Source organism: Ruegeria sp. HKCCD9138 (genome assembly GCF_057220975.1).
Window position 1 is genome coordinate 1 of the sequence record NZ_JBWVAZ010000010.1, and the last position, 110605, is coordinate 110605.

Annotated in this window: 117 protein-coding genes; 71 read left to right on the forward strand and 46 right to left on the reverse strand. The window is 58.8% G+C overall.

What is annotated here, in order from left to right; genetic code table 11:
* Positions 1-218: 218 nt before the first annotated feature.
* The 3 genes from AC2TEL_RS16015 to AC2TEL_RS16025 all read left to right on the forward strand — a co-directional run bounded on the left by AC2TEL_RS16015 (position 219) and on the right by AC2TEL_RS16025 (position 3888).
* Entirely contained in the window at positions 219-1373 is a 1155-nt protein-coding gene (locus tag AC2TEL_RS16015; protein WP_480905271.1) for a phosphoserine transaminase, read from the forward strand.
* Positions 1374-1432: 59 nt separating this feature from the next.
* Positions 1433-3028: a phosphoglycerate dehydrogenase gene (serA, locus tag AC2TEL_RS16020; RefSeq protein ID WP_480905274.1), complete on the forward strand. Its 1596-nt coding sequence runs from the start codon at positions 1433-1435 to the stop codon at positions 3026-3028.
* A gap of 122 nt (positions 3029-3150) precedes the next feature.
* Complete coding sequence (locus AC2TEL_RS16025) at positions 3151-3888, forward strand: metallophosphoesterase family protein (protein ID WP_480905553.1); 738 nt, start codon at positions 3151-3153, stop codon at positions 3886-3888.
* Here the strand turns inward: AC2TEL_RS16025 and AC2TEL_RS16030 are convergent.
* The 3 genes from AC2TEL_RS16030 to AC2TEL_RS16040 form a co-directional block, all read right to left on the reverse strand.
* A complete protein-coding gene (locus tag AC2TEL_RS16030) occupies positions 3875-5392 on the reverse strand; it encodes a malonate--CoA ligase (RefSeq protein ID WP_480905276.1) in 1518 nt (505 codons plus the stop codon). The genes AC2TEL_RS16025 and AC2TEL_RS16030 overlap by 14 nt on opposite strands.
* 98 nt (positions 5393-5490) lie before the next feature.
* Positions 5491-6195 carry a histidine utilization transcriptional repressor HutC gene (locus tag AC2TEL_RS16035; protein ID WP_480905279.1) on the reverse strand — a complete coding sequence of 235 codons (705 nt, stop codon included), beginning with the start codon at positions 6193-6195 and terminating at the stop codon, positions 5491-5493.
* A 15-nt stretch (positions 6196-6210) separates the two neighbouring features.
* Positions 6211-7566, reverse strand: coding sequence for a formimidoylglutamate deiminase (locus tag AC2TEL_RS16040; protein WP_480905282.1), 1356 nt, complete (start codon positions 7564-7566; stop codon positions 6211-6213).
* 81 nt (positions 7567-7647) lie between these two features.
* On the opposite strand from AC2TEL_RS16040, the gene hutI reads away from it, so the two are divergent.
* From hutI to AC2TEL_RS16080, 8 genes are all read left to right on the forward strand, one after another.
* Positions 7648-8853, forward strand: a complete 1206-nt coding sequence (gene hutI, locus AC2TEL_RS16045) for an imidazolonepropionase (RefSeq protein WP_480905285.1) — start codon at positions 7648-7650, stop codon at positions 8851-8853.
* On the forward strand, positions 8850-10385 hold the full coding sequence (hutH, locus tag AC2TEL_RS16050) for a histidine ammonia-lyase (RefSeq protein WP_480905288.1): 1536 nt from the start codon (positions 8850-8852) through the stop codon (positions 10383-10385). The genes hutI and hutH overlap by 4 nt, the downstream gene beginning before the upstream one ends.
* Positions 10385-11197, forward strand: coding sequence for an N-formylglutamate deformylase (gene hutG / locus AC2TEL_RS16055; protein ID WP_480905290.1), 813 nt, complete (start codon positions 10385-10387; stop codon positions 11195-11197). The genes hutH and hutG overlap by 1 nt, the downstream gene beginning before the upstream one ends.
* 1 nt (position 11198) lies before the next feature.
* Positions 11199-12881, forward strand: coding sequence for a urocanate hydratase (gene hutU, locus AC2TEL_RS16060; protein WP_480841398.1), 1683 nt, complete (start codon positions 11199-11201; stop codon positions 12879-12881).
* A gap of 68 nt (positions 12882-12949) precedes the next feature.
* Positions 12950-13828, forward strand: a complete 879-nt coding sequence (gene serB, locus AC2TEL_RS16065) for a phosphoserine phosphatase SerB (protein WP_480905293.1) — start codon at positions 12950-12952, stop codon at positions 13826-13828.
* A gap of 40 nt (positions 13829-13868) precedes the next feature.
* Positions 13869-14198 carry an ArsR/SmtB family transcription factor gene (locus AC2TEL_RS16070; protein ID WP_480905295.1) on the forward strand — a complete coding sequence of 110 codons (330 nt, stop codon included), beginning with the start codon at positions 13869-13871 and terminating at the stop codon, positions 14196-14198.
* Entirely contained in the window at positions 14186-14614 is a 429-nt protein-coding gene (locus AC2TEL_RS16075) for an SRPBCC family protein (RefSeq protein WP_480905298.1), read from the forward strand. Before AC2TEL_RS16070 ends, AC2TEL_RS16075 begins: the two co-directional genes overlap by 13 nt.
* A 21-nt stretch (positions 14615-14635) precedes the next feature.
* A complete protein-coding gene (locus tag AC2TEL_RS16080) occupies positions 14636-14956 on the forward strand; it encodes a YciI family protein (protein ID WP_480862520.1) in 321 nt (106 codons plus the stop codon).
* Between the two features lie 5 nt (positions 14957-14961).
* Here AC2TEL_RS16080 and AC2TEL_RS16085 read toward each other — a convergent pair whose 3' ends face one another.
* Positions 14962-15960 (reverse strand): asparaginase, encoded by a 999-nt coding sequence (locus tag AC2TEL_RS16085; RefSeq protein ID WP_480905300.1) that lies wholly within the window; start codon positions 15958-15960, stop codon positions 14962-14964.
* A gap of 179 nt (positions 15961-16139) precedes the next feature.
* Here AC2TEL_RS16085 and AC2TEL_RS16090 point away from each other — a divergent pair, with 179 nt between their 5' ends.
* The 5 genes from AC2TEL_RS16090 (at position 16140) to AC2TEL_RS16110 (ending at position 19602) form a co-directional block, all read left to right on the forward strand.
* Positions 16140-16673, forward strand: coding sequence for an invasion associated locus B family protein (locus AC2TEL_RS16090; RefSeq protein WP_480841387.1), 534 nt, complete (start codon positions 16140-16142; stop codon positions 16671-16673).
* A 169-nt stretch (positions 16674-16842) separates the two neighbouring features.
* Positions 16843-17010, forward strand: coding sequence for a hypothetical protein (locus AC2TEL_RS16095; protein ID WP_480905303.1), 168 nt, complete (start codon positions 16843-16845; stop codon positions 17008-17010).
* Between the two features lie 113 nt (positions 17011-17123).
* Positions 17124-17501 carry a lysozyme inhibitor LprI family protein gene (locus AC2TEL_RS16100; RefSeq protein WP_480862518.1) on the forward strand — a complete coding sequence of 126 codons (378 nt, stop codon included), beginning with the start codon at positions 17124-17126 and terminating at the stop codon, positions 17499-17501.
* A 78-nt stretch (positions 17502-17579) separates the two neighbouring features.
* Positions 17580-18764: a dual-specificity RNA methyltransferase RlmN gene (gene rlmN / locus AC2TEL_RS16105; protein WP_480905304.1), complete on the forward strand. Its 1185-nt coding sequence runs from the start codon at positions 17580-17582 to the stop codon at positions 18762-18764.
* Between the two features lie 223 nt (positions 18765-18987).
* Entirely contained in the window at positions 18988-19602 is a 615-nt protein-coding gene (locus tag AC2TEL_RS16110) for a cytochrome P460 family protein (protein WP_480905307.1), read from the forward strand.
* Between the two features lie 6 nt (positions 19603-19608).
* Here AC2TEL_RS16110 and AC2TEL_RS16115 read toward each other — a convergent pair whose 3' ends face one another.
* The 3 genes from AC2TEL_RS16115 to AC2TEL_RS16125 form a co-directional block, all read right to left on the reverse strand.
* Positions 19609-21267: a U32 family peptidase gene (locus AC2TEL_RS16115; RefSeq protein ID WP_480905309.1), complete on the reverse strand. Its 1659-nt coding sequence runs from the start codon at positions 21265-21267 to the stop codon at positions 19609-19611.
* An 84-nt stretch (positions 21268-21351) separates the two neighbouring features.
* On the reverse strand, positions 21352-21690 hold the full coding sequence (locus AC2TEL_RS16120; RefSeq protein ID WP_480905312.1) for a hypothetical protein: 339 nt from the start codon (positions 21688-21690) through the stop codon (positions 21352-21354).
* Positions 21687-22613, reverse strand: a complete 927-nt coding sequence (locus AC2TEL_RS16125) for a DnaJ C-terminal domain-containing protein (RefSeq protein ID WP_480905556.1) — start codon at positions 22611-22613, stop codon at positions 21687-21689. Before AC2TEL_RS16125 ends, AC2TEL_RS16120 begins: the two co-directional genes overlap by 4 nt.
* A 160-nt stretch (positions 22614-22773) precedes the next feature.
* On the opposite strand from AC2TEL_RS16125, the gene AC2TEL_RS16130 reads away from it, so the two are divergent.
* Complete coding sequence (locus tag AC2TEL_RS16130) at positions 22774-23157, forward strand: hypothetical protein (protein ID WP_480841373.1); 384 nt, start codon at positions 22774-22776, stop codon at positions 23155-23157.
* On the opposite strand, the gene AC2TEL_RS16135 is transcribed toward AC2TEL_RS16130, so the two are convergent.
* Both AC2TEL_RS16135 and AC2TEL_RS16140 read right to left on the reverse strand, forming a co-directional pair.
* The gene (locus AC2TEL_RS16135) at positions 23158-24255 is read right to left on the reverse strand and encodes a cystathionine gamma-lyase (RefSeq protein ID WP_480905315.1); all 1098 of its coding nucleotides are present in this window, start codon (positions 24253-24255) and stop codon (positions 23158-23160) included. It abuts the gene before it with no gap.
* A 3-nt stretch (positions 24256-24258) separates the two neighbouring features.
* Positions 24259-25101: an LOG family protein gene (locus tag AC2TEL_RS16140; protein ID WP_480905317.1), complete on the reverse strand. Its 843-nt coding sequence runs from the start codon at positions 25099-25101 to the stop codon at positions 24259-24261.
* A 79-nt stretch (positions 25102-25180) separates the two neighbouring features.
* Here AC2TEL_RS16140 and AC2TEL_RS16145 point away from each other — a divergent pair, with 79 nt between their 5' ends.
* From AC2TEL_RS16145 to dapD, 3 genes are all read left to right on the forward strand, one after another.
* Positions 25181-26098 (forward strand): serine/threonine dehydratase, encoded by a 918-nt coding sequence (locus tag AC2TEL_RS16145; RefSeq protein WP_480905320.1) that lies wholly within the window; start codon positions 25181-25183, stop codon positions 26096-26098.
* Between the two features lie 44 nt (positions 26099-26142).
* Positions 26143-26742 carry a GntR family transcriptional regulator gene (locus AC2TEL_RS16150; RefSeq protein ID WP_480905322.1) on the forward strand — a complete coding sequence of 200 codons (600 nt, stop codon included), beginning with the start codon at positions 26143-26145 and terminating at the stop codon, positions 26740-26742.
* 154 nt (positions 26743-26896) lie between these two features.
* Positions 26897-27724, forward strand: a complete 828-nt coding sequence (gene dapD / locus AC2TEL_RS16155; RefSeq protein ID WP_480905325.1) for a 2,3,4,5-tetrahydropyridine-2,6-dicarboxylate N-succinyltransferase — start codon at positions 26897-26899, stop codon at positions 27722-27724.
* 137 nt (positions 27725-27861) lie between these two features.
* On the opposite strand, the gene AC2TEL_RS16160 is transcribed toward dapD, so the two are convergent.
* Complete coding sequence (locus AC2TEL_RS16160) at positions 27862-28260, reverse strand: hypothetical protein (RefSeq protein ID WP_480905328.1); 399 nt, start codon at positions 28258-28260, stop codon at positions 27862-27864.
* Positions 28261-28636: 376 nt separating this feature from the next.
* Between AC2TEL_RS16160 and AC2TEL_RS16165 the strand changes: the two genes are divergently transcribed.
* On the forward strand, positions 28637-28984 hold the full coding sequence (locus tag AC2TEL_RS16165; RefSeq protein ID WP_480841359.1) for a hypothetical protein: 348 nt from the start codon (positions 28637-28639) through the stop codon (positions 28982-28984).
* Here the strand turns inward: AC2TEL_RS16165 and AC2TEL_RS16170 are convergent.
* On the reverse strand, positions 28981-30039 hold the full coding sequence (locus AC2TEL_RS16170; RefSeq protein ID WP_480905330.1) for a transporter substrate-binding domain-containing protein: 1059 nt from the start codon (positions 30037-30039) through the stop codon (positions 28981-28983). The two genes, AC2TEL_RS16165 and AC2TEL_RS16170, sit on opposite strands and share 4 nt — an antisense overlap.
* A gap of 196 nt (positions 30040-30235) precedes the next feature.
* Between AC2TEL_RS16170 and dapE the strand changes: the two genes are divergently transcribed.
* From dapE to rnr, 3 genes are read left to right on the forward strand one after another with little or no spacing between them, the layout of a single operon-like run.
* On the forward strand, positions 30236-31387 hold the full coding sequence (gene dapE / locus AC2TEL_RS16175; protein ID WP_480905333.1) for a succinyl-diaminopimelate desuccinylase: 1152 nt from the start codon (positions 30236-30238) through the stop codon (positions 31385-31387).
* Between the two features lie 3 nt (positions 31388-31390).
* On the forward strand, positions 31391-31966 hold the full coding sequence (locus AC2TEL_RS16180) for a TIGR04282 family arsenosugar biosynthesis glycosyltransferase (RefSeq protein WP_480905336.1): 576 nt from the start codon (positions 31391-31393) through the stop codon (positions 31964-31966).
* A gap of 57 nt (positions 31967-32023) precedes the next feature.
* Positions 32024-34282: a ribonuclease R gene (rnr, locus tag AC2TEL_RS16185; protein WP_480905339.1), complete on the forward strand. Its 2259-nt coding sequence runs from the start codon at positions 32024-32026 to the stop codon at positions 34280-34282.
* Here the strand turns inward: rnr and AC2TEL_RS16190 are convergent.
* Positions 34273-34659, reverse strand: coding sequence for a DUF1801 domain-containing protein (locus AC2TEL_RS16190; RefSeq protein ID WP_480905342.1), 387 nt, complete (start codon positions 34657-34659; stop codon positions 34273-34275). The two genes, rnr and AC2TEL_RS16190, sit on opposite strands and share 10 nt — an antisense overlap.
* Entirely contained in the window at positions 34656-35438 is a 783-nt protein-coding gene (locus tag AC2TEL_RS16195) for a glutathione S-transferase family protein (RefSeq protein WP_480905344.1), read from the reverse strand. The genes AC2TEL_RS16190 and AC2TEL_RS16195 overlap by 4 nt, the downstream gene beginning before the upstream one ends.
* Here AC2TEL_RS16195 and AC2TEL_RS16200 point away from each other — a divergent pair.
* On the forward strand, positions 35437-36150 hold the full coding sequence (locus AC2TEL_RS16200) for a helix-turn-helix transcriptional regulator (RefSeq protein WP_480841345.1): 714 nt from the start codon (positions 35437-35439) through the stop codon (positions 36148-36150). The two genes, AC2TEL_RS16195 and AC2TEL_RS16200, sit on opposite strands and share 2 nt — an antisense overlap.
* A gap of 62 nt (positions 36151-36212) precedes the next feature.
* Complete coding sequence (locus AC2TEL_RS16205; protein ID WP_480905347.1) at positions 36213-37529, forward strand: lytic murein transglycosylase; 1317 nt, start codon at positions 36213-36215, stop codon at positions 37527-37529.
* Positions 37530-37634: 105 nt separating this feature from the next.
* Here the strand turns inward: AC2TEL_RS16205 and AC2TEL_RS16210 are convergent, their stop codons facing one another.
* Positions 37635-38906, reverse strand: coding sequence for an adenylate/guanylate cyclase domain-containing protein (locus AC2TEL_RS16210; RefSeq protein ID WP_480905350.1), 1272 nt, complete (start codon positions 38904-38906; stop codon positions 37635-37637).
* A 357-nt stretch (positions 38907-39263) separates the two neighbouring features.
* The gene (locus tag AC2TEL_RS16215; protein ID WP_480905352.1) at positions 39264-39917 is read right to left on the reverse strand and encodes a GntR family transcriptional regulator; all 654 of its coding nucleotides are present in this window, start codon (positions 39915-39917) and stop codon (positions 39264-39266) included.
* Positions 39918-40073: 156 nt separating this feature from the next.
* Here AC2TEL_RS16215 and AC2TEL_RS16220 point away from each other — a divergent pair, with 156 nt between their 5' ends.
* On the forward strand, positions 40074-41159 hold the full coding sequence (locus tag AC2TEL_RS16220) for a polyamine ABC transporter substrate-binding protein (RefSeq protein WP_480905355.1): 1086 nt from the start codon (positions 40074-40076) through the stop codon (positions 41157-41159).
* Positions 41160-41587: 428 nt separating this feature from the next.
* Here AC2TEL_RS16220 and AC2TEL_RS16225 read toward each other — a convergent pair whose 3' ends face one another.
* Genes AC2TEL_RS16225 through AC2TEL_RS16235 form a run of 3 tightly spaced genes read right to left on the reverse strand, consistent with a single transcriptional unit; the run spans position 41588 to position 44411 of the window.
* Positions 41588-42538 (reverse strand): phosphotransferase family protein, encoded by a 951-nt coding sequence (locus AC2TEL_RS16225; protein WP_480905358.1) that lies wholly within the window; start codon positions 42536-42538, stop codon positions 41588-41590.
* Positions 42510-43175: a flagellar hook capping FlgD N-terminal domain-containing protein gene (locus AC2TEL_RS16230; protein ID WP_480905361.1), complete on the reverse strand. Its 666-nt coding sequence runs from the start codon at positions 43173-43175 to the stop codon at positions 42510-42512. The genes AC2TEL_RS16225 and AC2TEL_RS16230 overlap by 29 nt, the downstream gene beginning before the upstream one ends.
* 3 nt (positions 43176-43178) lie before the next feature.
* Entirely contained in the window at positions 43179-44411 is a 1233-nt protein-coding gene (locus AC2TEL_RS16235; RefSeq protein ID WP_480905364.1) for a flagellar hook-length control protein FliK, read from the reverse strand.
* A 110-nt stretch (positions 44412-44521) separates the two neighbouring features.
* Here AC2TEL_RS16235 and AC2TEL_RS16240 point away from each other — a divergent pair, with 110 nt between their 5' ends.
* From AC2TEL_RS16240 to AC2TEL_RS16265, 6 genes are all read left to right on the forward strand, one after another.
* Complete coding sequence (locus tag AC2TEL_RS16240) at positions 44522-44797, forward strand: rod-binding protein (RefSeq protein ID WP_480905367.1); 276 nt, start codon at positions 44522-44524, stop codon at positions 44795-44797.
* Positions 44787-45134: a flagellar biosynthesis protein FlgN gene (locus AC2TEL_RS16245; RefSeq protein WP_480862513.1), complete on the forward strand. Its 348-nt coding sequence runs from the start codon at positions 44787-44789 to the stop codon at positions 45132-45134. Before AC2TEL_RS16240 ends, AC2TEL_RS16245 begins: the two co-directional genes overlap by 11 nt.
* A gap of 210 nt (positions 45135-45344) precedes the next feature.
* Complete coding sequence (locus AC2TEL_RS16250; protein WP_480862511.1) at positions 45345-46556, forward strand: flagellin N-terminal helical domain-containing protein; 1212 nt, start codon at positions 45345-45347, stop codon at positions 46554-46556.
* A 77-nt stretch (positions 46557-46633) separates the two neighbouring features.
* Positions 46634-47008: a flagellar biosynthesis regulator FlaF gene (gene flaF, locus AC2TEL_RS16255; protein WP_480905370.1), complete on the forward strand. Its 375-nt coding sequence runs from the start codon at positions 46634-46636 to the stop codon at positions 47006-47008.
* Complete coding sequence (gene flbT / locus AC2TEL_RS16260; protein WP_480841322.1) at positions 47008-47409, forward strand: flagellar biosynthesis repressor FlbT; 402 nt, start codon at positions 47008-47010, stop codon at positions 47407-47409. Before flaF ends, flbT begins: the two co-directional genes overlap by 1 nt.
* Positions 47406-48203, forward strand: coding sequence for a DUF1217 domain-containing protein (locus tag AC2TEL_RS16265; protein WP_480841320.1), 798 nt, complete (start codon positions 47406-47408; stop codon positions 48201-48203). The genes flbT and AC2TEL_RS16265 overlap by 4 nt, the downstream gene beginning before the upstream one ends.
* A 48-nt stretch (positions 48204-48251) precedes the next feature.
* Here the strand turns inward: AC2TEL_RS16265 and AC2TEL_RS16270 are convergent, their stop codons facing one another.
* From AC2TEL_RS16270 to AC2TEL_RS16280, 3 genes are all read right to left on the reverse strand, one after another.
* Positions 48252-49823: a DUF427 domain-containing protein gene (locus AC2TEL_RS16270; RefSeq protein ID WP_480841318.1), complete on the reverse strand. Its 1572-nt coding sequence runs from the start codon at positions 49821-49823 to the stop codon at positions 48252-48254.
* Positions 49824-49913: 90 nt separating this feature from the next.
* On the reverse strand, positions 49914-50615 hold the full coding sequence (locus AC2TEL_RS16275) for a winged helix-turn-helix domain-containing protein (protein ID WP_480841316.1): 702 nt from the start codon (positions 50613-50615) through the stop codon (positions 49914-49916).
* Positions 50587-50874: a hypothetical protein gene (locus tag AC2TEL_RS16280; RefSeq protein WP_480905372.1), complete on the reverse strand. Its 288-nt coding sequence runs from the start codon at positions 50872-50874 to the stop codon at positions 50587-50589. Before AC2TEL_RS16280 ends, AC2TEL_RS16275 begins: the two co-directional genes overlap by 29 nt.
* A gap of 176 nt (positions 50875-51050) precedes the next feature.
* Between AC2TEL_RS16280 and AC2TEL_RS16285 the strand changes: the two genes are divergently transcribed.
* The 4 genes from AC2TEL_RS16285 (at position 51051) to AC2TEL_RS16300 (ending at position 54971) form a co-directional block, all read left to right on the forward strand.
* Positions 51051-51515 carry a hypothetical protein gene (locus tag AC2TEL_RS16285; protein WP_480841312.1) on the forward strand — a complete coding sequence of 155 codons (465 nt, stop codon included), beginning with the start codon at positions 51051-51053 and terminating at the stop codon, positions 51513-51515.
* A 110-nt stretch (positions 51516-51625) separates the two neighbouring features.
* Positions 51626-52243 (forward strand): ribonuclease HII, encoded by a 618-nt coding sequence (locus AC2TEL_RS16290; RefSeq protein WP_480905375.1) that lies wholly within the window; start codon positions 51626-51628, stop codon positions 52241-52243.
* Between the two features lie 106 nt (positions 52244-52349).
* Positions 52350-53453, forward strand: coding sequence for a DNA methyltransferase (locus AC2TEL_RS16295; protein ID WP_480841308.1), 1104 nt, complete (start codon positions 52350-52352; stop codon positions 53451-53453).
* 138 nt (positions 53454-53591) lie between these two features.
* On the forward strand, positions 53592-54971 hold the full coding sequence (locus AC2TEL_RS16300) for an adenylate/guanylate cyclase domain-containing protein (RefSeq protein WP_480841306.1): 1380 nt from the start codon (positions 53592-53594) through the stop codon (positions 54969-54971).
* Positions 54972-55055: 84 nt separating this feature from the next.
* On the opposite strand, the gene AC2TEL_RS16305 is transcribed toward AC2TEL_RS16300, so the two are convergent.
* Positions 55056-56192, reverse strand: coding sequence for an alkane 1-monooxygenase (locus AC2TEL_RS16305; RefSeq protein ID WP_480905378.1), 1137 nt, complete (start codon positions 56190-56192; stop codon positions 55056-55058).
* Between the two features lie 59 nt (positions 56193-56251).
* Positions 56252-57307 carry an A/G-specific adenine glycosylase gene (gene mutY / locus AC2TEL_RS16310; protein ID WP_480905381.1) on the reverse strand — a complete coding sequence of 352 codons (1056 nt, stop codon included), beginning with the start codon at positions 57305-57307 and terminating at the stop codon, positions 56252-56254.
* Between the two features lie 81 nt (positions 57308-57388).
* Between mutY and AC2TEL_RS16315 the strand changes: the two genes are divergently transcribed.
* A complete protein-coding gene (locus tag AC2TEL_RS16315; RefSeq protein WP_480862504.1) occupies positions 57389-57895 on the forward strand; it encodes a DUF721 domain-containing protein in 507 nt (168 codons plus the stop codon).
* 14 nt (positions 57896-57909) lie between these two features.
* On the forward strand, positions 57910-58572 hold the full coding sequence (locus AC2TEL_RS16320) for a DsbA family protein (RefSeq protein ID WP_480841298.1): 663 nt from the start codon (positions 57910-57912) through the stop codon (positions 58570-58572).
* 41 nt (positions 58573-58613) lie between these two features.
* Here AC2TEL_RS16320 and lpxK read toward each other — a convergent pair whose 3' ends face one another.
* The 5 genes from lpxK to AC2TEL_RS16345 form a co-directional block, all read right to left on the reverse strand.
* Positions 58614-59612, reverse strand: coding sequence for a tetraacyldisaccharide 4'-kinase (lpxK, locus tag AC2TEL_RS16325; protein ID WP_480905383.1), 999 nt, complete (start codon positions 59610-59612; stop codon positions 58614-58616).
* Positions 59599-60834 (reverse strand): 3-deoxy-D-manno-octulosonic acid transferase, encoded by a 1236-nt coding sequence (locus AC2TEL_RS16330; protein WP_480905386.1) that lies wholly within the window; start codon positions 60832-60834, stop codon positions 59599-59601. The genes lpxK and AC2TEL_RS16330 overlap by 14 nt, the downstream gene beginning before the upstream one ends.
* Positions 60831-61631 carry an inositol monophosphatase family protein gene (locus AC2TEL_RS16335; protein WP_480905389.1) on the reverse strand — a complete coding sequence of 267 codons (801 nt, stop codon included), beginning with the start codon at positions 61629-61631 and terminating at the stop codon, positions 60831-60833. The genes AC2TEL_RS16330 and AC2TEL_RS16335 overlap by 4 nt, the downstream gene beginning before the upstream one ends.
* Positions 61618-62964, reverse strand: coding sequence for a TldD/PmbA family protein (locus AC2TEL_RS16340; protein ID WP_480905392.1), 1347 nt, complete (start codon positions 62962-62964; stop codon positions 61618-61620). Before AC2TEL_RS16340 ends, AC2TEL_RS16335 begins: the two co-directional genes overlap by 14 nt.
* Before the next feature lie 145 nt (positions 62965-63109).
* A complete protein-coding gene (locus AC2TEL_RS16345; protein WP_480905394.1) occupies positions 63110-64666 on the reverse strand; it encodes a DUF2125 domain-containing protein in 1557 nt (518 codons plus the stop codon).
* A gap of 100 nt (positions 64667-64766) precedes the next feature.
* On the opposite strand from AC2TEL_RS16345, the gene AC2TEL_RS16350 reads away from it, so the two are divergent.
* The 3 genes from AC2TEL_RS16350 to AC2TEL_RS16360 are packed head-to-tail and all read left to right on the forward strand — an operon-like array spanning position 64767 to position 66831.
* Complete coding sequence (locus AC2TEL_RS16350) at positions 64767-65516, forward strand: SDR family oxidoreductase (RefSeq protein WP_480841451.1); 750 nt, start codon at positions 64767-64769, stop codon at positions 65514-65516.
* Positions 65513-66121 carry an enoyl-CoA hydratase/isomerase family protein gene (locus AC2TEL_RS16355; protein WP_480905397.1) on the forward strand — a complete coding sequence of 203 codons (609 nt, stop codon included), beginning with the start codon at positions 65513-65515 and terminating at the stop codon, positions 66119-66121. Before AC2TEL_RS16350 ends, AC2TEL_RS16355 begins: the two co-directional genes overlap by 4 nt.
* On the forward strand, positions 66118-66831 hold the full coding sequence (locus tag AC2TEL_RS16360) for a VOC family protein (protein WP_480905400.1): 714 nt from the start codon (positions 66118-66120) through the stop codon (positions 66829-66831). Before AC2TEL_RS16355 ends, AC2TEL_RS16360 begins: the two co-directional genes overlap by 4 nt.
* Here AC2TEL_RS16360 and AC2TEL_RS16365 read toward each other — a convergent pair whose 3' ends face one another.
* Positions 66832-67128 carry an HNH endonuclease gene (locus AC2TEL_RS16365; protein WP_480841282.1) on the reverse strand — a complete coding sequence of 99 codons (297 nt, stop codon included), beginning with the start codon at positions 67126-67128 and terminating at the stop codon, positions 66832-66834.
* Positions 67129-67173: 45 nt separating this feature from the next.
* Between AC2TEL_RS16365 and AC2TEL_RS16370 the strand changes: the two genes are divergently transcribed.
* The gene (locus tag AC2TEL_RS16370; RefSeq protein WP_480862502.1) at positions 67174-68361 is read left to right on the forward strand and encodes a TIGR03862 family flavoprotein; all 1188 of its coding nucleotides are present in this window, start codon (positions 67174-67176) and stop codon (positions 68359-68361) included.
* On the opposite strand, the gene holA is transcribed toward AC2TEL_RS16370, so the two are convergent.
* From holA to AC2TEL_RS16390, 4 genes are all read right to left on the reverse strand, one after another.
* Complete coding sequence (gene holA / locus AC2TEL_RS16375; RefSeq protein ID WP_480862500.1) at positions 68358-69386, reverse strand: DNA polymerase III subunit delta; 1029 nt, start codon at positions 69384-69386, stop codon at positions 68358-68360. The two genes, AC2TEL_RS16370 and holA, sit on opposite strands and share 4 nt — an antisense overlap.
* Positions 69383-69874 (reverse strand): LPS assembly lipoprotein LptE, encoded by a 492-nt coding sequence (gene lptE, locus AC2TEL_RS16380; protein WP_480841276.1) that lies wholly within the window; start codon positions 69872-69874, stop codon positions 69383-69385. Before lptE ends, holA begins: the two co-directional genes overlap by 4 nt.
* Positions 69861-72401, reverse strand: a complete 2541-nt coding sequence (gene leuS, locus AC2TEL_RS16385; RefSeq protein ID WP_480862497.1) for a leucine--tRNA ligase — start codon at positions 72399-72401, stop codon at positions 69861-69863. Before leuS ends, lptE begins: the two co-directional genes overlap by 14 nt.
* A 71-nt stretch (positions 72402-72472) precedes the next feature.
* Positions 72473-72958, reverse strand: coding sequence for a DUF3576 domain-containing protein (locus AC2TEL_RS16390; protein WP_480841272.1), 486 nt, complete (start codon positions 72956-72958; stop codon positions 72473-72475).
* 281 nt (positions 72959-73239) lie between these two features.
* On the opposite strand from AC2TEL_RS16390, the gene AC2TEL_RS16395 reads away from it, so the two are divergent.
* Complete coding sequence (locus tag AC2TEL_RS16395; RefSeq protein WP_480841270.1) at positions 73240-74253, forward strand: porin; 1014 nt, start codon at positions 73240-73242, stop codon at positions 74251-74253.
* Between the two features lie 102 nt (positions 74254-74355).
* A complete protein-coding gene (locus tag AC2TEL_RS16400; protein WP_480841268.1) occupies positions 74356-75015 on the forward strand; it encodes a YggS family pyridoxal phosphate-dependent enzyme in 660 nt (219 codons plus the stop codon).
* Here AC2TEL_RS16400 and AC2TEL_RS16405 read toward each other — a convergent pair.
* Positions 74999-75499, reverse strand: coding sequence for a L,D-transpeptidase family protein (locus tag AC2TEL_RS16405; RefSeq protein ID WP_480905403.1), 501 nt, complete (start codon positions 75497-75499; stop codon positions 74999-75001). The genes AC2TEL_RS16400 and AC2TEL_RS16405 overlap by 17 nt on opposite strands.
* Positions 75496-76590, reverse strand: coding sequence for a GTP cyclohydrolase II (gene ribA / locus AC2TEL_RS16410; RefSeq protein ID WP_480862491.1), 1095 nt, complete (start codon positions 76588-76590; stop codon positions 75496-75498). The genes AC2TEL_RS16405 and ribA overlap by 4 nt, the downstream gene beginning before the upstream one ends.
* Before the next feature lie 160 nt (positions 76591-76750).
* Between ribA and AC2TEL_RS16415 the strand changes: the two genes are divergently transcribed.
* On the forward strand, positions 76751-77437 hold the full coding sequence (locus tag AC2TEL_RS16415) for a response regulator transcription factor (protein WP_298389996.1): 687 nt from the start codon (positions 76751-76753) through the stop codon (positions 77435-77437).
* A 183-nt stretch (positions 77438-77620) separates the two neighbouring features.
* On the opposite strand, the gene AC2TEL_RS16420 is transcribed toward AC2TEL_RS16415, so the two are convergent.
* The gene (locus AC2TEL_RS16420; protein WP_480905405.1) at positions 77621-78316 is read right to left on the reverse strand and encodes a carboxymuconolactone decarboxylase family protein; all 696 of its coding nucleotides are present in this window, start codon (positions 78314-78316) and stop codon (positions 77621-77623) included.
* An 84-nt stretch (positions 78317-78400) separates the two neighbouring features.
* Here AC2TEL_RS16420 and AC2TEL_RS16425 point away from each other — a divergent pair, with 84 nt between their 5' ends.
* From AC2TEL_RS16425 to AC2TEL_RS16440, 4 genes are all read left to right on the forward strand, one after another.
* The gene (locus tag AC2TEL_RS16425; RefSeq protein ID WP_480905408.1) at positions 78401-79189 is read left to right on the forward strand and encodes an exodeoxyribonuclease III; all 789 of its coding nucleotides are present in this window, start codon (positions 78401-78403) and stop codon (positions 79187-79189) included.
* Between the two features lie 87 nt (positions 79190-79276).
* A complete protein-coding gene (trxA, locus tag AC2TEL_RS16430; RefSeq protein WP_480841258.1) occupies positions 79277-80194 on the forward strand; it encodes a thioredoxin in 918 nt (305 codons plus the stop codon).
* Positions 80195-80221: 27 nt separating this feature from the next.
* Complete coding sequence (locus AC2TEL_RS16435) at positions 80222-80863, forward strand: LON peptidase substrate-binding domain-containing protein (protein WP_480841256.1); 642 nt, start codon at positions 80222-80224, stop codon at positions 80861-80863.
* Positions 80860-81045: a Trm112 family protein gene (locus tag AC2TEL_RS16440; RefSeq protein ID WP_480841254.1), complete on the forward strand. Its 186-nt coding sequence runs from the start codon at positions 80860-80862 to the stop codon at positions 81043-81045. The genes AC2TEL_RS16435 and AC2TEL_RS16440 overlap by 4 nt, the downstream gene beginning before the upstream one ends.
* Here the strand turns inward: AC2TEL_RS16440 and AC2TEL_RS16445 are convergent.
* A complete protein-coding gene (locus tag AC2TEL_RS16445; protein ID WP_480905410.1) occupies positions 81042-82268 on the reverse strand; it encodes an FAD-dependent monooxygenase in 1227 nt (408 codons plus the stop codon). The two genes, AC2TEL_RS16440 and AC2TEL_RS16445, sit on opposite strands and share 4 nt — an antisense overlap.
* An 88-nt stretch (positions 82269-82356) precedes the next feature.
* Between AC2TEL_RS16445 and AC2TEL_RS16450 the strand changes: the two genes are divergently transcribed.
* The 4 genes from AC2TEL_RS16450 to AC2TEL_RS16465 all read left to right on the forward strand — a co-directional run bounded on the left by AC2TEL_RS16450 (position 82357) and on the right by AC2TEL_RS16465 (position 88515).
* Positions 82357-83685, forward strand: a complete 1329-nt coding sequence (locus AC2TEL_RS16450) for an amidase (RefSeq protein ID WP_480905413.1) — start codon at positions 82357-82359, stop codon at positions 83683-83685.
* A gap of 109 nt (positions 83686-83794) precedes the next feature.
* Positions 83795-84976, forward strand: coding sequence for an aminotransferase class I/II-fold pyridoxal phosphate-dependent enzyme (locus AC2TEL_RS16455; RefSeq protein WP_480905416.1), 1182 nt, complete (start codon positions 83795-83797; stop codon positions 84974-84976).
* Between the two features lie 14 nt (positions 84977-84990).
* Positions 84991-87873 (forward strand): DNA translocase FtsK, encoded by a 2883-nt coding sequence (locus AC2TEL_RS16460; RefSeq protein ID WP_480905419.1) that lies wholly within the window; start codon positions 84991-84993, stop codon positions 87871-87873.
* 39 nt (positions 87874-87912) lie between these two features.
* Complete coding sequence (locus AC2TEL_RS16465) at positions 87913-88515, forward strand: LolA family protein (protein WP_480905422.1); 603 nt, start codon at positions 87913-87915, stop codon at positions 88513-88515.
* 12 nt (positions 88516-88527) lie between these two features.
* On the opposite strand, the gene AC2TEL_RS16470 is transcribed toward AC2TEL_RS16465, so the two are convergent.
* Together AC2TEL_RS16470 and AC2TEL_RS16475 are read right to left on the reverse strand one after the other, a co-directional pair.
* Entirely contained in the window at positions 88528-89109 is a 582-nt protein-coding gene (locus AC2TEL_RS16470) for a transglycosylase SLT domain-containing protein (RefSeq protein ID WP_480841242.1), read from the reverse strand.
* A gap of 60 nt (positions 89110-89169) precedes the next feature.
* Positions 89170-90051 carry an AEC family transporter gene (locus AC2TEL_RS16475; RefSeq protein ID WP_480841240.1) on the reverse strand — a complete coding sequence of 294 codons (882 nt, stop codon included), beginning with the start codon at positions 90049-90051 and terminating at the stop codon, positions 89170-89172.
* 80 nt (positions 90052-90131) lie between these two features.
* Between AC2TEL_RS16475 and hspQ the strand changes: the two genes are divergently transcribed.
* Positions 90132-90458, forward strand: coding sequence for a heat shock protein HspQ (hspQ, locus tag AC2TEL_RS16480; RefSeq protein WP_480841238.1), 327 nt, complete (start codon positions 90132-90134; stop codon positions 90456-90458).
* 34 nt (positions 90459-90492) lie between these two features.
* Here the strand turns inward: hspQ and AC2TEL_RS16485 are convergent, their stop codons facing one another.
* The 3 genes from AC2TEL_RS16485 to AC2TEL_RS16495 all read right to left on the reverse strand — a co-directional run bounded on the left by AC2TEL_RS16485 (position 90493) and on the right by AC2TEL_RS16495 (position 93092).
* Positions 90493-92070: a gamma-glutamyltransferase family protein gene (locus AC2TEL_RS16485; protein WP_480905424.1), complete on the reverse strand. Its 1578-nt coding sequence runs from the start codon at positions 92068-92070 to the stop codon at positions 90493-90495.
* Between the two features lie 211 nt (positions 92071-92281).
* Entirely contained in the window at positions 92282-92731 is a 450-nt protein-coding gene (locus AC2TEL_RS16490) for an ATP-binding protein (RefSeq protein WP_480841234.1), read from the reverse strand.
* Positions 92732-92753: 22 nt separating this feature from the next.
* Complete coding sequence (locus AC2TEL_RS16495; RefSeq protein WP_480905427.1) at positions 92754-93092, reverse strand: STAS domain-containing protein; 339 nt, start codon at positions 93090-93092, stop codon at positions 92754-92756.
* 100 nt (positions 93093-93192) lie between these two features.
* Here AC2TEL_RS16495 and AC2TEL_RS16500 point away from each other — a divergent pair, with 100 nt between their 5' ends.
* The 3 genes from AC2TEL_RS16500 (at position 93193) to AC2TEL_RS16510 (ending at position 95408) form a co-directional block, all read left to right on the forward strand.
* Complete coding sequence (locus tag AC2TEL_RS16500; RefSeq protein ID WP_480905430.1) at positions 93193-94365, forward strand: thiolase family protein; 1173 nt, start codon at positions 93193-93195, stop codon at positions 94363-94365.
* A 94-nt stretch (positions 94366-94459) separates the two neighbouring features.
* Positions 94460-94912, forward strand: a complete 453-nt coding sequence (locus AC2TEL_RS16505) for a GAF domain-containing protein (protein ID WP_480905433.1) — start codon at positions 94460-94462, stop codon at positions 94910-94912.
* A 31-nt stretch (positions 94913-94943) separates the two neighbouring features.
* Positions 94944-95408, forward strand: a complete 465-nt coding sequence (locus tag AC2TEL_RS16510; protein ID WP_480905436.1) for an NUDIX hydrolase — start codon at positions 94944-94946, stop codon at positions 95406-95408.
* A gap of 27 nt (positions 95409-95435) precedes the next feature.
* On the opposite strand, the gene AC2TEL_RS16515 is transcribed toward AC2TEL_RS16510, so the two are convergent.
* Positions 95436-95816, reverse strand: coding sequence for a DUF1294 domain-containing protein (locus tag AC2TEL_RS16515; protein WP_480905438.1), 381 nt, complete (start codon positions 95814-95816; stop codon positions 95436-95438).
* An 18-nt stretch (positions 95817-95834) separates the two neighbouring features.
* On the opposite strand from AC2TEL_RS16515, the gene AC2TEL_RS16520 reads away from it, so the two are divergent.
* From AC2TEL_RS16520 to rarD, 10 genes are all read left to right on the forward strand, one after another.
* Positions 95835-96404 (forward strand): helix-turn-helix domain-containing protein, encoded by a 570-nt coding sequence (locus AC2TEL_RS16520; RefSeq protein ID WP_480905439.1) that lies wholly within the window; start codon positions 95835-95837, stop codon positions 96402-96404.
* A complete protein-coding gene (locus AC2TEL_RS16525) occupies positions 96404-97027 on the forward strand; it encodes a LysE family translocator (RefSeq protein ID WP_480905441.1) in 624 nt (207 codons plus the stop codon). The genes AC2TEL_RS16520 and AC2TEL_RS16525 overlap by 1 nt, the downstream gene beginning before the upstream one ends.
* Before the next feature lie 4 nt (positions 97028-97031).
* On the forward strand, positions 97032-97412 hold the full coding sequence (locus AC2TEL_RS16530; RefSeq protein WP_480905444.1) for a GFA family protein: 381 nt from the start codon (positions 97032-97034) through the stop codon (positions 97410-97412).
* 14 nt (positions 97413-97426) lie between these two features.
* Entirely contained in the window at positions 97427-99874 is a 2448-nt protein-coding gene (locus AC2TEL_RS16535) for a GcvT family protein (RefSeq protein ID WP_480905446.1), read from the forward strand.
* 18 nt (positions 99875-99892) lie between these two features.
* Entirely contained in the window at positions 99893-100363 is a 471-nt protein-coding gene (locus AC2TEL_RS16540) for a cupin domain-containing protein (protein WP_480841214.1), read from the forward strand.
* A 9-nt stretch (positions 100364-100372) separates the two neighbouring features.
* Positions 100373-101425 carry a zinc-binding dehydrogenase gene (locus AC2TEL_RS16545; RefSeq protein ID WP_480905449.1) on the forward strand — a complete coding sequence of 351 codons (1053 nt, stop codon included), beginning with the start codon at positions 100373-100375 and terminating at the stop codon, positions 101423-101425.
* Between the two features lie 12 nt (positions 101426-101437).
* The gene (locus AC2TEL_RS16550; RefSeq protein ID WP_480905451.1) at positions 101438-102331 is read left to right on the forward strand and encodes a homocysteine S-methyltransferase family protein; all 894 of its coding nucleotides are present in this window, start codon (positions 101438-101440) and stop codon (positions 102329-102331) included.
* A gap of 10 nt (positions 102332-102341) precedes the next feature.
* Entirely contained in the window at positions 102342-103325 is a 984-nt protein-coding gene (locus tag AC2TEL_RS16555; RefSeq protein WP_480841208.1) for a GlxA family transcriptional regulator, read from the forward strand.
* A gap of 89 nt (positions 103326-103414) precedes the next feature.
* Positions 103415-105868: a GcvT family protein gene (locus tag AC2TEL_RS16560; RefSeq protein WP_480841206.1), complete on the forward strand. Its 2454-nt coding sequence runs from the start codon at positions 103415-103417 to the stop codon at positions 105866-105868.
* A 165-nt stretch (positions 105869-106033) separates the two neighbouring features.
* Positions 106034-106939 (forward strand): EamA family transporter RarD, encoded by a 906-nt coding sequence (rarD, locus tag AC2TEL_RS16565; protein WP_480841204.1) that lies wholly within the window; start codon positions 106034-106036, stop codon positions 106937-106939.
* Here the strand turns inward: rarD and AC2TEL_RS16570 are convergent.
* Positions 106930-107637 carry an SGNH/GDSL hydrolase family protein gene (locus tag AC2TEL_RS16570; RefSeq protein WP_480905454.1) on the reverse strand — a complete coding sequence of 236 codons (708 nt, stop codon included), beginning with the start codon at positions 107635-107637 and terminating at the stop codon, positions 106930-106932. The two genes, rarD and AC2TEL_RS16570, sit on opposite strands and share 10 nt — an antisense overlap.
* Before the next feature lie 2 nt (positions 107638-107639).
* Entirely contained in the window at positions 107640-108050 is a 411-nt protein-coding gene (locus tag AC2TEL_RS16575; RefSeq protein ID WP_480841200.1) for a nuclear transport factor 2 family protein, read from the reverse strand.
* Positions 108051-108146: 96 nt separating this feature from the next.
* Here AC2TEL_RS16575 and AC2TEL_RS16580 point away from each other — a divergent pair, with 96 nt between their 5' ends.
* Positions 108147-108794, forward strand: a complete 648-nt coding sequence (locus tag AC2TEL_RS16580; protein ID WP_480841198.1) for an RluA family pseudouridine synthase — start codon at positions 108147-108149, stop codon at positions 108792-108794.
* A 2-nt stretch (positions 108795-108796) separates the two neighbouring features.
* Here AC2TEL_RS16580 and AC2TEL_RS16585 read toward each other — a convergent pair whose 3' ends face one another.
* Entirely contained in the window at positions 108797-108988 is a 192-nt protein-coding gene (locus AC2TEL_RS16585; protein WP_480841196.1) for a hypothetical protein, read from the reverse strand.
* Between the two features lie 104 nt (positions 108989-109092).
* Here AC2TEL_RS16585 and AC2TEL_RS16590 point away from each other — a divergent pair, with 104 nt between their 5' ends.
* Complete coding sequence (locus AC2TEL_RS16590) at positions 109093-109785, forward strand: helix-turn-helix transcriptional regulator (RefSeq protein ID WP_480841194.1); 693 nt, start codon at positions 109093-109095, stop codon at positions 109783-109785.
* A gap of 119 nt (positions 109786-109904) precedes the next feature.
* Complete coding sequence (locus tag AC2TEL_RS16595) at positions 109905-110576, forward strand: YiaD family glycine zipper/OmpA-like lipoprotein (RefSeq protein WP_480841192.1); 672 nt, start codon at positions 109905-109907, stop codon at positions 110574-110576.
* Positions 110577-110605: the final 29 nt, after the last annotated feature.

Genomic DNA, 110605 nt, shown 5'->3' on the forward strand with positions numbered 1-110605 from the left:
ACGCCGCAGAATAAAACAACACAATCAATATACCCCGCCGGTAAAACGGCGGGGTTTTTCGCCAATCGGAAACTCGTGTTCTGATTTGAAACCCTTTCTGATGTCGTTTTTACCCAACAAAGCGTCTTTTCCGCTTGCTGCAGGTGCGAAGGACCCATACCTCTGTCCGTGGGACACCCCTCCCCAACGAGGGGCGTGTATCTGGAAGGGTAATACAGATGACTATCGAACAACCGGCAACGCGGCCGGACAATCCGCGTTTTTCTTCGGGCCCGTGCGCCAAACCCCCTACATTTGATCTGACCAAACTCGCCGATGCTGCATTGGGCCGTTCGCACCGTGCCGCTGTTGGCAAGGGCAAGCTGAAGGCCGCCATCGAAGGCACGCGTGAGGTGCTCGGCATTCCGGCGGATTACAAAATCGGCATCGTTCCGGCCTCGGACACCGGTGCGGTCGAGATGGCGCTGTGGTCGCTGCTGGGTGAACGCAAGGTTGAAATGCTGGCCTGGGAGAGCTTTGGGGCTGGTTGGGTGACCGACGTGGTCAAACAGCTGAAGATCGACGCCGAAGTAAAAACGGCCGATTACGGTCAGATCGTCGATCTGGCCTCGGTCGATTTCGCGAATGACGTGGTGTTTACGTGGAACGGCACGACCTCGGGCGTACGGGTGCCGAACGGCGACTGGATCGCGGATGATCGACAGGGCCTTACAATCTGTGACGCAACCTCGGCGGCCTTTGCGATGGACCTGCCCTGGGACAAGCTGGATGTGACCACGTTCAGCTGGCAGAAGGTGCTGGGCGGTGAGGCTGCGCACGGGATGCTGATCCTGTCGCCCCGCGCAGTAGAGCGGCTGGAGAGCTACACCCCCGCATGGCCGCTGCCCAAGATTTTCCGCCTGACCAAGGGCGGCAAGTTGATCGAGGGCATTTTCACGGGTGCGACGATCAACACGCCGTCGATGCTGGCGGTCGAAGATTACCTGTTTGCGCTGGACTGGGCGCGTTCCGTGGGCGGCCTGAAAGGTCTGATCGCCCGAGCCGATACGAATGCCAGTGCGGTGCACACGTTCTGTGATCAGAACGACTGGATCGCCAATCTGGCCGAGGATGCGACAACGCAATCCAACACTTCGGTCTGTCTGAAATTCACCGACGCGCGCATTCAGGACGGAGCGACGTTTGCCAAGGCTGTCGCCAAACGGCTGGAGGCCGAAAACATCGCGCTGGATATCGGCGCCTATCGTGACGCACCCGCGGGCCTGCGTATCTGGTGCGGCGGTACGGTCGAGACCTCGGACATCGAGGCGATGCTGCCCTGGCTGGCATGGGCCTTCGAGGCCGAGATTGCAGCGCAAACCGAAGCTGCCTGACCTTTTCCACTGGGCCGCCTGAGGCCCGGACCTTCCATAAAATTCAAGGACCAGAGAATATGGCCCCCAAAGTACTCGTATCTGACAAGCTCAGCGAAACCGCCGTGCAGATCTTCCGCGACCGTGGCATCGACGTGGATTTCATGCCCGATCTGGGCAAGGACAAGGAAAAGCTGGCCGAGGTGATCGGCCAATATGACGGCCTTGCCATCCGTTCTGCCACAAAGGTGACTCCGACCATTCTGGAGAAAGCCGAAAAACTCAAGGTCATCGGTCGCGCCGGAATCGGTACCGACAACATCGACAAGGAGGCGGCCTCGAAAAAAGGTGTGATCGTGATGAACACGCCGTTCGGCAATATGATCACCACTGCCGAACATGCGATTGCGATGATGTTTGCCGTAGCGCGGCAGATCCCCGAAGCGTCAACATCGACCCATTCCGGCAAATGGGAAAAGTCCAAGTTCATGGGGATCGAGCTGACCAACAAAACGTTGGGCGTGATCGGTGCAGGCAATATCGGCGGCATCGTCTGCGAACGGGCGCACGGCCTGAAGATGAAGGTCATCGCTTATGATCCTTATCTGAGCGAGGAGAAAGCCGACAAGATGGGTGTCGAAAAGGTCGAACTGGACGAACTGCTGTCCCGCGCCGATTTCATCACGCTGCACGTGCCTTTGACGGATCAGACCCGCAACATCCTCAGCCGGAAAAACCTTGCCAAAACCAAGAAGGGTGTCCGCATCATCAACTGCGCGCGCGGCGGTCTGGTGGACGAGGTCGCTCTGGCAGAAATGCTGCAATCGGGTCATGTTGCGGGCGCGGCCTTTGACGTGTTCAGCGAAGAACCGGCCAAAGAGAACCCATTGTTCAATCTGCCCAACGTTGTTTGCACACCGCATTTGGGCGCGGCCACCACCGAAGCCCAGGAAAACGTGGCATTGCAGGTGGCAGAACAGATTTCAAACTACCTGCTGACCGGTGCAGTGGAAAACGCGTTGAACATGCCCAGCGTCACTGCGGAAGAGGCCAAGATCATGGGGCCATGGATCAAACTGGCCGGGCATCTGGGCAGCTTCATCGGCCAGATGACCGATGAACCGATCAAGGCGATCAACATCCTATATGACGGTGTGGCGGCTGAAATGAACCTGGCGGCACTGAACTGCGCCGTGATGGCGGGGATCATGAAAAAGTTCAACCCCGAGGTAAACATGGTTTCGGCGCCATTTGTTGCCAAAGAGCGCGGCATTCAGATCTCGACGACCAATCAGGACAAGTCGGGTGCCTTTGAGGGCTATATCAAGGTTACTGTCGTGACCGAAAAGCGCGAACGTTCTATCGGTGGCACCGTGTTCAGCGACGGCAAGCCACGGTTCATCCAGATCAAAGGAATAAATATCGATGCCGAGGTGGGGGCGCATATGCTCTATACCACCAACGAGGACGTGCCGGGTATCATCGGCACGCTGGGCCAGACCATGGGCGAAAGCAACGTGAACATCGCGAACTTTACTCTTGGCCGATCCGAAGCCGGCGGGGAAGCAATCGCGCTGCTTTATGTGGATGAACCGGTTCCGGCCGAAGCCCGCGCCAAATTGGCGGAAACGGGTCTGTTCACGCAGATCAAACCGCTGGAATTCGACGTGGCCTGATCACCCGCGTGTGGGGTTTCTGAGACATTTCGATGCCCGCGTCCCAAATGGCGCGGGTGTCGCCTTTCACGCGGCCGCGTTTTGCGCCAAAAGGTGGTCAAATCAACTGCCTGGGATATACCATGACGCACCCGATTTATGCCGTTGGCGACCTGCACGGGCAGATCGCGGAACTCGAACGGGTTCTGTCGCTGATCGAGCGCGACGGGGGACCGGACGCACGCGTCGTATTCCTCGGCGATTATATTGACAGAGGCCCGGACAGTCGCGGTGTTCTGGACCTGCTCATCGCGGGGCGAGATGCTGGGCGGGATTGGATTTTCCTTTTGGGCAATCACGACCGGATGTTTGCGTGGTTTCTGGAGGACATTCCCCGGCACGATCCGCATCTGCTGGTGGGGTATCACTGGCTGCATGAGGCGCTGGGTGGCGTGGAAACCTTGCGCAGCTACGGTGTCGATTTCGAGGGGCAAATCCGACTGGAAGATCTGCATACGCAGGCAATGGCCGCAGTTCCGAGGGCGCACGTGAGCTTCCTGCGCGATCTCGTGCTGATGCATCAGACGGCTGACCTCGCCTTTGTGCATGCTGGAATCCGACCTGGAATACCCCTGAGCGAGCAGGCCGAAAGCGATCTTGTCTGGATACGCAAAAGCTTTCACAGCCATGCTGGTGTGCACCCGAAACTGATTGTTCATGGCCATACACCGGTCGATCGCGCCACCCACTATGGGAATCGTGTCAACCTTGACACCGGTGCGGGTTATGGCCGTGCCGCCAGCGTCGCGGTTTTTGAAGGCCATTCGTGCTGGTTGCTGACGGACACCGGACGCGTGACGCTAAATCCTAGCCCTGCGTGAACATGTCCTTGTAGGATTCACGCAAGGCGTTCTTCTGCACTTTGCCCATCGTGTTTCGGGGCAATTCGTCCAGAACGATCAGTTTGCGGGGGTGTTTGAACCGGGCCAGTTCCGTCTGAACCGACGCCAGTATAGCCTGCAGGTCCGGCGATTGACCCGGTTCTGGCACAAGAATGCCAAGTACGGTTTCGCCGAAATCCGGATGAGGAACGCCGATCACGGCGCTTTCCAGCACGCCGGGCTGTTCGTCCAGCACCAGTTCAATTTCTTTGGGATAGATGTTGTACCCGCCCGAAATGATCAGATCCTTGCCGCGCCCGACGATGTGGACATAGCCGTCTTCATCCATGCGCCCCAGATCGCCGGTGATGAAGAACCCGTCCTCGCGCAGTTCGGCGGCCGTTTTCTCGGGCATCTGCCAGTAGCCTTTGAACACGTTCGGCCCGCGTACCTCGATCATGCCGATCTCGCCCTTTGGCAAGTCGTCACCCGTTTCCGGGTCGGTGATCTTCAGTTCAACGTCGGGCAGTGGAAACCCGACCGTGCCCGCCCGGCGCTCGCCGTCATAAGGGTTCGACGTGTTCATGTTGGTTTCCGTCATTCCGTACCGTTCCAGAATGCGATGCCCTGTGCGGGCCTCAAAGCGTTCGTGGGTTTCTGCCAGCAAGGGGGCCGAGCCTGAAATGAAAAGGCGCATATGCCCAGCCAGATCCCCGGTGAACCGATCATCACCGAGCAGCCTTGTGTAGAAAGTGGGCACGCCCATCATCGATGTTGCCTTCGGCATCAGACGCAGCACGTCATTCAGATCGAATTTCGGCAGAAAAACCATCGACCCGCCAGAGGCAAGGATGACATTTGTCGCCACAAACAGACCATGGGTGTGAAAGATCGGCAGCGCGTGCAGCAGCACATCTTGGCTTGAGAACCGCCATTCTTTCACAAGCGTTTCCGCGTTCGACAGCAGGTTCGCCTGTTTCAGCATGGCACCCTTGGACCGGCCTGTCGTGCCGGATGTGTAGAGAAAGGCGGCCAGGTCATCCTCGGATCGTTTTACCGGCTCGAAAGCGGGTAGCATGCCAAGGGCACGGCGCATCAGGCTGCCGGACCCATCAGCGTTCAATGTCTCGAGCCGAGCGTTCTGAGCCTGCGCAACGGGGGTCAGACCGTCTTTGTTCGTGGTATCGCATACAACCAGTCGGGCACCGCTGTTTTCGATGAAGTAGCTCAGTTCATGTGTTGTGTAGGCGGTGTTGAGCGGGAGAAAGATCAACCCCGTCTGCGCACAAGCCGCGTAAAGCGCCAGCGCCTCGGGCGATTTTTCGACCTGCACCGCGACACGGTCGCCTGGCTCCAACTCGTACCCAGCAAGGGTATTCGCGATCCGGGCGGCCATGTCCAGAAAGTCTGCGTGGGTCAATGTCCGGCCATCCGGAAGATGAAGAAAGGGCGTCGATTTACCTGCGTGAATGCCGAACAGCCGATCAAAAAGCGGGTTGCCCATCCGGTTATCCTTTCCTTCATCCTTGGGTCGATCGGCGTGAATCTGTCTTGGAATGGCAGGAGGGTAAAGCCCCGTGAAAGCTCTCTGCGCGACAGAGCTTATATTTGTGTCGTCATACGGTATCCTGCGCCAAAATACAGTTTGGCGAAAGTGACGGGCTGGCCCTGCAACCAGGTAATGCGTTCGGCGGTAAAGACAGGTTCACCTTCGGGAACGTCCAGAAAACCGGCCACCGTCGCGTCTGCGCGGCTGGCCAGAAAAGTCAGTTCGACATTGGTAAAAGGCACTGTCTGCACCAGCCAGTCATTCGGACCGATCAATGAAAAGTCCGCCTGTGCGACCTCCGGCACGCTGTCGATCACGATCCAGCGGTCCTCGTACTGGAACGGCGTGTTGCCGGAATAGTGCATGCAACGGACGTGAAGCACCGACTGCCCTGCGCTCAGCGCCAGTCTGGCGCCGAGCCAGTCCGGCGCAGGCTGCGTCACGGTCGAGACCAGCGCGTAGCGATAAGTTCCGCCCAGCGCCTCGATTTCATCGCGCACCAGAGGGATGGTAAAGCGCGCCTGTCTTTGGGGCGCGCTCAATACCCGCGTTCCGGCCTTGCGGCGGCGTTCAAGATAGCCTTCATCGGCCAGTTCGCGCAGAGCCCGGTTGACCGTGGTTCGGGTGCAGGAAAACGTGACGGCCAGATCCTGTTCGTTGGGCAGCAGCATGTCAGGCGGCCATTCGCCCGAGCGGATGCGATGCAGCACCGTCTGCTTGATGTCCTTGTAACTTGTTGTGTCGCCGGGGTGTGTCATGCCGTTTCCCTTGGATCAGTCGCTGGCCAGCAGCTCGGCGACTGCAGCGCGATAGGCAGGCAGTATGCTGTCTCGTGCAACGTGGCGACCGTCTTGAACCATATGCCGACCGGCAGACCACAAGTTCGTCACCAGCCCGTCGGGGGCCGCAAAACACAGACCGTCCAGCAACTGATCATCGCGAAGGGTGCAGAGGGCCGAATGCGAGCGGTCGAAACTCACAAGATCGGCCAGTTTTCCAGGCGCAATTTCCCCGGCCTTTCGCCCAAGGGCCTGCGCACCACCCTTTGCTGCGCCGGTATACAGCGATTGCCCCACCGAGCCCTCACCCTTGACCAGAATCGTGCGCGCCATATCGCGCAGACGTTGGGAATATTCCAGCATGCGCAGCTCCTCGGGCAGGGAAATCCGCACATTCGAATCCGATCCGACACCAAAAGCACCACCGTTTTCGATGTAAGCGGCGCCGTTGAAGATTCCGTCGCCCAGATTGGCCTCAGTGATCGGACACAGCCCGGCAACAGCGCCGGATTGGGCCAGATCGCGGGTTTCGTCATCGGTCATATGGGTCGCGTGGATCAGGCACCAACGGTCGTCCACCTCCACATTGTTCAGCAACCAGGCGACGGGACGCTGGCCCAGCGCTGCTTTGACATCCGCAACTTCCTTGAGCTGTTCCGAAATGTGAATGTGCACCGGTCCGCGCGGAACAAGCCCAAGTACCTGCTGCAAATCCGCCGGTGTTGTTGCGCGCAGGGAATGCGGCGCAAGGCCCAGAACCGAGTCGTCATGCGGCAGTGTCGTTCGGCATTCTGCAATCAGATCCAGAAATCGTCCGACATCATTGCCAAACCGCATCTGTCCACCCGCAAGGGGCTGCCGGGAAACGCCGCCGTAAGTATATAGAACCGGCAAATGTGTCAGGCCGATACCGGTCTGCCCGGCAGCGTCGAAAATGCGCTGACTGAGTTCCGACAACCGCGTGTATGGCACGCCGCCCGGTTGGTGGTGAACATAGTGAAACTCGCCGACCGCGGCGTATCCGGCCTCCTGCATTTCCATGTAGACCAGCGCTGCAATGGCCTGGACCTGGTCGGGAGTCATTCGGTCCAGAAACCGGTACATCAGGTTGCGCCATGTCCAGAAACTCTCACGCCCGGCGGCACGGACTTCGGTCATGCCAGCCATGGCCCGCTGAAACGCATGGCTGTGCAGGTTTCCCAGCGCGGGCAGCAGGATGTCGACCTGCACGTCGCCCGGTTTCGCGGCGGCGTCGTGTTCGAGCCTGCTGATATGCCCCTGTCCGATCTCCACCCGGATATTCGTCGCCCAATCAGAACCGATCAGGGCGGATTTTGCGTGAATACTCATGGTGGACCTGTTTTGTGTAGACTTTAATTGATTACACGTATACGAAAAATTCATTGGCAGGGGGAGTCCAAAAGAATCGCCATGACAAAAAAAACTGTTTTTTGCTGCAACCGGCTGGCCACGATGGACGGAGCAGAGCCTTATGGTCTGGTCGAAGATGCTGCGATTGCTGTCGACGGTGAAACGATTGTCTGGGTTGGTGCGCGATCGCGGCTACCTGCCGCATACGCAGATTGGCCTGTCGAGGATTTTGGCGACCGCCTCGTGACGCCGGCGCTGATCGATGCGCACACACATGTTGTCTTTGGCGGCAACCGGGCAAAAGAGTTCGAGATGCGGCTGAACGGCGCCACCTACGAGGAAGTTGCGCGCGCGGGCGGCGGTATTCTGTCCACGGTCAACGCAACGCGTGCCGCGACCGAGGATGAGCTGTTGGCCGGGTCCTTGCCGCGCGTCGATGCCTTGGTGTCCGAAGGTGCCGCTGTCATCGAAATCAAATCAGGCTACGGGCTGGATATCGAGACCGAGCTGCGAATGCTGCGTGCCGCGCGGCGCGTCGGGCAAGAACGCCCGGTCAGGGTCAGGACCAGTTTCCTGGGCGCGCATGCTGTGCCACCGGAATTCAAAGGGCAGGCGGATACTTACATCGATGAGGTTTGTATCCCGGCCTTGCGTGCAGCCCATGCCGAAGGTCTGGTAGATGCCGTGGACGGATTCTGCGAAGGCATCGCCTTTGACCCGTCCCAGATCGCCCGGGTGTTCGATGTGGCACAAGAATTGGGTCTGCGGGTCAAGCTGCATGCCGAGCAGTTGTCCAATCTGGGCGGAGCCCGGCTTGCGGCCTCCTACGGGGCGCTGTCGGCGGATCATATCGAATATCTCGATGAGGACGGTGTATTGGCGATGTCCGAAGCCGGAACTGCGGCGGTTCTGTTGCCGGGGGCGTTCTACACGTTGCATGAGACTCAGCTGCCACCAATTGATCTGCTGCGCCGGCATCGTGTCCCGGTGGCGCTGGCAACGGACTGTAATCCGGGGTCATCACCGCTGACGTCATTGCTGCTGACGATGAACATGGGGTGCACCCTGTTCCGCATGACACCGGAAGAAGCGTTGGCGGGTGTTACCCGCAATGCAGCCCGCGCTCTGGGATTGACAGATGTCGGGGTGATCGCGCCCGGCTATCGGGCTGATCTGGCCGTATGGGATGTCGATCAACCTGCCGAGCTGTCCTATCGCATCGGGTTCAATCCGCTCTGTAAACGTATTTTCGGAGGCGTCGAATGAGTTCGGTTGTTCTCAGTCCGGGCAATGTATCGCTGGCGCAGTTGGCGGAAATCTATTGGCGCGAAACGCCAATCGCTCTGGATGAAACCTGCAAGCCCGGGGTTGAGGCCGCGGCGCAGCGAATTGCCAAAGCTGCAGCCGGGTCGCAGGCCGTGTACGGCGTCAACACCGGCTTCGGCAAGCTCGCCAGTCACAAGATCGCGCCCGAAGATACCTCGACCTTGCAGCGCAACCTGATCCTCAGCCATTGCTGCGGTGTGGGTGAGGCCGTGCCGCGCCGGTTGGTTCGGCTGATGATGTCCCTCAAGCTGCTGTCCTTCGGGCGTGGCGCATCCGGTGTGCGGTGGGCGTTGATCGAGCTTTTGCAGCAGATGCTGGCGCGCGGTGTAACGCCGGTGATACCGGCGCAGGGCTCGGTCGGTGCGTCCGGGGACCTGGCCCCGCTGGCGCATATGACTGCCGTTGTAATCGGTGAGGGCGAGGCACAAGTGAATGGGGAGATACTGCCCGGTGCGGAAGCCCTGAAGACCGTTGGCCTGACGCCAATCTCTCTGGGCCCCAAGGAGGGCTTGGCTTTCATCAACGGCACCCAGTTTTCGACGGCCTACGCCTTGGCCGGACTGTTCGAGGCATGGCGCGCGGCCCAGAACGCGTTGGTGGTTTCCGCCATGTCAACAGACGCCATCATGGGCTCGACCGCGCCGCTGCAACCCGAGATTCACGCGCTGCGGGGACATCGTGGCCAGATGGACGCGGCCAGCGCCATGCGGGCCGCCCTGGCCGGATCGGTGATCCGTGAAAGCCATCGCGAAGGGGATACGCGGGTTCAGGACCCTTATTGCATTCGCTGTCAGCCCCAGGTCACGGGCGCGGCGATGGATGTGATGCGGCAGGCGGCCGGCACATTAGCGACCGAAGCGAACGCAGCCACCGACAACCCGCTGGTCCTGTCCGACCCCGAGGCAATTGTGTCCGGCGGCAATTTTCATGCCGAACCCGTGGGCTTCGCCGCGGATATGATCGCGCTGGCGGTGTCGGAAATCGGCGCCATTGCCCAGCGGCGCATTGCGCTGATGGTCGACCCTGCGCTCAGTTTCGACCTGCCGCCATTCCTGACACCCAATCCGGGCCTGAACTCCGGCCTGATGATTGCCGAGGTCACCACCGCTGCTTTGATGAGCGAAAACAAGCATCTGGCAAACCCTTGCGTGACCGACAGCACGCCCACTTCGGCCAATCAGGAGGATCACGTGTCGATGGCCGCCCACGGTGCGCGGCGTCTGACGCGGATGGTGGACAACCTGAATTACATTCTTGGAATCGAATTGCTCTGTGCGGCGCAGGGTGTCGAATTCCGCGCACCGCTACCCACGAGCGATCCGTTGCTGCGCGCCATTGCATGTCTGCGGACCCATGTTCCCGCCCTCGGTGACGACCGGTATCTCGCGCCGGAGCTTGAGACCGCCCGCACGTTGATTGCTGGCGGCGATATTCTGGACGCCGCCGGTGTCGAGATGCCCGGATTGTTCTGATGCAGGTGTTCGATGTCCAACGTGGTGACGGACCCATTGTCTTGGGTCAACCTCATGGAGGTACATATGTTCCCGACCGGATTGCAAAGCGTCTGAACGAAAACGGGCGTGCCTTGGCAGATACGGACTGGCACATCAACCGGCTTTATGACGGCCTGGCCAATGCCACGGTCGTTCAATCGCATGTGCATCGCTATGTGATCGACGCCAACCGGGATCCGGCGGGCGTTTCGCTTTATCCCGGCCAGAACACGACGACGCTGGTACCGCTGACGGATTTCGACGGCAAACCGATCTGGACAGACGGGCAGGAACCTTCGGCGGATGAGATCGAAGCGCGTCGCGAAGAGTTTCACGCTCCCTACCATGCGGCTCTGACGCAGGAGCTGCATCGGGTACGAGACAAACACGGCGTCGCGATCCTGTTTGACTGTCATTCGATCCGTTCGAACATACCGTACCTATTCGATGGCGAATTGCCGGTGTTCAATACCGGCACCAATCTCGGCGCGACGTGCCATCCGCTGATCGAACAGGGTGTAAATGACGTGGCACGCAACGCCTGCGGCATGACATCCGTGCTCAACGGGCGCTTCAAGGGTGGTTGGACGACGCGACACTATGGCCGTCCGGCGAACGGCACCCATGCGATTCAGATGGAAATCGCCCAACGGGCGTATATGGATGAAACGCCGCCCTGGGCATGGCGGGAAGGCCGCGCCAACATCCTGCGCCCGTATCTCAAGACAATGCTGACCCGCCTGACAGAACTCGCCCTGTCTGGTGCGTTAACCGATCACAAGGAGCCCTGACATGAGCGATCCGCGCAAGAACACCCGCGATATCTTTCCGCCCACCGGGCCCGAGCTGAATGCCAAAAGCTGGGTGACCGAGGCACCGTTACGAATGCTGATGAACAACCTGCATCCGGACGTGGCAGAGAACCCGCATGAACTGGTCGTCTATGGCGGCATCGGACGTGCGGCACGCACGTGGAACGACTTTGACCGGATCGTTGCCGGACTGAAAGACCTGGAAGAAGACGAAACCCTGATCGTCCAGTCCGGCAAACCAGTGGCAATCATCCGCACCCATAAGGACGCCCCCCGCGTGCTGATCGCCAATTCGAACCTCGTACCGCATTGGGCGACCTGGGATCACTTCAACGAGCTCGATAAGAAGGGCCTGATGATGTACGGCCAGATGACGGCCGGTTCATGGATCTATATCGGCACGCAGGGCATCGTTCAGGGCACCTACGAAACATTTGCCGAGGCCGGGCGCCAGCATTATGGCGGTGACCTGTCGGGCAAGTGGATTCTGACCGGCGGTCTGGGCGGCATGGGTGGTGCACAGCCGCTGGCGGCGGTGTTTGCCGGGGCCTGCTGTCTGGCGGTCGAGTGTAACCCGGACAGCATCGATTTCCGCCTGCGCACCAAGTACCTCGACGAAAAGGCGGAAACGTTGGACGAAGCGCTTGAGATGATCGACCGCTGGACCAAGGCCGGCGAGGCGAAATCTGTTGGTCTTCTCGGCAATGCGGCGGAAATATTCCCCGAGATCTACGCCCGCATGCAGGCCGGCGGCATGCGCCCTGACATTGTCACCGACCAGACCAGCGCGCACGATCCGATCAACGGATATCTGCCTCTGGGCTGGTCGATGGCCGAGTGGCGCGACAAGCGCGAGAGCGATCCCAAAGCGGTCGAAAAGGCTGCGCGGGCCTCGATGAAGCAGCACGTGGCGGCAATGGTCGATTTCTGGAATGCAGGCGTTCCGACGCTGGATTACGGCAACAATATCCGACAGGTGGCGCAGGACGAGGGGCTTGAGAATGCCTTTGCCTTCCCCGGTTTTGTCCCGGCCTATATCCGCCCGTTGTTCTGCAAGGGCATCGGCCCGTTCCGCTGGTGCGCCTTGTCAGGTGACCCCGAGGATATCTACAAAACCGATGCCAAGATGAAGGAGTTGTTCCCCGAAAACGAGCACCTGCATCGCTGGCTCGACATGGCGCAGGAGCGCATCGCCTTTCAGGGCCTGCCCGCACGTATCTGTTGGATTGGCCTCGGCGACCGCCACCGCGCAGGTCTGGCGTTCAATGAGATGGTCGCCAATGGCGAGCTGAAGGCGCCCGTCGTCATTGGGCGCGACCACCTGGACAGCGGCTCGGTCGCCAGCCCGAACCGCGAGACCGAGGCGATGCTGGACGGTTCCGACGCGGTGTCGGACTGGCCGCTGCTGAACGCGCTGATCAACACCGCCAGCGGCGCGACCTGGGTATCGCTGCATCATGGTGGCGGCGTCGGCATGGGGTTCAGCCAGCATGCCGGTGTCGTGATCTGCGCAGACGGGACCGGGGATGCGGCCCGGCGGCTGGAACGCGTGCTGTGGAACGACCCGGCGTCGGGTGTCTGGCGCCATGCCGACGCGGGGTACGATATCGCCAAGGAATGCGCCCGCGAACATGGTCTGCGCCTGCCCGGAATTCTGGGATAGACCAAAACTGTCTCTGGCGAAAATGCTGCACCTGCGATATGCGCAGGTGAGCACGCCGGAGGTCGAAAATGCACATTGCCACTCTGCTAACCAATCCGACAGCGCCGTCGCTGGAGCCGGCGCTGATCGAGTCGTTGCGCAATGCCTGGGGTGGCGGCGAAGTCGTCTGGCTGAGCCCGGACGAGGCGGCGGAATTCTCTCTGTCGGAAGTGCCCGGCAATCACTGGGACACCTGGGCAGAATTGCAGCAGATGGGCGTGGACCTGATCGTCCAGCCCGCCGAAGGGCGGCGCAAGAAGATGCTGCTGGCGGATATGGACAGCACCATGATCCAGCAGGAGTGCATTGACGAACTGGCCGATGAGGCCGGTGTCGGCGACCGCGTCAAGGACATTACCGCGCGCGCCATGAATGGTGAGCTGGATTTCGAAGGCGCGCTGACCGAACGCGTCGGCCTGCTGAAAGGTCTGGATGAGGGCGTGATCGGCAAGGTGCTGAACGAACGGATCACATTGATGCCTGGCGGAAAGGCTTTGCTGGCCACGATGCGCGCAAACGGGGCCTATGCCGCGCTGGTTTCTGGCGGGTTCACCGCCTTTACGGCCCGCGTGGCCAATGAGCTTGGTTTTGATGAAAACCGGGCGAACACCTTGTTGGCCGATTGCGGCAAGCTGACTGGTGAGGTGCAAAGGCCCATTTTGGGGCGACAGGCCAAAATCGAAGCTTTGGAGCAGATTTCGACCCGCCTGGGGATTAACGAGTCTGATGTGATCGCAGTGGGCGACGGGGCAAACGATCTTGGCATGCTCGGCAGGGCCGGGACCGGTGTGGCGCTGCATGCCAAACCCTCGGTCGCAGCAAAGTGTGACGTGCGGGTCAACCACGGTGACCTGACGGCCTTGCTCTATCTCCAAGGGTACAGCCGCTCAAAATTTATTGCGTCCTGAGGGGCTTCCCTTAATTTAACGCATGTGTTAAATAATGGCCATGAACACACTTCTGGCCGCCTTTTCTGCTTTGTCCGATTCCACCCGCTTCTCGATTGTCGAGCAGTTGATGGAAGGGGGTGAATTGCCCGCCGGCGAATTGATCGAAGGCAAGGGTATGTCCGGCGCCGCGATCTCGCGCCATTTGAAGGTGCTGCGCGAGGCGGGTCTGGTACGGCAGCGCGTGCATGGCACCCAGCGGATGTATTCGATCCAGCCTGACGGACTTCGCGCAATCGCGGAATGGACCATCTCGAAACGGCAGTTCTGGGAAGGCGGCCTCGACCGTTTGAGCGAAATGATTGAAAGGGAGAATTCATGGCCGACCTGAAACTGGAACGCGAGTTCCCCACCAGTCCCGAAAACCTGTTTGCCTGGGTCAGTGACGGAGCAAAGCTACTGCAATGGTGGGGGCCGGAAGGATTGCATGTGCCCGAGCACGATCTGGATTTCTCGCGCCTTGGGCCGTGGTTTTCGGTGATGGAAAACGGAGAGGGTCAGCAATTCAAGGTCTCGGGCCATGTCACTCATGTCGATCCGCCCAAATCGGTCGGGTTCACCTGGGCCTGGCATGACGATCAGGACAAGCGCGGCCCGGAAAGCCATGTCACCTTTTCGGTGACTGCAACCGAGACCGGCGCGCGCCTGGTGTTGGATCACCGCGAACTGGCTGATGCAGAGGCCGCGGCGAACCATGAGCAGGGCTGGACTTCGTCCCTGCGCAAACTCGAAGCGAAGTGCAAATAGATTTCAACAGGGAGGAGCGATATGCCCCAATATTTGTTTGTCTATCATGGCGGAACAACACCGACCGACCCCGCCGAAATCGAAGCAACCATGGCTGCCTGGGGTGCATGGTTTCAAAATATGGGTGATGCACTTGAAATCCCCGGCAACCCGGTGGGTCAGTCCTACACTGTCAGCCATGAGGGTGTCGCCGACAATGGCGGTGCTAATCCGGCCTCGGGCTTTACTGTGATCAAGGCCGACAGCATCGACGCTGCGACGGAAATGGCCAAAGGCTGCCCGATGGTTGTCAACGGGTCAGGCTCGGTCGAGGTGGCCGAAGTTCACGAAATCGAGATGTGATCGCCTTAGCCGGGAAACCCCGGCGCCGGTCTGATCACGCCGCATTCCAGCCCGCGGCGGCTGTATTGTGTGGCGTTCATGAATTTGCGGGTGGCCGGATGTTCGGCCTCCAGCACCCCAAGGCTTACCAGAAGGGATGCAACCGCGCACTCACTGGCGCGGGTGGTGCCGTCCGCGATCTTCAGTGCGATGCCCATCCGTTTTTCCGGGATGATGGCGACGAACACGGCCTCGGCGCCAGTCTTGATCGCAGCACGGCCGTTCATGGCCTGCATCAATTCGGTACAGGCCCGGTTCTCTCCGGCAACCAGCTCGGGGTGTTTGATCATGGCTGAGGTCAATTGTTGCGCCGCGTCGCTGGCGCGATCAGATCGGTCAGCGGCCGAGGCAAACCACGCCATCGACCGCGCCAACCCCACCAAAGACGTCGCGAAATTGGGGGCTGAACAACCGTCGATGCCATAAGCTGGGCTTGTCTCACCCGTGGTTTCTTCCACAGCCGAGAGGCAGGCTTGCTGAACGGGGTGGTCGATCTCAAGATATTCCGGTCCGGCGCCCATATGCTGCGCCACGGTCAGAAATCCGCAGTGTTTGCCAGAGCAGTTGTTGTGGATCTGGCAGGGCGTGTCGTCGGCCAGGATCAACCCGTCGCGGGCTGCCATGTCGGAGGGTTCTTGCGGACCACAGCGCAGATCGGGTTCCGCCAGTCCCAGATGATCAAGCCAGGCCGAGACACGTTGCGTGTGGATCGCCGCCCCGGAATGGGACGCACAGGCCAGCGCCAGATGTTCGGAATGCAAACCGTATTTCGCCGCCGCGCCCGAAGTGATCAGCGGCAGCGCCTGGATCATCTTGGCCGACGAGCGGGGATAGATCACCGCATCGGGATTGCCCCAGCTGCGCACGATCTGGCCGGTGTCGTCACAGATCACCGCGTGCCCCAGATGCAGGCTTTCCAACAATGGGCCGCGCCATAGTTCTGTCATTGGTACCGGCTGCGTCATCTGGACCCTCCGCGTTATGCGCAAAATTCTGCCAATCGCCCTTTCGCCTGTGGCGAAACCTGCGTTAGTGTGTGTATGTCGGCAATCATCGGGATGCGCAATATTGATAGACGGACCAGGCAGGGTTCGCAGCCGTCACCGGTGGGTATGAGGTATAGGTCGAGCTAGGAGGCTGGACAATGGGATCAAAACTCGTCCGTGTGATCGCGGGCCTGTGCATGGCAGGGATGGCCACAACTGCAATCGCTCAGCAGGCGACAAGTACCAACAGGGTCGCGGCCAAGACCGATTGGAGCGTTTTTGTAGAAGATGATCCCACGGAATGCTGGAGCGTGTCCGCGCCCAAGGAAACTGTCAATACACGCGGTGGTCGCGTGGTATCGGTGCGCCGCAGCGATATTCTGTTGTTCGTATTTTATCGCCCCAACGCCGAGGTGAAAGGTCAGGTGACTTTCACCGGCGGTTACCCGTTTGCCGCTGGCTCGACGGTAAATCTTGTTGTCGACGGCAGCGAGTTCGAGTTGTTTACCGACGGTGAATGGGCCTGGCCGGCGACAGCTGCGGATGACGCCAAAATCGTCACGGCGATGAAACGCGGAACCGAGGCGGTGCTGACCGCGCGGTCAGAACGTGGCACGCAGACCAAGGACACGTTTTCGCTGCTGGGCTTTACAGCTGCCATTGAAGACGCCGAAAAACGCTGCACCAACTAACCGGTGCAAACCCTTGTCGCAGCCCCGTCGCTTTGGCGGGGCTTTGTGATTCCAACCCATCGAAATTATTGCTCCTTTACGTGACGTCTGCTCTCGCAATTGATCCGTATCAAGGCGCGGCTCGACTGTTTCTGAACTAATCGGTTCAGGTATTAGAGGAGCCAGCAAGATGATGAAAAAGACCCTTGCCGCGATGTTGATGATTTCTGCGGTTTTGGTAAGCGCGTGTGAAAAAGACAGCGATACATATCCGGTCACTGGCGAGCAGTGCGGGCCGGTAGATCCGGTCAAGACACTGGATGCAGCGGATTGTTATATCCCCCCAGCAGTTAACTAAGCCTGCCCCATGGGCCGCGGTGAATCTGCCGCGGCCGAGCTCGTTGTTCACTCCGGTCTTTTCCGTGTGTTAAGGTGGCCTGAAATAAATTCGGCCTTTCGGAGGACCGGTTCATGCGATGGGCTTTTATTGCCTTGTTCTTTCCGTTTGCGGCCATGGCTGACCCGACGCTGGAATGCTATGAGGCCGGTTCGCAGGTGGAAATCGGATCCTGCGTTGGAAATATGGAAGAGCGTGTAAATGTTGCGGTGGCTGAGAGCTACTCTTTCGCTGTTGCCGCCGCCAAAGAGCTGGACGAAGTGACCGGTCGGCCCGAGGCTGTTCCGGCGCTGGAAGCTGCACAAAACGCCTGGGAGGATTACCGTGACGCGCAATGCGACGCGGTAGGGGCCTCCTACGGTGGTGGTTCGGGCACAGGTATCGCAATCACATCCTGCAGGGTTGATCTGGGCCGTGCGCGCGTCGACGAATTACTGCGCTTTGCGAATTAGCCTGCACGATTTCTTTTGATCTTTGCGCGCGTTCCTATATAGAGGCGCATCCCAAGCCAGAATCCCTGAGATACGCACATGTCGCCCAAAGCGCCGATCACTCAAGACGTCATGACCATCCCCCGCAAACTGCCCGAGGGGAAGATCAACCTTGTCGGATTGACTCGCGATCGGCTGCGCGAGGTTCTGATCGAACATGGTACGCCCGAGAAGCAGGCAAAAATGCGGACCGGGCAGATCTGGCAGTGGATATATCAGTGGGGTGTGCGTGACTTTGCCGAGATGACCAATCTGGCGAAAACCTATCGCGCGCAACTGGCTGACAATTTCGTCATCGAAATCCCCGAAGTGGTGACCCGTCAGGTCTCCGAGGACGGGACCCGCAAATACCTGTGCCGCATCGCAGGCGGGCACGAGGTCGAGGTGGTCTACATCCCGGAAGAGGATCGGGGCACGCTTTGTATCTCGTCGCAAGTAGGCTGCACACTGACCTGTTCCTTTTGCCACACCGGCACGCAGAAGCTGGTGCGCAACCTGACGGCGGCTGAGATTGTCGGTCAGGTGATGATGGCCCGGGACGACCTAGAAGAATGGCCGGTGCCCGGCGCCCCGAAGGAAGAAACCCGTTTGCTTTCAAACATCGTTTTGATGGGTATGGGTGAGCCGCTCTATAATTTCGAGAACGTCCGCGATGCGATGAAGATTGCAATGGACCCAGAGGGGATTTCCCTGTCGCGTCGTCGAATTACTCTGTCGACGTCCGGCGTAGTCCCTGAAATCGCGCGCACAGCGGAAGAAATCGGCTGCCTGCTGGCGATCTCTTTCCATGCCACCACGGATGAGACCCGCGATGTGTTGGTGCCGATCAACAAGCGCTGGAACATCGAAGAGCTGCTTCAGGCATTGGCCAATTATCCGAATGCCTCAAATTCCGAGCGGATCACATTCGAATACGTGATGCTAGATGGTGTGAATGATAGCGATGAAGATGCACATCGCCTGATCGGCCATATCAAACGCCATAATATCCCGGCCAAGATCAACCTGATCCCGTTCAACGAATGGCCCGGCGCGCCGTACAGGCGCAGCTCGAACAATCGCATCCGGGCCTTTGCGAACATCATCTACCAAGCGGGCTATGCCTCGCCCATCCGCAAGACACGGGGCGAGGACATCATGGCGGCCTGCGGACAGTTGAAATCGGCGACGGAACGCGCCCGGAAATCACGCAAGCAGATCGAATCCGAGGCAGGATTGGGTTGAAGCCACACGGCCTAAACCGGTTGTAAGATATTAATTTCTGAATACCTGTATGTTTGTGTGCTGATTTGGTATGGTTTCGCACGGTTAAAGCGGGCCTCAAATTCGCGCACAAGGCGGTGAGAATGTGATCAGGGTCATAGAAAAGTTTTTCAATACCGCTATCCTCTGTTTGCGATACTAAGGCAGCTTTCAGGCGAACCGTACAAACGGATGGGCCATAAAAATGATTGCAAGACGCATGCAGGTAATTGGGGCTTTGGTTGCATTGGCAACCTGCGCGTCAGGTCTGATCGCGCAGACAACCGACAGAGATGCGCATCTGGCAATCGAAAACCCGGCAGAATTGTCCAAGGAAGAAGCGTTGGACGCTTACAAGTCGTTGCAGCGCCGCATGGAGCGGGGCTATGGCGCAGCGCAGCTGGATTTGCTTCTGAACTACCAGAATTGGCCGCTGTTCAACGATGCGCCCTATATTTCCGCCACCCACGGCCAGCGCTATGTGAACAGCTATGCCAATCGCATGGCGCATAACTACGGGACTCTGAAAGAGGGTGAAAAACTGCCCGTAGGCTCTGTGCTCGCCAAAGACAGTGTGACTGTTACGGACGAAGGCAACATTCATCCGGGTGCCCTGTTCGTGATGGAAAAACTTCCCCAGGGTGTTAGCCCCGACACCGGCGACTGGCGATACATCATGGTGATGCCGGACGGTTCGTTGTTTGGCGATACGACGGGTTTCCGCGCTTCGGCGGTCGCTTATTGCCATGAGTGCCACGAAGCGGTCGCGGAACGGGATTTCACGTTCTTCGTTCCCGAAGAATATGTGGTTGGGAACTGAGCAGGCTCAGACTGTTTCCTCGGGCAGTTTCAGCTCAGTGGCCTCGCGACGGCTGAGTTGCTCCCCTTGTTTGCGTTTCGAGAGTACTTCGCGTGCCAATGCGTATTTCTCGTCCTGCCAGAAGATCAGACATCCATTGCAGCCCTTGCCGCAGCAACCCTCGGTGCCGATCCGGTTGGTCTTGAACCGGCGTTCGTTGCCATCCTCACCGATCTTCTCGACCAGCTCGTCGCGACGACGGTCATAGGCCTTGGGGTTGTCGCGGCCCGAGGTTTCCAGCCCCTGCACCAGCTTGTCAAAGCGGATGCGGCTCCAGTGTTCGTCGGTCAGGGCGCGTTCCTTGCGAAGCACGGAATAGACCGGGAAACGGGCGCGCAGATCGTCGATGTCTTCATGGTCGAACAGGCTGAAAGGCAGGCGGATCACGGTTTTCGTGCTGCCATGCACCACGTCCAGCCGCGTACCGTCTGAGGCACGTTCGAAGTCATAGACCCGCAGCAGAACCGTGTCTCGCGAGATGGGCGAGACGAAATCCAGCACGTCGCCCGGTTCCAGCTTGTTCTTCACTTCGACCAGAAACGCATCCTCGGTCACTTCGATGACGATCCCGGCATATTCCCATTGCGCGATCGAGGCCGTGTGCTCGTAATCATGTGCGTAGTTGGTCAGCCGCCCTTCGTGAAAGGCCAGCGTATAGCCGCGGTTCCCGACGGTCTCCAACTCGCGCATATAGGGTTTCGGATCCCAGTTCTCAGGATCCGCGAAATAGTCGTCGATGGCCATCCGATACGCCCGCGCAACGATGGCGGCGTAATATTCCGATTTGCCGCGCCCTTCGACCTTGAGGCTGTCGACGCCGATCTTCAGATACTCATCCAGCTTCGGCATGATGCACAGATCGCGGGAATTGAGGATATACGAGCCGCGATCATCCTCTTCGATGGGCATCAGATCACCGGGGCGGCAGCCCTCTTCCAGCAGGAATTCGAACAGGTCGGCGTTTTCTTCGGTGATGCGAAGTTCCTGATGCGTACCGTCCTTGAGGCGCAGCTTCAGGCCATAGTTCCAGCGGCAGGAATTGGCGCAATTGCCCTGATTGGCCCCGCGTTCGGCCATGAAGTTCGACAGCAGGCAGCGACCCGAATAGGTCATGCACATGGCGCCGTGCACAAACGCCTCAAGTTTGATGTCAGGGCATTTCTCGCGGATTTCGACCAGTTCGGGATACGAGACTTCGCGCGCCAAAACCACCAATTCCGCCCCCTGATCCTGCCAGAATTTCACCGACAGCCACGAACAGATATTGGCTTGGGTCGAGATATGCAGCGGCAGTTCGGGTGCGCGTTCGCGGACGTATTGGAACACACCGGGGTCGGCGATGATCAACCCGTCGGGCTGAACCTTGCGCACCGTGTCGATGTATTCGTCCAGTTTCGGGATGTCTTTGTTGTGCGAAAACAGGTTCAGCGTCAGATAGGCGCGCCGCCCATGGCTGTGGCAGAACTCGACCCCTTCAATCACCTCTTCCAGCGAGAACTCGGATTTCGTGCGCAGCGACATATCCGGTGTGCCCAGATACACGGCGTCCGCCCCGTAAAGGATGGCGAGTTTCAGTTTGCGCAGATTGCCCGCAGGCATCAGGAGTTCGGATCTGGACTGGGTCATGGGAATACCGGGCTCTGGATCAATGGGCCCTTCTACGGCAGTTCCCTCGAGTCCAAAAGGGCAAACCTGCCATGCAGTCCAGTGTTACCTGCGACTGAACCGCGCCGCTCCAATCACCTCGATCAGTTGCTGACGCACCGGCTCGGGTTGCTTACCAACCGCATTCAGAACTTCGCGCAACTCGGCGCGCAGCCCGTGCATCTGATCGATCAGTGAGATCATCATCGACAGGGCGTCAGCCTCCATGTCGTATTGGTCATGCAATTCGCAGGCAAGCTCCAGCCGCGCAACGTCGATGCTCTGATAAACCAGCCCCTGTTCCGATTGCTCGGGGATTACGATTTCAGCGGCCAGATACTCGGTCAGCCGGTCCGACGTCAGGCGGGCGATGGTATCGATCAGTTCCTCTTCGGTCAGGGTCATGACGGCATTCCTTTCCGCGGATCATAGCGGTGTGTGTCGCGCCATGTCTCCATGAATTGCTTCAGCTCATCATCGATCTTGTCTGGCATGGTGACGGTTAGTTCGATCAGCTGATCGCCGCGTTTGGAGGAGCCACGCTTCTTCACCCCCTTGCCGCGCAGCCGCAGGGTCTTGCCACTGCTGGTACCCGCCGGGACAGTCACGTTCACACCGCCATCAATTGTCGGGGCGGGAACCTTTCCGCCCAGCACGGCTTCGTCAATCGTGATCGGCAGCGTAATATGGATGTCATCGCCCCGACGGTCGAAAACCGGGTGCTTGGCGACGGAAACAGTCACCAGGGCGTCGCCCGGTGGACCCTCGCCATAACCCGGCGCGCCCTTGCCGCGCAGCCGGATGGTCTGGCCATCGGTGATGCCGGCAGGGATCTTGACTTCAATCCGGTCTCCGTCGGGTAGGGTCAGCTTTTGGCTGGCGCCAAAGACGGCATCCAGAAAGCTGATCTGCAGCGAGTAGTTCAGATTGTGACCCGGCGCATGAAACTCATGAGTGCGCTGCCCACTGAACCCCCCGCGCCCGCGCATGAACTCAGCGAAGATGTCGGACATGTCCTCCGGGTCGCCATAGGTTGCGCCCGAACGATAGGGATTTCCGGCGGCTTCGGCATAGTCGCGATAATATTGCTGCTGAGGACGTTCCTGACCCGAGGCATCGATTTCGCCATTGTCGTAACGTGCCCGCGTTTCAGGGTCTTTGAGCAGATCATAGGCCGCCGCAGCCGCTTTGAATTTCGCCTCGGCCTCGGCATCTCCGGGCTTCAGGTCGGGGTGGCACTCTTTGGCGATACGCCGATAGGCTTTCTTGATCTCGGCGTCGCTGGCGTCCTTCGAGACGCCAAGGACGGAATAGGGATCGTCGCTCATCTCACACTCGTGGGTCAGGGGCATGTCTGATCTTGATGAATGTGTTCTATCACGCGATTTCAACACGTCAAAATGAAGAGGCGTTTGAATTATCTCGCAAATTCCCGGTGCCCTGCTAATATCTGCATGTTTTGAGATGATAATTGACGGAGACCGAGGGATGACGCGCAGAATTAAGTCCGCATTGGCGTTGCTGGCGGGGAACGCAATTGGTTTGTTGTTGGCTTCTCTTCTGTTGGCGGGGTTTGCGATCAGGCCGATCTCGTTCATCGTTGTGGTGATCGTCTTTACGGTTGTGCAGGTGGTGGCTGAGCCTTTGATCTTGAAACTGGGTGAAAAGAAAGCACCCGCACTTAAAGGCGGGATCGCTTTGATTGTGACGTTCGTCGGATTGCTGGTGACCGATCTTATTACGACGGGGCTGACCGTGGGCGGAATTTCCAACCTGCTGGCGGCGACATTGCTGGTATGGCTGGGGTCGTTGATCGCCAGCGTCGTGCTGCCGATCTATGTGTTCAAGGAACTGCGTGGTCCGACGAAATAGTTACAAGCCGTTCAGGCTGGCTTCGATAGACTGCCACAGCTCCTCAACCGGTTCGCAGCCGACCGACAGCCGGACAAAGGCCGGATCGACGTCATCCCCCCAACGCGCGCGGCGTTCGGCCGAGCTGTGGACGCCGCCGAAGGATGTGGCGGGGCGCAGAAGCCGGCAGTCATTGATGAAATGCTCGGCCTTTTCCTCGGAGTTCAGAGTAAGGCTGAGCAGAAATCCGAACCGAGCGGTCTGAGCCTTGGCCAATGCGTGCGCCCGGTCATCGGGCAGGCCCGGGTAGCGTACATGTTTTACCGCTGGATGCATCGCAAGTCGTTCTGCAAGAACCTGCGCTGATGAGCACATGCGGTCAAACCGCACATCGAGCGTTTCCAGCCCGCGATGCAGCAACCATGCCTCGTGTGGTCCGGGGATAGACCCGGAAACCTTCCGCCATTCTTCGACCCGTTCCATGATATGCGCATTGCGGCTGGCGACATGTCCCATCAGCAGGTCGGAGTGACCACCCATGGCCTTGGTGTCTGAGGCCACAACTATGTCGATGCCCATGTCCAGCGGGCGCTGGCCCAAGGGGGTCATCGTTGTATTGTCGGCAATCGTGACACCACCGGCTGCCCGGACATCTTCGGCCACTGATCCAAGGTCGATCATGTCGAGGCCGGGGTTCGAAGGGCTTTCGACAAAAACAACGTCAAACCCTTCAAATCCTCCCGTCGAGAACTCCGTAGTGGCCCGTTCCTCGACCAGGACACCCAACCCGGCCAGAAACCGGTCAGCCAGCAGGCGGGTTACGTAATAACCGTCCGATGGGATCAGAATGCGTGAACCGGCTTTGACTGTGGCAAACAGAGCGGCAGAAATTGCCCCCATCCCTGAGGGGAAAGTTAGGCAAGGTGCGTCTTCAAGGTGGGACAGAACGTGCTCCAAATGCTCCCATGTCGGGTTATCGACACGGCCATATGTCGCAAATCCGTCCGGTGCTCCGGGCAGGTGGAACATGCTGCTTTGCGTCAGCGGCAGCGCTACGGGATCGCCCTTGCCCAAAGCGTTGCCACGCAAGTGAAGCATCTCTCCGGGTTTTGGTGCCATGGTTCAGCGCCCCGGTATTTCGTCGCGTGGCGGCGCAGGTTCCCAGTTCTCGATGATATCAACCGCCTCTTGAGCGGTGTCGACAAAGCGGAACAGGTCCAGATCCTCGTCCGAGATGGTTCCGGCATCCGCCAGTGCCGCCCAGTTGATGACCGTCTCCCAGAATTCGCGACCAAACAGCAGGAACGGCACGCGCTCCATCCGGCCGGTCTGGATCAGAGTAAGGGACTCGAATAGTTCGTCCATCGTGCCAAACCCGCCCGGGAAGATGGTGATGGCGCGGGCACGCATCAGGAAATGCATCTTGCGGATCGCGAAGTAGTGAAAATTGAAACTGAGGTCCGGCGTCACGTAAAGGTTTGGGGCCTGCTCGTGCGGTAGAACGATGTTCAGACCGATCGAGCAGCCACCCGCATCCTGCGCGCCGCGATTACCGGCTTCCATCACACCGGGGCCGCCACCCGTGACGATCACGTTCTCACGGCAGCCGGTCTGGTTGGATTTCTCGGTCATCAGCCGCGCGAACTCGCGGGCCTCATCATAATATTTCGACAGCCCGGCCAAAGTCTCGGTCCGAGCCGTGTGCTTTTGGGATGGCTCGGGAATGCGCGCGCCGCCGAACATGACGATGGTCGAGGTGATCTCGCGCTCGCTCATGATCATCTCGGGCTTCAGCAGTTCCAGTTGCAGACGCACCGGCCGCAATTCGTCCCGGCACAGGAAATCATCGTCGGCAAAAGCGAGGCGATAGGCCGGGGACCGTGTCTGTGGCGTATCCGGCACCTCGCTTGCGGTCGAACGGTCGGTCTGCGCATCGCGGAACGGGCTGAGGCGGTCTTCTCTCATTGTTGAAGTATCCCTGCTTGCGTGTTTCCCAAACAGCTATAGGGTTCGCGGGCAGAGTGCCAGTCACGGAAAGACAAGAATGGATTGGAAGACTGAAATTTTGGCGGCGGCAAACCGTGTCGACGGATATGCACAGAAGACGCCGGTTATGGAGAGTACCGCGCTTGGCCTGGATTTCCCGGTCGAGATGAAGCTGGAGCATTTGCAGCACACGGGCAGCTTCAAGGCACGTGGGGCGTTCAACACACTGCTCAGCATGGAGGTGCCCGCGGCGGGCGTCGTGGCCGCGTCAGGGGGCAATCACGGTGCCGCCGCTGCTTTTGCGGCCCGGGCGTTGGGACATCCGGCCAAGATATTCGTGCCGGAACTGGCCGGGCCGTCCAAGATTGGCCTGATCGAGCGTATTGGCGCGGACCTGAGCGTCGTTTCCGGTGAATACGCCAATGCGCTGACCCTGGCGAAAGTACATGAGGAAGAAAACGGCGCGATGCAGATCCATGCCTATGACGCGCCGGCTACTGTTGCCGGGCAGGGCACGTGTTTTGCCGAATGGGATGCGCAAGGTTTGCAGGCGGACACTGTTCTGGTCGCCGTTGGCGGTGGCGGTTTGATCGCCGGTGCCTTGGCCTGGTTTCAGGGCGCACGCAAAGTCGTGGCGGTTGAGCCTGAAACCTCCTGCGCCGTGAACGCGGCGCTGCAAGCGGGCGAGCCGGTGGATGTCACAGTATCCGGCATTGCGGCGAACGCGCTGGGCGCGAGGCGGATCGGGAACATCTGTTTCGGCCTCGCGCAGGGGATGACCTCGGTTCTGGTGTCGGACGCATCTATCGCGGCGGCGCAGAAAGCCCTCTGGCAAGCACATCGCATTCTGGTTGAACCTGCCGGAGCGACGGCATTGGCCGCCTTGACGTCCGGCGCATATCGGCCGGAACCAGGCGAACGCGTGGCCGTTTTGGTGTGCGGAGGAAATATTGCTCCGGACCCGCTGGACGGGTGAATTATCCGCTTGTGGAAACAGGTTGCGCTTTTTATCTATAATCCATGAACGCGACCATTGCCGACACGATCTACGAAAAACTGAGCCAGCAAATCGTAACGGGTGATTTGGCGGCGGGAGAAAAGCTGCGCCAGGACCATATTGCCCGCACATTCGAAACCAGCCACGTGCCAGTGCGCGAGGCATTGTTGCGGCTCGAAGCGCATGGGCTGGCCCAAAGCGCGCCCCGACGCGGGATGCGGGTGACTGCACTCGATCCGGCCGAGGTGCGCGAGGTGATCGAAATGCGGGTCGCGCTGGAATCCCTGGCGCTTCAGCATTCGGTGCAGAATATGACTCCGGCTGCCTTGAAACTGGCGGATGACGCCCGGATCGCCTGTGACGCCGCCGACAGCATGCCAGTTTGGGAAGCTCGGAACCGTGTCTTTCACAGAACAATACTGACGCCCTGCGCATTGCCGCGTCTTTTGCACACGATCGACGATCTGCACATTGCCGGTGCGCGGCATCTGTTCGCGCATTGGCGCCCGAAATGGGTGAAGCGCGTCGATACCGATCATGCCGCCATCATACAGGCGCTAAAGAACAAGGACGCCGCAGCCGCGACGTCAATTCTGGTGCGCCACATTCGTCGCGCCAGCTAGCCCCGTTTTGCAACATCATCCGCGCGTCAAAGGTGCCTTATTAGGCAGCGGCAGAATGTTGACGTAAACAGGGCCCTCTGCGTCGCATTGCACCATAGGTCCTGCTTGCGTATAGGCCAAACCAACGTGAACAGATTCTGCAGGGAGTAGCCCCATGTCCAACGCGCAACTGGAAGCCGCAATCGAAGCCGCCTGGGAGGTTCGCGATACGATCAGCCCAGCCACAACAGGTGAACAGCGCGAAGCGATCGAGGATACGTTGAACGCTTTGGACAGCGGCTCGCTGCGTGTGGCCGAAAAACTGGAGAACGGCAGCTGGCATGTAAACCAGTGGGCCAAAAAGGCGGTTCTGCTGGGCTTCCGCATCAAGGACATGGAAATCCAGTCGGGCGGTCCGCAGGTTGGTGGCTGGTGGGACAAGGTCGACAGCAAGTTTGCGGGTTGGGGTGAAAACCAGTGGCGGTCCGCAGGTTTCCGTGCAGTTCCGAACTGTGTGGTCCGCAAATCGGCCTATATCGCTCCGGGCGTCGTGCTGATGCCGTCCTTCGTTAACCTTGGCGCATATGTGGACGAAGGCACCATGGTCGATACCTGGGCCACGGTCGGCTCCTGTGCGCAGATTGGCAAGAATGTGCACTTGTCCGGCGGTGTCGGCATCGGCGGTGTGTTGGAGCCGATGCAGGCCGGCCCGACCATTATCGAGGACAACTGCTTTATCGGTGCGCGCTCCGAAGTGGTCGAGGGTTGTATCGTCCGCGAAGGCTCGGTTCTGGGCATGGGCGTGTTTATCGGCAAATCCACAAAGATCGTCGATCGCGAGACCGGCGAGGTCATGTATGGCGAAGTGCCGCCCTATTCTGTGGTCGTGGCCGGTTCGATGCCGTCCAAGAACAACGTCAGCCTGTATTGCGCGGTAATCGTGAAACGGGTTGACGAAAAAACCCGCTCGAAAACAGGCATCAACGAATTGCTGCGCGACTGATACTTTGTACCAAAGGAAAAAGGCCGGTGCGCAGTGGCCCCGGCCTTTCTTTTTGACAGCTGGCGGAAGAAAACACCAGAAATCGAACTTTCAAAGCTCTGATCAGGTCGCCGTGCTTGGCATAGTAACCTTTTTGGTTAGCGGTCTTCGCCCGGCCGTTCTACTTCTTCTTCAGTCTCTTCTTCTTCCTCGCCATCATCGTCTTCTTCGATTTCCTCTACTTCTTCGTCATCATCGTCTTCTTCTGTGTTCTCCTCTTCTTCCTCGCCTGAACGGCCTTCAGTGTCCGACTCATCGTCGTTCTCGGACGCGCCATTGCTCTCGGCCTCGCCGTCATCTTCGGATTCACCATCGTCCTCGGCTTCGCCGTCGTCCTCAGACTCGCCGTCGTCCTCGTTCTCGGCCTCGCCTTCGTATTCGCCGTCCTCATCATCATCGTCCGCGACTGATTGCTCTTGTGCATGTGCGGCATCAGAGGAAAACACCGACAACACCAGCGCTGCGGGTGCCATGGCCAACGCGAAAAGGCTTGCCATTATTGTTAGGAATTTTGACAACATACTCATCTAACTTCCCTTCTCAAAAAATCAAATTGCAGTGTGCGCATCTTAATTTTTGTTCATTTCACCAAGTAACGGCTTGAAAAGGTGATGTCGTGTTCAGCCGAAATTCGCGCAATATGGGCAGAAATACCGGCCAATTAATGCCGTTTTCAACCATCCGGATTCTTGCAAAATATGATGTCAATCCCTTGGCGAATTTTTTATCGACGTGCTGTGTCCATTTTGCACAAGTCTGAGTGTCGCTACACACATGGCACAACCTGATCGGTGACGCCCCTGCGAATCGCTGAAAGTAGGTAGATGGCTGAATGAGTTGACCGTTTCATCTTGCGGACGTAAGGCAGACGGCATGGAAAAGAAGACCAAGAAACCCTCGCGCCAGCAGGTTTATACCTTGTTGGTTCAGATCGGCCGCAAGGAAGGCGATGGGTTGCCTGAAGGGGCGACCGGGGCGGCGTTGATGTGTTTCGCATCCGGCGTGGACGAAGCCGAAGCCGTACGTGAAACTGTGGCCATCCTGAAACAAGCTGACACCGCGCCGCTGGATGTCACTGGCTATGGCACCCTGGCCGAGCGCGAAGCACAGGGTCACGACATCGACCCCGATGAGCGGGCCCTGATGCAGCGAGCTTTGGACGAAAACGCGGTTATCGTCGCGCAGATGACGCCATTTTTCGGGGATGAAGAGCAGGCCTAATTGCGGGCACCGAACCACTTGCGGTAAATCTCGTCATAAGTCCCGTCTTCGCGCAGGGCCAGAAGGGCCTGATTGACGTCCTCAACAAGGGGTGATCCCGTCGGGAAAGCGATGCCGTAGTTTTCGCGCAGGAAGACGCCACCGGTCATCGAAGCGACCCTGCGCCCTTCATGGGAGGCGAAATACGACAGGATCGGCGCGTCAAAGACGACCGCATCCAGCTCTTCATTTGTGAATGCGTTAAGCAATCCTTCCAGATCGTCAAAACCGGCAAACTCGATCTCGCGTCGGTTCAGGAAATTGGCTGCGGTTGAACTTGAGATGGTACCGACCTGCTTGCCGTACAGATCATTGACCGAGTTCACGTTGCCGCTGATTGCATCGACGGTCATGACCGATGTGATCCGTGCGGTGAACACGGAAACGATAAACAGCGATGACACCACCAACACCACGCCCAACAGGCGTCCGAACGGGGTGCGCGGCATGCGTTCTTCGAACCCGCCATTCACAACCAGATTGAGCGCCCACCAGAATGACGGAAACCAGGCCTCATTGAGCTTGCGGTCAAAATAGGGTTGTGCGCGGCGCTCGAAACCCCACATCAACATGCCGCCGCCCAGAAGGATGGCAAAAGCGAGGCCAATGGCAATAAACAGTTCACGTGACAGCAATGCATGGAGCAGCGACGGCCTGCGAGCCGCGTCCGAGGGCACCATGATCTGCAACCCGGCCTCGAAAATCGGCTGGCTGAAATCCATCTGGGTTTCGCGCGCGGCAGTGATCGAGATATTTGCAATCGCAAGATCCGCGCTGCCGTCCTGCACGGCGCTCAGCATTTCCCCAAACGCTTCGACCCGGTTGATGGAATAATTCCAACCCAGTGCCTCGGACAGCGCTTCGAGCAGATCCATCGAAAACCCGGTCTCGGCCCCGTCTTCCACATATGAAAACGGAGGGCGGGTCACAGTGGTGACCGTAAGGGACTGAGCCTGGCTTTGCTGTGCAAGAACCGCGAACGTCAGGCAGATCAGAGCGAAGAGGGCGCGCATCATTGTCTATTTACCTGTTTCGCGGCCCTGTAACGCAATTGCGGGTTGCGCGGCAAGGCGGTCGCGGGGTCATCTTGCCTGTTTTATTGGCGTATCAATGTGAAACGAAGGCGGATTAGCGGTCACAATCTGGGCTCTTGGGGTTGGCAATCCGGCCAATTCGTTGAATCTGTGCGCGAACAAAGGCCTGAACACTTCCATGAGGTATCCCGTGACCGATCCCGTCCAGCTGACCGCAGAGCTGATCCGTTGCCCATCGGTCACACCTGAAGAAGGCGGTGCACTGGTCCTGCTGGAACGCATTCTGTCGGAGGCCGGGTTCGTTTGCACCCGCGTGGATCGGGGCGGCATCGCCAATCTGTTCGCACGATGGGGGCAAAAGGGTCATCCGCGCAGCTTTGGATTCAACGGCCACACGGATGTCGTTCCCGTTGGCGACCAAGCCGCGTGGACCATGTCGCCTTTTGGTGCCGAAATCCGTGACGGCGTGATGTACGGACGCGGCGCAACGGATATGAAGTCGGGCGTGGCGGCCTTTGCCGCAGCTGCGATCGACTTCGTCCGCGATACGCCCCCGGACGGGGCCATAATCCTGACGATCACCGGTGATGAAGAGGCGGACGCGCTGGACGGTACAACGGCCTTGCTCGATTACATGGAGCAATCTGGCGAACGCATGACCGCTTGTCTGGTCGGCGAACCTACCTGTCCGAACCAAATGGGCGATATGATGAAGATCGGACGCCGCGGCTCGATGACCGCTTGGTTTACTGCGACCGGAGAGCAAGGTCATTCCGCCTACCCGCACAGGGCCAAAAACCCGCTGCCCGCGATGGCCCGGCTGATGGATCGTCTGGCCAGCCACGAGCTGGATCGCGGTACGAAGCACTTTGATGCCTCAACTCTGGCCGTCGTGACCATCGATGCCGGAAACCCCGCAACCAACGTCATCCCTGCACAATGCAGCGGGGCTGTGAACATCCGGTTCAACGATCTGCATTCCGGCGCCAGCCTCAGCGAATGGTTGACGGCCGAAGCGGCTCGGGTTTCGGAAGAATTCGGCGTCGAAGTCGCAACGAAAATCAAGATCTCAGGTGAAAGCTTTCTGACGCCGCCCGGCGAACTTTCCGACCTCGTGGCACGCGCCGTTCAGGCTGAAACCGGCGTGCAGCCCGAAATGTCGACAACCGGCGGTACATCCGATGCGCGGTTCATCAAGAACCATTGCCCAGTGGTAGAGTTCGGACTGGTCGGTCGCACCATGCATCAGGTCGATGAATGCGTCGAAATAGCCCAGATACAACAGCTCAAGACGATCTATGCGCGCATACTGGCTGATTATTTTGCCTGACCCATGCAACGCACTCTGATTATCATGGTCAAGGAACCTCGGCCGGGCCGCGTCAAAACCCGGTTGGGTCGGGAAATCGGCATGGTCAATGCCGCCTGGTGGTTTCGGCATCAGACCAGGTCGCTGATCAGGCGCTTGCGCGATCCGCGTTGGGATTTATTACTGGCTGTCTCGCCCGACCGGGAAGGGCTGAGCAGCCGGGTTTGGCCTACCGACCTGCCGCGTGCCGCCCAGGGCAGGGGCGACCTTGGGGATCGCATGGGGCGCATGTTGCGCTCAGCACCGAAAGGGCCGGTTTGCCTGATCGGCGCCGATATTCCGGGCATCACGCGCAACCATGTTGCGCAAGCCTTCCAGTATTTGGGTTCTGCTCAGATGGTATTCGGCCCCGCGCCGGACGGCGGCTACTGGCTTGTCGGGGCGCAGCGCTACAAGGCGTTACCGTCCGGCCTGTTCGACAGCGTGCGATGGTCGACGGAACACGCGCTCGCGGACACGCTGGCTTCGGTGCCGGGCTGCCGGGTCGCATTGTTGAATCATTTGCGGGATGTTGACACCATGGCCGATCTGAATTCCTGACGCTGAGTGCCGCTTTTTGGTCATGACGCGGTCGCATCCCCGTGATACGCCGAAGATATGACTCGCATCCCCACCAAGCAGGAGATCCTCGATTGGATCTCGGCGAACCCCACCCTGACCTCGAAACGCGATATCGCCAAGGCCTTTGGTATCAAGGGCGCGGACCGGATCGACCTCAAACGTATCCTCAAGGAGCTTGAGGCCGAAGGGCATCTTGAAAAGCGCAAGCGCAGTTACCGCGACCCGGATCGGTTGCCGCCAGTCAGCGTGTTGCAGGTGAAGGCCCCGAACGCGGATGGCGACCTTTTTGCGCGTCCGCTCGAGTGGCATGGCGAAGGGGTCGAGCCTATCGTCCTGATCATCTCCCGCGCCAGTGATCCTGCGCTGGGAGAGGGCGATCGCATCTTGGCCCGCCTGACGGTGGTGCACGAGGAAGACCACAACTATGAGGCCCGCCTGATCCGCCGCATCGGAACCAATCCGCGTAAGATTGTCGGTATCTTTCGCAAAGGGGCCGAGGGTGGGCGGATCGTGCCCATCGACAAGACCGGCCAGACCGAGTGGCTGGTCCATGATGGCGCGGTTTTGGGCGCAAAGGATGGCGAACTGGTCGAGGCCGAACAGGCCGGGCCAAAGAACCGCATGGGTCTGCCCCGAGCGCGCATTGTGGAACGGCTGGGTGATCCGTCGGCACCCAAGGCTGTCTCGCTGATCGCAATCCATCAGCACGGCATCCCCGACGATTTTCCCGACAAGGTGATTGCCGAGGCTGACAAGGCCAAACCTGCTGGACTTAAGGGGCGTGAAGACCTGCGCGATATGCCGCTGCTGACCATCGACCCCTCGGATGCGCGGGATCATGACGACGCCTGTTATGCGCACGCGGATGACGATCCGAAGAACCCCGGCGGCCATGTGATCTGGGTCGCCATCGCTGATGTGGCCGCTTACGTGCAGCCCGGAACCGCGCTGGACCGAGAGGCGCGCAAACGGGGCAATTCCAGCTATTTCCCGGATCGCGTGGTGCCGATGCTGCCCGACCGGCTGTCGGGCGATTTGTGCTCGCTGCATGAAGGTGTTCCGCGGGCCTGTATCGCCGTGCGGATGCAGATCGACGCCGAAGGCAACAAGATCGGCCATCGATTCCTACGGGGGCTGATGCGCTCGGCTGCGTCCCTGAACTACGCCGAAGTGCAAGAGGCCATCGACGGCAATTCAAATGACCGGACCGGACCCTTGCTGGAGCCCGTTCTGAAACCTCTCTACGCCGCCTACGCCGCGTTGAAGAAGGCGCGCGCAGTGCGGCAGCCGCTGGAGCTGGACTTACCCGAGCGAAAGATCGTGTTAAGCGAAACCGGCAAAGTGGAAAGCGTCGCGTTCCGCGAACGTCTGGACGCACACCGGCTGATAGAAGAATTCATGATCCTCGCCAACGTCGCCGCCGCTGAAACACTGATCGCAAAACGCCGCCCGCTGCTGTTTCGCGTGCATGAGGAGCCCGCGCCCGAGAAACTGGAAAGCCTGCGGGAAACGGCGCAGGCAGCGGGTCTCAACCTGGCGAAAGGGCAGGTGCTGCAAACCCGCCACCTGAACGCATTGCTAAACGCCGCCGCCGGGACTGAAGATGCGGAACTGATCAACCTGTCGACGCTGCGGTCGATGGCTCAGGCCTATTACAACCCCGAGAACTTTGGCCATTTTGGGCTGGCGCTTCGGAACTACGCGCACTTCACGTCGCCCATCCGGCGCTATGCCGACCTGATTGTGCATCGCGCGCTGATCTCGGCGCATGGCTGGGGCAAGGACGGACTGACCGAAGAGGAAATCGACAGGCTCGAGGAAACCGCCACCCACATCTCGGACACCGAACGCCGCTCGATGATGGCGGAACGGGACACGACCGACCGCTACCTTGCCGCCTATCTCAGCGAACGCGTGGGCAATGAGTTCACAGGCCGGATCAGTGGCATCGCCCGGTTCGGGGCGTTCGTGAAGATGGATGAAACCGGTGCGGACGGTCTTGTTCCCGTACGCTCGCTGGGGCGTGAGTTTTTTCATTTCGATCGCGAGGCCGGAACCCTGATGGGTTCGGACACCGGCTTGATTATTGCCATCGGCCAGCGTGTCACCGTGCGTCTGACCGAAGCGACCCCTGTGACCGGTGGGCTGGAACTGGAATTGTTGTCCATCGAAGATCACGCGCTGCCGCGCAGTCGCGGCCCGGCGGGGCGATCAACGCGCCGAAAGGCAGTGAGTTCGAAGCGAAAAAAGGACAAGATCAAGCGCAAGATCGAGCGAAAACGCCGTCAAAGGTGATAGGTCAGGGCCCGCGCAATCAGCCAGCCGTGACGGGTTTCGTCGATCTGGTCCGGATCGTCAAACAGCACGGCCCGATTGCCGTCGATCCGGTCCTCATTGGGAAAGGCTGAGGTGAAATCGCCTATTAGCCGGCTCTGACAATGCACGAACAAGGCAAACGACGCAGATTTGTGGGAGCCCAGCCGGATCGTGGAGCCTTTGGGTGCCAGGTACGCAGGCTGACCCCAACGTAGCGCCTCTTGCAAAGGCTGGGCGTCTGGTATTGACCCCGCTGTGTGCAGAACAAGTTCCCGCAGGATCAGAGCGCCCTTGCGGGTGCTCTTGGGAAAGGCCTCAAAGGCGGCCTTCACTGCCGGGTCGTCAATCGGTGTCATGCCAGGGGTATTGCCTGTTCCATCCGGTCCACATAGCTGTTCAGCAGCTTATCCTGTTTGATACGGCGGGTCAGCGGTGTATCGGCCGGGGTCGCACGCATCGCAGCCAGCATTGGTCCCACGCTCATGTCTGCCGAGGTCGGGTGATCCCCCATCAGAAAGGTTGATTGCCACAGAAAGGCTGAGATCGCCTCGAGGTCGCGCTCGATCCTTTCTGTTCGCTCTGCATAGGAAAACCGCGAAACACCCTGCGTGCTTAGACCCGTCAGTACGGATTTTCGAATGGAATTGCTTACCGGACGGCGGATCAGCGCGGGTATTTCAGAAAAGAACATGTCCCGCAGGATTGGCCAGACATCGTCATTGCCCCAGCGGTCCAGAACAATCTGGAAATACAGATGCTCCTCGGCCAATCGAACCAACGCGCGCGATTGCGCCTTCTGTATATCGGTCAGGCCCCTGTCGAAATCGGCCCCCTGCGCCTCAAGCCAGTCGCGAATCAGGTCACTGTCTGGGACCAGGCGTTCCGGTGTGCGCAGCACCGGCAGTTTCTGGTGCGGCATCTTGCGGGGGTCCAGCATGTCGGACCGCCGCCAGCGCTGCCCGGATTGCTGAAGCATATATGCGGTCTTGACGCAGAACGGGCTGGCGCTGAACAGGCCAAAAGCAGTGGGAAAGGTCAGAAGGGTCAGCATCGTCGGCTCCGTGGTTGGGATGCCACATGGATAGTTCAGACTAGTGACAGAAACTGTCATCAGGTTTAGATTAGTCTGTGTCATGTCCCGTACCGCCCGCCTTTTTCAGTTGATGCAAGCCCTCCGCTCTGGTCCGTCGCCGAAAACGTCGGTGCAGCTGGCACAGGATCTTGGTGTTTCGCCCCGCACGGTGCACCGGGACATCGATGCTCTGCGCAGCCTTGGCGCGGTGATTGATGGAGAGGCCGGTTTTGGCTTTACCTTGGTCGAGGACGCCACTCTGCCGCCTCTGGGGTTCACAGATGACGAGCTTGAGGCGCTTGTCCTTGGCCTGCGCGAGGTGCAATCGATCGGCGATCCCGGACTGTCGGATGCGGCCAGCGCAGCGTTGCGCAAGTTGCAGGGCCGCTTACCACAACGCCAGTCCCATCGTCTGAGCCATGCAGTCCTGACCGCAACCCGCTTTGATCGACCGGCCAAGCCGACGATCGACGTCGCCAATCTGCGCTCAGCCACCTGGGACGAGCGCGTGATCGAATTTGCGTATACGGACGCCAAAGGTGACGATACGCGGCGCAAGGTCAACCCACTGAGCATTGTCTACATGGACCGCGCCAGCGTGTTGATCAGTTGGTGCCATCTTCGGCAGGATTTCCGTGTCTTCAGGCTGGACCGCATACGCAAGATGTCCGTGTCGGATGAAAGCTTTAGGCCAAACCGAGTGCCCTTGTTGCGCGAGGCGCTGGCCCGCATTCGCGCTGAGCGGGAAGCGAAAGACAACGAAAACACGACCTGAGTGCTTTGTGAAATGCCGGTTCTGCGCTATCCTGTTGCCGAGCAGTAATCAGGAAAATCGGAATGCGTAAATGCATAGGTGGCGTTATGACCGCCGCATTATGGGCATCCATTGTGCAGGCGGAAACGACAGACAAATCAACAGGGTCGAAACCCATGGACCTGCCGGGTTCGGCTCAGCTGGCTTCGGCAGACGTCACGGTTTCTATCCGGCCGGCTCTTCGGCCAACGGCTAAGGTGGAACACGTGTCAGCAGAAGGAAATGCAAGGTTTCAGGCGTGGCTCGGAGCGTTCCGGGACAGAGCCCGGGAGCAGGGGATCAGCCAGAGCACACTGGATGCGGCGCTGGCGGGGGTTACCTATGACAGAGAGGTCATAAACAAAGACCGCAATCAGGCCGAGTTTTCAAAGCCAATCTGGGAATATCTTGATTCCGCTGTCTCCGACACGCGCATCGCCGATGGGCGCGCCGGGCTGGGCAGGCATGGCGAAGCCCTGACGCGGATTGAGGCGCAATATGGCGTCGAAAAGGAAGTTGTGACCGCGATCTGGGGATTGGAGACGTCGTTTGGAACCTACCGGGGCAGCAACCAGACCATCCGATCGCTGTCGACGCTGGCATTCGATGCACGGCGGGCGACGTTTTTTGAAACCCAGTTGATTGCCGCCTTGCGGATCGTCCAAGCCGGCGATGTAAGTGCCGAAAATATGGTTGGCAGTTGGGCTGGTGCGATGGGGCATACACAGTTCATGCCGACATCTTATCTGGATCACGCCGTGGATTTCGACGGCGACGGACGGCGAGATATCTGGTCGGATGATCCGACCGATGCCTTGGCTTCCGCCGCGGCCTATTTGGCGCGCTTTGGGTGGACCAAGGGACAGCCATGGGGTGTTGAAGTGCGTCTGCCGGACGGGTTCGACTATGCCACGGCCAGACGCGATTACACGCTGATGCCATCTGAATGGGGTGCACGTGGGGTGGTCGCTGCAAACGGTGCGTCGGTGCCGGATCATGGTCAGGCCGCGATCCTGTTGCCCGCGGGTGGGCAGGGCGTAGCGCTAATGATTTTTGACAACTTCAAAGTGATCGAAAAGTACAACGGTGCCGACGCCTACGTGATCGGGATTGGCCATCTTGCAGACAGGTTGTCCGGAAGCGGCGCGTTTCAAGCCGAATGGCCCCGCGGCGATCGCGGGCTGAGTTTCACCGAACGCAAGGAGCTGCAGACACGCCTGACTCAGGCCGGATACGACACGCAGAGCATTGACGGGCGCATCGGTCCGAACACGACCAGCGCCGTGCGCTCATACCAGTTGGCGCAGGGGCTGTTGCCTGATGGGTATGCCAGCCTGAAACTGCTGGAACGTTTGCGTTGACCGAGGATGATGTCCCAATCCCGCGCTGGTTCGTTACGTGAATAAATCGGACCTCAGCGTTGGATGTGTCAGATCAGGGCGGCAGAATGCTGATCGAAAAGGCGATCATTTGACTCGACTGGCTGTGTCACTTTTTTCGACCGAAGGCGCAAATTCCGGGAGCGTAAAGACCTGCGTTGATTGCGTCATACCCGCCAATTTGTGAAGTCCCAAAGGCTCAAGGCGAGTTGAAACATCTGCCGCAAATTCAGAGGACAAAACCAGGGGTGTTCGTAGTGACTTACACAGCCCTTCCAGTCGGTTGACCTGATTTACCGCCGGTCCAATCGTGGTGAAGTCCAGCCGACGTTCCGTGCCGACATTGCCATACATGACCGAGCCGCGGTGCAGGGCAATTCCAAAATCAATCCTGCCCCCGTGCTCTTCCCATGCGATGTTCTTTTCCTGCGCACGCGCCAAGCATTCCAACACCGAAGACAGCGCCGCCCGGCACATGTCGACTGCGGGACGAGATTTTTCGTCGATCGGAAAGATCGCCATAACTGCGTCGCCGATAAATTTCAGGACTTCACCGCCGTGGTCTTCCACGGCTCCGGCCGTGCAGTCAAAGTAGTCGTTTATCAACGCGAGATACCTGTCCATTGGCATGTCTTCCGCCATTCGGCTTGAGTTGCGAAGGTCGCAATAGAACAAGATACAGTCTATTGCTCCGCCGTCCCCGCGCTCGATAACGCCATCCAGGACACGGTTGCCCGAGTAACTTCCAAGGTACGCATCCAGCAGACCTTGCGCCAGAATTCGTGATTTCGCAGTTTTTATGACCAGCGCGAGGGCAGGCATCAGCGCTCGAATATAGTTGATTTCAGAATCGCTGAATCCTCCGATACGCCGGGTTGTGATCGACAACACGACGCCTTCCATCCCCGGCGGAAAGTCCGACCAACGACTGGTGTCATCGCGTTGATAGCTCTCAAACAGCACGAGATAATCCGTCAGCCCATCCGAACGAAGGTCTTCAAGGATCGGAAAGTCGGGTTCGGTGGGCCCGTCCTCCAGCTTGTAGCGCCGGAACGTGTCCCCGCTGCATGCCAATTCGAAAAAAGGTGTATTGCGAAATCTGGGTGTGTCCAGTTGATCCCTGGGTGTGAGTTCGGCCTTGGCCTGATCGTCACGGACTGTCCAAAGAACGTTCAAAGCGCCGAATATTGGATGCAGCACCATTCCCCCGACATTGACCCGAACGACAGGAATTCCGGCGGACACAAGCCGGTTGCCAAAGCCATGCACGACGTCCTCAGCCTTGGTGTCGCGCAGGCCGCACTGCATCAGCCAAGTGGCGACACTATCCAAAAGTGGTGACCTGTCGAACTCAATCATACCGAAACACGTCCCTGTCGAAGAAAAGCGATTTGAATTAGTCGGCCTATGGGATCCAGGACGCGATTGCATGCATTGCGAATGTGCGACCATGATCCGAGCAATCTGTGCATTTGTAGCACGACCTACTACTTCACTCCTAGAACAGGGTGCCGCACGCCCTCTGGCGAAACTTTTTGTTGGTGACCGCTTCGGGTTCGAACCGGGCCACAACCTGCCGGCAACGCAGTGATATCGGGCAAAGTGGAACAAGCCGCCCATTTGCCGGACGTCTCACCAGTCGGTCCATAGTGGCTTCGAATTGCGATATGATCAAATTCAACCCGGTCAATCGAATCGAGTCGGCTGAGATAAGGTCTACGCGTCCACCATCAGTTCCATACCTTGTTCAATGTCCTGCGCGGTTGCCTTTGAAACCATTTCGGCATCTTTGGTGCGCAAGGCCGAGATGATGTCCTTATGTCGATCCGGCAGGCTTTGGGTCCCGAAGCGACCGCTGACAACGCGCAGAGAAGGCCCAAACCTGAGCCAGAGCCGTTCTGCCAGGTCGTTGAGGATCGGCGCATTTGCATGGGCGTAAAGTGTTTCATGAAATTCATGGTTCAGCCGCAGATATCCGCTGACGTCACCATCGGTGATTGTGCGGTCCAGCCGCTGGTCTATGCGTTCCAGATGATCCACATCCGCAGGCTTCATTTTTTGGGCAGCTCGGCGAGAAAGTTCTGTTTCTATTGATAATCTCGCAAAAATCATTTGTTCGATGTCATCATTCGACAAGAGCGGAACACTGACCCTGCGATTGCCCTGGAACACCAGGGCACCATCTGAGATCAGACGCCGTATCGCCTCGCGCACAGGCGTCATACTGACGCCAAGCGAATCCGTCAGGCCATGTATCGTGACGGGCTGACCAGGCACCAGATCGCCGTACATGATCTGTGCCCTGAGTGTCTGATATACTTGCTCGTGCGCGGGTTGTTTCTGCGCATCCGCCTGCGAGGCCAAGGCCATATTATTAGTCGAATTCAATTGGTTTGCCCTGTTTTCCGTAGTGTTAACTTGCCAGCTTTCGGACCTCGTGAAACCATAAGCTGTATCGTGGGAAAACGCAAAACTTGATCAAATCAAGCTGCAAGGGAAACACCTCATAACTTCAGGGAGAGAAAAATGAACATCAAAACGCTGACGATGACAGCGGCCGTTGCATTGGGGGCTTCGGCTGCGTTCGCCGAAGAAGTGCGCGTCTATAATTGGTCCGACTACATCGACGAAGAACTGCTGAACAAATTCGAGGAAGAGACAGGCTTGACCCTGATTTACGACGTTTTTGACAGCAATGAGGTTCTGGAAACCAAAATGCTTGCTGGCGGTTCAGGCTATGATGTGGTGGTGCCGTCGGGAACGTTTCTTCAGCGCCAGATTCAGGCCGGAGCGTTTCAGGAATTGGACAGGTCCAAACTGTCCAACGCGGGGAATCTATGGGATGTGATCCAGGAACGCACCGCCGGGTACGACCCGAACAACGCCTTTTCGATCAACTACATGTGGGGAACAACAGGCATTGGCGTCAATGTCGACAAAGTCAAGGAGGTGCTGGGCGATGACGTCGCTCTGAACAGCATGGATCTGGTTCTGAAACCGGAGAACATCGAAAAGCTTGCTTCGTGCGGAGTACATTTCCTGGATGCTCCGGCCGAGATCATCCCGATGACATTGCAATATATCGGTGAAGATCCCGACAGCCACGACACCGACGTGATCGGCAAGACCGAAGAGGTCCTGACCGCCGTCCGTCCCCATATTCAGAAATTCCACAGCTCGGAATACATCAACGCGCTGGCCAATGGTGACATATGCGTCGCTGTCGGTTGGTCAGGTGACGTTCTGCAAGCACGGGATCGCGCGGTTGAGGCCGAGAATGGCGTGAACATCGAATACCATCCGTTCGCCGAAGGCTCGCTGATGTGGTTCGATCAAATGGCGATACCCGCGGATGCTCCAAATCCCGAAGGCGCACATCAATTCTTGAACTTCATTCTGGACGCCAACAACATGGCCGCTGCATCGAACTATGTGTACTACGCCAACGGCAACAAAGCTTCGCAAGAGTTCCTTGAAGGGGACGTGATCGGTGACCCGGCCATCTACCCGGATGAAGCGACCATGCAGAACCTCTATATCACAACACCCTACCCGCCAAAAACGCAACGGGTCGTGACACGTCTGTGGACCAAAATCAAATCGGGCACCTGATCCAAATAATCCAAGCAAGGCGGCAATACCGCCTTGCTCCGCCGCGTCAGCCTGTCGTGCGAACGGCGATCTGAGCATTGCTGCCCTCGCGCTGTGGGATAGCCAGCCGGTGAATTGCTGATCCAAATCCAGATCGTCCCAATGGGGTTTGATTAACGCGTGGTCGCCAAAAATTTGTTTGTCATGTACCACGGTAATCGGATGTAGGTCGCGGTACCGGACAAGACCAATGAGAGCCCGAATTCTGTCTGAATGGCGGACTTCATTGCGGGCGTTAGCTTTACCGAAGCCCGGGCAACGACCAATCGCGACAACTCCGACAACATTGAATAAGCCGAAGTGCCCGCAATGCTGATAGCTGATCAGCAGCTGCTTGTGGCTGACGCCGCCGAATAGTGCGTCATTGGCACTGGCAAATTCGGGCAATATCAGAGGGCGTCGATCTCCAGATCCAGCCCAATCAGGTAGTCCGGTGCTCCACGTTCAGCCCGCCAGAGACAGTAGGCCGCCATGCGCCAGGCATACCACGGGCGCAGCGCCTCATACCGGGCCGTGATGTCGGGCCGCCCGTAAGCTGTCAGGAACTGCTTCCGTTCCGCCGACGTCAGGGGTGAAGCCCGATAAAGCTGTTGCATCGCGGGAGACAGGAAAATCGCCAGATCCTCGCATGGATCACCCATAACCGGACATTGCCAGTCGATCAGAGTAAGCCCCGAAGACGCTACCAGTATGTTGCCCGGTACAGGATCGCCGTGCACCAGGCATTGTTCCCCTATTGGGGGCACGGCATTGCCGGGGCGCCGCGCGATAAGCCTTTCACGTTTTTCAGACTGGCATTCGGCCAGTATGCGTTCGGCATGTTGGGCAAGATCGCCGCTGCCGTTGCACCCTTTTGGCGCGTCAACGGTCACGGGAAGTGAATGCAGCTTGCGCAGAAGCTGACCAACTTTCTCAGCGCCTTGTTGCCACGGCAAGCCCGGCGCGTGATCGTAGAAAACCCAATGATCGCCGTTGAAAGATCCGGTGGCGCGTAGATTCGGTACAAAACCCGTTTTTTTTAGTTCCCGCAGGCACGTGGCCTCGAGCCCGGCATCATTTCTGAACAACGGGTTTTTCAGCGCGGTTCGGTACAGCTTGAGCACTGTGTCGCTGTACGTGCCCTGCACTTTCCAAACCTGGTTTGTTCGACCGCCATAGAGCGTCTCAAACCGAGCGCCGTGTTTGACGAGTCCCTGCTCACCGAGTTGGGTAACAAGGCCGGGCGGTGGAGGCGTAGGATCAGACAGAGGAGTACCCAGTTCTGCAGGCGAGTCGCGGTTTGCCAAGGTTTGGACCGCCCGGGCTTGCAGATCAAGCGCCCGCACGAATGCCGCTGACATGTTCCGTAGAAATTTCGGCACCGCTGTCGAGGGTCAGAACAATCGCGCCGCCTTCGATCTGGGCCTCGACGACCTTGCTGTAGGCTGCGGCTGGTTTCCGGGACAGCAGTTTTTCTCCCTTATAGCTTTCAAGGGTTGCCGAATAGCTTCCGGGAGGCAGCGGGTTGCCGGTGACATCGACGCCCGCCCAAACAAACTCGGTTCCGTCGACCGGAACGGCAACTTCACCGACAATGCCTCCATCGGCGTTGCGGATGACCATCACCGCACGATCGGCGGTCGGTTCCGCAGTTGCCTTGACGGTCACGGGTTTGTTGTCAAACCGGAAGGCCGTGGTGGCTTGAACGTCCATCCCCACCCAGCTTGCAAGTTGGTCCAGATTCACGCTGCCAAGCGCGCTAGCCAGATTGGACAGCAGATCATTCGTCTGCACCTGTTGCTCCACCATTGAAAACTGCGCGAGCTGGGACGCGTACTCGGATGAATCAAGAGGTTCCAGCGGATCCTGATTTCGCGCCTGAGCCGTCAGCATCTTCAGGAACGTTTCAAAATCAGAGGTCAGAGCAGACGATTTTGAGTTGCCTTCCACTTTGGCCGTCGTGCCGCTTTGGTCGGCGCTATTGGTTGCAGAGATCATGGATCAAAGCCTCATATCAAGGCCCCGGATAAGGCCGGTTGGAAAATTTCTGGAAATTGGTGCTGGATCCGGTTCAGAATCGTCCACTTCGAAGGACAACCGAGAGTCGGGCGCCTTACCATCCCGCGGCGTGTCTGCTGGTGTCCCGAGGTCAAGGGACAAATCGCTATAGCCCAACTTCTGAAACTCGGCGGATAAAATTGCGATGTGCCTGCGCATCAGATCCAGCGTTTCCGGGCGCTCTGCCGCGATGGTCAGATGCAGGCCATCCTCGCGCCCGTTCAACACGATTGAAACGCGCCCCAACTCCTCGGGGTTCAGCGTAATTTCCACACTTCCGGGGCCGGGTCTTGGGGTTACAACGGCCGCCATTTGCCCCGCTATGGCGCGGGCCGTCTCGGCCCGGGCCGACGCCAGGGTCTGCGGCTGCCCGGCTTCCCTGCCAGAGTTGAGGACCGGATCGGTACTAGCTGCAGCCATCCCTTCCGCTTCGATCACGCGGCTCGATCCTGCCTGATCGTCAGGCTTATCTGCCGTCGCGTGAACCGCCAAAATTGATTGATTGGCTGATGTCGGTATGACCTTTGCGCCTGTGCCGGCCGCTCCAGATCCGGATGTGTTCACTGACTTCGGTGTGTGCGGTGCCTCGAGCCGAACCGGCCCCCGAACCGGAGGTTGTTCTTCTCCTCGGACCGCAGACTGCCTGACCGCACGCATGATCACGGCCTGTTCGGTTATGTGACCTGAATTCAGTTTTTGTTGGTCATGGACTCTTTGAACTGCCGGCTGGTCACGTACCGCCCAGTTCGTGGATTCTGCCCGAAGCTTTTGTTCTGGTGGCGGAAGATCAGCTTGCTGCGAAGGCTCACTTTGCAGCGCAATTTTGGTGTCCCTGGCCCCAGCGACATCCAACGCCGGGCCACTGGACGTGATCGATTCCACGTTGGGATTTGGTAAGTCGGCAGGTGGACCTTGTGATGTCGAACGAGCGGTATACGGTACTTCTGGGGGGTGCGGACACAGTTCGGATTCGGGTTCCTCTAAAATCGAATCAGGCTCTGCATCCGTCACAGTAGGATCGGAACCGCTGTCTTCTATTGGTTCCTCGACGGCCTCGTCATTCAGAACATCCTGAAAGTTCAGGGTTCCACTGGAACCGCCGGACTTGCGCTGCTGCGTCTCGGGTATTCCTGCCGCTTTCGGTGCGGCGGTTGTCAGTGTCAGCGGGTTGGGCATTTTGCTCCGGCTCCGTTTGTCTGAGCCGAAATCTGCCCTCAGGAAGTTACGTTTATTTTAACCGCTTTGCCATTTGATCGCGAAAGTTCGAGCAATTTTCGGAGAACCCGATGAAGATTCCCATGGCTTTTCCTGTCACGCCTCCGCCCTCGGTCGATTCCCAACTGAGGGCCGCTGCGGTCGAATTGGAGGCCACCTTTCTCGCAGAAATGTTGAAATCTGCAGGTCTTGGCGAGACACGCAGTTCGTTCGGCGGCGGCGTGGGCGAAGACCAGTTTTCCTCGGTTCTGGTCCAGCATCAGGCGCGGCAACTCGCGCATTCTGGCGGCATCGGTCTGTCCGAGACTTTGTTCAATGCAATGATGGAGAAGGCCCATGCAGAATGATCTGATCAAGGCGCTGGAAGAGGTTCTGGACTTGGAGCGCGCGGCGCTGCTTCAAGGTGAGCTGGATCGCCTGGGCAGTATGGTACCGGAAAAGGAAAAACTGATTGGCGCCATCAATGGGCTTCATGTGCTGGACAGCCAGGACTTGATTCGCGTGCAGAAAAAGGTCGAACGGAATCAGGCCCTGCTGAACAGTGCCGCAGACGGAATTCGTGCTGTGGCAAGCAGAATGGCCGAATTGCGGAAAGTTCGTCAGGAATTCAGCACCTATGACGCCACAGGCCAACGCAGCGGGTTTTCAGTGCATGGGAAAGCCAAACTGGAAAAAAGAGCCTGAGGCCGGGATTGAATCAAATGCAATCTTTCCAGTTCGGGCGCTTTAGCACTCCGTTAGGGGATAGCGGTCAAGGGTTGCCATGCACCTGAAACAACGGGTGGCGCGCAGGCCGAAGGGCACGACGCACAAGTCAGAACGACAGAATGCCCGCCAATCGGGCGGGGCCAACATGGGCGTCAAATGCGCCCGAACGAAAGAAGGATGACAAACATGTCCAGCATTCTGACGAACAACGGTGCCATGGTGGCGCTGCAAACACTCAAGTCGGTCAATAAGAACCTTGCGCAAACCCAGAACGCGATTTCGACCGGTAAGGATGTCGCGACGGCCAAGGACAACTCGGCTGTCTGGGCGATTTCGAAGGTCATGGAATCGGACGTCAAAGGCTTTAATGCGATCAAGGGCAGCCTCGCGCTGGGCGAATCGACCGTTGCCGTTGCCCGCAACGCTGCCGAAACCGTGACGGACCTGCTGACCCAAATGAAAGGCAAGATCGTTGCGGCACAGGAAGACAATGTCGACCGCGGCAAAATCAATGACGACGTCAGTGCACTGAAAGACCAGATTGCCTCGGTTGTGAGTGCGGCACAGTTCAATGGTCTCAATCTTGTCGATGGTTCTACAGGTTCCGCCTCGATCCTGGCTTCGCTGGATCGCGACAACACCGGTGGTGTGACAGCGTCTTCCATTGCCGTCGCTGGTCAGAACCTGTCGACCGGTGGATATGTCGCGGCGCAGGTGTTTGACGGATCGACGGGTGTGTCAACCGGTAATGACCGCGTGGGTGCGACTATCGACAACGGTGCAACCTCGGCGACCGCATTGGTGACCGATGAAACCAGCGGCACTTTTTCAGCCGGCGACAAGGTGGTTGTCGCGATTGATGATCAGGTTGTGTCCTACACTGTGTCTGCGGCGGATGCCGCCGCCACCACCACCGGTGACCTCGTTGCGGTGGGGCTGAAGGCAAAAATCGAAGAGTTGGGGATTACCGGCCTGACTGTTGACTATGACTCGGGTACAGCAGGCACCCTGTCCGTGACCAACGGTACGGGCTCGGATATTTCATTCTCGGCCCAATACGTGAATGCAGGATCCGGTGGTCTGGGCGCTCTGGCCAGCATTGACGTATCGACCGGCCCCGGTGCAACGGCGGCCCTGGCAGCAGTTGAATCGCTGATCGATACATCCATTGATGCGTCTGCTGCATTTGGTTCGTCGCAGGGACGGATTGAGACTCAGAAAGAGTTCATCTCGAATCTGGCGGATTCGTTCAAATCCGGTATCGGGTCGCTGGTTGACGCCGATATGGAAGAGACTTCGGCGCGTTTGCAAGCGCTTCAGGTTCAGCAACAGCTTGCAACGCAATCGCTGTCGATTGCCAACCAGGCACCGCAGTCGATCCTGTCGCTATTCCGCTAATCGCGGATATGAACCGGGGCGCGTCGGTCGCGCCCCGGTAACAGTCGCCCCCTGAGGGACAATCGGAAGGATTTCAAGTGACACCGCAAGCTCTTGCCCACAGCGCATATGCGCAGTCAGCCGCTCCCACGCGGACGCCTCGGGATACGGAATATGAGGCGATCTCCAGGATCACGCATCGGCTGAAGGCCGCAGCTGCTCGCAAGGCCACAGATTATGCCGGATTTGTGCGGGCATTGCACGAAAACCGGAGGTTGTGGAGTGTATTGGCAACAGGTGTGTCGGATGCCGACAACGCGCTTCCGAACGAATTGCGGGCTCGGATCTTCTATCTGGCCGAGTTCACGGAACAGCACAGCAGTCAGGTTCTGAACAACAAAGCGGCGATCGAGCCCTTGCTGGACATCAACATGGCGGTTTTACGCGGGCTGCGTCAGATGAGGAGTGCCTGATGAGCGGTCTGGTGTTGAAGCTTGCGCCCAAGGAAAGGGTTCTGATCAACGGCGTTGTGATCGAAAACGGTGATCGTCGCAGCCGGTTCTCAATCATGACACCGCAAGCCAATGTCTTGCGCTTGCGGGACGCAATTCACCCGGAAGAGGTCAACACACCCGTGCGTCGCGTCTGCTATGCCGCGCAGCTGGTTTTGTCCGGTGATGCGGAACCTGAACACGCGCGTCAGCAACTGTTGCGCCGGGTCGAAGAGTTGAGCCAGGTTTTCACCGACACGGACAGCCGTCGCGTTCTGGCAGAAGCGACGGAGGCGCTGATTTCGGAGCAATACTATAAGTGCCTCAAGTCCCTCCGGTCACTTTTACCGCGGGAAGAGCGATTGATGGCGTATCGGCAATGACCTTTCAACCGGTCATACCAACGGGCGGGCTGGTTGGGTGGCGGTTTCTGCAACGAACCTACGATGCGCAGTTCCAGAGTTATTCTGCGTCAAACGTCAACCAGCGGGACAAGCAATATTTTCTGGAGAACATTCACAAAGTTCGATCCGCAGAAGATCTGGTTTCCGACCGAAGGTTACTGCAGGTGGCGCTTGGGGCCTTTGGATTGGAAGCGGATCTGGATAATCGTTTCTTTATCCAGAAAATTCTGTCTGATGGAACGCGGGCGGAAGACGCGCTGGCGAACAGACTTGCAGACAACCGGTACCGCGAGTTTTCTGACGCGTTTGGTCTTGGGCCGGGGGATGTGCGCAAAACCGGGTTGATCACTGACATGGAAAAAATCGTTCAGGATAATCTGGTCGCCCGATTTGAAGTTGCGGTGGGTGAGGCAGACGAGTCCATGCGCATTGCCCTTTACGCGCAACACACGCTGAGTGATCTTGCGGCGCAGGAGGGAAGCGAAAACCGAAAATGGTTTGATTTGATGGGTTTGCCGCCACTGCGGAGCATGATGGAAACGGCTCTGGGCTTGCCCTCCACATTTGCGCAACTGGACATCGACAAGCAACTGGAGGTTTTCAAGGATCGACTGTCCCGTGTGACCGGATCCGAAAATCTCTCGCAATTCACAGACCCGGGCGCTGTGGCGGAATTGACGGACAGATATTTGGCCCGAAATCAGATTGCTCAAATCCAGGCTGCAGCCTCGCCTGGGCAGACAGCGCTGATCCTGCTGGGGGCGCAGTTTTAGACGTGGAACGGAGGATCTACATGTGGCAACCGGGGCGGTCTCCAATACTCATTCAACCAGGGTCGCATCCGCCGTCGTACGCAAGGCGTAACACATGACCGGCTCCGACACATTATGAAGCTTGACGGGCCCCAGGGGCACAGCGTCTTTACAGACGGGTTCGATGTCCTGCGACACGGCGATCCGGTAATCGGTCGACTTGCTGTATTCTCCAAGGCGGGCGGCGACATTGGCCGCGTGCCCGATGACTGTGAAATCCAGACGTTCGCGTGAACCAACATTGCCATATGTCACACGCCCATAGGCGAGGCCGATCGAGCAATCGCATTGATGATCTGGCTCCGAATTACGCAACTCCGCCAGTCGTTCGACAATTTCAATCGCAGTGCGTTGCGCATTTGACCGGGCGGTCGCGGCGTCATCGCCTGCCGGAAAAACGGCCAGAACAGCATCACCGATGAACTTCAGAACTTCACCGTCGTTTTCATGCACGATGCCGGAAACCGTTTCGAAAAACGAGTTCAGCAGATTGATATATGCGCCACGGCCAAGCGTTTCTTCCAAAGTGGTCGAGTTGCGCAGGTCGCAAAACATAATCGCCGCGTCCATGTCGTCGCCGTCGCCACGACGGATCTCACCGCCCAGAACCCGCGCGCCTGTACGTTTGCCCACATAGGTTTCCAGCAGCACCTGTGCATTCTCGCGCTGCATGAACACCTCGTAATACCGGGCGATGACGGAAGAGCATTCAAACGTCAGCCCCAGGTTTTCGGTTGTAAACCCGTCGGGATGATCGCAGGTCAGCGTCAAAACATTCGTCCGCCCATCCGAGAATCGCAACGGCATGGCGACGTAGTCGGTTGCACCCTTGGCCCGCAAATCCTCCATGATGGGAAAGCTGTTATGCGGATTTTCGGCGTTCAACCGCTGGCGCACCCCGCCAAGACCATTCGAGACATGGCGTAGCGGGCTGTTGATAAAGGCCGGGTGGTCGTGGATTTCATAAGTCGGGATATTGGTCGAAATCTCGGCTGCGTCTTTCTCCCAAATATAGTGTTTGCCGGCGATCAAAGGGTGCAGGGACCAGACCAGGATGCTGAGACGCTGAATGGCGATCCCATGCTCCAGCATCTTTTCCGCCAGGGCCTTGGTGAATTGTTCCGGCGATTGAAGCTCGGAGGCACCCCGCATCAGCCAATCGATCAACGGGCCGCTGATATTGCCGTCATCTGGTTCCCGCAGCTGGTTTTCACCAAGATCGATATGAGTAAAGGCGTTTGGCATAAAGCCAATATGGCCTTGGATTGCTGCACTTTCGGGCAAGGCGTCTTCGTAGGCCCAGATGGAATTGGTCAGTCGTTCACCAGGCAGGCTGATATCGTGATATGTGGCCGTTCCTTTGAACGGGCAGAATGTCTGCAATTCGGTCTCTGGGCTCAATTCGATGCACAGGTCTTCGCGCGGCACGTATATGGCTGGTGGCAGCCGTGTCTCGTACATGACCTTGGCGTTGTGGCTTTCCGCCAACAGAATGTCGTTGCGATAAATTGCAATGCGGCCCTTCAGTCGTTCGACCGAAATCCCGTAGCCGCTTAAACCTGGTGTGGCATGGACGTTCATCATCAGCCTCCCTTGCCCGGGTGACTATAGGATGGGCCTTGAAGGTGTATTTTCCAAGAGGGCAGATGGAAATAAGCCTTGGAGCTTACATCAGACCATTTGTATCACGTCTTTTTCGATCGACAGCATATAGCCCTTTTTGGCGATGTTCTTCACCAGCAACTCACTGACCATCTGGTTGCCCAACGCATCGCGCAGGCGCTTGATCCGGGTGGCACCGGCCGCTTCGTCGCAATCAGCAGCATCCTTGCCGGAAATCATCGCCTCAATCTGCGCGCCCGAGAGAACTTCGTCATCAAGACGGGATTCCGCCAGAATGGAAAGTGTTTCCATAGCCGCAGGCGTCAGCTTGAAATCCATGTTGTTGAGGTAAACGGTGTTTTCCTCACGGCTGATCAGAAGCGAGGTGACTTGAATCCCCGTCCGCTCAATCTGAGCCATGCGTCGGTTCAGCATGACCAGCATCACCAGAAACACCAACGCGGCAATCAGCATGGCGCTTGCGAAGACCAGCAGAACAAAGATCACCATGCGGTAACTGGACAGGGTATCGGCAAAGGCGGTGCCGGATTGGGCCAGAATCTCCAGCAGTCGGATTTCGGTCTGCGAGGTCAGGTCGGCCTCGACAAACAGCCGTTCGACCCGTGCGTTGAAGGCATTGGCATCGGGCAATGTCCAGAACAGGAACACGGCAGCGGTGACCAGGATCGCGACAATCGCAGCGATACCCGCGCCAACAAGCCGAACACCGGACCGTCGGGCCTCAGAAACGGAGATAGAATTTTCCGGCATTGGCCTTCCTTTGATCCAACCCTTCCGGTCCAAACACGGACATCACGTTCAGCAGGGTCCAGCCCGAACCTTTCAGGCGCTGGGCGACTTCGCTTTTGGCTTGTCCCTTGTCGCAGCTCGACACGTGCATGACGCCGTAATGCAATCGCAGCGGGTTGTCCTGCTTGGCTTTGTAATCCGCATAGCAATCCGCCGCCGACGCCGCAGAGCCGATCGATATCAGGACCGCAACGGCCAGAGAAGAGAGGATCTGTTTCATAGGCCGCATCCTGCGCATGGCAGGGCGGGATATTCAATAACATAAGGGGAAAAACGCTGCTGATATTGGATAACACCTGCGCGTTATTGCTTGTCTGGCGGGGTCGGCCGCAGGTTCGGTGCATCACTTTCGCGGTCCGCTACAGGCTCGCCATAACATCCGAAAGGACACGCATCATGCACCGCAAATTCATCGCCCTGATCGTTGCCACAGCTATCGCCATAACGGGTGTTTCCGTTTCACAAGCGCGCGCAGCGGACACCGGGGATATTCTCAAGGGACTGGCGGCCATTGCGATCATTGGCGCGGCGGTCAATCACTACAACAAGGAAAAGCGCAAAGATCGGGTTAGCCGTCAGCAGCATCATGTCTACACAGAACCCAAGGTCGTTCACCCGCATGTACGCCCGATACCGCAGCGCGTTGCGCGGTACGATTTGCCGCAGAGATGTTTACGCACCTTTAAAGGCTATGCGCCAAATCGCCAGCTGCTTGGGCCGAATTGCCTGAAGAAGCACTACAAACATGCCAATAGCCTGCCGCAACAGTGCAAGGTCGGTTTCTGGAACGGCAAAAAGGTGAAACGGGCGTATGAACCCGCATGCCTGCGCCAGCAAGGATACCGCGTGGTTTACCGGTAACGATTTTCGAGCAGGAGCAGCGCCGCAGAAGCGCTGCGCTGGAGGGGGTGGCAATTGCCACTCCCTCTTTTTTCTTGCGATCAGAACCGAAAAGCGGTTTGCCGGTCGGCATGACAAAACCAGATTATGAATTTGAGCGGGCACTGCTGGCTAAGGGCCATGTCAGGATTGCCGGTGTGGATGAGGTGGGGCGTGGCCCGTTGGCCGGGCCGGTCGTAGCGGCGGCCGTGATCCTGAACCCAGACGATATTCCCGATGGCCTAAACGATTCCAAGAAACTATCGCTCAAGCGGCGCACCGCATTGGATTCTGCCTTGCGTGGACGGGCCGAGATAGCTGTGGCCGAAGCCTCGGTTGCCGAGATTGATGATCTCAATATCCTGCGCGCGTCACACCTGGCGATGATACGCGCGGTCGAAGCGCTGGATCCTGCACCGGACTATCTGCTGATCGACGGAAACATGATACCGCGCGGGCTGCAGGTCCCGTCCGAGGCTGTCGTGAAAGGGGACGGGCGTTCGGTGTCAATTGCGGCCGCTTCAATCATAGCCAAGAACTGGCGCGATCGGCTGATGGTGGATTTGGCGCAACAGCATCCCGGCTATGGATGGGAGGCAAACGCGGGATATCCGACAAAACAGCACCGCGAAGCCCTGCAAAATCTTGGTGTTACCCCACACCATAGACGTTCGTTCAAGACGGTCCACAATATCTTGTATCAAGGGTAAATCGTAAGTTGCTGATTCAAAAAAGAAATTGACGGCGAATCGTCTTTGACTCATCCTTGTCTCAACCAAATGAGCGCAAAAGCGCCGTGGAACTTGAGGCAGTGATATGACAACGACCAAGACAAAGGGCGCAGTCGCGCTCCCTTTAAACGCGATTCTATCCGGCGACTGCATCGACGTGATGAACAGTCTGCCCGAGGCGTCTGTGGATCTGATTTTTGCGGATCCGCCCTATAATCTGCAACTCAAAGGCCAGTTACACCGCCCGGACAACAGCCAAGTGGATGCGGTCGACGATCACTGGGATCAGTTCTCGAGCTTTGGTGCCTATGACCAGTTCACCCGCGAGTGGCTGAAGGCGGCACATCGCCTGTTGAAACCCAATGGCGCGATCTGGGTGATTGGCTCGTACCACAACATTTTCCGCGTTGGTTCGGCACTGCAAGATGCCGGCTACTGGATTCTGAACGATGTGGTGTGGCGCAAATCCAACCCGATGCCGAATTTCCGCGGAAAGCGATTCACCAACGCACATGAGACGATGATCTGGGCGTCCAAGTCCGAAGGCGCGAAATACACCTTCAACTATGAGGCGCTGAAAGCCCTGAACGAAGGTGTTCAGATGCGCAGCGATTGGGTTCTGCCGATCTGCACCGGGCACGAGCGCCTGAAGGACGAAAATGGCGACAAGGCGCATCCGACACAGAAGCCTGAATCGCTGCTGCACCGTGTTCTGATCGGCTCGACCAATCCGGGCGACGTTGTGCTGGACCCGTTCTTTGGCACAGGCACGACGGGTGCGGTCGCCAAGATGCTGGGCCGCGAATTCATCGGCATCGAGCGCGAGGAAAGCTACCGCAAGGTCGCCGAAAAGCGCATCGCCAAGGTTCGCAAGTTCGATCGCGAGGCATTGGAAGTCAGCGCCAGCAAGCGCGCCGAGCCGCGCGTGCCATTCGGCCAACTGGTCGAACGCGGCATGCTGCGCCCGGGCGAGGAACTGTATTCCATGAACCAGCGCCACAAGGCCAAGGTTCGCGCAGACGGCACGCTGGTCGGTGACAACGTCAAGGGGTCGATCCACCAGGTCGGCGCACATCTGGAAAATGCGCCCTCCTGCAACGGTTGGACCTACTGGTGCTTCAAGCGCGAGGGCAAGACAGTGCCGATCGACGTTCTGCGCCAGCAGATCCGGGCCGAGATGCATAACTGATTTTACCAATACCGCCGGTGCCTGTGGCCTGACACAAGGCACTAAGCCTTGCCCCGCCGTTGACGGCGGGGTCTTTTGTTTTCGCCTCAGGGATGATTGCATGGGGCAGCCCACACGGCCCGAAAGGGAGATCCGGCAATGACCGAGACCACAGCCCGCCAACCCCGCAGAAGTTTCTTCTTCACGCAGCCCGACAATTTCGATCTGGACAACAAATATACCGAGGCCGCGCTGGAACGGCATAAGCGAGAGGGGCTTGAACTGGCTGTCCGCGCGCGGTGGATCGCGATGGCCTTGACGGCTGTTTTGCTGATCTTCCTGAACCCGCAATGGGAGGTGATGTGGTATCACTTCATCCTGTTGCTGATCTGCGCCAATGGCTGGCTGATCCGACGAGCAGGTCGGGTGGGACAATCGCGAACGGAATTGCTTCTGATCTTCGTCGACCTGCTGATCATGACGCTGGGTATGATCGTTCCCAACCCGTTCAGCGACGATGTTCGGCCCTTGGCGATGCAGTACCGGTTCGACAATTTCCAGTATTTCTTCATCATACTGGCGGCTGGTACTCTGGCCTATTCGTGGCGAACCGTGATTGCCATCGGGTCTTGGACGGCAATGATGTGGACCGTGGGATGGATTATCGCCTGGTGGGTCGCGACCCCGATACCCGGTATCAGCGAAAAGGTCGCCGACGCGCTGCAAGGTTATCCGGACGTTGCCGAGTGGTTGGATCCGAACAGTTTCATGGTGCCACTGCGCATTCAGCAGGTGATCGTTTTTGTGATGGTGGCAGTGACATTGGGCGTTTCGATGCAACGTCTGAATCGGCTGTTGATGACAAATGCGGGGCTCGAGCGGGAAAGGGCGAACCTTTCTCGCTATTTCTCGCCCAACGTCGTCGATGAACTGAGCCAGAACGATGAGCCATTGAAACAGATACGCAAAGAGAATGTGGCTGTATTGTTCATCGATATCGTGGGTTTCACGAAATACGCGGCCGGGCGCGATCCCTACGAAGTAATCGAAGTGTTGCGCGGCTTCCATGCGCGGATGGAGACCGAAGTTTTTCGCCATCATGGCACGTTGGACAAATATCTTGGTGACGGGTTGATGGCCACGTTTGGCACCCCGGTCACGACGCCCCTGGACGCGAGCAATGCGCTGGCTTGCGCGCGCGCGATGGTCGATGTCATCGATCGCTGGAACCTGGACCGGCGCCGGGCGGGGGAGCCTGAGATACATGTGGGTATCGGGGTGCATTACGGGTCCGTTGTTCTGGGCGACATAGGTGCCAACCGGCTGGAATTTGCCGTCATCGGCGATGCGGTGAACGTCGCCGCCAAGCTTGAGGCACTTACCCGAGATTTTGGTGCGCGTATCGTCGTCAGCGACGCGGTGCGGGCACAGGTCGCGCGAGAGGATCCGGCCGAGCAGGATGCGATGTCGGGATTTGTAGCGAAGACAAATCACGCAGTCCGCGGGGTTGATACACCCATGAACATCTGGGTGCTTTGAATTAGAGCGCTCCCGCCCGTCAGCAAAGCATCAAGGATGCTGTGCCTTCGGTTGGGCCGGGCAGCACGCTTGCGCGTGCTGCGGTTACCCTTGTGGAATGGGGTTTTGCGCCTTGTTGTAGGGGCGCCAGTTGGTGATTTCGGGATAGTACTGGCGGCGCCAGGCCCGCACCCGGGGATTCATAACGCGCCTCCACAGCGGCGGAACCATCGCTGCGATTGTCATGACGGGGTAGCCATAGGGCAGTTGCGGCGCGGCATCCTGAGAATGATGCTGCAACAACGGAAAACGTCGGTTCGGCTTGTAATGATGGTCTGAGTGGCGTTGCAGGTTGATCAGCAGCCAGTTGGACGCCTTTTGCGAGGCGTTCCATGAGTGACGCGGGCGGACATGTTCGTATTTTCCGTCGCCTAGATATTTGCGGGTCAGCCCGTAATGCTCGACGTAGTTGACCAACTCGAGCTGCCAGATTGCGGTGCCGGCCTGAACCAGAAACAGCCCCATGCCAGACCAACCACCGATCACCAGTGCCAACAACAGCATACCACCTTGCAGCGCCCAGTAGCGCCAGAAGGGGTTGGACAGGTCCGTCCAAGGCAGATCTTTGCGCGCAAGCTTCTCACACTCGGCCCGGAAGGCAGAAATCAGGCTTTGGCGCAGGACGCGGGGGTAAAAGCGGTGGAAGCCCTCGTTGTAAAGCGCCGTAACCGGGTCACGCGGGGTGCCGACATAACGGTGGTGGACCAGCAGATGCTCGGACCGGAAATGCGAGTAGAGCACCATCGCCAGCAGGATGTCGCCAAGCCAACGCTCAAGGCGGCCTTTCTGGTGCATAAGCTCGTGACTGTAGTTGATACCGATCGTGCCCGAGATCACGCCCATTCCGAAAAAGACGCCGATCTTTTCCAGCGTCGTCAGCGTGTCAGAGCGGGTCACGTACCAGATCAGCCCGTAAAGCGTCAGGAACTGCACCGGGGCCCAGATTCTGGTCAGAAGAATGTACCAGTGCAGCCATTCATCCGGAGTATCCGGGTCGGCGTTTTCAAGGTTCAACCCCGTCAACCGGTCCAAAACCGCAAAAGCCCACCAGGTTGAAAGAGGTACCAGCAGAATATACCAGCCGCCAGAAACAGCAGTGATCCAGATCAGGGGAACCAAAAGGTAAGAAACCCAAAAGGGCAGCGCAGATTGCCAGCGGGACAGCGTGTCTGACGATATCATTGCGTAGCTCCGAACAATTGCGGTCAGCTAGCCACGTTCAGCAGCAACGCGCAACCGGGCTATTGGCCGCGCCATAGGTCATAGGCCTTGCGCATCACGGTCGGCAAATCGCCCGGACGGAAGGCATGTTTCTCTTTTACGATCAGGTCTCCGGTCTGTGCGCCCTCGGGAAGGCGTGCCGCCCAGATGCGCAGGATCAGGTGGAAATGGGTGAAGGTGTGGCGCACTTCGCCCGCCAAGGGTTGCCAGTCTGCCGGGATTGGCGGGGCCTCGGACGGTGCCGCAGACCACTCGGAACCGGGCCAGCCGAGCATCCCGCCAAGCAAGCCTTTGTCAGGGCGACGTTCCAGCATCATCGCCCCGTCAGCGCGCTGGCCGATGTAGACATGCCCGTAGCGCGTCGGTTTCGGTTGTTTCGGCGATTTTTGCGGCAGGTCTGATTGAGTTCCGGCGATCCGCGCCTGACAAGGGTCACGCAAGGGGCATATCCCGCAGGCGGGCGATTTAGGTGTGCAGATCGTAGCCCCCAGATCCATCACGGCCTGGGCGTAATCCCCCGGGCGTATCGTTGGCGTCAACGTCGCCGCCCTTTCCTTGAGTTTCGGTTTGGAGCCCGGCAATGGATCGTGGATGTCATAGAGCCGCGCCATGACCCGTTCGACGTTGCCGTCCAGAACGGTTTCGGGTTGATCGAAGGCGATGGCTGAAATGGCGGCAGCGGTGTAGGGGCCGATGCCGGGCAGTTTCAGCAGCGCGTCAAACGTGTTGGGGAACTGGCCACCGTGGTCCTGCGCAACAACCCGCGCACATTTCAGTAGGTTGCGCGCGCGGGCGTAGTACCCCAACCCGGCCCACTCTCCCATCACCTGATCATCCGGCGCGGCAGCCAGAGCCATAACGTTCGGCCAGCGTGTGGTGAACCGTGTGAAATAATCGCGCACCGCAGCAACGGTGGTCTGCTGCAGCATCACTTCGGACAGCCAGACACGGTAAGGATCGGGTACAACGCCCGCCGCGCGGTCTGCGGGGCCAACACGCCACGGCATGTCACGCGCGTGGCGGTCGTACCAGTCCAACAGTGCGCTGCTCACATCAAATTCACTGCTGTCACGCAAGTTTTATCTATCTCCCAGTCGGGTTTCGCTGGCGCCCGTGGACACGCCCTTTACAATAGCGGCGCAGGAGTTGGAAACCAGATGCAGCGCAGACGTTCTTCGACACGCGGGTTCAAACGCACCGCGACATTGCTGAACGACCAGATCAGGCGTGCCGGGGAAAGCCGGGGGTTTGCCGTATCACGCTTGCTGACACATTGGGCCGAGATCGTGGGGCAGGATATCGCCGCCATCGCCCGGCCGGTGAAAGTGGGGTATGGCAAAGGCGGGTTTGGCGCAACGCTGACCGTGCTGACCACCGGACCGCAGGCTCCGATGCTGGAAATGCAAAAGGAGCGGCTGCGCGACAAGGTCAATGCGGTTTATGGCTTCAACGCCATCAGCCGTGTTCGCATTACCCAGACCGCTCCGACCGGATTCGCCGAGGGGCAGGCCAGTTTCGATCACAAGCCGAGACCAGCGAAACCCAAGATACCACCTGAAATTGCAGCCGAGGCAGACAAAGTGTCGCGTGACGTTCATGATGAAGATTTGCGCGCCGCCCTTGAACGTCTGGGCCGCAACGTTTTATCCAAGCACAAACGCTGAGAAAGGGCTGAGTAATGAGCCGTATTGCAACCGTAATCTGCGCGGCTGTCGCCGTGGCCGCTGGCGGCTACTGGCTAACGCTGTCAAACTCCACCCCCACCTATCCGATGATCGGCAGCGCCGAGGCGCAAGAGGCCGATCTGGACACCTCGACCGTCGTCGAAATGGTTCAGGGGGCCGAGGATGCACCGGTCGAGATCATCGAATACGCGTCCTACACTTGTCCGCATTGTGCGAACTTCCATACGGGGCCATACAAGCAGTTAAAGAAAGACTTTATCGACACCGGCAAGGTCAAGTTCACCTATCGCGAGGTCTATTTCGACCGGTATGGCCTGTGGGCTTCGATGGTGGCGCGTTGTGCAGGCCCCGAGAAATTCTTTGGGATCACCGACCTGATCTACGAAGGCCAGTCCGAATGGACCAAAGCCGGGGGCCCCGCCGAGATCGTGGATGAGCTGCGCAAAATCGGGCGGCTGGCAGGGATCGACAATGATCAGCTCGAAGCCTGCCTTCAGGACGGTACCCGCGCTCAGACGCTGGTGGCTTGGTATCAGGAAAACGCTGAGCGTGATGGCATTCAGGCGACCCCATCGTTCATCGTGAACGGTAAGAAGGTCGACAACCAGTCTTATGAAGACTTCAAAAAACTGATCGAAGACGAACTCGGCAGCTGATTGCTTCTTCGGCCGGTCCTTGGGACCGGCCGCTCTCATGATCAGGGGGATGGCGCAACCCGCGCCAGCATTTCCTTCACTCCGTTACTTTCCGGCACGGTCAGTCGGACCGGCAAGGTGATCACCTTGTGCCGAAACGAGGCGGGCAGGCGCACTGCGTCTTTTTCGGTGGTTACCAATTGCGCCTTCAGCTCTTTGGCCTCGTTTTCCAGCCGGGCCATCAAGGCAGGCGTCAAAGGTTGATGGTCGTCCAGCGCTTCGGCCCTTAGCAACGTTGCACCCTGCGCGCGCAGCGTTTGAAAGAACTTTTCGGGGTAGCCAATTCCAGCAAAGGCCAATACCTCGGTATCGCTCCAGTCCATTCCGGTTTGCAGCGCTCGGACCTCTCCAGTGACATGCGGGACGGTCAGACTGTCACGCCATGTCTCTGCAAACTCCGCTTGAGCGGCGGCATCGCCCAGCGACAGAATCAGATCGGCCCGTTTCAGGCCGACCGGGACCGGTTCGCGCAGAGGGCCGGCAGGCAGGCACAGGCCATTTCCAAAGCCGCGCGCGGCATCCACGACGACAATCGAGAAATCCTTGGCGACCGAAGGGTTTTGGAACCCGTCGTCCAGCACAATCACCGTGGCCCCGTCTTTCGCGGCGGCTTGTGCCCCGGCTGCGCGGTCCTTGGCGACCCAGACATCGGCGAAGGCCGCAAGTAACAGCGGCTCGTCTCCGACCTGAGCCGCAGTGTGATTTTGCGGATCAACCCGCACCGGCCCTTCCAGCGAGCCGCCATGGCCGCGCGTGACCACATGCGGACGATGCCAGTTGTCCCGCAGTTCTTCCAGAAGCCAGATCACCGTCGGGGTTTTGCCGGTGCCCCCGGCATTCAGATTACCGACACAAATGACCGGCACACCGGGCACAGTGCCCTGCTCGGACGCGACCCTGCGCGCGGTTGCGGCCGCGTAGACCCGACCCAGAGGCGCAAGCAACCGCGCGCGCAGGTCCAGTTGATCGGGTTTTGTGTTCCAGAAGTCAGGCGCGCGCATCTTGGGCTCTCCGGCGATCCAATATGTCCTGAACCATCTCGACCATCCGATCGGATTGCGGGGCGCCTTCAGTTACCACCTGCCATCCGGCCAGCGCCATGTCGGCGCAGCGATCTGGCGCCAGCATCTCAACGACGGCGTCTCCCAGTTCTGTGGCGGATCTGATGGTCTTTGCCGCGCCCACCCGGTTCAGCTTGTCATAGCTATCCTTGTGTTCGTGCACGAACGGGCCGTGGACGACCGCCGACCCCAAGGCCGTTGCCGTCAGGGGGTCGCGACCTCCCGCTCCGCGCTCGAGCGAACTGCCCATGAATGTCACCGAAGAGACGCGATGCCAAAGCCCCAGATCTTCAGCCTCGGACGACAGGATCACCTGCGTGGTGTCTTCAATCGGCTGACCTTCGTCCCAGTTGGAGCAGCGCAGGTCCATGGTCTCGAGCCGCCGTTGCAGCGGCGCCGCCTCGGCAATATCGGCGACGTGCAGGACAAGGGCGAGGCGCGGCAGTATCCTCAATGCTTGCCGATGCGCGCTGAGGACAGAAATGAATTCCTTGTCCTTTACCCATGCTGCCAGCCAAACCGGGCGCCCGGCCAGTGCGTGGTTTGTTTCAATCAGCTCATCCTCGGGCCAGGAACGGGGGGCCGGGCTGATCAATAGCGGAGGCGATACTGTCACCTTGGGTGACGGGATACCCAAACGCCTGATCTGACGCGCAATTTCTTCGCTTGGGGCCAGGATCTGATCAAAGCAGTCCATCGTATATCGCGTAATGTCGGGCAGCCAGCGACCGCCACGCGCGATCCTAGTGTCCAGGCCGGCCTCGATCAGCAGCAACGGAATACGCATATCTTCGGCACGCGTGATGATGTTCGGCATCAAACCACCACCCACCCAAATCCCTATGTCCGGGCGCCAGTGTTCCAGAAAACCACGCGCAGCGCCTGTCTTTTCGACCGGCAAGCGGATCACGGGCGCAACGCATTCTTCCCAGTTTGCCACATCCGCGTCCGGTGGTGCTGTCAATAGCAGGGAAAGCCCTGGCCGAACGGCCAGTATCCGGCGACAGAGATCATCGACCACACGCAACCTGTCCTGAGAGTTCACGTGAACCCAAAGGACTTCACCATCGGGACGCGGGCTGGTGCCCGTCTCGGTGTTGTTCGGCACGCCCCACGACAGAACCCGATAGGCCGCAAGGCTGAGGGAACGCGGTTTGCTCATGCCGGAATACCGGTGCCATCCGGGTCAAGCAAAGCCTGAACCTGAGCATGCAGGGCAGGCCCCGCCGCGACCACACCGTTTAGGCGCGGGTGCGCGTTGTTGAACTTTAGTGCCCGTCCCATACGGTCAGTGCACAGCCCGCCAGCTTCGCGCAGGATCAGATCACCTGCGGCAATGTCCCATTCCCAACTGGGGCGCAGCGTCAGCATGCCGTCGAACCTGCCCTGCGCCACCAAGGCCATGCGATACGCAAGTGAGGGACGATAAGCTCGTCTGAAATCCGGGACCTTGCCCAGGTTCCAGTGTCTTGGGTCCAGGTTGGGTTTTGCGGCAAGGAACTCTGCCTCTTTCAGCGATCCTGGCGCTGATGTGCGTATGCGGGTTCCGTTCAGAGTAGCGCCTTGCCCTTTGCCTGCCGCATAAAGCAAATCGCGCATCGGCAGGTAAATGACGCCCGCAGTCACTTCGCCGTTCTCGGCCACGGCCAACGAGTGGGCCCAGGTGCGTGCGCCGTCAGCAAAACTGCGGGTGCCGTCGATCGGATCGATGATGAACACCCTGTCGCGGGAAAGCCGGTCCGGGGAATCCTCTGTCTCTTCGCTCAGCCAGCCATAATCTGGACGCGCGACCTGCAAGTCACGTTCCAGCATCGCGTTGACGGCCAGATCGGCCTCGGTCACGGGGCCGGCGCCCTGGGGTTTGTCCCAGCGCTGCGCCCGAGGGCCCGAATACCGGGTTGCGATCCGGCCCGCCTCAAGCGCGGCGTCGATCAACAGGGACAGGTCAGTTGCCGGCAAGTGTCATCCCTTCGATCAGGATCGACGGCACTACGCGCGACAGGTAAGTACGCGCGTCGTTGGCGGGAATGAGCCGCCTCAGCATGTCGCGCAGATTCCCCGCGATGGTGCATTCGTTGACCGGATGGCTGATCTCGCCGTTTTCGACCCAGAACCCCGACGCTCCGCGAGAGTAATCTCCGGTATTGGGGTTGATTGTAGATCCGATCATTGATGTCACAAGTAACCCGGTGCCCATATCGCGCATCAGGTCGGCCCGGCTGCGTTCTCCTTGCGTCAGGCTCAGGTTCCAGTTGCTGGGCGATGGCGGTCCCGATACGCCGCGTGCCGCGTTCCCGGTCGAAGCCAGGCCCAGTTTACGTGCGCTCGACAAATCCAGCGTCCAGCCTGTCAGGATACCGTTTTCAACAATCGCCCGACGGCGTGTTGGCAGGCCCTCGGCGTCAAACGGGCGCGAGCCGGAAATGCGTGGCCGGTGCGGGTCTTCGATCAGCGACAAATGTTCAGGCAACACCTGCTGCCCCAACGAGTCCTTGAGCCACGAGGCCCCACGCGCAACGGCGGCGCCATTGCTGGCTGCCAGCAAGTGCCCGATCAGCGAGGATGAGATGCGTTCGTCGAACAGGACCGGAAAGCTGCCTGTCTCAGGTTTGCGCGCGCCGACAAGCGCAACAGCACGTTCTCCGGCGGTGCGACCGATCTCGGCAGGGCTGCGCAGGTCAGCCTGAAAGCTGCGGCTATCGCCATCATAGTCGCGCTCCATCCCCGTGCCTTGGCCCGAGATCGCCACGCAGGATGTCGACCGGCTGGTTCGCGCATAGCCGCCCGAAAAACCGTTCGTCGCCGCAAGGTGCACATTGTGGGTGCCATAGGCCGCCGCCGCATCCGAGACCTGTGTAACACCCTTTACAGCCAGCGCGGCGGCTTCGGCCTTCAGCGCGTCCCGCATCAGGTCTTCGGCACTGGGTTCGGGCGATGGGTCAAACAACTCAAGCGCATTCATGTCCCAATCCGTGATCAGCTGATCCGGATCTGCAAGGCCGGTGAACGGATCTTCCGGCGCTTCCTGCGCCATGGCTACAGCCCGTTCCGCCATTGCCTTCAAAGTTTCGGGGCGGCTGTCCGAGCTGGACACGATCGCCTGCTTCTTGCCCAGAAACACGCGCAGCCCCAGATCAGTCCCTTCGGCGCGTTCGGCGTGCTCAAGCGATCCGCCACGTACTTCGACAGAAACTGATGACCCGTCAATCACGATGGCATCCGCTGCCTCGGCCCCTGCTGCGCGGGCCGCGTCCAGCAGGTGATGGCTGATCTCTTCGGGTGTTCGGGTCATAGGGCCTCCGGTCTGGTTATTCTGGACCTAGCCCCGGACTGTCCGCGTCGCAAGACCCGCGGCTTAGAAAGCGTAGGGCTTCGGAGTTCGCAATGACAGGAATTGATTGGGGAAAGGCCGTCGGGCAGCCTTTCCCGGTCTTCGTTCACTTGATGCGCTGACCGTTGGCTACGATCTGTCCGTTCTCGGTGAACTCGATCTTCGAATTCAGCGTGTCCGGTTCTTCGCCCGGAACGGCCATCAGACCCATCATCATCCGCGCGCCGAGGGCGTCCTCTTCGGACAACAGACCCATGCCGATCAGCTTGTCGATCAGCGCATTCGCGCCGACCAGCTGCAGGTTTGCTTCACCTGTAGGTGCGGGCATGCCATCAAACGCCTCGGTGTTGGAATTGTCGAATGTAAAGTCGCCGTTACCGGTCAACTTGGCGCCCACCAGGGAAACGATCAGCTCGTTGATTTGCAGCGAATGCAGTTCGCCGGGCTCGGAATCGCCGGTTTCAAAGGCTTCGACGGCTTCTGGGTCCATGAAATCGACCAGAACCTTGGCCGTGCCGGACGTGTCCAGCGAGATGGTCGCAGGATCGCGTGGCAGGGCGCCGGCGGGATCAAACAGACTCCACAGTACATCGGACATTGTGAATTCGGTCAGGTTCATCGCGAAACCGAATGGCTGGATCTCTTCGGAGGCCTGAATCGGGAACTCGAATTTCAAGCCGGCATTTTCCATTGCGATTTCGATCGGGAAAGGCAGGTCAGCCGTTGTGACGGCCAGTTTCGAGCTGTTCTGTTCCAGATCATACACGATACGCTCGGCATCGATGCTGCCGGCGAAGCGACCGCCCTGCGAGTCGCTGCCCATCGAAAACGCCTCACCTTCGGCAGTGCCGGCCATTTCGGTGCTGCCGGAGCCGTAAGTGAAGATCCCCGACGCGGCAAAGCCTGCTTCATAGAGGTTCTGGATGTTTTCGAGGTCGAATTCCGCCGGAATCACGCTGTCACCTTCAAAGGTCAGTTGGTCCAGCTTGCCCTTGATCCGGGCCGTGTCGTCGCTTTCGGGATCATCGAATGCGGCGTTGTAGGTCAGGCTGTCGGCCGTGAATTTCTGAGCGATGTCCCGATTTTCACCGACCGTCATCTGTGACGAGCCGGTCACGCCGTCGATCTCGAGGTTCAGGTCAAAGAAGTCCTTGGGAACGGATTCGCCATCAACTTCGATAGAAGCCAGACCCAGCCCCATCTTGGCGGCGGAATAGTCATAGGTCATGTCTTCCGGGGTGCCGGAAACGACCATGTCAAGCGCGTCGTTGGTAAACAGCAGCTCGGCTTTGAAGGGCTCTTCTTCGAAGTCTCCGGAGATTGTGATCGGATAGCTTTCGGGAACACCGATCGCTACCGTGCCGTCTCCGTTTTCGGTCAGCGTCATCTCGGGCACAACGACATTCACCTGCTCTTCCGTATCCGGAATCGACATTGTCATGGTCATGTTCGAGATTGTCGTGACATTGCCGGATACGCTTTCGTCCGCGGTGACGGTATAACCCACGCCCGCCATATAAGCTTTCCAGTCGGCCCAGACGTCCTCGGCGGTGATATCGGCAAAAGCGCCCTGGGCGACGACGGCATAAGCCAGGGCCGCGCCGCAGCTGCGGCGGAAGAATACAGACATATGAGAACCCTTCTCGATCAATTTTTTCGGCATGGTCGTGCTTGCGGCCACTATCGTCAAGGGGCAAGGGGTGGACCAGTTCCCCCTTTGCGCTGTACGAATTCACTGAATTTCAAGCCAAAAGGAATAGATGGTGCAAATGAAAGGGAAAACCGTACTCATAACCGGCGCAAGCCGGGGCATTGGCGCTGAAGCGGGGCGCGTATTTGCCGCAGCCGGGGCAAATGTGGCGTTGGTTGCGCGCAGCAGCGACCAGATTGGCGCACTGGCCGCGGCATTGGGGGAAAACACTGTGGCATTGGCCTGTGATGTCAGCGATTTTACACAAGTGGAACAGGTGGTCGCCGATTGTGTCGACCGGTTTGGCGGCCTTGACGTGCTGATTGGCAATGCGGGCGTGATCGATCCGATTTTCCACATGTCGAACGCCGACGTTTCAGCGTGGAGCAAGGCGATCGACATCAACCTGAAGGGCGTTTTTTATGGAATGCGGGCTGTTCTTCCCATTATGCGCGCAACTGGCGGAGGAACCGTGCTGACCGTGTCTTCCGGCGCGGCATCGAATCCGGTCGAGGCGTGGAGCCATTATTGTTCCTCGAAAGCCGGGGCCAGGATGCTGACCGAGTGCCTGCATCTGGAAGAGGCGCATCACGGTATCCGAGCGATGGGGTTGTCGCCGGGCACTGTTGCAACCGATATGCAGCGGGTGATCAAAGCCAGCGGAATCAATCCGGTCAGCCAGCTGGATTGGGATGATCATATCCCTGCCGACTGGCCCGCACGCGCGTTATTGTGGATGTGTACCCCGGATGCGGACGAGTTTCTCGGGACCGAGATTTCCCTGCGACGCGAAGATATTCGCCAAAGGGTTGGCCTGACGTGATTAATTTGACCAGGGAGGGTGGGCTTTGGACGGTCACTCTCAACAATCCTGAAAAGGCCAATGCGTTGACAGGCGCGATGCTGGCAGAACTGCTTGAGATTGCCGAGGCCGCCACGGACGCCCGGGCGCTGATCCTGACTGGCGCAGGGCGGGTGTTCAGCGCCGGTGCCGATCTGGAAGAGGCGCGGGCAGGGCTTGCGACCTCGGACTTGTGGGAAAAACTGTCAGGGGCCATTGCTGCGCTGCCATGCCTGACAGTGGCCGCCCTGAACGGAACACTGGCCGGCGGGGCCAACGGAATGGTTCTGGCCTGCGACTTGCGGATTGCGGTGCCTTCCGCAAAGTTCTTCTATCCGGTGATGAAATTGGGGTTTCTTCCGCAACCTTCTGATCCCAAGCGCATGGCGGCCTTGATCGGTCCGTCGCGCACGAGGTTAATTCTCATGGCCGGGCAAAAGATCACGGCGGCTGAGGCATACGAATTCGGCCTCGTCGACAGGGTTGTCGAACCCGACGCTCTGATGCGGACGGCCCAAGACCTTGTGGCCGACAGCCTCGGCGCGGATCCTGAGATCGCCGCAGGAATTGCCGGACTGTGCCGATGAGACTGGCGGCCTTGCGATTGCGCGTTGCCAACCCACAGGGTCTCGCTGCGTTTTATCGCGACGCGTTGGGTATGTCGGTTCGGGTTGAAGGTGAAAACGCCCGCGTTGGCTATCCGGGGCAGGACGCCGATCTGCTTTTGATCGCTGGTGGCGGCGGATACACACAGGACCGGGGACAGCGCTATTGGAAGATCGGGATTACCCTGTCGGATGTTGATCTGGCCGCCGCATATCTGCGCGGCCTGGGTGTTCCCGTCAGCGTGCCGAAGCAGTTTCTTGACATCGGCTACATGTGTCATTTCAGCGATCCCGAAGGCTTTGCCATCGAGCTTCTGCAACATGATTTCGAGGGCAACAGGCCGCCGAAGGCGGCAAATCCTGAGATGCCGTTTGCCGATGCGTGTATTGGCCAGATTACATTGCGTACCGGCGATATCGCGGCCGAGGAAGCGGTGTGCCGTTCGTTGGGAATGCGGTTGCTTTCGATTCAGGACGTGGCGCCGTACGGATTTGACCTGCATTTCCATGCGTTTACCGATGACATTCTGCCAAATCCGGATCTGTGGGCCGTTGAAAACCGTGAATGGTTGTGGAAGCGCCCCTACACATTGCTGGAATTTCAGCACATTGCTGACGCTCGGTTCACACCGGTGCCCGATTACCTGGGGATCGAGGTCGAAGGGTTGGCAAACCCGATCTTCGCTGACTGATCAACGTCCTCGTCTTTTGCCCGGAACCTTCGAACGGAAACCGGGCGGGCGTTTTCGGACCCAGTTCAGAAACACTTCAAGCCGGGGGTGCGCGCGCAGGGCCTCGACTGTATTGAAACGGCGTGCCAGTTCAGCCTCGGTCAGGGTCGCGTGAACCTCCTTGTGGCAGATCTGATGCAACAGAACGGTAGGCCCGCCCTTGCCCCCTTTGAGTTTTGGGATCAGATGGTGCAGGCTACCGCTCCCGTCCGGGATCGGGCGGTCACATAAGGGGCAAATCGGATCGCTGTCGGTCATCGCGGCAGGGTCGCGCCGATGGGTGCATAAGGCAAGAGGGCAGCAATGGCGCAGGCAGTGGTAATCGGGGCAGGACCCGCCGGTTTGATGGCGGCAGAGCAACTGGCCATCTCCGGCCATGACGTTCTGCTGGCCGAGGCAAAACCATCGGTCGCGCGCAAGTTCCTGATGGCAGGCAAGTCAGGGTTGAACCTGACCAAGGAAGAACGCCTGGACCTTTTGATGGGCGCGTACGGAGAGGCTTCTGACTGGTTGCGCCCGATGATTGCCGGCCTGGATGCACAGGCCATTCAATGCTGGGCGCGGGATCTGGGGCAGGAGTTGTTTACCGGATCAACCGGGCGGGTCTTTCCCAAGGTGATGAAGTCCTCACCGTTGCTCAGGGCCTGGTTGGCCCGTCTTGATCGGCAGGGTGTGCAGATCAGAACGCGATGGAGGTGGACCGGTTGGGACGGACCCAAGTTGGCCTTCGACACACCCGACGGCGTTCGGCGCTTGGTGGCCGACGCAACGGTTTTGGCTTTGGGAGGCGCCAGTTGGGCGCGTTTGGGCTCGGACGGAGCCTGGGCCGGGATTTTGGAAGACAAGGGCGTTTCCCTTACGCCTTTCGCGCCGGCGAACTCAGCCTTGGCGGTAGATTGGAGCCACCACATGCAACCGCATTTCGGCGCGGCACTCAAATCCGTGCGCTGGACTGCCGGAGAGTTGGAGAGCCGCGGAGAAGCGGTGATCTCGGCTGCGGGTCTGGAAGGCGGAGGGCTGTACCCGCTGACCCCTGCATTACGGGAAGGTGCGTTGCTGTTTGCCGATCTGGTGCCCGACCTGACACCAGAGATCTTGCAGGCCCGCTTTGAGGCCAAAAAGCCGAAAGCATCGCTGACGAACTGGTTGAAAACCGGAATGCGGCTGTCGCCCCAGAAAATCGCGTTTTTTCATGAGATGGCCAAAGGCGCGCCGTCTCCTGGCCCGCCATATGAGTTGCTCAAGAGCCTACCCATCAAGCATGCGGGTCTAAGGCCCATGGACGAAGCGATTTCGACAGCAGGTGGCGTGGCCCGCAGCGCATTGAACAAGGGGTTGATGCTGAAAGCGCAACCGGGCGTGTTCTGCGCCGGAGAAATGCTGGATTGGGAAGCGCCGACCGGGGGGTATCTGCTGACCGGCTGTCTGGCGACCGGTCGCTGGGCAGGGCGCGCTGCGGTGGATTGGTTGGGCCAAAAAAGAACGGCTTAACCGCTGCGGGCCAGCATCGCCAAGCGGATCATGGCTCGTTCGACCAGCGCCATGGCCGGAGCTGTTTGCCCGGCCGACCGCAACGACAAATCGGTATCTGTCAGAACCGTCAGGGCGGTCTGTAGTTTTGGCGCACCCCAGCCCTGGGCTTGCCGCAGGATCCTGTCACGGCGCTTGCCATAGACCGGTGGGCGCAGCTTGCCGATACCCTGCGCTGCGCCGCCGGGATCAGACGCACAGGCATAGAGTGTCCGAAAATGGCGCGTTGCGCCGATGCACAGCGTCACGCCGTTTGTACCTTGCGCCTGCAAACGCCGGATCAACGGTCCGATTTCGCCCGCGCGGCCCTCGGCAACTACGTTCAGAACATCATCCAGTGCGGCCTCGGTCGAACGCGGCGCGCAGGTTTCAACGTCTTCTATGGTCAGCTCGGACGAGTCGCCACGCTTGTAAAGTGACAGCTTTTCAACGGTCTGCGCGAAATCTCCGGGGCTGAGCGCGACGGCCAGCTCGCTCAGGGCCGACATGGAATCGCGTGGGATATTCTGCAACCCGGCCTGTGTGACAACCCGCTCGATCTCGGCACGCGAAGGCGGATCGTCGTAGATGCCGACAGCATAGGCGTTTGGGTGGCTTTCGAAAGCTTTGCGAATCTTTGAGCTGGGTTTGAGTTGGCCTGCCGTGACGATGATCTGCGCATCCCCGGGAACCCAGTCCTCAAGCGCGGCAAGAATCGCCGGGGCGGCGACATCAGTGGTCTCCTCAACAAAAACCGCACGGGGGCCGGGAAAAAAGCCGACCGCCTTGACCGCGTCCAAAAGCAGGGCGGGATCACCTCGCAAGTCGCCACCGGACAATCGTGTCAGGCGCATTTCTTCTTCGGCGCCCGGGCCGAGAAGGGCCGTCAGAACCTGCTGCCGTTTTAGCGCGACCCGCATGGCATCGGCGCCATAAATCAGCAGCCCGGTTTTGTCCGCGTCCGGTCTGGTGAAATACCCCTCGGCCTCGCGCGGGCTTAGCTTCATGAGGACAGGCCCGGGGCGGCATAAAGGCGGGTCACGATCTGATCCGACAGGATCACCATCAGACGTTCTTTGGCGTCGCGCTCGTCAGCAAGTGTCGAAACCGTCGAACCTGCCGCCGAGTATGCGACAAAATCATTTACCGTGCCCGAGGCAACCACCTGTCCGGTGTCGTGCGACAAAAGGCTATAGGTGGCGCGTCCGTCAATTGTGTAGCGATTGGTCTCGTTTGTCGTGGTGATTGCGGCTGCGCGTGTGACTGTCGAGACGTTCACGTTCAGGCCATAATCACTGCTGGATTCGGCGTTCCGGCCCAGCCGTTGCTCCAGATTCTGCACCAGCAGGAAGCTTTCGGTGGTGTTTGGCTCGGACACGGCAACCTTGCCGAAGAGTTCTGAACCCGAACCACCGGGCGCGTAGACCGGCTCAAAGCCGCAGGCGGTCAGCGCCAGCGGCATAAGCAAAAAGGTTCTGCGATCAAACGACGACATTCACGATCCGGCCCGGGACGACGATTACTTTCTTCGGCACTGCTCCATCCAGAGCCCTTTGCACAGCTTCGGTGCTGAGCGCGATTCTTTCAACCTCGACCTTATCCAGATCCTTGGCCACGCTGATTTCCGCGCGGCGCTTGCCGTTGATCTGGATCGGCAGGATGACGGTGTCGTCGATCAACATCGTCTCATCTGCAACCGGCCATGGCGCAACGGCCACCAGACCTTCGCCGCCCTGATGCGCCCAGATATCCTCGGCCAGATGCGGCGTCATGGGCGACATCAGTTGCGCCAGCGTCTTGATTGCCTGCTTCTGGGCTGCGGCACCTGCTTTGGATTTCGCCAGTGTGTTGGTGAATGCATAGAGTTTCGCAATGGCTGCGTTGAAGCCAAAGCTTTCAACCCCGAGCGTCACGTCGCGGATGGTTTTGTGCATCTCGCGCAGCAGTTCTTCATCCCCTTCGCCTTTCGCGTCCGGGTCCATGGACCCGATCTTGTCGCAGAGGTTCCACACCCGGTTCAGGTGTTTGTATGCCGCTTCTGCACCTGCGGCTGTCCATTCCACGTCGCGTTCTGGTGGAGAATCGGACAGCACGAACCAGCGTGCGGTGTCCGCGCCGAAGGCCGAGATGATGTTGACCGGGTCGACGACGTTCTTCTTGGATTTGGACATCTTGGCCGAAGGGATAATCTCGACCTCTTCACCGGTAGCTTTGAGTTTACCGTCTTCGACATCTTCCGGCAGGTGATAGACTGGACGACCTTTTTCGTCGCGGGTCTGGTAAATTTCATGCGTCACCATGCCTTGCGTGAACAACGCGTCGAAGGGCTCGATCGCTTTCTCCGGCAGGTGGCCTGTGATCTGCATCGCGCGTGCAAAGAAACGCGAATAAAGCAGGTGCAGAATCGCGTGTTCGATACCGCCAATATACTGGTCGACATTCATCCAGTATTCGGCCTCGGCCAGATCAGTGGGCGTTTCGGCGTGCGGGGCAGTGAAACGGGCGAAATACCAGGACGAATCGACGAACGTGTCCATCGTGTCGGTTTCGCGCTTGGCGGGCGCTCCGCAGGACGGGCAGGCACAATCGCGCCAGGTCGGATGACGATCCAGCGGGTTGCCCGGTTTGTCAAAGGTGACATCGTCGGGCAGGCGGATCGGCAGGTTCTCTTTCTTTTCAGGTACTACGCCACAAGATCCGCAATGTACCACAGGGATCGGGCAACCCCAGTAACGCTGACGGGACAGACCCCAATCGCGCAGGCGGTATTTGGTGACACCTTCGCCCCAGCCCGCTTTTTCCGCAAATTCGATGGTGGCGTCGATGGCCTGTTCGCCAGTAGCCTCCGTAAGGCCAGCGAAGTGGTTGACCCAGCGGACTTTGTCTGACTTCGGAGGGACAAAGGCGATTTTATCGACCGGAGTGTCGTCATCCAGCGCAAAGAACGTGTCGACCACGGGCAGGCCGTACTTGCGGCAGAAATCGAGGTCACGCTGGTCATGGGCCGGGCAGGCAAAGATCGCGCCGGTGCCGTAATCCATCAGGATGAAGTTGGCGATCCAGACAGGCAGTTCCCAATTCGGATCCAGCGGGTGCTTGACGCGGATACCAGTATCGTAGCCCAACTTTTCGGCCGTCTCGATGGCCTCTTCCGTGGTGCCGCCTTTCCGGCATTCCGCGACAAACTCGGCAACTTCCGGGGATTCGGCCTCAAGCTGTCTGGCAATCGGATGGTCGGGCGAGATACCAACGAACGACGCGCCCAAAAGCGTGTCAGGACGAGTCGTGTAGACGGTGATCGGATCTCCGCCATCGGTGCGCTCAAACGCAAATTGCAGGCCGCGCGACTTGCCTATCCAGTTTTCCTGCATCAGGCGCACCTTGGCAGGCCAGTTGTCCAGCGTGTCCAGTGCCTCAAGCAGTTCTTCGGAATAGTCCGAGATTTTGAAGAACCACTGCGTCAGCTCGCGGCGTTCCACCAGCGCACCCGAGCGCCAGCCGCGGCCGTTTTCCACCTGTTCGTTGGCCAGAACGGTCATGTCGACCGGGTCCCAGTTCACCACGGCATTCTTGCGGTAGACCAACCCGGCGTCGAGCATATCCAGAAACAGCGCCTGCTGCTGGCCGTAATATTCCGGGTCACAGGTGGCGAATTCGCGGGACCAGTCGATCGACAGGCCCAGCGGCTTCATCTGCCCGCGCATGTCGGCGATATTGCCGTAAGTCCAGTCCTTGGGGTGACCGCCAATGGCCATCGCTGCGTTTTCGGCAGGCATCCCGAATGCGTCCCAGCCCATCGGGTGCAGTACGTTGTGCCCAGTGGCCAGTTTGTGCCGCGCGATCACGTCGCCCATCGTATAGTTGCGCACATGCCCCATATGAATGCGGCCCGACGGGTAAGGGAACATCTCAAGCACATAGTATTTCGGCTTGTCCGCCTTGTGGTCGGCGGTGAAAATTCCGGCCTTGTCCCAGGCTTGTTGCCATTTTGCTTCGATTTCGGTGGCCGAATAGCGTGACATTGTGCAGTCCTTGGTAATGAAAACGCCGGGCATGAACCCGGCGTGGTAATATTGTGATTTGATGCGGGTTGCTAGAGCTTGTTGTCCGCAATGCGTAGCTGCCGCGCCCGCGAAAGGATCGCGTCTTCAACCGCACGGGTGGTCGCCGCACTGACCGGCGCGCCGCCGCTGGTCTGCAAGGCAACCGACAGAGATCGCGCTGCAAGGGCAGGATCGCTGATGTGAACCGTCGCCCGGTAGGAGCGTCCGCCGCCCGGCGGTTTGCCGTAACCGGTTACGATTACACCGGTAAACGGGTCGACCTCCTGCACGGGCAGGAAATTCAGCACATCCAGCGAAGCCGCCCACAGATAGCGGTTTACCTGAGTCACTTGCTCGGAATTGTCCGGCCCGAACACATCCCAGATTGTGGCGCGATTCGGATCATTAAGCTCTCGTTCCTCCGACGAACTGCCATCAACCGTCAAAACACTGGCATCGCCCGGAGGCCGATTCTGTCCGCAGGCCGAGACGGCGGCCGTCACAATGGTTAAACCCAGAATCCTCAGCAGGCGCATCTTTTGCAGGTCCTGTATCACTTGTTGTGTGTCGTTCGAGTGATACTCCTAGACAAGGACCCGTGCTGCAACAAGCCCATTCTTCACATAAGCGCGTGAGCGGACGGCAGGAAACGGGCGAAATCCGACTGTGGCATCCTTGCACCAATCCGGCCCGAATGACGGCGAAGGGTTTATGCCAAGCTTGCGTAAAGGGGGCAAAAAGAGCGACACGGTGACCGTGCTGAGACACGTGCCCGGCATGTGTCGAGTAGAAAATCTTTGAAACCGAGGGAAACAAGATGAAAAAAGTTCTCTTCGCATCGACCGCTCTGATTGCAACCGCAAGCGTTGCAGCGGCCGAAGTTAAGTTCAGCGGCTACGGCCGTTTTGGTCTGGGATACCTGGAAGACCGCATGGGTTCCGTTAACAACTTCACCTCCAACGGTGCAGCTGCCGGTACCGCCAATGTCGCAACCGACGAAACCATCCTGGTTTCTCGTTTCCGTCTGAACATCGACGGCATCGCAGAAACTGACGGTGGCGTTCGCTTTGAAGGCCGCGTTCGTCTGCAAGCTGACGAAAACGCCAACACTGGCGAAGCAAACGCAGCTGGTCTGAACGGCGCGCGTTTCTCGGTCATCTTCGGTGGTCTGCGTGTTGACGCGGGCAACGTTGCGGGTTCGTTCGACAACCTGGCAAACTACTACGGTAACGAGCCGGGCCTGGAAAACTTCATCGGTCAGTACTCGGGCGTTGACTACAACTTCCTGGCCTATTCGTCGACCGGTTCGGGTTCGAACGCTGTGTTCTTCCAGTACGCTGTTGGCGACTTCGCCTTCGGTGCGTCGTATGACCAGGCAACCATTGCAATCAATGGTGCGCCTTCGGACACTGACCGCTGGGACATCAGCGCGACCTACACCTTCAACAACATCACCGCTGCCCTGGCCTATGGTCAAACAGGCGGAATCGGCAACGTGTCCAAGCAGAGCCTGACCGTTCTGACCCTGGGTGCAGACTTCGGTGACTTCAGCGGTACTCTGTTCGTTGCTGACGATGACGTGACCGCTGCAAACCTGAACGGCACCGCATACGGTCTGTCGCTGGCCTACAATCTTGGTTCGGCAACCACGCTGACCTTCGCCTACGGTGACGGTAACGCTTCCAACGATAACCAGCAGTACGGTATCGGCGCTATCTATGACCTGGGTGGCGGTGTATCGCTGCGTGGTGGTATCGGTCAATCCGAGCGTGGCCAGTCCACCACCGGCAGCACGCTGCGCGCGGACTTCGGTGCTCAGTTCAACTTCTAAGTTGATCTGAACCACAAGGTTCAAGGGCAGGTCTTCGGACCTGCCCTTTTCTTTTGCGCCGACTTGGTGTTTTTCTGCGGCAACTGCAAAGTGAGAGGCCCAATGTCGCTGCAAGATATCACCAACCGAATAGCCAAAGCCGAAGCCAAAGCTGGTCGCGCGGCCAATTCGGTCAAATTGATCGCCGTGTCCAAAGTGCAGCCGAACGATCGTGTCGAAGCCGTACTGGAGCAGGGACATCGTTGCTTTGGGGAAAACCGCGTGCAGGAGGCTGCGGGCAAATGGCCGGCTTTTAAAGAGAAATTCGCAGATATTGACCTGCACTTGATCGGCCCGCTGCAAACCAACAAAACCCGGCAGGCGATGGAGTTGTGCAACGCGATCCATTCGCTAGACCGCCCGAAACTTGCCAAGACCGTTGCCCGACTGGCGCAGGAAATCGGCGCCTGCCCGGATTTGTTCATTCAGGTCAATACAGGCGAGGAGGAACAGAAGGCCGGGGTTCTGCCCTCGGACGCAGACGCATTTATCGCCGAGTGCAATAGCATGGATTTGCCGGTTCGTGGCCTGATGTGTATCCCGCCGATCGATGAGGAGCCGACACTGCATTTCGCGCTATTGGCCAGGATCGCCGAACGCAACGGGCTTCAAGGGCTTTCGATGGGTATGAGCAGCGATTTCGAATCTGCCATTGCGCTCGGCGCGACCCACGTGCGCGTCGGTTCTGCGATATTCGGAGAGCGTGTCAAACTTCAGGGATGATCACGCGCGTGCCCGGGACAGCCTGTCTCGCAATCCAATGTAGGTGATCACGGCGAAAAGCTAGGCATCCTTCAGTGGGATAACGTGGGCGTCGCCACTGGTGCAGGAATATTGCTGACCCTCGACCGGGAACCGCGTTGGGCCAGTTCCAGTCGGTGATCAGAACCAGGTCATACAATGGGTCCGGGCGCCGCAGTTTTTCATGGCTGCCAACATACGGCGCGGAGACGAGTTGATTATACTCCGGTTCGGCCTGGTCGTCAGACCACAAGTCATTTGGCCCAATCGGGCGCGCCCAAGCGGCCGGAGCTGACATCCGGTCCGGTCGATAGAGCATCCCGACGATCCGATGCACTCCGGTCGGTGTGGCCCCGTCGCCTTCATGCTTGCTGTTGCTCAAACCGCCCTTGCCGATTGCGCACGGAAAAACCTGCCCGAGAAAGCGCACCCCTATTGGCGTCAGAACCAGGTCGCCCGGCGTCAAAGCAAATGGCCCGATTTTGCCGCCTTGGTCGCCAGATATCCCCGGTTGTGCGAAGTCTCTCCGACCTTGAGCGGAACACGCTCGGTGACGGCGATCCCTGTGCGTTCCATCATCGCGATTTTTGCAGGGTTGTTTGTCAACAGGCGAACCGAGCCAAACCCGAGGGATTTCAAAATGTCCGAGCCCAGTCGAAAGTCGCGTTCGTCATCTTCGAACCCCAGCCGGTGGTTGGCTTCAACTGTGTCAAACCCTTGATCCTGCAAAAAATAGGCTCGCATCTTGTTGGCCAGACCGATCCCACGCCCCTCTTGATTCAGGTAGAGCAGAACGCCAGCCCCTTCGGCGCCCATCTGGGCCAACGCACCCCGCAGCTGCGGGCCGCAATCGCATTTCAGGCTGCCCATCAGGTCGCCGGTAAAGCAGGCCGAATGCAGACGCGCCAAAACCGGTTTGTCCCGGTCCGGACGACCGATTTCGATAGCGTAGTGTTCTTCACCGCCATCTTCAGGACGGAAGACATGAAGGCGCCCGGCCTCGGACACCTCCATTGGCAGACGTGCGGCGACAACTTCGTGCAGGGCGCTTCGATCCGCCAAATGGGGCGTGGCTCGGGTGTGATCAATGCAGGTCAGGCCATGTGTTGCCGCGAAGCTGCGGCCATCGGTGATGGGCACAACAACGGCGGCGGGCAAAAGGCGTGCGGATTTGGTCAGAGCGATCGCGATGCGATGCAGGTTGGCATTGCCCTGGCGTTCGGACATCAACGGACCTTTCATCGGTGCATTCAGGTCGTCAGACGGGTCTGCAACCGCCTGGACCCAACTGTGATCCGCGTCAGCCGGAATCAGTACCCGCGCCAGATCCCCGTCATAAGCCCGCGCCTTGAGCGTTTCCGCTCGGCGCATGGTGATGGCGACGACCGGCTCGCCGCCTAAACCGCGCAGGTCCGCCAGACGCTGCGGGCTCAACGTCTCGGATGCCAGGGCCAATACGCTGGTATCCGTGTCATCCGTCAATACGACCGGCAGACCCATGCGCAGATCGGCGCGCGCGCGCGCCAGCAACTCCTTGATATCGGGAATGAGACTCATGCGTGTTACCCTATAACGTTCAGCCCCCTCCTATCCCGATCAACAGGCAATGTGAAACATTTCCTGCGTGTCGGACACGAGGGCGTGAGACGGTTGCAGCAAATCTTGCCGATTGCATCTTTCGCGCGCAAGTGATGGAAAAGGGTTAGGAGGACCGTATATGGCTCAGCTCAAGAAAATCCTGCTGGTGGATGACGACGAAGACCTGCGCGAGGCGCTCAGCGAGCAACTTGTAATGACCGAAGATTTCGATGTGTTCGAAGCCTCGGATGGTCAATCCGCGATGGAGCGGGCGCGCGAGGCGATCTATGATCTGGTGATCCTGGATGTTGGCCTGCCGGATACAGACGGTCGTGAGCTGTGCCGTCTGATGCGAAAACAGGGGGTCAAAAGCCCGGTACTGATGCTGACCGGTCATGACAGTGACGCAGACACGATTCTGGGCCTCGACGCCGGTGCAAATGACTATGTCACCAAGCCATTCAAATTCCCGGTTCTTCTCGCCCGCATCCGCGCCCAGCTGCGCCAACACGAACAATCGGAGGATGCGGTCTTTGTTCTTGGCCCCTACACTTTCAAGCCGGCCATGAAGATGCTGATGACCGAGGATGACCGTAAGATTCGCCTGACCGAGAAAGAGACGAACATCCTCAAGTTCCTGTACCGTTCAACCGACGGCGTTGTGGCCCGCGATGTCCTGCTGCACGAGGTTTGGGGATATAACGCAGGGGTTACAACCCACACACTGGAAACACATATCTACCGCCTGCGTCAGAAAATCGAGCCGGATCCGTCGAATGCTCGCCTTTTGGTCACAGAATCCGGCGGATATCGCCTTGTATCTTGACGGGCGGTGGATTGACTTGGATCAAAGTGATACCCTGTAGGCATATTTAGATTACTCCCAACCCGTGCATGTCCGGGTCATGACATGTACCTCCCTGTTGGACTGCCGGGCCGAATGGCCCGGCTTTTTTTGGGTTGGTGGGACCTGGGTGGTGGCTAAGGGTCCGAAGCAGATACTATGAAGCTAGACTTCCAAGCCGTTTTTACGCCCGAAATCGGTATAGATAGTCTCGCTGCGACATCGCGACAGAGTCTCTTCGCTTGCATCCCTTGGATCGTTTCCCGTTGCCGCAACACCTGTGCCTTCGATGAAGCGGTTCACGAGATTGAAAACACCACAGACCTGAATTGCATCGAAAAGCGCCTGCTCAGACCATCCCGCACTATAAACTGCTTCGGCGTCCCTTTCGGTCATCCGAGACGGGCTGAGGGTCAACGTCTCAACATAGGCAAGGATGGGTTTGAGTTTTGGGTCGACAGGTGCCGAGTCGCGGTCGTCCATCAGCGCCTCAATTGTCTCGACGTCGATCCCATATGCTTTAGCGAAAACGGTATGTGCGTCGTGACAATAGGAGCAAGAATTCAAACCGGAAACGTAAGCCGCAATCAGTTCGCGCTCTGCAATCGAGAGTTCGCTCTCGCCGCGCATTACTAGGCTTTCATACTCGCACCAGGGAGCGAGCTTTTCAGGAAAGGCCTGAATGACATCTCCAAGCGAAGAGTTTTCCGGAAGGGAAGGAAACAAGCGTTTCACTAGAAGTTCTCCATAGGCAAGGCAATTTGTCAGGCCTGCAAGCAGCCTTCTTTGCTTTACCACATTCCGCACTTGATGAACCAAAAGGTAATAATCCGCATCGTCCGCGCATTCGACATTCAGCAAATCAAGCCCTTAGGCAGTCTTTTCTCATGGCACCCAGTGCGGTGTCACGCTAACCTCTGGCCAATCGCGACAGAGGAATCCCATATGCCCTTTACCCTTGCTACCTGGAACATCAATTCGGTCCGCCTGCGCGAGCCTATCGTGCTGAAATTGCTGCAGGAAGAGGCTCCGGATGTGTTGTGCCTGCAAGAGTGCAAGTCACCGGTCGAAAAGATACCGACCGAAGGGTTCGTCGCACTTGGTTACACGCACATGATCGCACGCGGGCAGAAAGGGTATAACGGCGTTGCCATCCTGTCGCGACTTCCGCTGGAGGAAGTGGGAGACAAGGATTTTGCCGGGCTCGGCCATGCCCGCCACATCGCCGGGCGGTTGGAGAACGGCGTGGTGATCCACAATTTCTATGTCCCGGCCGGCGGCGATGTGCCTGATCGTGAAGTGAATGAGAAGTTTGGTCAGAAACTCGACTACCTCACCGACATGCGTGACTGGTTTCATGCGGAAAGGCCGGACAACTCCATTCTCGTCGGCGATCTGAACATCGCGCCGCGTGAAGATGACGTGTGGTCTCACAAGCAGTTGCTCAAGGTTGTGTCTCACACGCCTATTGAGGTCGAGCATCTGGCCGAAACGCAGGATGCGGGCGGTTGGGTAGATATTACGCGAAAGGATATTCCCGAAGGGCAACTCTATAGCTGGTGGTCCTATCGCGCCCGCGATTGGGATGCTGCGGACAAGGGGCGGCGGCTGGATCATATCTGGGCCACGCCGGATATTTCGAATGCAGGGCATTCCAGCCGCATCTTGCGCGCGGCGCGCGGGTGGGAGAAACCCAGCGATCACGCGCCGGTTTTTGCGACCTTTGATCTGTGATCGGGCAATAAACCCGCGATTCTGCCCTTGGTTTCTGCGCCGGGCGGTTGCATATAAGGCGCGAAAACGAACCTGAGAGTGAATGCCATGGATCTTCTGAACGGCGCGGACAACGCCCCAGCCACCGATCTGATCAAGGACGGAACCGAGGCCACCTTTATGGCCGACGTGGTTGAGGCCTCGCAGGACACCCCGGTGATTGTCGACTTCTGGGCGCCGTGGTGCGGCCCCTGCAAGACACTGGGCCCGCTGCTGGAAGAGGCCGTGACCGCCGCTAAGGGTGCGGTCAAAATGGTCAAGATCAATGTGGACGAGGCTCAGATGATCGCCGCGCAAATGCGCGTTCAGTCAATCCCAACGGTCTATGCCTTCCATAAGGGTCAGCCCGTTGACGGGTTCCAGGGCGCAGTTCCTGGATCCGAGATCAAGGCGTTCGTCGATCGCGTTATCGAGGCGGCGGGCGGTGAAAGCCCGGGCGGGCAACTGGATGACGCTGTGCAGGCCGCCGAAGAGATGCTGAGCGAAGGCGCGGCGGTGGACGCCGCCCAGACTTTTGCAGCCATTTTGGGCGAAGAACCCAATCACGCGGGGGCCTACGGCGGGCTGGTGCGCGCCCATATCGCTTCGGGTGATCTGGATCAGGCCGAGGCGATCCTGAACGGAGCCCCTGCGGAGATTTCGACTTCGGCCGAACTCGAAGCGGCGCATGCTCAGCTGGAACTGGCGAAACAGGCCGCAGATGCGGGTCCGGTCGGTGATCTGACCGCAGCGGTTGAGGCCGATCCGGACAACCATCAGGCCCGCTTTGATCTGGCGCAGGCGCTGCACGCGAACGGTAATGTAGAGGAGGCTGTGGCCCAGCTACTGGAACTGTTCCGCCGGGATCGCGAGTGGAACGACGGCGCGGCCAAAACGCAGTTGTTCACGATCTTTGACGCGCTCAAACCCAATGACCCGATTGTATTGAATGGCCGGCGCAAACTCAGCTCGATGATATTTGCCTAAATTCCGATCAGGGCTACACTCGGGTATATGATGCATCCTGCTGACCTGCCGGAAACGATCTCTGTTTTCCCGTTGCCGGGGGCATTGCTGCTGCCGCGTGCACGTCTGCCCCTGCATATTTTCGAACCGCGTTACCTGCAAATGCTGGATGACGCGTTGAAAACGCAGGAACGGTTGATTGGCATGGTCCAGCCCAACCCGTGCCAGAGCAACGGTGACAAACTGCATCAAATTGGGTGTGCCGGTCGTGTGACGCAGTTTTCGGAAACCGAAGATGGCCGCTATCTGATCACTTTGACGGGCATCTCGCGGTTTCGGGTGAAAGCGGAAGTTGACAGCTTCACGCCATACCGGCGGTGCACAGTGTCGTGGGGCGGGTTCGACCGGGATTTGGGCAAGGCCGAGGTCGACGAAGGGTTCAACCGCAACAACTTTCTGACCTTGCTGGAAAAATTCTTCTCGTCCCGACAGTTGTCGACCGACTGGGACACAATGAAAGATGCGGATGACGAATTGCTGGTTAATTCCTTGTCGATGCTTTTGGACTTTGACCCTGAAGACAAACAGGCCCTGCTTGAGGCGCCGTGCCTGAGCACAAGGCGTGAAACACTTGTGACACTGATCGAGTTTGCCATGCGCGGCGGCTCAAACGAGGAAAAACTGCAATGAGCGAACAGGACCACGCCTTCGACCGCCACATGCTTGAGGCTCTGATCTGTCCCCAGACCCATACGACCTTGCACTACGATGCCGAGCGGCAGGAGCTGGTGTCCAGGGCGGCTGGCCTGGCCTTCCCGATCCGCAATGGCATTCCGGTTATGCTGGTGGATGAAGCCCGCGAACTGGATTAAATTGCGCGGCCCTGCAGCAGTTTTGGCAAATCCCCGGTCAGGCCTGCGGCTTCGCGTACGAAGCCACGACGCAGGCCGGGAAGTGACCCGACGATCCCCATACCGATGTCGCGCCCAAGGCGTAGCAAGGGATTGTCGTTTGAAAACAGCTTGTTGAATACATCCGTCGCCAATGCAAGCGAGGCGGTGTCGAACCTGCGCCATTCCTGATAGCGCTCCAGCACGAGCGTCGAGCCGATATCCTCGCCCCGGCGTCCCGCCAGTGTCAGAACCTCAGCAAGTGCCCCCACATCGCGCAGTCCTGCATTCAGACCTTGACCGGCAATCGGGTGCATCCCGTGAGCAGCGTCGCCGACCAGGGCCAGGCGATCGGAAATGAAAGAATTGGCAATGGTCAGGTTCAGCGGATAAGTGAACCTGTCGCCCAGAAGCCTGATATCACCCAGAAAATCGCCGAACCGGGGCCGTAGAACCTGCAGGTACTCGGACTCGGGCAAAGCGTTGATGCGATTGGCGGTTTCGGTCCGTTCGCTCCAGACGATCGAGCTGCGGTTGCCCGTCAATGGCAAGATCGCCAGCGGGCCGGGTGGCATGAAAAACTGGTGCGCAACTCCGTCATGCGGCAATTCATGCTCGATGGCACAGACCAGCGCCGTCTGACCGTAATCCCATCCGGTCCGCTTGATCCCCGCGCGTTGGGCAGTGCCGCTGTGGCGCCCGTCGCAGCCTACCAGCACACTGCCAGTTACCGTCGCGCCGTCATTCAGGGTCAAAGCAGCACCGGACGCGTCGATATCCTGCGATACCACTGTTTGTCCGCTGAGTTGGGTAATGTTCGGTTCCTCGGCCATGGCCACAAGAAACGCGCGACGCAGGTGGCGATCTTCGACCATATAGCCCATCGGGCCCTCTTCGATCTCGGCATGGTCGAAATGCATGAAAAACGGCGATGGCCCGGCGCCGGCGTGGCCGTCCGTCACCTTGATCTCGAGCATCGGCTGGGCGTGTTCCGAAAACCGATCCCAGATGCCAATCGCGTCCAAAAGCCGTTTCGAGGCCAGCGCCAGCGCATAGGCTCGCCCGTCAAATGCGGCGTTCTTGCGCACTTTCTCTGCCAGCGCATCAATGACAGTGACCGTGTGGCCGGTCTGCGCCAAAGCCAGAGCCAGAGCAGGGCCGTTCAGCCCGCCCCCAACGATCAGGATATCGGAAGCCTTTGTCATGACCCGCAATATGCGCCCCCTTTCGGGATTGTCCATGTGCGGTCCTGTCGCTACCGTCCGGTAAAGCAGGTTTCCAGAGGGGGGCAGGATGCAGGACTGGCTGACCATGACCGCATGTGATTTGGGTCGGGGCATCGGGATGGGACAGATTGATCCGGTTGATCTGACGGAAACCTATCTTTCCGCCATCGATGCGCATCCGCACAAAGACCGGATCTATGCGCGCGTCACCCACGACCGCGCCCGGGCCGAGGCGCGTGCGGCGCAGGAAAGGGCCAGGCTGGGCCTGCGCCGGTCCTTGCTGGATGGTGTGCCAATCAGTTGGAAGGATCTGTTCGATTCCGCTGGAGTCGGGACCGAAGCGGGCTCGGCCCTGTTGAAAGGGCGGGTGCCGGACGCGGATGCACGGGTGCTGCGCAACGCCACGGCGATGGGGACAGTGTGCCTGGGCAAAACGCATATGAGCGAGCTGGCTTTTTCCGGTCTCGGGCTGAATCCGATCACCGAAACACCGCCTTGTATTCATGACGAGGCCGCAGTTCCCGGTGGTTCGTCTTCGGGGGCCGGCGCGTCGGTGGCCTGGGGACTGGCAGCGTGTGGGATCGGTTCAGACACCGGCGGTTCGGTGCGTATTCCCGCGGCCTGGAATGATCTGGTCGGTTTGAAGACGACGTCCGGGCGTCTGAGCCTCGAAGGTGTTGTGCCTCTGTGCCTGAGATTTGACACCATCGGCCCATTGGCGCGGTCGGTCGAGGACGCCGCGCATATGTTGGCGCTGCTCGAAGGGGGGTCCCCGGTCGACCTGAGAGGCGCGACGCTCAAAGGTCGCCGTTTCGCCGACTTGCAGAACGTCGCCAAGGACGATCTGCGTGACGTGCCGCATAAGGCACACGAAGACGCCCTGCGAAAATTGACGGAAGCAGGTGCCGAAATTGTGCCTTTGGAGGTGCCGGAACTGAATGATGCGATGGGGTTGTCGGGACTTCTCTACACAACCGAGGCCTACGGGTTGTGGCGAGATGTGATCGAGGCCAATCCCGATGCGATGTACCCGGAAATTCTTGAGCGGTTCCGCATGGGAAAAGACAACTCCGGGCCTGACTACGTGGCGGCCTGGGCCAAGCTCAAGGCCTGTCGTCACGCATGGGATGCTGCCACCGTCGGATTCGATGCAGTGTTGGCCCCGACGGCCCCGATACTGCCGCCGAATCTGGATCGTCTGATGAACGAACATGAATATTATGTCACCGAGAACCTGTTGGCCCTGCGCAATACTCGGATCGGCAATCTGATGGGGCTGGCGGCACTGACCTTGCCAACCGGATCGCCAAGTTGCGGGCTGATGATGTTGGGTTTTCCGAAGTCCGAAGAGGTGCTGTTGCGGTTGGGTTCAGCCGTCGAATCCGCGTTGGCCTGAATGCCACAATCCCCTGATTCGGCACCTCTTTGTCTGGACGAAGGGGGGGCACGCCTGTAATCTGCCTGAAAACCGGGGCGTCAATGATCCCGGCATTGAGGCAGTAGTTATGAATTTTCCCGAGCGGTTTTCGAACCTACCGGCATATGCATTCCCGCGTCTGCGCGCCCTGTTGGACCATCACCAGCCGGGTGGTGAGGTCGTTCACATGACCATCGGGACGCCCATGCACGATTTCCCGGGCTGGGTGACGGATGTCATCATGGAAAATGCTGCTGATTTTCAGGGGTATCCGCCGAACGAGGGTTCGCCTGCGCTGCGTAGTGCGATCACGGACTGGATAGACCGCCGCTATGGCGTTGCGCTTGATCCGGAAACCAACGTGATGGCCCTGAACGGAACGCGTGAGGGGTTGTACAACGCCGCAATGGCGCTGTGTCCCGAGCAGAAAAATGGCGAGCAGCCAATCGTGCTGTGCCCTAACCCGTTTTATCAAGTGTACATGGTTGCCTCGATCTCGGTTGGGGCGCAGCCATTTTTCGTGCCCGCGACGGCTTCCACAGGCCATCTGCCGGACTATGCGAGCTTGCCCGAAGATGTTCTGAACCGGACGGCCGTGGCTTATATCTGTTCACCGGCCAATCCACAGGGTGCCGTCGCCTCGCGAGAGTATTGGGTTGACCTGATCCGTCTGGCCGAAAAGTACGATTTCCGCATATTCGCAGACGAATGCTATTCCGAGATCTATCGGGATGTTGCGCCTGTTGGCGTTCTGACCGTTGCGCAGGAGCTTGGGGCTGATCCCGAACGGATAACGCTGTTCAATTCACTGTCAAAGCGTTCCAACCTCGCCGGATTGCGTTCGGGCCTTATCGCGGGTGGCACGGAGTCGATCAGACGGGTCAAGCAGCTAAGGGCCTATTCCGGGGCACCGTTACCCGCACCGTTGCAGGCCGCCGCTGCCAGGGTCTGGGCGGATGAGGCGCATGTGGCCGAGAATCGTACGCTCTACCAGGAAAAATACTCTATCGCGGACAATGTTTTTGCTGGCGTTCAGGGCTACATGCCGCCCGAAGCCGGATTTTTCCTGTGGCTGCCGGTCGACAACGGCGAGGAAGCCGCATTGAAGCTGTGGCAGGAAACCGGTGTTCGGGTTCTGCCGGGTGCATATCTATCTCAAGGCGATCCGGGACAGAACCCGGGCGAAGCATTTATCAGGGTCGCGATGGTGGCCCCAAAAACAGAGTTGCAGCGCGGGCTTATGACACTCCGCGACTGCATCTATTCGTGAGGTACGAGGGCAAAATGGCATCATTGAACGCGCGCAAACGCGATCCTTTGTTGGACAGCACCACGCAGGCGGCCATCGAACGGCGCAGCAAGGAACTGATCGGGATCGCTCTGATCCTGCTGGGATTTGCAGCAGCGGCGATGATCTGGTCGTACACGCCGGATGATCCGAACTGGATGGTGTCCACGGACGCGCCGGTGCAGAACTGGATGGGGCGGATCGGGGCTTCGATCGCCGCGCCACTGTTCATGATCGTCGGTTGGGGCAGCTGGAGCATTGCCCTGGTACTGGTTGGCTGGGGCGTGCGATTTGCCGGCCACTTCGGCGAGGATCGGGCCGTCGCCCGCCTGATCTTTGCCCCGATCTGGATCGCGATCGTTTCGGTTTATGCCGCAACGCTTGTACCCGGTGATGCATGGCGCGCCACACACAGTTTTGGATTGGGTGGCCTGTTTGGTGACACGGTCATGGGGGCGTTGCTGACGCTGCTGCCGATTTCGTCCCATTTCATGGTCAAGCTGATGTCACTGGCGATGGCGGCGGGGATGCTGGCACTGGGTATTTTTGTGCTGGGCTTCACCAAGGCCGATGTGCGCAAAGGGTTCCGCGCCTTTCTTCTGGGTCTTGTCATGGCCTATGACATGTTGATGAACATGTTAGGCCGCGGTGCCGCTGCCACCGCACAGGCGGCCCGTGACCGGCGCGTGCAATGGGATGAGCGCAAGGCAGCCCGGGCTGAATCAGCGGACGCAGTATTTGACGACGAACTGGCCTACGCCGATCCGATTTTGGAAGAACCAGAGCCCGAGCCGCAGAAAACCGGTTTGCTGGCGCGGATGCCGGCGTTGATCCGGCGTCCCGAGCCCATGCCCGAACCCGAGTTGGTCGAACCTGACCCGGTAGAAGGGTTTTATGATATGCCGGGCGAGGACCGCATCCGCTCGAAGATTTCCGCGGCCGTGCGCAATCGCAAGGTGGCAACTGGAGAAATGACACCCGAGCCGGACCCAAATCTGCCGCTGACCAAGGGGCGCGGTAGGGGACCGGACCCACTTATCCTGAACGCAGGACAGGCCGGAGATCTACCGCCCGAACCACCGCTGACTGCTGGTAGTGTTCCGGAATGGCAGGAACCGGCAGGCCATAAATATGTACCTGAGCCTCATTCCCTTCAGGACTATCAAACCGATTCCGATTTTGAGGATGAGGCTGTTTTCGAGGATGCTCAGGCACCTGAGGCGACGCCGCGACAGGCTATGAAAATCCCTGTGGCCGAACCCCGCAAGCCTGTTGTCGCGCAACCCGTGCGCCGTGCGCCGCCACCGTCGCGCCGCGCTCAGGCCGAGGCCCAACCGACGCTATCCTTCGAAGAGCGGCATTCTGATTTTGAACTGCCGCCATTGGGCTTGTTGGCAAACCCTACCAGCATCCAGCGCCATCATCTGAGCGACGAAGCGCTCGAGGAAAACGCGCGGATGCTGGAGAATGTGCTGGATGATTACGGCGTGAAGGGCGAGATTGTCAGCGTGCGACCCGGCCCCGTCGTCACCATGTACGAACTGGAGCCCGCTCCGGGTTTAAAAGCCAGCCGCGTGATCGGTTTGGCCGACGATATCGCCCGGTCGATGTCGGCGCTTTCTGCGCGGGTCTCTACCCTGCCGGGACGGTCGGTGATCGGGATTGAATTGCCGAACGAGAACCGCGAAATGGTGGTGCTACGTGAAATCCTTGCCAGCCGCGACTTTGGCGATGGCAACCACGCGCTGCCACTGGCGCTGGGCAAGGATATCGGCGGTGAGTCTGTAGTGGCGAACCTGGCCAAGATGCCTCACCTGTTGATCGCGGGCACGACCGGGTCCGGTAAATCGGTGGCGATCAACACAATGATCCTGTCGTTGCTATACAAGCTAACGCCGGATGAGTGCCGTCTGATCATGATCGATCCCAAGATGCTGGAACTGTCGGTCTATGACGGCATCCCGCATCTGCTGTCGCCCGTTGTGACCGACCCGAAAAAGGCGGTTGTGGCCCTGAAATGGGTCGTGGGCGAGATGGAAGACCGCTATCGCAAAATGTCCAAGATGGGCGTGCGCAATATCGCCGGTTACAATGGTCGTGTGAAGGATGCGCTGGCCAAGGGCGAGCTGTTCAGCCGCACGGTGCAGACCGGGTTCGACGATGAAACCGGCGAGCCGATGTTCGAGACCGAGGAATTTGCCCCCGAAGCGATGCCCTATATTGTCGTCATCGTCGACGAAATGGCTGACCTTATGATGGTCGCAGGCAAGGAAATCGAGGCGTGCATCCAACGACTCGCACAGATGGCGCGGGCCTCGGGTATCCACCTGATCATGGCGACGCAACGCCCCTCGGTCGACGTGATCACCGGTACGATCAAGGCGAACTTCCCAACCCGGATTTCGTTCCAGGTGACCTCGAAAGTCGACAGCCGCACCATTCTGGGTGAAATGGGTGCCGAGCAACTGTTGGGGCAGGGTGACATGCTCTATATGGCCGGTGGGGCCAAGATCACCCGTTGCCACGGTCCGTTTGTCTCGGATGAGGAGGTCGAGGAAGTCGTCAACCACCTGAAACAGTTCGGTCCGCCGGATTATGTGGGTAGCGTGCTGGACGGCCCGGCCGAAGAGAAGGCCGACAATATCGACGCCGTTCTGGGTCTGAACACCGGTGGCAACACCAATGGAGAGGACGCGCTTTATGATCAGGCAGTGGCAATTGTGATCAAGGATCGCAAATGCTCGACCTCGTACATTCAGCGGAAACTTGCCATTGGCTACAACAAAGCGGCGCGGCTTGTTGAGCAAATGGAGGACGAAGGTGTTGTTTCGGCAGCAAATCATGTCGGAAAACGCGAAATCCTCGTACCCGAGCAATAGGATATTTAATAACAAGGGCAGAGCGCATATCTGTGACGCATGAAACAGATTGCCCTTGCCCTTGCCCTTGTTCTGACACTTGCCGCGCCCGCGGCCTGGGCGGCTGACAAGCTGCCGCTGTCGGAAATCTCAAAATATCTGAACCAGCTGAAAACGGTTCAGACCACGTTCACCCAGGTAAATGATGATGGCTCGCTGAGCACTGGAAAGCTGTGGTTGCAGCGGCCGGGCAAGATGCGGTTTGAATATGACCCGCCTAACAGTGCGGTTGTGCTGGCGGGCGCGGGGACGGTGCAGATATTTGACCCAAAATCAAACCAGCCGCCCGAGCAATACCCATTGCGGCGGACACCCCTGTCACTGGTTCTGGCCCGCAATGTCGATCTGGGGCAGGCCAACATGGTTGTGGGTCACGATTTCGACGGGATCGCAACTGTCGTCACGGCGCAGGACCCGAAAAACCCTGAAAACGGCAGGATCGAGCTGATGTTCACCAGCGATCCCGTCGAATTGCGAAAATGGGTGATCCATGACAACGCAGGCAGTCAGACGACAGTTCTGTTGGGCCCGCTGACGGAAAGCAGCAGTCTGGATCAGAACCTGTTCTCTAACAGAGCGCGAAGCGGATCAGCGAACCGCTGATCCGCCCCACCATCAATAGCGGCAGGTGGACAATTGCGCCTGATAGAGCTGCGCGCGCGCATCCACTTCATCGGCGACATTCAGCAACCATGACTTGCCGTTGTGGCTGCCGCGGGCATAGCCCGTGTGGCCTTCGTGATAGGCCAGATACTGATTGCGTGTATCGCTGGGATGAATACCGTTGCGCTCGTAGCTTTTGTTCATGTACCAGCCGATAAAGTCCGACGCGTCGCGGATGCGATCACGTTTGGCGCGGCGCTTGCCGGTTTCGCGCTGGTACTGTTCCCAAGTCCCATCCAGCGCCTGACCATATCCGTAGGCGCTGCTTTGGCGGCCCATCGGTATGACGCCAAGAACGTATTTATGCGGCGTCCGCGCGTCATGCCGATAGCGGCTTTCCTGATAGATCGTTGCCATCTGGACGTGCACGGGAACGCCCCATTTGCGTTCGGTGCTCTTGAAGGCCTTGATATAGTCCGGCTTTTCGCGCGCAATGCTGCACGCGTCGTTCAATCTGCTGGGTGGTTGCTTTGACCCACCCCCACAGGATGCCAAAAGCAGCACCCCTAAGAGTACGAAAAGAATTCTGCTCATGTGCCTCGTGCCTTTTTTCTTTATTCTAGCGCAGATTGAGTTCTGATGAAATCACAATCGCTACAGAACGATAGCTAGAATTAATGGTAACGCGGCGACACTCAGCAAAGTTGACACCATGACCATGCCGGCGACGGCGTCTGAATCGGCTTCAAACCGCTCGGCCAGCAAATATGATGTCACGGCGACCGGAGTGCACATCTGCAGCACCAGAACGCCAAAGCCGATGGCTTCGAGATCGAACAGGGCCGCCACCGCCCAGCCAAGGGCGAAACACACAGCCAGTTTCAGGATCGACAGCCAAGCAGCGGCGCGCAAGCTGTGGGTCGAGAGGCGGGCGATCGCAACGCCCAATGTGATCAGCATCAGTGGGACAGCCATTTGCCCCAACAGTCCCAACGTATTGGTCAGGAAGACCGGTGTTTCCCACCCGCGCCACAAAAACAATGCGCCCAGAAGGGTGGCCCAGACCATGGGTTCACGCAGGACTTTGCCAAAAGCGCCTTTGCCGGCCACGAGGTATATGCCGTAGGTGAACGAAAACAGGGCTGTGACTGACAGGAAGATGACCGCATAGCCCAGCCCGGCCTGACCAAACGCAAAGATGCACAGGGGCAGGCCCAGATTGCCGGTATTGCCGAAAATCAGCGGCGACAGATACGTGCGCTGTTCCAGTTTCAGGACGCGTACCAACAGCCAAAACACGACTGCCAGCGCCAGATTGGCCGCTATGGTCGCCAGCGTGAAACGGGACAAATCTCCGCCCGGAATCTCGGTCTGCATCAGCGCCACGAAGATCAGGCTGGGCACGGCCAGCGTCATGGCAAAACGTGTGACGAATTGCAGACGGTACTCAAAACCAAGTCGGACCCAGGTAAAGCCAATTGCTGCCAGTAAAAAAACCGGAGCGACGATTTCGAACACTGTCAGCAAGAGGTTCACAGACTGTTTCCCCGATTCGTGGATCAATGGTTGGCTTTTTGGCCCGGAAAGAGGTAGTTAAAGCTTTGGGGGCTGAAACAATGCTGAAAACACACGCCAAGTACCGCCTGGGCCAGGTGGTTCGACATCGCAGACACCCTTTTCGGGGGGTGATTTTTGACGTGGATCCAGAGTTCGCCAATTCGGAAGAGTGGTATGAAGCCATTCCCGAAGACAGCCGCCCTGTTAAGGATCAGCCGTTCTATCACCTGTTGGCGGAGAACGACCAATCCTTCTATGTTGCTTATGTTTCTGAACAAAATCTGATTGAGGACCAATCGGGTGAGCCCGTGGACCACCCGGATATTCCCAACATGTTCGGCCCATTTCAGGACGGATCCTACTCTCTGCACTTTCAGTTGAACTGATTTGTCATTCCTGGGCTTCTGCCTGGCCCGTCGTTCAATACCCAAGGGCACAACCGTCCTTTCTGGGATCGCTTGCGCCTGCCAAAATGCCACTGTCAAGGATGTGGATAGCTTGGGCTCCGCCCAGGGGTGTTTCCGGTGTTTCTATAATATGGCCCAAGTCGGATAATTGTTGCCGAACAGTATCGGGATATCCGCGCTCAAGTTTGAGCACCCCGCCATCTGCAAACGCGCGCGGGCCATTAACGTTCTCCTGAAGTTCAAGATCGAAATCCACGATGTTGGACAGAAAGCGGGCATGACCGGTGGGCTGATAGGCGCCACCCATCACCCCAAAGGGCATCATGACACGACCGTTCTGGCGCAGAATACCGGGAATGATCGTGTGCATGGGGCGCTTTCCACCGCCGAGTTCATTTGGGTGTCCCTGCTGCAGAGTGAACCCGGCGCCGCGGTTCTGCAGTAGGATACCAAACTTCTCGGACGCTATTCCCGAGCCAAAGCTGTGAAAAATCGAGTAAATCAGCGAAACGGCCATTCTGTCGCGATCGACCACCGTGATATAGACCGTGTCTTTGTGGATTGCTTCGGTCAGTGGGGCGGCTGCCTGCATGGCGCTCCGAGGATCTATGAGCGCCGCCAGCGTACTTGCGGTTTCAGCGGACAGAAAACGATCCGTCAGCGCGCTGAAATCCGGGTCGGCGATAAATCGATTGCGCGCGTCATAGGCCAGCTTGGTCGCCTCAGCCTCAATATGAATGCGTTCGGCGCCCCAGGGATCCATCCTGGTCAGGTCGAAATGCTTCAGAATGTTAAGCAACAATATCGCCGTGGCGCCTTGACCATTTGGGGGATGCTCCAGCAGCTCAATGCCGCCGTAGTCACCGCTTATCGGTTGGGCTTCAGAAAATTTGACGTCCGCAAAGTCCTGCGCCGTATGAACTCCACCCATGCCAGTAAGCGCGGCCAACATGTCTTCGGCGATTTCACCGGTGTAGAAGGCATCACGCCCATCCTGCGCGATCCGGCGCAACACCTCGGCCTGGCCCGGCGCGCGAAATACCTGGCCGGTTCGAAGTGGTTTTCCATCAAGCAGAAAATGGCCCCGGGCGGCACCTTGCAACGTGTTTGCTCCGTTTGCCCAGTCAAAGGCCACCCTCGGGGCAACGGGAACCCCTGCTTCAGCGTAGTGGATCGCCGGTTGCAAAATCGCGTCCAGCCCCAACTTTCCTTCCGTTTGCGACAGGTGACAAAACGCATCAACTGCCCCAGGGATTGTCACCGCGTCCGGGCCATTCAAAGGCACAGAGGTCAGTCCTTTTTCCCGCAACAGCGATGCGTTGGCGTTGGCCGGCGCACGACCCGATCCGTTCAGAGCCCGGACAGTCTCATCGCCAGCCCGGTTGAACAGCACAAAGCAATCCCCGCCGATACCCGTCATCTGAGGTTCGCAAATACCCAACAGAACAGCACCCGCGATGGCAGCGTCCAACGCGTTTCCGCCCTGTCCCAGTATGTCCAATGCAACCTTTGCGGCCAACGGATGCGACGTTGCGCACATCCCATTTGTCGCCAAAACCTCGGACCGACCCGGCATGTGCAAATCCCGCATAAGCGACTCCTCCCATCAAGCATTCAGAGAGTAAGACGCGGTCAGGAATTGTCCAATTGAATCAGGGGTAAATTCCTCGGCGCCGTTCACTGGGTGGGGGCTGTGACATTCGACGCCGAGGGAAGCTATCTGAGCTACACCCCATTTCTGCTCTTTGTTTGAGGCGCTACAATGGTTCGATCTGGGCGTTATTGTGACCATTTATGGCTCACTATGACAAATCCGTGAGATCAAACCTCAGAAACAACCGATTGCGCCCATCGCGCCGCTCATACCGGACTTCATTGGACAGTTTTCGAATCAGAAACCAACCGAAACCTCCCTCAGGCAGGTCCTGACGTGCTGTGTCCACTGAAGAGGGAACGCCGCTTGGCAATTGCATCTCGGGCATCGGGTTTCCGGTGTCCAAAATGAGAACATCCAGCTTTTTCTGGCGCAAGTGGCATTCAATGCAAATTTCTGCGGGCTGGACATCCGCGTAGGCATGTTCCACGACGTTATTGATCGCCTCTGCCAAAGCTATTTTGACGTCATCCGCTTTTTCAGGCGGAACACCCAACTCCACCAGTCGCGCGCTGAGGGTCGCAACCCCAGCGCTTGCCTGAGATTCGATTGCCCCAAAGCACAGAGTCACGCAGTCGTTTTCGCAGTTTCGGGTCACGCCAATCTACTCCCGACCGGCGTCAGTCTGCACCTGCGACCAGCGCGTCATCCAGCGAGGCGAACAGTTTGAACACGGTGTCCATCCGCGTCAGGCGAAACACTTTCTCGACCACCGGATGCAGCCCTGCCAGATCCAGCCTGCACCCCTCCCCCAACTGCTTCATAGACGCGACAATTGCGCCTAGCCCGCTCGAGTCGATGAATTCGACGGCGGACAAATCCAGGATGACGCGAGTTGCACCCGCCTCGGTTTGGGTCCGCATGTCTTCCTTGAATTGTATGGCCATAGCCGCATCGATACGGTCGCAATGGACCTTGATAACCTGTGTATTGCCGGCTGTGGTGCTGCTTAGCCCCATGGTCAACGGCCTCCGGTTTGAGAAATGATCGTAGAAATACGCTAGACGGCAATTCTTACTATTCGGTATCCAAGGGTCGGAATTCCAAGGGAGGCGTCAGATGAAAGAAGTCGTGATCGCAGGGGCTGCGCGTACCCCCATGGGCGGGTTTCAGGGGATGTTCGATGGCGTCGCTGCCGCCGAATTGGGTGGCACCGCAATCCGGGCCGCGCTGCAGGGCGCTGGTACAGATACCGCCGACGAAGTGCTGATGGGCTGTGTTCTTCCGGCAGGTCAGGGTCAGGCCCCGGCACGCCAGGCCGGTTTTGCGGCGGGGTTGGGCGAAGAAATTCCTGCCACGACGCTCAACAAGATGTGCGGCTCCGGCATGAAGGCCGCGATGATGGCCTTTGACCAGATCGCACTGGGCCATGCCAATACCATGGTTGCCGGCGGGATGGAGAGCATGACGAATGCGCCTTACCTGCTGCCCAAGATGCGGGGCGGCGCCCGTATCGGCCATGGTCAGGTGGTGGACCACATGTTCCTGGACGGGTTGGAAGACGCCTATGACAAAGGTCGCCTGATGGGCACCTTCGCCGAAGACTGTGCCGAAGCCTATCAGTTCACGCGTGAGGCGCAGGACGAATACGCCCTGCAATCTCTGTCAAACGCCCTGAATGCACAGGACAATGGCGCGTTTGATACGGAAATAACCTCCGTGACAATCCGAACCAGAAAGGGCGAGGTCACTCAGGATACAGATGAACAACCAAAGTCGGCGCGTCCCGAGAAAATCCCGACGTTGAAGCCCGCCTTTCGCAAAGACGGCACGGTTACAGCGGCCAATTCCTCGTCGATTTCGGACGGGGCGGCCGCACTGGTTCTGGCTTCCGCCGAGGCCGCCGAGGCGCAAGGCCTCACTGTTCGGGCGCGCATTTTGGGCCACGCCAGTCACGCCCAGGCGCCGGGTCTGTTCACGACAGCGCCCGTCCCGGCAGCGCAGAAGCTGCTGTCACGTATTGGGTGGAGCAAAGAAGACGTCGATTTGTGGGAAGTCAACGAAGCCTTCGCCGTTGTCCCCATGGCGTTCATGCATGAAATGGGCCTGCCGCGCGATATCGTAAACGTCAACGGCGGTGCTTGCGCGCTGGGTCACCCCATTGGCGCATCGGGCGCGCGGATCATGGTCACACTTCTCAACGCTCTGGAAAAACGGAACCTCAAACGCGGGGTCGCAGCCATCTGCATCGGCGGCGGCGAAGGCACTGCGATTGCCATCGAACGGGTTTGACCCTTCATCTTTTTCGAAATACTCCGGGGGTGAATTGAGCCAACGGCTCAAGAGGGGGCAGCGCCCCCTTCACTCAGCCCGGATGTGCATCGAAATGACCGCAGACTACGAGACGCTCGCCAAGACGATTACCGCCCTGACCGAAGGGGAAACCGATCAGATAGCTCTCATGGCGACCGTCGCCTGCGAGTTTCATCATTCGGACGACCGGTTCGACTGGACGGGATTCTATCGCGTGACCGAACCCGGATTGCTGAAAATTGGTCCCTATCAAGGGGGGCATGGCTGCCTCGTCATCCCGTTTGAGCGCGGAGTATGCGGCGCGGCCGCCCGTACAGGTGAGGTGCAACTGGTACCTGACGTGGATGCGTTCCCCGGACATATCGCCTGTGCATCTTCGACCCGGTCCGAGCTTGTCCTGCCTGTTCGGGACACCGCGGGAGAGATTATTGCTGTGTTCGACATCGACAGCGATCAACCGAATGCGTTTTCTGAAGATGATGCCAGAAATATCGGGCAGATCCTGACGCAAGTATTTTCACGATAGCTGGTAGATCAAGAAGCCCACGGTCCTGAGTATGCCCGAGATTCCCATAAAAGCTTTTATTGTCTCGTTGGTTGCAATCCGTGAAAACCGTGGCGAATTCGAAGTTCTGCTTTTGAGACGCACTCAGTCGCTGGAAGGCGAATGGTGCCAGATTGCAGGTTCGGTAGAAGACGGCGAAACCGCCTGGCAAGCAGCTTTGCGCGAGCTTTGGGAAGAAACGGGACTGCGTCCCGGGTCGCTGTATTCCGCAGATATCTGCGAGCAATTCTACGAATCGATGCGCGATTCAATTACAATGGCACCCGTTTTTGTGGCCTTTGTCGATAGCGGGGCAGAAGTGACGCTGAACTTCGAACACAGTGAATACTGTTGGATTGATTTTGACACAGCCATTGAGCGTGTCCCCTTCGGTGGCCAACGGCGAGTCCTTCGTTGGATTCATGAAGAGTTTGTCATCAGAAGACCCAGTCGGCACCTTCAAATCGGGTTGAAATAGGTAAGGTTTCCGGCTTCTGATGGCAATTCATTTCGGCCCAAACGTGGGACCTGAAACCAGCAGAAAAATCGCTGCTGCCTGAAAAACCAGTATTGCAAACAACCATATTGAGAACGCGCGCTTGCGCGTCTTGTGTCGAAACATCCAACGCCCCAGCATTGCACCGGGGCTGCCACCCAGAATTGCCAGCCATAACAACCGCCTTTCGGGCACTCGTCTTTTTCGGCGACTGGATTGTCTTTTGTCCCATCCAAATGCCAGTAGAGTCAGGCCGTTGATCGCCCAAAGGTAGGTCACTGCTATCCACATGACCATGCCATAACCAATCGAAAAACCAGACCCAAGTGAAAAAACGCTTGGAATTTTCACCGATTCGGGACAACGTGAAAAAAGCGATGAAATTTTCACGACAGCTCGGACCTGCCAATGAATGATCAGACCCCCCATAGCGCGACACTTGGCGCCGACATACGCGCCCTGCGCAAGGCGCGGGGTCTGACGCTTGCCGAAATCGCGGCCAAGCTTGATCGCTCGGTCGGCTGGTTCAGCCAGGTCGAACGGGACATGTCGGAACCGTCGATTTCGGACCTTCGACAGATTGCACAATGCCTGGGTGTTCCGATGTCGATGCTGTTTGCGCATTCCGCAGCGCCCGCGGACGAGCAGGGATATGTTGTTCGCGCCGGATCACGCCGCCCGATGGGGTCAGGGGAAGAAGGGTTGATCGAGGAACTGCTCTCACCCGATCTGACCGACGATTTCGAGATGGTGCATTCCACTTTCCAACCTCACTCGCGCATGCAAACCCCTGCGGACCGGCCCACGCAGGAAGTCGGTTACATGGTGTCCGGGCGGCTTGATCTCAAAATAGGCGATCGCGAATACACAGTGGGTGCCGGCGACAGTTTCAGGATCAAGCACCAACCCTATCAATGGTCGAACCCTTATGACGAGCCCGCAGTTGCGGTCTGGGTCATCGCGCCCCCGGTGTACTGATGAGCTTTGAGGCCTGGACCATATTCGCATTGTTCTGGGTGGTCTTCGTCACCACCCCGGGCCCGAATGCTGTCAACTGCATCTCGAATGGGATGAGCCTGTCGTTCCCCAAGGCAATGCTGGGCGTTCTGGCGATCCTGACGCAAGCCAGCGCGTTTCTGATCCTGTCGGCTCTGGGTGTGACCGCACTGATCGCAGCATCCCCGACCGGGTTTTTCATTGCCAAGCTGATCGGCGCAGGCTTCCTGATCTGGCTTGGAATTCGCGGCTGGATGAATGCAACCAGACCGGTGCCGGCTTCGGAAAGGCCAGCGCGGCATGTCTATCTGCATGCGCTGGCCGTTGCCACGATCAACCCGAAAAGCGTCGCGGGGTATCTGGCCGCCTTCTCGCAATTCGTTCAACCGGACATACCGATATGGCAGCAGATGGCGGTGATCATGCCGACGGCGCTGATCATCACGACACTCAGCTATACTGGGTTCACTTTGCTCGGGGCGGTGATGGGCAAAGCGGCATTGGGAGCCGTGTTCAATATCTGGGTACGTCGCGTGATGGCGGCTTGTTTCATCATCTATGGTGTGTTGCTGGGGACCAGCACCACACCGACAGCTAGGGGGTAATCAGATGCACAATGGTTCCTGCCTGTGCGGCTCTGTGGTATTCGCCATTGACGGAGAGCTGTCGCCACCTTCGGTCTGCCATTGCGGCCAGTGCCGCAAGCAATCCGGTCATATCTGGGCCTCGACCTCGACTCATCAGGACAACCTGAGCTTTACCGCCCGCGATACGCTTGGCTGGTTTCGCGCATCGGATATCGCAAGGCGCGGCTTTTGCAGGAACTGCGGCTCGTTCCTGTTCTGGCAGCACAATGACGAGGACACGATTTCGATTTCCATGGGCGCGCTGGATGCGCCAACCGGACTGAACCTCGCCCGCCACATCTTCGTGGCTGACAAGGGCGATTATTACGACATCACGGACGACCTGCCTCAAGAGGCGCAATAACAGGAACTGAAAACATGAGTGATTTTCCGACAAAAGCCCGCGTGGTCATCATCGGTGGCGGTGTGGTGGGGACCTCCTCGCTGTATCATCTGGCCAAGAAGGGTTGGACTGACTGCGTGCTGCTGGAAAAGAACGAGCTGACCGCAGGCTCGACCTGGCACGCCGCGGGGAACGTGCCGACCTTTTCGACCTCTTGGGCGATCATGAACATGCAGCGGTATTCGACCGAGCTGTATTCGCGTCTGGGTGAAGAGGTCGACTATCCGATGAACTATCACCAGACCGGATCGATCCGTCTGGCGCACTCCAAGGAACGTGTGCAGGAGTTCGAGCGTGCCTGCGCGATGGGCCGTTATCAGGGCATCGAGATGGAGATGTGGACGCCGGAACAGGCCAAGGAAAAATATCCGTTCCTCGAGATCCACGACCTTGAGGGCGTGCTGTTCGACCCAAGCGATGGCGACATCGACCCGGCGCAGCTGACACAGGCACTGGCCAAGGGTGCGCGCGACATGGGCGCCCGTATCCTGCGCTTTACTCCCGCAACCGGCGTGACACAGCACGACGATGGCACCTGGACCGTCAGCACCGAGAAGGGCGACATCGATTGTGATTACGTGGTGAACGCCGCCGGTTACTACGCCCAACGTGTTGGCGAATGGTTCAAGCCCTATGGCGGCCGCACTGTTCCGATGATGGTGATGAGCCACCAGTACCTGCTGTCCGAAGAGCTCCCCGAGATCGAGGCGTGGACCAAGGAAACCGGTAAAAAGCTGCCGCTGCTGCGCGACGTGGACGTGTCCTATTACCTGCGGCAGGAAAAGCACGGCTTCAACCTTGGTCCCTACGAGCCCAACTGCAAGGGCCACTGGATGACCGAGGATGACAAGATGCCCGACGATTTCAGCTTCCAGCTTTGGAACGATGATTTGGACCGGATCGAAGACATCGTTACCGACGCAATGGAACGTGTGCCGCTGATGGGCACATCGGGTGTCTCCCGCGTTATCAACGGGCCCATCCCCTATGCTCCGGACGGTCTGCCGCTGATCGGCCCGATGCCGGGTGTGAAGAACGCCTTCGAGGCTTGCGTCTTCACGTTCGGCATCGCGCAGGGTGGTGGCGCAGGCAAGGTGCTGGCCGAATGGATCGTCGACGGTGCGACGGAGTGGGATATGTGGGCCGTCGATCCGCGCCGCTACACCGACTACACCGATCAGGATTACTGTAACCAGAAAGGTCTGGAAGTTTACGGCAACGAATACGCCATGCACTTCCCACACCACGAATGGCCAGCCGCGCGCGACAAAAAGCTGTCGCCGGTGCACGCCAAGGTCAAAGCGCTGGGCGGCGTCATGGGTGCCTATAACGGGTGGGAGCGTGCCAACTGGTTCGCGCAGCCGGGCGATGACACATCGCTTGAGGCAACCCATACCTGGGGTCGGTCCGGCCCGTGGGAACAGCGGATCAAAGAAGAATGCGAGGCTGTGCGAGACCATTGCGGGGTGCTGGATCTGCCAGGCTTCTCGCGCTTCATGGTCAAGGGGGAAGGCGCCGCTGAGGCGCTGCGCGGTCTGGCAACCGGTGGGCTGCCAAAGGTCGGCCGGATGAACCTGATCTATGTCGCCGATGACCGTGGTCGCATTCTGACCGAAATGTCCTGCATCCGTCTGGGTGAGGATGAGTTCATAATGATTACCGCTGCGACAGCGCAATGGCATGACCGCGATATCCTTATGAACGCCATGCCCGCAGGTGTGTCGGTCGAGGATGTCACCACCACGCGCGACACTCTGATCGTCACCGGTCCGAAGTCACGGGAAGTCCTTTCGGGTATGACAGATGCAGATCTGGTCTCGGGGTGGCTTACACATCAGTCCGCCACCGTAGCAGGCCAACCTGCCTACCTGATCCGCGTTTCCTTCGCCGGTGAGCTGGGATGGGAAGTGCACGCACTGAACGAGCATATGCCTGCGATCTATGACGCGATCATTGACGCCGGTGCCAAGCCGTTCGGGATGTACGCTCTCAACAGCCTGCGTATCGAAAAAGGCTATCGCGCGTGGAAGGGCGACCTGTCGACCGATTACTCGTTGCTCGAAGGCGGTTTGGAGCGGTTCGTCAAGCTGGACAAGCCGCAGGACTTTCCCGGCAAGGCTGCAATCCTGAACGAAAAACAGCAGGGCGTGAAAAAGGCCTTTGTCACCATGACGGTGGATGCCGGAGATTGCGATGCACCGTACATGTCCTGCATCTGGCAGGGCGATCAGATCGTGGGTGAAACGACGTCGGGCGCATGGGGCTACCGCGTCGGTAAGTCCATCGCGCTAGGTATGATCAAGGCCGAGCTTGCCAACCCCGGCACTGAGCTTGAGGTCGAAATCTACGGTCAAAGGTGCCGCGCTGTGGTAGAGCAGGACCAGCCGCTTTGGGATCCCGAGAACGAGCGGTTGCGCGCTTAACCCCTGACGGAGACCGTCATGAGCAAACGATACGCCAAACTGGGACCCGGTGAGGGTCCCAACTATGACTGGGAAAACGACCATACTTTCGTGAAGGTATCAGGTCAGGACACGGGCGGTGCGTATACGCTCATGGAAGACAACCTGAAGGCCAGCTTCGCGCTTGGCCTTCATCGCCATGACAGCCATGCCGAGACTTTCTATTTTCTCGAAGGCGTGGTGGATTTCTACGTCGATGGCGACTGGCATAGGTGCTCGCCCGGAACGACAATGCATGTCCCGCCGGGCATTCCGCATGCCTGTCGCATCGCAAACGGCGCGCCCGCAAAGATGCTGATGGTTTTCCAGCCTTCGGGATTTGACGATTTCCTCGCAGAACTGGCCACAATGAGCGAGGCTGATTTCACCGATGATTCCAGAATGGCCGCGCTGAACGCTCGCTATGACATCGTGCCAATGGGCCCTGTCCCTCCGCATCCGGATGATTGAGGCCGAGCGATGGCGATCCCCAAGCAAATGTCTGGTGTCTATCTCACCCGTCACGGCGGGCCAGAGGCGCTGGAATGGCGCGAGGATATTCCGGTTCCAAACCCCGGACCGGGGCAGGTTCTTGTACGGGTCGCTGCTGCCGGAGTGAACAACACCGACATCAACACGCGCGTCGGCTGGTACGCGCCCGAGGTGACCGGCGCGACAGACGCGGTCGATCAGGACATCGCCGCCGGAGGGTGGGGCGGAGCGCTTCGGTTCCCCCGTATTCAAGGAGGTGATCTGTGCGGGTATGTGGAAATAGCCGGACCTGAAACCGGGTTCACTGTGGGTCAGCGCGTGACCTGCCCGATCAACCTGCCGCGTCCGCGCCCCAACCATCCCTCGGGCTTCATCGCGCTGGGTTCGGAAATCGATGGCGCGTTTGCGCAATATTGCTTGGTTGAGGCAAGCGATCTTTACGATGTTTCCGCCTCGCCACTGTCCGACTGTAAAATAGCCGCCATCCCTTGTGCGTATGGAACAGCCGAGAACCTGCTGACCCGTGCAGGGGTGATGAGCGGGCACAAGATACTGATTACCGGCGCGTCCGGCGGCGTCGGCCTGGCCGCCGTCCAACTGGCCACTTTGAGAGGTGCCACGGTGTGGGGTGTCACCAGCGCCCCCAAGGCGGAGGTTGTCAAAGGTCAAGGTGCCGCAGAAACATTCGATCGTGGCGCGCCACTGCCGAAGGACATGTTTGACGTTGTGATCGATGTCGTTGGCGGCCCGGCCTGGCCGGATTTGATCAGGGCCTTGAAACCGGGCGGTCACTACGCAGTCTCCGGAGCCATCGCTGGTCCGATCGTCGAAGCGGATCTGCGCGACATCTATTTGCGAGACATCACGATTCACGGCTGTACCCATCAGGCGTTCGAAGTTTTTGGGCGACTGGTCGAGATGATCAAAAAAGGGCGGATCAAACCTCTGATCTCAAAGACTTATCCCTTGAAGGACATCGTCCTGGCACAACAGGATTTCCAGTCCAAGGCATTACCGGGAAAACTGGTGCTCATCCCCTGAGGAACGCGGAACATGGCAGATATCACGCTACTGGATGGTTCGATCGGACAAGAATTGATGAAGCGCAGCGGTGAAACGCCGACGCCATTGTGGTCGACGCGCGTGATGATCGACCAACCCGAATTGCTGGGTGCGGTGCATGCCGAGTATTTCCGCCGGGGCGCCACGATTGCAACAACGAATACGTACGCGGTGCACCGCTCGCGCCTTGAACGCGAGGGGATGGAAGATCAAATGCCTGCGCTGATCAACGCGGCGTTGTCTCAGGCGGAGCAAGCGCGGCAGGGAAGGGGCGACCGGATTGCGGGCTCTCTGGGCCCGCTGCTTGCAAGCTATCGCCCCGATCTGAACCCCGACCCGAATGATGCCGCAACAAAATTCGGCGAGCTTGTTCAATTGATGCAGGACCGGGTTGACCTGTTCCTGATCGAAACCGTGTCGTCCGTGCAAGAGGCCGAGGGTGCGCTGCGTGGTACGCAGAACTGCGGTAAGCCGGTTTGGCTGGCGCTGACGGTCATGGATCACGATGGCATGTGCCTGCGGTCAGGCGAACCGGTTGCGGACATTGCCCCGCTGATTGAACGGTTTGAACCCGCAGCGGTGCTGATCAACTGCTCGCGGCCCGAGGCGATCCCGGCGGCGCTGGATGTTATCGCAACGTTCGGGCCGCCATTCGGCGCCTATGCAAATGGATTCACGGGAATCTCGGATGGGTTTCTGAAAGAAGCGCCAACAGTGGATGCACTGGAACAGCGCCATGACCTTGGCCCTGAAGCCTATGCTGCCTACGCCTTGAGCTGGGTTGAACAAGGGGCAACGATTGTTGGCGGGTGCTGCGAAGTCGGTCCGGACCATATCGAAACGCTGGCGCAGTGTTTGCGCACAGCCGGGCACAGGATCGTTTGAAGGTCGCGTTATGTCCAATCATTCAACGCCAGACGCATCCGAACAGGCCCGGCAACAGTGGCATTTCGACATAATTGTCGCGCCCGGTTACGTCTTGTTGGAATTGGCGTCACTTGTGGAAGTGTTGCGCATTGCCAACCGCGTCTGTCCCTACCCGCCTTTCACCTTTTCCTACCGGTCTCTGAAGGGCGGGTCGATTACAAGCAGCAGTGGAGCGACTGTGGAAACCGAGTCGGTGGCAACCCGACGGCAGGCGGATTACCTGTTTGTCATCGGAAACTCGAACCCCGATCAGCCGGAATTATCCCTTGGGCGCATCGTGTCGGATTACACTTACCACGGCGCGCAGGTCTTTCTGCTGGCCGAAGCGGCCAGCCGCTATATCAAGGAGCAAGGGACAGCCGATCTGGCGACCCACTGGGAGAACGCGTCATTCCTGAGAGAGCGTGGCGCGCGCTTCGAGGCCAAATTGTCCATTGCGACCGAACAGGGGGGTGTGGTGACCTGCGCCGGGATGGGGGCCACGACCGACATTGCGCTGTCCGTGATCGGACGGCACATCTCGGGGCCTGCCAAATTGACGGTCGCGGACATCATGCTGCATGAGAAAATCCGCGATTTTTCCTCGATGCAACCGTTCTCGGGTGGCAAGAATACGGCAACCGGAGACGCCAAGCTGGACCAGTGCATCAAACTGATGCAGGCCAATATCGAAGAGCCTTTGCCGATCAATCAGATCGTTGATTCGCTGAATCTGTCCAATCGCTCTTTGGAGCGAAAGTTCAAGGCAGTGTTTGGCACGACGCCTAACGGATTCTATCGCGAAATGCGGCTTGCCAAGGCCAATAACCTGCTGCTGAACACCACAATGAGCGTGCGCGAAATCGGGTTGGCCTGCGGGTTTCCAAACGGTTTTTCGTCCGTTTACAAAAGCTTCTTCGGTGTGACACCGTTTGTTCTGCGGCGGGAAAAGCGGTTGGCGTCGCATCGTTGATTTTTGACGATTCACTGACGTTTTTCGTGCATTTTGTGTCGATCTTTCGTGCCATTGAGGTGAAAACCTGACAAAGCGGAGACATCAGGATGGTTGATCTTCCCACCAAGGCCCGTGTGGTCATCATCGGCGGCGGCGTGATCGGATGCTCGGTCGCCTATCACCTGACCAAGAAGGGCTGGAAGGATGTTGTGCTGCTTGAGCGCAAGCAGCTGACCAGCGGCACGACCTGGCACGCCGCAGGCCTGATCGCGCAGCTTCGGGCGACGGCGAACATGACCAAACTCGCCAAGTACAGTCAGGAACTCTATGGCTCGCTGGAGGAGGAAACCGGGGTCGCCACCGGGTTCAAGCGCGTCGGATCGATCACCGTGGCCCTGACCGACGAGCGGAAGGAAGAGATCTATCGCCAGGCCGCGATGGCGCGAGCCTTTGGCGTTGAGGTCGAAGAAATATCGAATGAGCGCGTACAGGAACTCTATCCGCATCTGAACCTCGACGGCGTCAGGGGCGCTGTATATCTGCCGCTGGACGGGCAGGGTGACCCGGCCAACATCGCGCTGGCACTGGCAAAAGGTGCACGGCAGCGCGGCGGGATCGTCAAGGAACGCGTGAAGGTCACCGACATTGTCAAGCAGGGTCGCAACGTGACCGGAGTGGACTGGGTTGCCGATGATGGCAGCGCAAGCGGCCACATCGAATGCGACATGGTGGTGAACTGCGCGGGCATGTGGGGTCACGAAGTTGGCCGTATGGCCGGTGTGAACGTGCCGCTTCATGCCTGCGAGCACTTCTACATCGTGACCGAAGGCATCGACGGCCTGACTCAGTTGCCGGTTCTGCGCGTGCCGGACGAATGCGCGTATTACAAGGAAGACGCGGGCAAGATTCTGTTGGGTGCGTTCGAACCCAACGCCAAGCCCTGGGCGATGGAAGGCATCCCGGACACGTTTGAATTTGATCAACTACCCGAGGATTTCGACCATTTTGAACCGATCCTTGAGGCCGCGTGCAACCGCATGCCAATGTTGGCTGAAGCAGGGATTCACACGTTCTTCAACGGTCCGGAATCCTTCACCCCGGACGACGCCTATCACTTGGGTCTGGCGCCCGAAATGGATAATGTCTGGGTGGCCGTAGGGTTCAACTCGATCGGTATCCAGTCGGCCGGCGGTGCGGGCATGGCGCTGGCTGAATGGATGGATACGGGCGAGAAGCCGTTCGATCTGGGTGATGTCGACATCAGCCGGATGCAGCCATTTCAGGGCAACAAGAAATATCTGTTCGAACGGTCGAAAGAAACGCTGGGCCTGCTCTACGCTGACCACTATCCCTATCGCCAGAAGGCGACGGCGCGAGGGGTGCGCCGCACGCCGTTCCATCAGCACCTGAAGGTACAGGGTGCCGTCTTTGGTGAACTCGCGGGCTGGGAACGCGCCAACTGGTTCGCCGGCGAAGGACAGGAGCGGGAGTATCAGTATAGCTGGAAACGTCAGAACTGGTTTGAAAACTCAGCCGCCGAGCACAAGGCAGTTCGCGAGAATGTAGGCATGTACGACATGTCTTCCTTCGGCAAGATCCGGGTCGAGGGCGTGGACGCCGAGAAGTTCATGAACTACATCGGTGGAGGTGATTATTCGGTGCCGACCGGCAAGATCGTCTACACCCAGTTCCTCAACCGAAATGGCGGGATCGAGGCCGATGTCACCGTCACCCGTTTGACCGAGACAGCTTATCTGGTCGTAACCCCTGCGGCGACCCGACTGGCGGATCAGACCTGGATGCAACGCCATGCGGGCAATTTCAACGTGGTCATCACCGATGTCACCGCAGGCGAAGGCGTGCTGGCCGTCATGGGGCCGAACGCGCGTGCATTGCTGGAAAAGGTCTCGCCCAATGACTTCTCGAACGCCACGAACCCCTTCGGCACGGCGCAGGAGATCGAGATCGGTATGGGCCTGGCCCGCGCGCATCGCGTGACTTATGTAGGTGAGCTTGGGTGGGAGATCTACGTTTCCTCCGACATGGCGGGCCACGTGTTCGAAACACTGCATGAGGCCGGTCAGGACATGGGGTTGAAGCTGTGCGGCATGCATATGATGGACAGTTGCCGGATCGAAAAGGGCTTCCGTCACTTCGGCCATGACATCACCTGCGAGGATCATGTGGTCGATGCCGGGCTGGGGTTTGCGGTCAAGGTCGACAAAGGCTGCGATTTCATCGGGCGCGAGGCCGTGATCGTACGAAAGGAAAGCGGGCCGGAAAATCGTCTGGTGCAGTTCCGCCTGACTGATCCGGAACCTCTGCTGTTTCATAACGAGCCGATCATCCGTGACGGCAAATATGTGGGCTATCTCAGTTCGGGCAATTACGGACACACATTGGGCGGCGCGATAGGAATGGGATACGTTCCGTGCAAGGGCGAAAAGGCGGCGGATGTTCTTGGGTCGAGCTACGAGATCGATGTCTGCGGTACCAAGGTCAAAGCCGAGGCCTCGCTGAAGCCGATGTATGACCCAGGATCTGAGCGCGTTAAGGTGTAAGCGCTGAAGACAACTAAGACCGGGGCGCAACGACGTCCCGGTCTTAGTTTGGGGTCGGCGCTTGGGGACATATCAGAATTTCTGATGACCCTCTTCACGCTTTTCGCAGTTTTCAAAACCCCGCGACCTGCCATAAAGACAAACGGTATCAGCCGGAGACCTGTCATGGCAGACGCAACCACTCAAATGCAGAATGTCGATACGCCCAAAGGCTTGGCTTTGGCGGTTACGGCCTATGTCCTATGGGGGTTTCTGCCGCTTTATATGAAGGCCATGGCACATATCGGACCGGTGGAGATCGTTGCCCATCGGATCATCTGGTCGGTCCCTGTGGCAGGCTTGCTGCTGATTGCGCTGGGTCGAACAAAGGACCTGAAAGCCGCTTTGCGGAACCCGGGAATGCTGGGAATGGCGTGCCTGACGGCCGCGCTGATTTCCGTCAACTGGGCAATTTATGTCTGGGCTATCGCCAGTGGCAACGCTTTGGACGCAGCGCTTGGGTATTACATCAACCCATTGTTCAGCATTGCGCTGGGCGCGATCCTTCTGCGAGAGCCGTTGAACCGCACGCAACTCGTGGCGGTCGGGTTGGCGGCGCTTGGCGTACTGGTTCTGGTGCTGGAGGCCGGTCGCCTGCCTTGGGCTGCGCTGGGGTTGATGGTCAGCTGGGGGTTTTATGCGTTCTTCAAGAGGTCGCTCCCGATTGGTCCCAATCAGGGATTTCTGCTCGAAGTTTTGATCCTGCTGTTCCCGGCGCTGGCCTATGTGACGTGGATGGGTGCGCAGGGAACCGGACATTTCGGCGCCGCCATATCCGACACCATGCTGTTGGCCGGAGCGGGGGTTGTTACCGCCGTTCCCTTGCTTGTCTACGCAAACGGGGCCAAGCTGGTGCGCCTGTCCACGATGGGCATCCTGCAATACATTGCCCCGACCATGATCTTCATCACGGCAATCACGGCGTTCGGTGAACATATCGACCGTGGTCGCATGATCGCCTTTCCGCTGATCTGGGCGGCGCTGGTGGTGTATTCCATTCCGATGATCCGGCAGATCCGCGCTCAGGCCTGAATCAGCCGAGCTGCTTCCCGGGCCCAGATCGCATAGGTCTTTGGGCTGGGATGGTACCCGTCAGGCGCGGCCAGTGCAGGGTCGTCGGGCAAGTCCAATGAAAGATGCGTGGCTTGCGGAAAGGTGTCCGCGACCTGTTGCAGTCCCTGATTCAATCGATCTGCCTGCCTGCCGAGGACCCAGGCCAGGGGCTGCGGCAATGCTGGAAAACGATTCATCTGTGGGACCGCCGTCAGCACAACCCGCCGCGCGCCCATTTGACTGGTGAGAAGATGCAACAGTCGGGTCTGCCGGTCGACAAACTGCCTGCAAGTCACCGCGCGGGTGACATCGTTGACGCCCAACGCCGTCACCACGGCATCAAATTTGCCGTTCAGTCGTTCAAGCCGGTCAATCGTGTCCAAGGTAGTATGGCCGGTGGTGGCCTCCAACCGCCATTCAACGCAATAGTGCCGCGCCAGTTGCGCCACGAGGTGGCCCGAAAGTGCCTGTTTCTGGGTGCCCGCCCCGACGCCGGCCGCGGAGCTGTCGCCGGCAACGAGCAGCCGCAGACGAGGTCCGCGTCCCTCGCGCCCTTGACGCGGGCCGATGGGCTCGGGCAGAAGTTGGGCACGACGCCGGACAGACAGTCCCTGTGCGGCCAATACCGGCAGCAATGGCACCCGCAGAATCTGATCAGCTGAAATAGGACCCGGCATGTTCAGCTCAGCGCGTTTTTGAATTCCAGGAATCGCGGGTCAGTCATGACCCGGGCCATCATCGCCTCTCGCAAAGCTCCGATGGTCTTGTAAGGGCGCATGACCACCTCAAACTCCTGTATAAGGCCGTCATCGTTGAGGGTGATCAGATCGACGCCGACCGCATCCAGGTCACCAACTTTGCACTGAAACTCCAGCGCCCAGTCATTGCCGCTGCCCATGACCCGTCGATACCGAAAATCCGTGAACACCTGCCCCACATGCCCCAATACCGCTGCGACCGGCGCCCGGCCCGTCCAGGTGCTGTAGTAGGTTGGCGGCGAAAATCGGACATCTTCGGCCAGCAACTCATGGATCAGGCTCTCATCGCCCTTGGCAACAACTTCTTGCATTCGTTGGATTGTAGGGTGCATGTCGTCTTCCTTTGATTGCAGCCAGAGTTGCGGAACCCGATTGCTCAGGCAAGGACGACGTTGCGGGAGGTAACGCGCTGCGATAGGCAGGCCCGCATGAGCGAGACCTACGATCCACCCAAGACACCGCTGGACGTTTTGCATGAAGATGCGCAACTGATTGTAGTGAATAAACCCCCGGGGCTGCTGTCGGTTCCCGGGCGTGGCGAGCATCTGGCCGACTGCCTGCTGACACGCGTTCAGGCGGCATTCCCACAAGCGCTGCTGGTGCATCGGCTGGATCGCGATACCTCGGGCGTGATGGTCTTTGCTCAGACCCCTCATGCACAGCGGCATCTGGGCCTGCAGTTCGAAAACCGCCAGACACGCAAAACCTATGTCGCCCGTGTGTGGGGTCGGGTTGAACAGAAAACGGGGACAGTTGAGCTGCCGCTTATCGTCGACTGGCCGAACCGACCGCGGCAAATGGTGTGTCACGACACGGGTAAACCTGCGGTCACCGATTGGCGTGTGGTCAAGTACGAAGGGGAAACGACACGGGTTCGCCTTTTTCCCAAGACCGGCAGGTCGCATCAGCTGCGTGTTCATATGCAGGCGCTGGGCCACCCAATCCTGGGTGACCCGTTTTATGCCGTAGGTACCGCGCGCGACTTTCCGCGACTGATGCTGCATTCCGAAGAACTGCGCCTGAAGAACCCCGAGGGCGGGGTGGCGATGAAATTCCGTGCCCCGGCAGATTTCTGACCCTAGGCGCTGCTGACCCAGAACATCTTGAGATTGCCCAGTGAGAACCGTTTTTGGCGTTTTCTTGGACGAGAAGTTTTGCGGTGGCGGGCGGCGGAAAGTTCACGTTCGATCTCGAACCCGCGCAAAACGTGATCCTGCGACCAGCGGTCCAGTTTCAGGGTCATCATGACGTGGTTGTCTCGGCTTGGCATGGGTGTTCTCCTGTCTCGTGATGGTCCAAGCTTCACCCATTGCTCCTGACACCACCTTGTCAGGGGGGTGTGCTAAGGTGTCAGCAGATTGCAAGGAGACTGACATGCGTCGTTCGACCCGTCTGTTCGAGATAATTCAGATTCTACGTACCTCTAGCGGGCCAGTGACGGCAGATGAATTGGCGGCCAAGCTTGAGGTGTCAGCACGCACCGTCTACCGCGATATCGCGGCGTTGCAGGCGCAACGGACGCCGATCGAGGGCGAGGCCGGTGTGGGCTATTTGATGCGGCGCGGATATGACCTGCCGCCTTTGAACTTTGACGCCGAAGAAGTTGAGGCACTGTGGGTGGGTCTGTCGATGCTGGCGCGCACCGGCGACAGCACGCTGCAACAGGCCGCCGACCGGGTATGCCGCAAGATCGAGGCGTTGCGCGCGCCTGCCGATTGGCTGCAGGTTGCCCCTTGGGGGGCGCCCGCGGATGACCCGGACAAAGGGTGCGTGTCGATTGCTACCTACCGTGAAGCCATCCGGGCCGAGCAGAAAATCCGGATCACCTACGTAAATTCCACCGAAGAGCGAACTGATCGGATTTTGCGCCCTGTCGCGCTGATCTATCATATCGAATGCACCATGCTGGCCGCCTGGTGCGAGTTGAGAAACGGGTTTCGTCATTTTCGCACGGATCGGATCTGGTCCTGCGAGCTGGAGGATGATCACTTTTGTGGCCAGGGCCAACCCCTGCGCGCGATCTGGCAGGAACAGAACCGGTGGGACGCGTCGGCTGGCGCGGCTTAGGTGGCGGGTATTCGCCGACTTAACGGATTTGTTGCTTGAGCCCGCGCTCGGGTCCCATGCTATACTTTGGGAAATCAATGAAGCCCGGCAAACGGGTATTTGGAGCAGAAGGTGATTCCATGGCGATTTCCAAGAGTATCCTGACGGTCGGAATGTGTTCGGCCCTATTTCTAGGCGCGTGTACAGACCCGGGTACACTGTCTGTTCAGAACGATCCGAACCAGAATGCAAAACAAGGTGCCTTGTTGGGTGGACTGATTGGGGCCGGAGTGGGCGCAATCGCCAATGATTCCGACCCACTTCTGGGTGCACTGGCCGGAGGCGCGATCGGTGCGGCCGGAGGCGGCGTGATCGGTAACCAGCTGGACAGGCAGGCCGCTGAATTGCGCCAGCAACTGGCCAATGACGGGATCACTATCGTGAATGCCGGCGACCGTCTGATCGTGACAGTCCCCAACGACATCACCTTCGACACCGACAGCTCGACCGTTCGCCCAGCCTTGCGGGCAGATCTGGTGAAGGTGGGTCAGAATCTGGTAAATTACCCGAACTCGAACGTTCAGATCATCGGGCATACCGATAGCGACGGAGAAGCGTCCTACAACCAGGGTCTGTCAGAACGCCGCGCCAATTCGGTGGCGGATATCCTGCAGGCCAACGGTGTCAGCTATGCGCGGATCACCACAGTCGGGCAGGGTGAAAACAACCCCGTCGCCTCGAACCTGACGCCGGAAGGCAAGGCGCAGAACCGTCGGGTCGAGATCGTGGTCGTGCCCAGCGGAAACGCCTGATCGGATTTCCGGAATTCAGTGGGGCCGCC

Coding starts and splice junctions, on each gene's coding strand:
- AC2TEL_RS16015 (WP_480905271.1), top strand. CDS start 219: ATGACTATCGAACAACCGGCAACGCGGCCGGACAATCCGCGTTTTTCT.
- serA (WP_480905274.1), top strand. CDS start 1,433: ATGGCCCCCAAAGTACTCGTATCTGACAAGCTCAGCGAAACCGCCGTG.
- AC2TEL_RS16025 (WP_480905553.1), top strand. CDS start 3,151: ATGACGCACCCGATTTATGCCGTTGGCGACCTGCACGGGCAGATCGCG.
- AC2TEL_RS16030 (WP_480905276.1), bottom strand. CDS start 5,392: ATGGGCAACCCGCTTTTTGATCGGCTGTTCGGCATTCACGCAGGTAAA.
- AC2TEL_RS16035 (WP_480905279.1), bottom strand. CDS start 6,195: ATGACACACCCCGGCGACACAACAAGTTACAAGGACATCAAGCAGACG.
- AC2TEL_RS16040 (WP_480905282.1), bottom strand. CDS start 7,566: ATGAGTATTCACGCAAAATCCGCCCTGATCGGTTCTGATTGGGCGACG.
- hutI (WP_480905285.1), top strand. CDS start 7,648: ATGACAAAAAAAACTGTTTTTTGCTGCAACCGGCTGGCCACGATGGAC.
- hutH (WP_480905288.1), top strand. CDS start 8,850: ATGAGTTCGGTTGTTCTCAGTCCGGGCAATGTATCGCTGGCGCAGTTG.
- hutG (WP_480905290.1), top strand. CDS start 10,385: ATGCAGGTGTTCGATGTCCAACGTGGTGACGGACCCATTGTCTTGGGT.
- hutU (WP_480841398.1), top strand. CDS start 11,199: ATGAGCGATCCGCGCAAGAACACCCGCGATATCTTTCCGCCCACCGGG.
- serB (WP_480905293.1), top strand. CDS start 12,950: ATGCACATTGCCACTCTGCTAACCAATCCGACAGCGCCGTCGCTGGAG.
- AC2TEL_RS16070 (WP_480905295.1), top strand. CDS start 13,869: ATGAACACACTTCTGGCCGCCTTTTCTGCTTTGTCCGATTCCACCCGC.
- AC2TEL_RS16075 (WP_480905298.1), top strand. CDS start 14,186: ATGGCCGACCTGAAACTGGAACGCGAGTTCCCCACCAGTCCCGAAAAC.
- AC2TEL_RS16080 (WP_480862520.1), top strand. CDS start 14,636: ATGCCCCAATATTTGTTTGTCTATCATGGCGGAACAACACCGACCGAC.
- AC2TEL_RS16085 (WP_480905300.1), bottom strand. CDS start 15,960: ATGACGCAGCCGGTACCAATGACAGAACTATGGCGCGGCCCATTGTTG.
- AC2TEL_RS16090 (WP_480841387.1), top strand. CDS start 16,140: ATGGGATCAAAACTCGTCCGTGTGATCGCGGGCCTGTGCATGGCAGGG.
- AC2TEL_RS16095 (WP_480905303.1), top strand. CDS start 16,843: ATGATGAAAAAGACCCTTGCCGCGATGTTGATGATTTCTGCGGTTTTG.
- AC2TEL_RS16100 (WP_480862518.1), top strand. CDS start 17,124: ATGCGATGGGCTTTTATTGCCTTGTTCTTTCCGTTTGCGGCCATGGCT.
- rlmN (WP_480905304.1), top strand. CDS start 17,580: ATGTCGCCCAAAGCGCCGATCACTCAAGACGTCATGACCATCCCCCGC.
- AC2TEL_RS16110 (WP_480905307.1), top strand. CDS start 18,988: ATGATTGCAAGACGCATGCAGGTAATTGGGGCTTTGGTTGCATTGGCA.
- AC2TEL_RS16115 (WP_480905309.1), bottom strand. CDS start 21,267: ATGACCCAGTCCAGATCCGAACTCCTGATGCCTGCGGGCAATCTGCGC.
- AC2TEL_RS16120 (WP_480905312.1), bottom strand. CDS start 21,690: ATGACCCTGACCGAAGAGGAACTGATCGATACCATCGCCCGCCTGACG.
- AC2TEL_RS16125 (WP_480905556.1), bottom strand. CDS start 22,613: ATGAGCGACGATCCCTATTCCGTCCTTGGCGTCTCGAAGGACGCCAGC.
- AC2TEL_RS16130 (WP_480841373.1), top strand. CDS start 22,774: ATGACGCGCAGAATTAAGTCCGCATTGGCGTTGCTGGCGGGGAACGCA.
- AC2TEL_RS16135 (WP_480905315.1), bottom strand. CDS start 24,255: ATGGCACCAAAACCCGGAGAGATGCTTCACTTGCGTGGCAACGCTTTG.
- AC2TEL_RS16140 (WP_480905317.1), bottom strand. CDS start 25,101: ATGAGAGAAGACCGCCTCAGCCCGTTCCGCGATGCGCAGACCGACCGT.
- AC2TEL_RS16145 (WP_480905320.1), top strand. CDS start 25,181: ATGGATTGGAAGACTGAAATTTTGGCGGCGGCAAACCGTGTCGACGGA.
- AC2TEL_RS16150 (WP_480905322.1), top strand. CDS start 26,143: ATGAACGCGACCATTGCCGACACGATCTACGAAAAACTGAGCCAGCAA.
- dapD (WP_480905325.1), top strand. CDS start 26,897: ATGTCCAACGCGCAACTGGAAGCCGCAATCGAAGCCGCCTGGGAGGTT.
- AC2TEL_RS16160 (WP_480905328.1), bottom strand. CDS start 28,260: ATGGCAAGCCTTTTCGCGTTGGCCATGGCACCCGCAGCGCTGGTGTTG.
- AC2TEL_RS16165 (WP_480841359.1), top strand. CDS start 28,637: ATGGAAAAGAAGACCAAGAAACCCTCGCGCCAGCAGGTTTATACCTTG.
- AC2TEL_RS16170 (WP_480905330.1), bottom strand. CDS start 30,039: ATGATGCGCGCCCTCTTCGCTCTGATCTGCCTGACGTTCGCGGTTCTT.
- dapE (WP_480905333.1), top strand. CDS start 30,236: ATGAGGTATCCCGTGACCGATCCCGTCCAGCTGACCGCAGAGCTGATC.
- AC2TEL_RS16180 (WP_480905336.1), top strand. CDS start 31,391: ATGCAACGCACTCTGATTATCATGGTCAAGGAACCTCGGCCGGGCCGC.
- rnr (WP_480905339.1), top strand. CDS start 32,024: ATGACTCGCATCCCCACCAAGCAGGAGATCCTCGATTGGATCTCGGCG.
- AC2TEL_RS16190 (WP_480905342.1), bottom strand. CDS start 34,659: ATGACACCGATTGACGACCCGGCAGTGAAGGCCGCCTTTGAGGCCTTT.
- AC2TEL_RS16200 (WP_480841345.1), top strand. CDS start 35,437: ATGTCCCGTACCGCCCGCCTTTTTCAGTTGATGCAAGCCCTCCGCTCT.
- AC2TEL_RS16195 (WP_480905344.1), bottom strand. CDS start 35,438: ATGACACAGACTAATCTAAACCTGATGACAGTTTCTGTCACTAGTCTG.
- AC2TEL_RS16205 (WP_480905347.1), top strand. CDS start 36,213: ATGCGTAAATGCATAGGTGGCGTTATGACCGCCGCATTATGGGCATCC.
- AC2TEL_RS16210 (WP_480905350.1), bottom strand. CDS start 38,906: ATGATTGAGTTCGACAGGTCACCACTTTTGGATAGTGTCGCCACTTGG.
- AC2TEL_RS16215 (WP_480905352.1), bottom strand. CDS start 39,917: ATGGCCTTGGCCTCGCAGGCGGATGCGCAGAAACAACCCGCGCACGAG.
- AC2TEL_RS16220 (WP_480905355.1), top strand. CDS start 40,074: ATGAACATCAAAACGCTGACGATGACAGCGGCCGTTGCATTGGGGGCT.
- AC2TEL_RS16225 (WP_480905358.1), bottom strand. CDS start 42,538: ATGTCAGCGGCATTCGTGCGGGCGCTTGATCTGCAAGCCCGGGCGGTC.
- AC2TEL_RS16230 (WP_480905361.1), bottom strand. CDS start 43,175: ATGATCTCTGCAACCAATAGCGCCGACCAAAGCGGCACGACGGCCAAA.
- AC2TEL_RS16235 (WP_480905364.1), bottom strand. CDS start 44,411: ATGCCCAACCCGCTGACACTGACAACCGCCGCACCGAAAGCGGCAGGA.
- AC2TEL_RS16240 (WP_480905367.1), top strand. CDS start 44,522: ATGAAGATTCCCATGGCTTTTCCTGTCACGCCTCCGCCCTCGGTCGAT.
- AC2TEL_RS16245 (WP_480862513.1), top strand. CDS start 44,787: ATGCAGAATGATCTGATCAAGGCGCTGGAAGAGGTTCTGGACTTGGAG.
- AC2TEL_RS16250 (WP_480862511.1), top strand. CDS start 45,345: ATGTCCAGCATTCTGACGAACAACGGTGCCATGGTGGCGCTGCAAACA.
- flbT (WP_480841322.1), top strand. CDS start 47,008: ATGAGCGGTCTGGTGTTGAAGCTTGCGCCCAAGGAAAGGGTTCTGATC.
- AC2TEL_RS16265 (WP_480841320.1), top strand. CDS start 47,406: ATGACCTTTCAACCGGTCATACCAACGGGCGGGCTGGTTGGGTGGCGG.
- AC2TEL_RS16270 (WP_480841318.1), bottom strand. CDS start 49,823: ATGAACGTCCATGCCACACCAGGTTTAAGCGGCTACGGGATTTCGGTC.
- AC2TEL_RS16275 (WP_480841316.1), bottom strand. CDS start 50,615: ATGCCGGAAAATTCTATCTCCGTTTCTGAGGCCCGACGGTCCGGTGTT.
- AC2TEL_RS16280 (WP_480905372.1), bottom strand. CDS start 50,874: ATGAAACAGATCCTCTCTTCTCTGGCCGTTGCGGTCCTGATATCGATC.
- AC2TEL_RS16285 (WP_480841312.1), top strand. CDS start 51,051: ATGCACCGCAAATTCATCGCCCTGATCGTTGCCACAGCTATCGCCATA.
- AC2TEL_RS16290 (WP_480905375.1), top strand. CDS start 51,626: ATGACAAAACCAGATTATGAATTTGAGCGGGCACTGCTGGCTAAGGGC.
- AC2TEL_RS16295 (WP_480841308.1), top strand. CDS start 52,350: ATGACAACGACCAAGACAAAGGGCGCAGTCGCGCTCCCTTTAAACGCG.
- AC2TEL_RS16300 (WP_480841306.1), top strand. CDS start 53,592: ATGACCGAGACCACAGCCCGCCAACCCCGCAGAAGTTTCTTCTTCACG.
- AC2TEL_RS16305 (WP_480905378.1), bottom strand. CDS start 56,192: ATGATATCGTCAGACACGCTGTCCCGCTGGCAATCTGCGCTGCCCTTT.
- AC2TEL_RS16315 (WP_480862504.1), top strand. CDS start 57,389: ATGCAGCGCAGACGTTCTTCGACACGCGGGTTCAAACGCACCGCGACA.
- AC2TEL_RS16320 (WP_480841298.1), top strand. CDS start 57,910: ATGAGCCGTATTGCAACCGTAATCTGCGCGGCTGTCGCCGTGGCCGCT.
- lpxK (WP_480905383.1), bottom strand. CDS start 59,612: ATGCGCGCGCCTGACTTCTGGAACACAAAACCCGATCAACTGGACCTG.
- AC2TEL_RS16330 (WP_480905386.1), bottom strand. CDS start 60,834: ATGAGCAAACCGCGTTCCCTCAGCCTTGCGGCCTATCGGGTTCTGTCG.
- AC2TEL_RS16340 (WP_480905392.1), bottom strand. CDS start 62,964: ATGACCCGAACACCCGAAGAGATCAGCCATCACCTGCTGGACGCGGCC.
- AC2TEL_RS16345 (WP_480905394.1), bottom strand. CDS start 64,666: ATGCCGAAAAAATTGATCGAGAAGGGTTCTCATATGTCTGTATTCTTC.
- AC2TEL_RS16360 (WP_480905400.1), top strand. CDS start 66,118: ATGAGACTGGCGGCCTTGCGATTGCGCGTTGCCAACCCACAGGGTCTC.
- AC2TEL_RS16365 (WP_480841282.1), bottom strand. CDS start 67,128: ATGACCGACAGCGATCCGATTTGCCCCTTATGTGACCGCCCGATCCCG.
- AC2TEL_RS16370 (WP_480862502.1), top strand. CDS start 67,174: ATGGCGCAGGCAGTGGTAATCGGGGCAGGACCCGCCGGTTTGATGGCG.
- holA (WP_480862500.1), bottom strand. CDS start 69,386: ATGAAGCTAAGCCCGCGCGAGGCCGAGGGGTATTTCACCAGACCGGAC.
- lptE (WP_480841276.1), bottom strand. CDS start 69,874: ATGTCGTCGTTTGATCGCAGAACCTTTTTGCTTATGCCGCTGGCGCTG.
- leuS (WP_480862497.1), bottom strand. CDS start 72,401: ATGTCACGCTATTCGGCCACCGAAATCGAAGCAAAATGGCAACAAGCC.
- AC2TEL_RS16390 (WP_480841272.1), bottom strand. CDS start 72,958: ATGCGCCTGCTGAGGATTCTGGGTTTAACCATTGTGACGGCCGCCGTC.
- AC2TEL_RS16395 (WP_480841270.1), top strand. CDS start 73,240: ATGAAAAAAGTTCTCTTCGCATCGACCGCTCTGATTGCAACCGCAAGC.
- AC2TEL_RS16400 (WP_480841268.1), top strand. CDS start 74,356: ATGTCGCTGCAAGATATCACCAACCGAATAGCCAAAGCCGAAGCCAAA.
- ribA (WP_480862491.1), bottom strand. CDS start 76,590: ATGAGTCTCATTCCCGATATCAAGGAGTTGCTGGCGCGCGCGCGCGCC.
- AC2TEL_RS16415 (WP_298389996.1), top strand. CDS start 76,751: ATGGCTCAGCTCAAGAAAATCCTGCTGGTGGATGACGACGAAGACCTG.
- AC2TEL_RS16425 (WP_480905408.1), top strand. CDS start 78,401: ATGCCCTTTACCCTTGCTACCTGGAACATCAATTCGGTCCGCCTGCGC.
- trxA (WP_480841258.1), top strand. CDS start 79,277: ATGGATCTTCTGAACGGCGCGGACAACGCCCCAGCCACCGATCTGATC.
- AC2TEL_RS16435 (WP_480841256.1), top strand. CDS start 80,222: ATGATGCATCCTGCTGACCTGCCGGAAACGATCTCTGTTTTCCCGTTG.
- AC2TEL_RS16440 (WP_480841254.1), top strand. CDS start 80,860: ATGAGCGAACAGGACCACGCCTTCGACCGCCACATGCTTGAGGCTCTG.
- AC2TEL_RS16445 (WP_480905410.1), bottom strand. CDS start 82,268: ATGACAAAGGCTTCCGATATCCTGATCGTTGGGGGCGGGCTGAACGGC.
- AC2TEL_RS16450 (WP_480905413.1), top strand. CDS start 82,357: ATGCAGGACTGGCTGACCATGACCGCATGTGATTTGGGTCGGGGCATC.
- AC2TEL_RS16455 (WP_480905416.1), top strand. CDS start 83,795: ATGAATTTTCCCGAGCGGTTTTCGAACCTACCGGCATATGCATTCCCG.
- AC2TEL_RS16460 (WP_480905419.1), top strand. CDS start 84,991: ATGGCATCATTGAACGCGCGCAAACGCGATCCTTTGTTGGACAGCACC.
- AC2TEL_RS16465 (WP_480905422.1), top strand. CDS start 87,913: ATGAAACAGATTGCCCTTGCCCTTGCCCTTGTTCTGACACTTGCCGCG.
- AC2TEL_RS16470 (WP_480841242.1), bottom strand. CDS start 89,109: ATGAGCAGAATTCTTTTCGTACTCTTAGGGGTGCTGCTTTTGGCATCC.
- hspQ (WP_480841238.1), top strand. CDS start 90,132: ATGCTGAAAACACACGCCAAGTACCGCCTGGGCCAGGTGGTTCGACAT.
- AC2TEL_RS16485 (WP_480905424.1), bottom strand. CDS start 92,070: ATGCGGGATTTGCACATGCCGGGTCGGTCCGAGGTTTTGGCGACAAAT.
- AC2TEL_RS16495 (WP_480905427.1), bottom strand. CDS start 93,092: ATGGGGCTAAGCAGCACCACAGCCGGCAATACACAGGTTATCAAGGTC.
- AC2TEL_RS16500 (WP_480905430.1), top strand. CDS start 93,193: ATGAAAGAAGTCGTGATCGCAGGGGCTGCGCGTACCCCCATGGGCGGG.
- AC2TEL_RS16505 (WP_480905433.1), top strand. CDS start 94,460: ATGACCGCAGACTACGAGACGCTCGCCAAGACGATTACCGCCCTGACC.
- AC2TEL_RS16510 (WP_480905436.1), top strand. CDS start 94,944: ATGCCCGAGATTCCCATAAAAGCTTTTATTGTCTCGTTGGTTGCAATC.
- AC2TEL_RS16520 (WP_480905439.1), top strand. CDS start 95,835: ATGAATGATCAGACCCCCCATAGCGCGACACTTGGCGCCGACATACGC.
- AC2TEL_RS16525 (WP_480905441.1), top strand. CDS start 96,404: ATGAGCTTTGAGGCCTGGACCATATTCGCATTGTTCTGGGTGGTCTTC.
- AC2TEL_RS16530 (WP_480905444.1), top strand. CDS start 97,032: ATGCACAATGGTTCCTGCCTGTGCGGCTCTGTGGTATTCGCCATTGAC.
- AC2TEL_RS16535 (WP_480905446.1), top strand. CDS start 97,427: ATGAGTGATTTTCCGACAAAAGCCCGCGTGGTCATCATCGGTGGCGGT.
- AC2TEL_RS16540 (WP_480841214.1), top strand. CDS start 99,893: ATGAGCAAACGATACGCCAAACTGGGACCCGGTGAGGGTCCCAACTAT.
- AC2TEL_RS16545 (WP_480905449.1), top strand. CDS start 100,373: ATGGCGATCCCCAAGCAAATGTCTGGTGTCTATCTCACCCGTCACGGC.
- AC2TEL_RS16550 (WP_480905451.1), top strand. CDS start 101,438: ATGGCAGATATCACGCTACTGGATGGTTCGATCGGACAAGAATTGATG.
- AC2TEL_RS16555 (WP_480841208.1), top strand. CDS start 102,342: ATGTCCAATCATTCAACGCCAGACGCATCCGAACAGGCCCGGCAACAG.
- AC2TEL_RS16560 (WP_480841206.1), top strand. CDS start 103,415: ATGGTTGATCTTCCCACCAAGGCCCGTGTGGTCATCATCGGCGGCGGC.
- rarD (WP_480841204.1), top strand. CDS start 106,034: ATGGCAGACGCAACCACTCAAATGCAGAATGTCGATACGCCCAAAGGC.
- AC2TEL_RS16570 (WP_480905454.1), bottom strand. CDS start 107,637: ATGCCGGGTCCTATTTCAGCTGATCAGATTCTGCGGGTGCCATTGCTG.
- AC2TEL_RS16575 (WP_480841200.1), bottom strand. CDS start 108,050: ATGCACCCTACAATCCAACGAATGCAAGAAGTTGTTGCCAAGGGCGAT.
- AC2TEL_RS16580 (WP_480841198.1), top strand. CDS start 108,147: ATGAGCGAGACCTACGATCCACCCAAGACACCGCTGGACGTTTTGCAT.
- AC2TEL_RS16585 (WP_480841196.1), bottom strand. CDS start 108,988: ATGCCAAGCCGAGACAACCACGTCATGATGACCCTGAAACTGGACCGC.
- AC2TEL_RS16590 (WP_480841194.1), top strand. CDS start 109,093: ATGCGTCGTTCGACCCGTCTGTTCGAGATAATTCAGATTCTACGTACC.
- AC2TEL_RS16595 (WP_480841192.1), top strand. CDS start 109,905: ATGGCGATTTCCAAGAGTATCCTGACGGTCGGAATGTGTTCGGCCCTA.